The 110,083-nt window shown below is 68.1% G+C and carries 111 protein-coding genes, 1 tRNA gene, 1 pseudogene and 1 riboswitch (1 of these 114 cut by a window edge); of the genes and pseudogenes, 58 read left to right on the top strand and 55 right to left on the bottom strand.

Going from position 1 to position 110,083, the window contains the following annotated elements:
• On the top strand, positions 1-362 hold the 3' portion of the coding sequence (locus DDZ14_RS05945) for an MBL fold metallo-hydrolase (protein ID WP_109424029.1). It extends 466 nt beyond the left edge of the window; only the last 362 of its 828 coding nucleotides appear in the window; the start codon falls outside the window, past its left edge; it ends in the stop codon at positions 360-362.
• A gap of 37 nt (positions 363-399) precedes the next feature.
• A complete protein-coding gene (locus DDZ14_RS05940; protein WP_109424028.1) occupies positions 400-1,812 on the top strand; it encodes an FAD-binding oxidoreductase in 1,413 nt (470 codons plus the stop codon).
• 126 nt (positions 1,813-1,938) lie between these two features.
• On the opposite strand, the gene DDZ14_RS05935 is transcribed toward DDZ14_RS05940, so the two are convergent.
• The 5 genes from DDZ14_RS05935 to DDZ14_RS05915 all read right to left on the bottom strand — a co-directional run bounded on the left by DDZ14_RS05935 (position 1,939) and on the right by DDZ14_RS05915 (position 5,390).
• Positions 1,939-2,478: an adenine phosphoribosyltransferase gene (locus DDZ14_RS05935; protein WP_109424027.1), complete on the bottom strand. Its 540-nt coding sequence runs from the start codon at positions 2,476-2,478 to the stop codon at positions 1,939-1,941.
• A 68-nt stretch (positions 2,479-2,546) separates the two neighbouring features.
• Entirely contained in the window at positions 2,547-2,927 is a 381-nt protein-coding gene (locus tag DDZ14_RS05930) for a hypothetical protein (protein WP_109424026.1), read from the bottom strand.
• 9 nt (positions 2,928-2,936) lie between these two features.
• Positions 2,937-3,566 carry a LysE family translocator gene (locus DDZ14_RS05925; RefSeq protein WP_109424025.1) on the bottom strand — a complete coding sequence of 210 codons (630 nt, stop codon included), beginning with the start codon at positions 3,564-3,566 and terminating at the stop codon, positions 2,937-2,939.
• Positions 3,567-3,595: 29 nt separating this feature from the next.
• Complete coding sequence (locus DDZ14_RS05920; protein WP_109424024.1) at positions 3,596-4,483, bottom strand: S-methyl-5'-thioadenosine phosphorylase; 888 nt, start codon at positions 4,481-4,483, stop codon at positions 3,596-3,598.
• A gap of 88 nt (positions 4,484-4,571) precedes the next feature.
• A complete protein-coding gene (locus DDZ14_RS05915; RefSeq protein ID WP_109424023.1) occupies positions 4,572-5,390 on the bottom strand; it encodes a cysteine hydrolase in 819 nt (272 codons plus the stop codon).
• 129 nt (positions 5,391-5,519) lie between these two features.
• Here DDZ14_RS05915 and DDZ14_RS05910 point away from each other — a divergent pair, with 129 nt between their 5' ends.
• Entirely contained in the window at positions 5,520-6,458 is a 939-nt protein-coding gene (locus tag DDZ14_RS05910; RefSeq protein ID WP_109424022.1) for an AraC family transcriptional regulator, read from the top strand.
• Here DDZ14_RS05910 and DDZ14_RS05905 read toward each other — a convergent pair.
• The 3 genes from DDZ14_RS05905 to DDZ14_RS05895 form a co-directional block, all read right to left on the bottom strand.
• Positions 6,453-7,181: a class I SAM-dependent methyltransferase gene (locus DDZ14_RS05905; RefSeq protein ID WP_146193096.1), complete on the bottom strand. Its 729-nt coding sequence runs from the start codon at positions 7,179-7,181 to the stop codon at positions 6,453-6,455. The two genes, DDZ14_RS05910 and DDZ14_RS05905, sit on opposite strands and share 6 nt — an antisense overlap.
• A complete protein-coding gene (locus DDZ14_RS05900) occupies positions 7,178-8,062 on the bottom strand; it encodes a hypothetical protein (RefSeq protein ID WP_146193095.1) in 885 nt (294 codons plus the stop codon). The genes DDZ14_RS05905 and DDZ14_RS05900 overlap by 4 nt, the downstream gene beginning before the upstream one ends.
• A gap of 159 nt (positions 8,063-8,221) precedes the next feature.
• Positions 8,222-8,830, bottom strand: a complete 609-nt coding sequence (locus DDZ14_RS05895; RefSeq protein WP_199221296.1) for a flavin reductase family protein — start codon at positions 8,828-8,830, stop codon at positions 8,222-8,224.
• 86 nt (positions 8,831-8,916) lie between these two features.
• On the opposite strand from DDZ14_RS05895, the gene DDZ14_RS05890 reads away from it, so the two are divergent.
• Positions 8,917-9,405, top strand: coding sequence for a GNAT family N-acetyltransferase (locus tag DDZ14_RS05890; RefSeq protein WP_109424019.1), 489 nt, complete (start codon positions 8,917-8,919; stop codon positions 9,403-9,405).
• 74 nt (positions 9,406-9,479) lie between these two features.
• Here the strand turns inward: DDZ14_RS05890 and ptsP are convergent, their stop codons facing one another.
• The 5 genes from ptsP to DDZ14_RS05865 form a co-directional block, all read right to left on the bottom strand.
• A complete protein-coding gene (ptsP, locus tag DDZ14_RS05885) occupies positions 9,480-11,726 on the bottom strand; it encodes a phosphoenolpyruvate--protein phosphotransferase (protein WP_109424018.1) in 2,247 nt (748 codons plus the stop codon).
• A 21-nt stretch (positions 11,727-11,747) separates the two neighbouring features.
• Positions 11,748-12,977 (bottom strand): aspartate kinase, encoded by a 1,230-nt coding sequence (locus DDZ14_RS05880; RefSeq protein ID WP_109424017.1) that lies wholly within the window; start codon positions 12,975-12,977, stop codon positions 11,748-11,750.
• Between the two features lie 259 nt (positions 12,978-13,236).
• The gene (locus DDZ14_RS05875) at positions 13,237-13,680 is read right to left on the bottom strand and encodes a DUF1178 family protein (RefSeq protein ID WP_109424016.1); all 444 of its coding nucleotides are present in this window, start codon (positions 13,678-13,680) and stop codon (positions 13,237-13,239) included.
• Positions 13,681-13,760: 80 nt separating this feature from the next.
• A complete protein-coding gene (locus tag DDZ14_RS05870) occupies positions 13,761-14,243 on the bottom strand; it encodes an NUDIX hydrolase (RefSeq protein ID WP_109424015.1) in 483 nt (160 codons plus the stop codon).
• Between the two features lie 109 nt (positions 14,244-14,352).
• Positions 14,353-14,934 carry a GcrA family cell cycle regulator gene (locus DDZ14_RS05865; RefSeq protein ID WP_109424014.1) on the bottom strand — a complete coding sequence of 194 codons (582 nt, stop codon included), beginning with the start codon at positions 14,932-14,934 and terminating at the stop codon, positions 14,353-14,355.
• A gap of 151 nt (positions 14,935-15,085) precedes the next feature.
• Between DDZ14_RS05865 and DDZ14_RS05860 the strand changes: the two genes are divergently transcribed.
• The 3 genes from DDZ14_RS05860 to argF all read left to right on the top strand — a co-directional run bounded on the left by DDZ14_RS05860 (position 15,086) and on the right by argF (position 18,256).
• A complete protein-coding gene (locus tag DDZ14_RS05860; RefSeq protein WP_233252497.1) occupies positions 15,086-15,898 on the top strand; it encodes an ABC transporter permease in 813 nt (270 codons plus the stop codon).
• A 156-nt stretch (positions 15,899-16,054) separates the two neighbouring features.
• Positions 16,055-17,236, top strand: coding sequence for an aspartate aminotransferase family protein (locus DDZ14_RS05855; protein WP_109424013.1), 1,182 nt, complete (start codon positions 16,055-16,057; stop codon positions 17,234-17,236).
• Positions 17,237-17,329: 93 nt separating this feature from the next.
• The gene (gene argF / locus DDZ14_RS05850) at positions 17,330-18,256 is read left to right on the top strand and encodes an ornithine carbamoyltransferase (protein WP_109424012.1); all 927 of its coding nucleotides are present in this window, start codon (positions 17,330-17,332) and stop codon (positions 18,254-18,256) included.
• Between the two features lie 72 nt (positions 18,257-18,328).
• Here the strand turns inward: argF and DDZ14_RS05845 are convergent, their stop codons facing one another.
• From DDZ14_RS05845 to putA, 3 genes are all read right to left on the bottom strand, one after another.
• Complete coding sequence (locus tag DDZ14_RS05845; protein WP_109424106.1) at positions 18,329-18,715, bottom strand: GFA family protein; 387 nt, start codon at positions 18,713-18,715, stop codon at positions 18,329-18,331.
• A 77-nt stretch (positions 18,716-18,792) separates the two neighbouring features.
• On the bottom strand, positions 18,793-19,542 hold the full coding sequence (locus tag DDZ14_RS05840) for a rhomboid family intramembrane serine protease (RefSeq protein WP_109424011.1): 750 nt from the start codon (positions 19,540-19,542) through the stop codon (positions 18,793-18,795).
• Between the two features lie 123 nt (positions 19,543-19,665).
• Positions 19,666-23,148: a bifunctional proline dehydrogenase/L-glutamate gamma-semialdehyde dehydrogenase PutA gene (putA, locus tag DDZ14_RS05835; protein WP_109424010.1), complete on the bottom strand. Its 3,483-nt coding sequence runs from the start codon at positions 23,146-23,148 to the stop codon at positions 19,666-19,668.
• Between the two features lie 117 nt (positions 23,149-23,265).
• On the opposite strand from putA, the gene DDZ14_RS05830 reads away from it, so the two are divergent.
• Complete coding sequence (locus DDZ14_RS05830) at positions 23,266-23,724, top strand: Lrp/AsnC family transcriptional regulator (protein ID WP_109424009.1); 459 nt, start codon at positions 23,266-23,268, stop codon at positions 23,722-23,724.
• Between the two features lie 27 nt (positions 23,725-23,751).
• Here the strand turns inward: DDZ14_RS05830 and DDZ14_RS05825 are convergent, their stop codons facing one another.
• The 13 genes from DDZ14_RS05825 to ribB form a co-directional block, all read right to left on the bottom strand.
• Complete coding sequence (locus DDZ14_RS05825; RefSeq protein WP_109424008.1) at positions 23,752-24,066, bottom strand: hypothetical protein; 315 nt, start codon at positions 24,064-24,066, stop codon at positions 23,752-23,754.
• 113 nt (positions 24,067-24,179) lie between these two features.
• Positions 24,180-24,265, bottom strand: a tRNA-Leu gene (locus DDZ14_RS05820).
• A 52-nt stretch (positions 24,266-24,317) separates the two neighbouring features.
• Complete coding sequence (locus DDZ14_RS05815) at positions 24,318-24,917, bottom strand: SCO family protein (protein ID WP_109424007.1); 600 nt, start codon at positions 24,915-24,917, stop codon at positions 24,318-24,320.
• Complete coding sequence (locus tag DDZ14_RS05810; protein WP_233252496.1) at positions 24,917-25,495, bottom strand: hypothetical protein; 579 nt, start codon at positions 25,493-25,495, stop codon at positions 24,917-24,919. Before DDZ14_RS05810 ends, DDZ14_RS05815 begins: the two co-directional genes overlap by 1 nt.
• Entirely contained in the window at positions 25,492-25,944 is a 453-nt protein-coding gene (locus DDZ14_RS05805) for a hypothetical protein (RefSeq protein WP_109424006.1), read from the bottom strand. Before DDZ14_RS05805 ends, DDZ14_RS05810 begins: the two co-directional genes overlap by 4 nt.
• A 96-nt stretch (positions 25,945-26,040) precedes the next feature.
• On the bottom strand, positions 26,041-26,580 hold the full coding sequence (locus DDZ14_RS05800) for a tetratricopeptide repeat protein (RefSeq protein ID WP_109424005.1): 540 nt from the start codon (positions 26,578-26,580) through the stop codon (positions 26,041-26,043).
• A gap of 58 nt (positions 26,581-26,638) precedes the next feature.
• Complete coding sequence (locus DDZ14_RS05795) at positions 26,639-27,625, bottom strand: hypothetical protein (RefSeq protein WP_109424004.1); 987 nt, start codon at positions 27,623-27,625, stop codon at positions 26,639-26,641.
• Between the two features lie 8 nt (positions 27,626-27,633).
• Positions 27,634-29,352 carry a methionine--tRNA ligase gene (gene metG / locus DDZ14_RS05790; RefSeq protein WP_109424003.1) on the bottom strand — a complete coding sequence of 573 codons (1,719 nt, stop codon included), beginning with the start codon at positions 29,350-29,352 and terminating at the stop codon, positions 27,634-27,636.
• A 342-nt stretch (positions 29,353-29,694) separates the two neighbouring features.
• Positions 29,695-30,933 (bottom strand): MFS transporter, encoded by a 1,239-nt coding sequence (locus DDZ14_RS05785; protein WP_109424002.1) that lies wholly within the window; start codon positions 30,931-30,933, stop codon positions 29,695-29,697.
• Between the two features lie 115 nt (positions 30,934-31,048).
• Entirely contained in the window at positions 31,049-31,621 is a 573-nt protein-coding gene (locus DDZ14_RS05780; RefSeq protein ID WP_109424001.1) for a YceI family protein, read from the bottom strand.
• Between the two features lie 82 nt (positions 31,622-31,703).
• On the bottom strand, positions 31,704-32,183 hold the full coding sequence (gene nusB / locus DDZ14_RS05775; protein WP_109424000.1) for a transcription antitermination factor NusB: 480 nt from the start codon (positions 32,181-32,183) through the stop codon (positions 31,704-31,706).
• Positions 32,180-32,734 (bottom strand): 6,7-dimethyl-8-ribityllumazine synthase, encoded by a 555-nt coding sequence (locus tag DDZ14_RS05770; RefSeq protein ID WP_109423999.1) that lies wholly within the window; start codon positions 32,732-32,734, stop codon positions 32,180-32,182. Before DDZ14_RS05770 ends, nusB begins: the two co-directional genes overlap by 4 nt.
• Before the next feature lie 3 nt (positions 32,735-32,737).
• Complete coding sequence (gene ribB, locus DDZ14_RS05765) at positions 32,738-33,859, bottom strand: 3,4-dihydroxy-2-butanone-4-phosphate synthase (RefSeq protein ID WP_109423998.1); 1,122 nt, start codon at positions 33,857-33,859, stop codon at positions 32,738-32,740.
• 218 nt (positions 33,860-34,077) lie between these two features.
• Here ribB and DDZ14_RS05760 point away from each other — a divergent pair, with 218 nt between their 5' ends.
• Positions 34,078-35,160 carry a phosphatase PAP2 family protein gene (locus DDZ14_RS05760; RefSeq protein ID WP_109423997.1) on the top strand — a complete coding sequence of 361 codons (1,083 nt, stop codon included), beginning with the start codon at positions 34,078-34,080 and terminating at the stop codon, positions 35,158-35,160.
• Positions 35,161-35,170: 10 nt separating this feature from the next.
• Here DDZ14_RS05760 and DDZ14_RS05755 read toward each other — a convergent pair whose 3' ends face one another.
• Positions 35,171-35,767 (bottom strand): riboflavin synthase, encoded by a 597-nt coding sequence (locus DDZ14_RS05755; protein WP_109423996.1) that lies wholly within the window; start codon positions 35,765-35,767, stop codon positions 35,171-35,173.
• Between the two features lie 239 nt (positions 35,768-36,006).
• On the opposite strand from DDZ14_RS05755, the gene DDZ14_RS05750 reads away from it, so the two are divergent.
• From DDZ14_RS05750 to DDZ14_RS05735, 4 genes are all read left to right on the top strand, one after another.
• Entirely contained in the window at positions 36,007-37,299 is a 1,293-nt protein-coding gene (locus tag DDZ14_RS05750) for a capsule biosynthesis protein (RefSeq protein ID WP_109424104.1), read from the top strand.
• 95 nt (positions 37,300-37,394) lie between these two features.
• Positions 37,395-38,540, top strand: coding sequence for a polysaccharide biosynthesis/export family protein (locus DDZ14_RS05745; RefSeq protein ID WP_109423995.1), 1,146 nt, complete (start codon positions 37,395-37,397; stop codon positions 38,538-38,540).
• Positions 38,541-38,549: 9 nt separating this feature from the next.
• Complete coding sequence (locus DDZ14_RS05740) at positions 38,550-40,628, top strand: capsular polysaccharide biosynthesis protein (RefSeq protein ID WP_109423994.1); 2,079 nt, start codon at positions 38,550-38,552, stop codon at positions 40,626-40,628.
• Between the two features lie 311 nt (positions 40,629-40,939).
• Positions 40,940-41,155 carry a hypothetical protein gene (locus tag DDZ14_RS05735; protein WP_109423993.1) on the top strand — a complete coding sequence of 72 codons (216 nt, stop codon included), beginning with the start codon at positions 40,940-40,942 and terminating at the stop codon, positions 41,153-41,155.
• 13 nt (positions 41,156-41,168) lie between these two features.
• Here the strand turns inward: DDZ14_RS05735 and ribD are convergent, their stop codons facing one another.
• The gene (ribD, locus tag DDZ14_RS05730; protein ID WP_109423992.1) at positions 41,169-42,272 is read right to left on the bottom strand and encodes a bifunctional diaminohydroxyphosphoribosylaminopyrimidine deaminase/5-amino-6-(5-phosphoribosylamino)uracil reductase RibD; all 1,104 of its coding nucleotides are present in this window, start codon (positions 42,270-42,272) and stop codon (positions 41,169-41,171) included.
• Positions 42,269-42,742: a transcriptional regulator NrdR gene (nrdR, locus tag DDZ14_RS05725; RefSeq protein ID WP_109423991.1), complete on the bottom strand. Its 474-nt coding sequence runs from the start codon at positions 42,740-42,742 to the stop codon at positions 42,269-42,271. The genes ribD and nrdR overlap by 4 nt, the downstream gene beginning before the upstream one ends.
• Before the next feature lie 166 nt (positions 42,743-42,908).
• Here nrdR and DDZ14_RS05720 point away from each other — a divergent pair, with 166 nt between their 5' ends.
• The 3 genes from DDZ14_RS05720 (at position 42,909) to DDZ14_RS05710 (ending at position 44,592) form a co-directional block, all read left to right on the top strand.
• Positions 42,909-43,553, top strand: coding sequence for a 5-formyltetrahydrofolate cyclo-ligase (locus DDZ14_RS05720; RefSeq protein ID WP_109423990.1), 645 nt, complete (start codon positions 42,909-42,911; stop codon positions 43,551-43,553).
• A gap of 40 nt (positions 43,554-43,593) precedes the next feature.
• Positions 43,594-44,283: an SDR family oxidoreductase gene (locus DDZ14_RS05715; protein WP_109423989.1), complete on the top strand. Its 690-nt coding sequence runs from the start codon at positions 43,594-43,596 to the stop codon at positions 44,281-44,283.
• Positions 44,284-44,388: 105 nt separating this feature from the next.
• Entirely contained in the window at positions 44,389-44,592 is a 204-nt protein-coding gene (locus DDZ14_RS05710) for a dodecin family protein (RefSeq protein ID WP_109424103.1), read from the top strand.
• A gap of 10 nt (positions 44,593-44,602) precedes the next feature.
• Here DDZ14_RS05710 and DDZ14_RS05705 read toward each other — a convergent pair whose 3' ends face one another.
• Positions 44,603-45,013, bottom strand: a complete 411-nt coding sequence (locus DDZ14_RS05705; RefSeq protein WP_109423988.1) for a secondary thiamine-phosphate synthase enzyme YjbQ — start codon at positions 45,011-45,013, stop codon at positions 44,603-44,605.
• 110 nt (positions 45,014-45,123) lie between these two features.
• Here DDZ14_RS05705 and DDZ14_RS05700 point away from each other — a divergent pair, with 110 nt between their 5' ends.
• The gene (locus DDZ14_RS05700; RefSeq protein WP_109423987.1) at positions 45,124-45,408 is read left to right on the top strand and encodes an acylphosphatase; all 285 of its coding nucleotides are present in this window, start codon (positions 45,124-45,126) and stop codon (positions 45,406-45,408) included.
• 81 nt (positions 45,409-45,489) lie between these two features.
• Here DDZ14_RS05700 and DDZ14_RS20240 read toward each other — a convergent pair whose 3' ends face one another.
• The 5 genes from DDZ14_RS20240 to DDZ14_RS05680 all read right to left on the bottom strand — a co-directional run bounded on the left by DDZ14_RS20240 (position 45,490) and on the right by DDZ14_RS05680 (position 50,718).
• Entirely contained in the window at positions 45,490-45,582 is a 93-nt protein-coding gene (locus DDZ14_RS20240) for a type II toxin-antitoxin system YoeB family toxin (RefSeq protein WP_109424102.1), read from the bottom strand.
• A 91-nt stretch (positions 45,583-45,673) separates the two neighbouring features.
• Entirely contained in the window at positions 45,674-46,258 is a 585-nt protein-coding gene (locus tag DDZ14_RS19350) for a hypothetical protein (RefSeq protein ID WP_146193093.1), read from the bottom strand.
• Entirely contained in the window at positions 46,255-48,261 is a 2,007-nt protein-coding gene (gene rpoD, locus DDZ14_RS05690; protein WP_109423986.1) for an RNA polymerase sigma factor RpoD, read from the bottom strand. Before rpoD ends, DDZ14_RS19350 begins: the two co-directional genes overlap by 4 nt.
• 115 nt (positions 48,262-48,376) lie before the next feature.
• A complete protein-coding gene (gene dnaG, locus DDZ14_RS05685; protein WP_109423985.1) occupies positions 48,377-50,359 on the bottom strand; it encodes a DNA primase in 1,983 nt (660 codons plus the stop codon).
• 50 nt (positions 50,360-50,409) lie between these two features.
• Entirely contained in the window at positions 50,410-50,718 is a 309-nt protein-coding gene (locus DDZ14_RS05680) for a DUF6476 family protein (protein ID WP_109423984.1), read from the bottom strand.
• On the opposite strand from DDZ14_RS05680, the gene DDZ14_RS05675 reads away from it, so the two are divergent.
• From DDZ14_RS05675 to DDZ14_RS05665, 3 genes are all read left to right on the top strand, one after another.
• On the top strand, positions 50,717-51,745 hold the full coding sequence (locus tag DDZ14_RS05675) for an RluA family pseudouridine synthase (protein ID WP_109423983.1): 1,029 nt from the start codon (positions 50,717-50,719) through the stop codon (positions 51,743-51,745). The genes DDZ14_RS05680 and DDZ14_RS05675 overlap by 2 nt on opposite strands.
• Before the next feature lie 206 nt (positions 51,746-51,951).
• Complete coding sequence (gene rpoH, locus DDZ14_RS05670) at positions 51,952-52,845, top strand: RNA polymerase sigma factor RpoH (RefSeq protein ID WP_109423982.1); 894 nt, start codon at positions 51,952-51,954, stop codon at positions 52,843-52,845.
• A gap of 83 nt (positions 52,846-52,928) precedes the next feature.
• Positions 52,929-53,372, top strand: a complete 444-nt coding sequence (locus DDZ14_RS05665) for a host attachment protein (RefSeq protein ID WP_109423981.1) — start codon at positions 52,929-52,931, stop codon at positions 53,370-53,372.
• Between the two features lie 9 nt (positions 53,373-53,381).
• Here the strand turns inward: DDZ14_RS05665 and DDZ14_RS05660 are convergent, their stop codons facing one another.
• Positions 53,382-53,825 carry an Lrp/AsnC family transcriptional regulator gene (locus DDZ14_RS05660; protein ID WP_369914546.1) on the bottom strand — a complete coding sequence of 148 codons (444 nt, stop codon included), beginning with the start codon at positions 53,823-53,825 and terminating at the stop codon, positions 53,382-53,384.
• 81 nt (positions 53,826-53,906) lie between these two features.
• Between DDZ14_RS05660 and DDZ14_RS05655 the strand changes: the two genes are divergently transcribed.
• Positions 53,907-54,500: a LysE family translocator gene (locus tag DDZ14_RS05655; RefSeq protein ID WP_109423979.1), complete on the top strand. Its 594-nt coding sequence runs from the start codon at positions 53,907-53,909 to the stop codon at positions 54,498-54,500.
• 5 nt (positions 54,501-54,505) lie between these two features.
• On the opposite strand, the gene DDZ14_RS05650 is transcribed toward DDZ14_RS05655, so the two are convergent.
• The 4 genes from DDZ14_RS05650 to DDZ14_RS05635 all read right to left on the bottom strand — a co-directional run bounded on the left by DDZ14_RS05650 (position 54,506) and on the right by DDZ14_RS05635 (position 60,237).
• Positions 54,506-55,678, bottom strand: a complete 1,173-nt coding sequence (locus tag DDZ14_RS05650; protein WP_109423978.1) for a dipeptidase — start codon at positions 55,676-55,678, stop codon at positions 54,506-54,508.
• An 89-nt stretch (positions 55,679-55,767) separates the two neighbouring features.
• Positions 55,768-56,919 carry an acyl-CoA dehydrogenase family protein gene (locus tag DDZ14_RS05645; protein ID WP_109423977.1) on the bottom strand — a complete coding sequence of 384 codons (1,152 nt, stop codon included), beginning with the start codon at positions 56,917-56,919 and terminating at the stop codon, positions 55,768-55,770.
• Positions 56,916-57,776 carry a MaoC family dehydratase N-terminal domain-containing protein gene (locus DDZ14_RS05640; protein WP_109423976.1) on the bottom strand — a complete coding sequence of 287 codons (861 nt, stop codon included), beginning with the start codon at positions 57,774-57,776 and terminating at the stop codon, positions 56,916-56,918. Before DDZ14_RS05640 ends, DDZ14_RS05645 begins: the two co-directional genes overlap by 4 nt.
• Before the next feature lie 625 nt (positions 57,777-58,401).
• A complete protein-coding gene (locus DDZ14_RS05635) occupies positions 58,402-60,237 on the bottom strand; it encodes a M3 family oligoendopeptidase (protein ID WP_199221295.1) in 1,836 nt (611 codons plus the stop codon).
• 450 nt (positions 60,238-60,687) lie between these two features.
• Between DDZ14_RS05635 and DDZ14_RS05630 the strand changes: the two genes are divergently transcribed.
• From DDZ14_RS05630 to DDZ14_RS05560, 15 genes are all read left to right on the top strand, one after another.
• Entirely contained in the window at positions 60,688-61,701 is a 1,014-nt protein-coding gene (locus DDZ14_RS05630) for a BMP family protein (protein WP_233252495.1), read from the top strand.
• Between the two features lie 52 nt (positions 61,702-61,753).
• On the top strand, positions 61,754-63,283 hold the full coding sequence (locus DDZ14_RS05625; RefSeq protein ID WP_199221294.1) for an ABC transporter ATP-binding protein: 1,530 nt from the start codon (positions 61,754-61,756) through the stop codon (positions 63,281-63,283).
• Positions 63,283-64,347, top strand: a complete 1,065-nt coding sequence (locus DDZ14_RS05620; protein ID WP_199221299.1) for an ABC transporter permease — start codon at positions 63,283-63,285, stop codon at positions 64,345-64,347. The genes DDZ14_RS05625 and DDZ14_RS05620 overlap by 1 nt, the downstream gene beginning before the upstream one ends.
• Positions 64,347-65,288 carry an ABC transporter permease gene (locus tag DDZ14_RS05615; protein ID WP_109423973.1) on the top strand — a complete coding sequence of 314 codons (942 nt, stop codon included), beginning with the start codon at positions 64,347-64,349 and terminating at the stop codon, positions 65,286-65,288. Before DDZ14_RS05620 ends, DDZ14_RS05615 begins: the two co-directional genes overlap by 1 nt.
• Before the next feature lie 9 nt (positions 65,289-65,297).
• Positions 65,298-66,587 carry an amidohydrolase family protein gene (locus DDZ14_RS05610; protein WP_109423972.1) on the top strand — a complete coding sequence of 430 codons (1,290 nt, stop codon included), beginning with the start codon at positions 65,298-65,300 and terminating at the stop codon, positions 66,585-66,587.
• Positions 66,588-66,725: 138 nt separating this feature from the next.
• Complete coding sequence (locus tag DDZ14_RS05605; protein ID WP_109423971.1) at positions 66,726-67,322, top strand: isochorismatase family protein; 597 nt, start codon at positions 66,726-66,728, stop codon at positions 67,320-67,322.
• A 43-nt stretch (positions 67,323-67,365) separates the two neighbouring features.
• Positions 67,366-67,573: riboswitch (cobalamin riboswitch) on the top strand.
• Between the two features lie 136 nt (positions 67,574-67,709).
• Positions 67,710-69,563, top strand: a complete 1,854-nt coding sequence (locus DDZ14_RS05600; protein ID WP_109423970.1) for a TonB-dependent siderophore receptor — start codon at positions 67,710-67,712, stop codon at positions 69,561-69,563.
• The gene (locus DDZ14_RS05595; protein ID WP_109423969.1) at positions 69,538-70,380 is read left to right on the top strand and encodes an ABC transporter substrate-binding protein; all 843 of its coding nucleotides are present in this window, start codon (positions 69,538-69,540) and stop codon (positions 70,378-70,380) included. Before DDZ14_RS05600 ends, DDZ14_RS05595 begins: the two co-directional genes overlap by 26 nt.
• The gene (locus tag DDZ14_RS05590) at positions 70,377-71,366 is read left to right on the top strand and encodes an iron ABC transporter permease (RefSeq protein WP_109423968.1); all 990 of its coding nucleotides are present in this window, start codon (positions 70,377-70,379) and stop codon (positions 71,364-71,366) included. The genes DDZ14_RS05595 and DDZ14_RS05590 overlap by 4 nt, the downstream gene beginning before the upstream one ends.
• The gene (locus tag DDZ14_RS05585; protein ID WP_109423967.1) at positions 71,363-72,124 is read left to right on the top strand and encodes an ABC transporter ATP-binding protein; all 762 of its coding nucleotides are present in this window, start codon (positions 71,363-71,365) and stop codon (positions 72,122-72,124) included. Before DDZ14_RS05590 ends, DDZ14_RS05585 begins: the two co-directional genes overlap by 4 nt.
• Complete coding sequence (locus DDZ14_RS05580) at positions 72,121-72,921, top strand: cobalamin-binding protein (RefSeq protein WP_109423966.1); 801 nt, start codon at positions 72,121-72,123, stop codon at positions 72,919-72,921. The genes DDZ14_RS05585 and DDZ14_RS05580 overlap by 4 nt, the downstream gene beginning before the upstream one ends.
• On the top strand, positions 72,921-73,583 hold the full coding sequence (locus DDZ14_RS05575) for a MotA/TolQ/ExbB proton channel family protein (RefSeq protein WP_109423965.1): 663 nt from the start codon (positions 72,921-72,923) through the stop codon (positions 73,581-73,583). Before DDZ14_RS05580 ends, DDZ14_RS05575 begins: the two co-directional genes overlap by 1 nt.
• A gap of 4 nt (positions 73,584-73,587) precedes the next feature.
• Entirely contained in the window at positions 73,588-74,007 is a 420-nt protein-coding gene (locus DDZ14_RS05570) for a biopolymer transporter ExbD (protein WP_233252494.1), read from the top strand.
• Between the two features lie 5 nt (positions 74,008-74,012).
• Entirely contained in the window at positions 74,013-74,399 is a 387-nt protein-coding gene (locus tag DDZ14_RS05565; protein WP_109423964.1) for a biopolymer transporter ExbD, read from the top strand.
• A complete protein-coding gene (locus DDZ14_RS05560) occupies positions 74,396-75,370 on the top strand; it encodes an energy transducer TonB (RefSeq protein ID WP_109423963.1) in 975 nt (324 codons plus the stop codon). Before DDZ14_RS05565 ends, DDZ14_RS05560 begins: the two co-directional genes overlap by 4 nt.
• Before the next feature lie 13 nt (positions 75,371-75,383).
• Here DDZ14_RS05560 and DDZ14_RS05555 read toward each other — a convergent pair whose 3' ends face one another.
• From DDZ14_RS05555 to DDZ14_RS05540, 4 genes are all read right to left on the bottom strand, one after another.
• Positions 75,384-75,968: a VOC family protein gene (locus DDZ14_RS05555; RefSeq protein ID WP_109424098.1), complete on the bottom strand. Its 585-nt coding sequence runs from the start codon at positions 75,966-75,968 to the stop codon at positions 75,384-75,386.
• A gap of 16 nt (positions 75,969-75,984) precedes the next feature.
• Entirely contained in the window at positions 75,985-77,289 is a 1,305-nt protein-coding gene (locus DDZ14_RS05550) for an FAD-binding oxidoreductase (RefSeq protein WP_109423962.1), read from the bottom strand.
• A gap of 34 nt (positions 77,290-77,323) precedes the next feature.
• On the bottom strand, positions 77,324-78,721 hold the full coding sequence (locus DDZ14_RS05545; RefSeq protein ID WP_109423961.1) for an aspartate aminotransferase family protein: 1,398 nt from the start codon (positions 78,719-78,721) through the stop codon (positions 77,324-77,326).
• A 66-nt stretch (positions 78,722-78,787) separates the two neighbouring features.
• Positions 78,788-79,456, bottom strand: a complete 669-nt coding sequence (locus tag DDZ14_RS05540) for a GntR family transcriptional regulator (RefSeq protein WP_109423960.1) — start codon at positions 79,454-79,456, stop codon at positions 78,788-78,790.
• A gap of 173 nt (positions 79,457-79,629) precedes the next feature.
• Between DDZ14_RS05540 and DDZ14_RS05535 the strand changes: the two genes are divergently transcribed.
• On the top strand, positions 79,630-80,451 hold the full coding sequence (locus tag DDZ14_RS05535) for a bifunctional allantoicase/(S)-ureidoglycine aminohydrolase (protein ID WP_109423959.1): 822 nt from the start codon (positions 79,630-79,632) through the stop codon (positions 80,449-80,451).
• A 6-nt stretch (positions 80,452-80,457) separates the two neighbouring features.
• Here DDZ14_RS05535 and bhcR read toward each other — a convergent pair whose 3' ends face one another.
• Positions 80,458-81,282, bottom strand: coding sequence for an HTH-type transcriptional regulator BhcR (bhcR, locus tag DDZ14_RS05530; RefSeq protein WP_109423958.1), 825 nt, complete (start codon positions 81,280-81,282; stop codon positions 80,458-80,460).
• A 195-nt stretch (positions 81,283-81,477) separates the two neighbouring features.
• On the opposite strand from bhcR, the gene bhcA reads away from it, so the two are divergent.
• The 5 genes from bhcA (at position 81,478) to DDZ14_RS05505 (ending at position 86,907) form a co-directional block, all read left to right on the top strand.
• Complete coding sequence (gene bhcA, locus DDZ14_RS05525; RefSeq protein WP_109423957.1) at positions 81,478-82,668, top strand: L-aspartate--glyoxylate aminotransferase BhcA; 1,191 nt, start codon at positions 81,478-81,480, stop codon at positions 82,666-82,668.
• Positions 82,668-83,639, top strand: a complete 972-nt coding sequence (bhcB, locus tag DDZ14_RS05520; RefSeq protein ID WP_109423956.1) for a beta-hydroxyaspartate dehydratase BhcB — start codon at positions 82,668-82,670, stop codon at positions 83,637-83,639. The genes bhcA and bhcB overlap by 1 nt, the downstream gene beginning before the upstream one ends.
• Before the next feature lie 13 nt (positions 83,640-83,652).
• Positions 83,653-84,816: a 3-hydroxy-D-aspartate aldolase BhcC gene (gene bhcC, locus DDZ14_RS05515; RefSeq protein WP_109423955.1), complete on the top strand. Its 1,164-nt coding sequence runs from the start codon at positions 83,653-83,655 to the stop codon at positions 84,814-84,816.
• Positions 84,817-84,881: 65 nt separating this feature from the next.
• Positions 84,882-85,847, top strand: coding sequence for an iminosuccinate reductase BhcD (gene bhcD / locus DDZ14_RS05510; RefSeq protein ID WP_109423954.1), 966 nt, complete (start codon positions 84,882-84,884; stop codon positions 85,845-85,847).
• A 76-nt stretch (positions 85,848-85,923) separates the two neighbouring features.
• A complete protein-coding gene (locus tag DDZ14_RS05505) occupies positions 85,924-86,907 on the top strand; it encodes a type I glyceraldehyde-3-phosphate dehydrogenase (protein WP_109423953.1) in 984 nt (327 codons plus the stop codon).
• A 16-nt stretch (positions 86,908-86,923) separates the two neighbouring features.
• On the opposite strand, the gene DDZ14_RS05500 is transcribed toward DDZ14_RS05505, so the two are convergent.
• The gene (locus DDZ14_RS05500; RefSeq protein ID WP_109423952.1) at positions 86,924-87,910 is read right to left on the bottom strand and encodes a quinone oxidoreductase; all 987 of its coding nucleotides are present in this window, start codon (positions 87,908-87,910) and stop codon (positions 86,924-86,926) included.
• Positions 87,911-87,990: 80 nt separating this feature from the next.
• Positions 87,991-88,959 (bottom strand): LysR family transcriptional regulator, encoded by a 969-nt coding sequence (locus DDZ14_RS05495; protein ID WP_109423951.1) that lies wholly within the window; start codon positions 88,957-88,959, stop codon positions 87,991-87,993.
• A 97-nt stretch (positions 88,960-89,056) separates the two neighbouring features.
• On the opposite strand from DDZ14_RS05495, the gene DDZ14_RS05490 reads away from it, so the two are divergent.
• The 14 genes from DDZ14_RS05490 to DDZ14_RS05425 all read left to right on the top strand — a co-directional run bounded on the left by DDZ14_RS05490 (position 89,057) and on the right by DDZ14_RS05425 (position 103,765).
• Complete coding sequence (locus tag DDZ14_RS05490; RefSeq protein ID WP_109423950.1) at positions 89,057-89,923, top strand: ABC transporter permease; 867 nt, start codon at positions 89,057-89,059, stop codon at positions 89,921-89,923.
• Positions 89,923-90,708: an ABC transporter permease gene (locus DDZ14_RS05485; protein ID WP_109423949.1), complete on the top strand. Its 786-nt coding sequence runs from the start codon at positions 89,923-89,925 to the stop codon at positions 90,706-90,708. The genes DDZ14_RS05490 and DDZ14_RS05485 overlap by 1 nt, the downstream gene beginning before the upstream one ends.
• Positions 90,709-90,758: 50 nt before the next feature.
• Entirely contained in the window at positions 90,759-91,898 is a 1,140-nt protein-coding gene (locus DDZ14_RS05480) for an extracellular solute-binding protein (protein ID WP_109423948.1), read from the top strand.
• Between the two features lie 84 nt (positions 91,899-91,982).
• Positions 91,983-93,065, top strand: a complete 1,083-nt coding sequence (locus tag DDZ14_RS05475; RefSeq protein ID WP_109423947.1) for an ABC transporter ATP-binding protein — start codon at positions 91,983-91,985, stop codon at positions 93,063-93,065.
• The gene (locus DDZ14_RS05470) at positions 93,062-94,411 is read left to right on the top strand and encodes an aspartate aminotransferase family protein (protein ID WP_109423946.1); all 1,350 of its coding nucleotides are present in this window, start codon (positions 93,062-93,064) and stop codon (positions 94,409-94,411) included. Before DDZ14_RS05475 ends, DDZ14_RS05470 begins: the two co-directional genes overlap by 4 nt.
• A gap of 4 nt (positions 94,412-94,415) precedes the next feature.
• Entirely contained in the window at positions 94,416-95,342 is a 927-nt protein-coding gene (locus tag DDZ14_RS05465; RefSeq protein WP_109423945.1) for a 3-keto-5-aminohexanoate cleavage protein, read from the top strand.
• Between the two features lie 3 nt (positions 95,343-95,345).
• On the top strand, positions 95,346-95,828 hold the full coding sequence (locus DDZ14_RS05460; RefSeq protein ID WP_109423944.1) for a GNAT family N-acetyltransferase: 483 nt from the start codon (positions 95,346-95,348) through the stop codon (positions 95,826-95,828).
• Positions 95,825-96,847, top strand: a complete 1,023-nt coding sequence (locus DDZ14_RS05455; protein ID WP_109423943.1) for a histone deacetylase family protein — start codon at positions 95,825-95,827, stop codon at positions 96,845-96,847. The genes DDZ14_RS05460 and DDZ14_RS05455 overlap by 4 nt, the downstream gene beginning before the upstream one ends.
• Positions 96,848-96,852: 5 nt before the next feature.
• Positions 96,853-97,959 (top strand): FAD-binding oxidoreductase, encoded by a 1,107-nt coding sequence (locus DDZ14_RS05450; protein ID WP_255417486.1) that lies wholly within the window; start codon positions 96,853-96,855, stop codon positions 97,957-97,959.
• Between the two features lie 2 nt (positions 97,960-97,961).
• Positions 97,962-98,312, top strand: coding sequence for a RidA family protein (locus DDZ14_RS05445; RefSeq protein ID WP_109423941.1), 351 nt, complete (start codon positions 97,962-97,964; stop codon positions 98,310-98,312).
• Between the two features lie 134 nt (positions 98,313-98,446).
• Entirely contained in the window at positions 98,447-99,124 is a 678-nt protein-coding gene (locus DDZ14_RS05440) for a TetR/AcrR family transcriptional regulator (RefSeq protein ID WP_109423940.1), read from the top strand.
• Positions 99,121-100,425 carry a phenylacetate--CoA ligase family protein gene (locus DDZ14_RS05435; protein ID WP_109423939.1) on the top strand — a complete coding sequence of 435 codons (1,305 nt, stop codon included), beginning with the start codon at positions 99,121-99,123 and terminating at the stop codon, positions 100,423-100,425. Before DDZ14_RS05440 ends, DDZ14_RS05435 begins: the two co-directional genes overlap by 4 nt.
• On the top strand, positions 100,422-101,180 hold the full coding sequence (locus DDZ14_RS05430; RefSeq protein ID WP_109423938.1) for an enoyl-CoA hydratase/isomerase family protein: 759 nt from the start codon (positions 100,422-100,424) through the stop codon (positions 101,178-101,180). The genes DDZ14_RS05435 and DDZ14_RS05430 overlap by 4 nt, the downstream gene beginning before the upstream one ends.
• A gap of 155 nt (positions 101,181-101,335) precedes the next feature.
• Complete coding sequence (locus DDZ14_RS05425) at positions 101,336-103,765, top strand: FAD-dependent oxidoreductase (protein ID WP_109423937.1); 2,430 nt, start codon at positions 101,336-101,338, stop codon at positions 103,763-103,765.
• A gap of 182 nt (positions 103,766-103,947) precedes the next feature.
• Here DDZ14_RS05425 and DDZ14_RS05420 read toward each other — a convergent pair whose 3' ends face one another.
• The 4 genes from DDZ14_RS05420 to DDZ14_RS05405 form a co-directional block, all read right to left on the bottom strand.
• On the bottom strand, positions 103,948-104,709 hold the full coding sequence (locus DDZ14_RS05420) for an SDR family NAD(P)-dependent oxidoreductase (RefSeq protein ID WP_109423936.1): 762 nt from the start codon (positions 104,707-104,709) through the stop codon (positions 103,948-103,950).
• 72 nt (positions 104,710-104,781) lie between these two features.
• Positions 104,782-105,828: a succinylglutamate desuccinylase/aspartoacylase family protein gene (locus tag DDZ14_RS05415; protein WP_109423935.1), complete on the bottom strand. Its 1,047-nt coding sequence runs from the start codon at positions 105,826-105,828 to the stop codon at positions 104,782-104,784.
• Positions 105,828-106,733 (bottom strand): 30S ribosomal protein S6--L-glutamate ligase, encoded by a 906-nt coding sequence (gene rimK, locus DDZ14_RS05410; RefSeq protein WP_109423934.1) that lies wholly within the window; start codon positions 106,731-106,733, stop codon positions 105,828-105,830. Before rimK ends, DDZ14_RS05415 begins: the two co-directional genes overlap by 1 nt.
• 14 nt (positions 106,734-106,747) lie before the next feature.
• The gene (locus tag DDZ14_RS05405; protein ID WP_109423933.1) at positions 106,748-107,284 is read right to left on the bottom strand and encodes a RimK/LysX family protein; all 537 of its coding nucleotides are present in this window, start codon (positions 107,282-107,284) and stop codon (positions 106,748-106,750) included.
• A gap of 176 nt (positions 107,285-107,460) precedes the next feature.
• Between DDZ14_RS05405 and DDZ14_RS05400 the strand changes: the two genes are divergently transcribed.
• Positions 107,461-108,996, top strand: coding sequence for a class I adenylate-forming enzyme family protein (locus tag DDZ14_RS05400; RefSeq protein ID WP_109424097.1), 1,536 nt, complete (start codon positions 107,461-107,463; stop codon positions 108,994-108,996).
• 61 nt (positions 108,997-109,057) lie between these two features.
• Positions 109,058-109,366, top strand: coding sequence for an EthD family reductase (locus DDZ14_RS05395; RefSeq protein WP_109423932.1), 309 nt, complete (start codon positions 109,058-109,060; stop codon positions 109,364-109,366).
• Between the two features lie 94 nt (positions 109,367-109,460).
• Here DDZ14_RS05395 and DDZ14_RS05390 read toward each other — a convergent pair.
• Positions 109,461-110,083: pseudogene (locus DDZ14_RS05390) on the bottom strand (AMP-binding protein); the annotation flags it as partial.

Here is a 110,083-nt window from a genome sequence, read left to right as displayed (position 1 = left end):
TCTTCGTCTTCGAGGTGGCGGGGCTTTGCATCGGTCATCTGGGGCATCTCCATCACGAGCCCAGCCCCGAGCAATACGCCGCACTGGGCCGGCTCGACGTGGTGATGGCGCCCGTGGATGGCGGCTTCACGATGGCACAGGAGGCGATGATCCGCGTGCTGGGCGAATTGCGCGCCTCGGTCGTGCTGCCCATGCACTGGTTCGGTGAGAGCAACCTGCGGCGCTTCCTGGCCGGCATGGAGGCGAAGTTCGAGATTGTGGAGAGCGGCGAGAGCGCGCTGGAGATATCGCTGCGCGAACTGCCGGAGCGGCCCGTGGTCCAAGTGCTGCGTCCGCACTTCTTGGCCGGGCCGCTGGAGTGACCCGCGCCCGCGACACCCGTCCCGACAGGACCGTTCCATGACGCTCGCCCCGGTGACCGAGGATTTCGCCCGCCGCCTGCGCGGGCTGCTGCCCGAGGCGGCCTTCCGCGACTACGCCCCCGGATACCGGGAGGAGCCGCGTGGGCGGTTCCACGGCGCCGAGGCGCTGCTGGTGGCGCCCGCGAGCGCCGCCGAGGTGGCGGAGGTCGTGCGCGCTTGCGCGGCGGCCCGAGTGGGGATCGTGCCGTATGGCGGGGGCACCGGGCTGGTGGGTGGCCAGATCGTGCCCGAGGGTCCGAAGCCGGTGCTTCTGTCGCTGGAGCGGATGCGTACAATCCGCGAGGTGCGTGCAGGCGAGAACACGCTGGTGGCCGAGGCGGGCGCGGTGCTGGCCGACGTGCAGCGCGCGGCGGAGGAGGCCGGGCGGCTCTTCCCGCTCTCCATTGCCTCGGAGGGCTCGGCGCGGATGGGTGGCATCCTTTCGGCCAATGCCGGGGGGGTCAATACGCTGCGCTACGGCACTGCGCGCGCGCTCTGTCTCGGGCTCGAGGCGGTACTGCCCGACGGCGCGATCTGGCACGGGTCGACGCGGCTGCGCAAGGACAATGCCGGCTATGACCTGCGCGACCTGCTGATCGGGGCGGAGGGCACGCTGGGGATCATCACCGCGGCCTCCATGAGGCTGCATCCGCGCCCGGCGGCCATGCGCGCGGGCTTCGTCGCGGTGCCCGACCCGCAGGCCGCGCTTCGGCTGCTGGCGCTGGCCGACGAGCGGCTGGGCGGCGCGGTCTCGGCCTTTGAACTGATCCACCGGCAGAGCTTCGATTTCCTGACCGAGACGATGCCCGACCTGCGCCAGCCCTTCGACGCGGCGCCGGACTGGGCGGTGCTGATGGATATCGGCGCGCCGGCGGCGCTCGACGTGGATGCGGCGCTGGAGCGGCTGGTGGAAGAGGCGACCGGGGCGGGGCTGATCCTCGACGGGGTCCTCGCACAGTCGGAGGCGCAGCGGGCCGAATTCTGGGCTCTGCGCGAGGCGATACCGGAGGCCAACCGGCGCATCGGGTCGGTCTCCTCGCACGATATCTCGGTGCCGCTGGGCGCGATCCCGGACTTCATCGAATGCGGCCGCGCGGCGGTGGCGCGGATCGGGTCCTTCCGGATCAACTGCTTCGGGCATGTAGGAGACGGCAACCTGCATTACAACGTCTTCCCGCCAAAGGGCGGTCGCCGCGCGGATCACGAGGCCGTGCGCCCGGCGATCAAGCGTGCGGTTCATGACCTGGCGCATGAGTTGGGCGGGTCGGTCGCCGCCGAGCACGGGATCGGGCGGCTCAAGGTCGAGGATCTGGAACGCTATGGCGACCCGGCCAAGCTGGCGGCGATGCGGGCGATCAAGGCCGCGCTCGACCCGGCCGGGATCATGAATCCGGGCGCGATGCTGCGCTGAACGAGCCGGGCGCGGAGGTCGAACGCCCCATCCGGGGGCGGACGGGGCGTTCTGGTCTCATATGCAAGCAGCGCCGGCCAGGTGCCGACCCTCACGGTCTAGCCCGGTTTCCTTACCAACAGGTTATCAGGCCCCGGAAAATTCGCAGAGGTGGTGGACCGACATGCCCAGCCGCGCCAGCCGGCCCCGCCCGCCCAGATCCGGCAGGTCGATGATGAAGGCGCAGCCCACGACTTCGGCCCCAAGCCGCTCGATCAGCCGGATGCCGGCCTCCGCGGTGCCGCCAGTGGCCAGAAGATCGTCGACCAGCAGCACCCGCTCGCCCGGCTCCAGCGCATCGTCGTGGATTTCCATCACCGCCTCGCCATATTCGAGCTGATATTCCTCGGCGATGGTCGGACCCGGCAGCTTGCCCTTCTTGCGCACCGGCACGAAGCCCACGGAAAGCTGGTGCGCGATCGCGCCGCCCAGGATGAAACCGCGCGCCTCCAGCCCCACGACCTTGTCGATCCGCGTGCCCGCATAGGGGTGCAGCAACTGGTCGATCGCGATGCGGAAGCCGCGCGCATCGGCGAAAAGTGTGGTGACATCGCGGAACATGATCCCGTCATGCGGGAAATCGGCGATGGTGCGGATGTAGTCCTCGACGCGTTTGGTCTTTTCCATCGGTATGTTCCGGTCCTGTCCTGTCCCCGGCCTTTTCTTTCGCCGATCCGCCGCGCGCCTGCAAGGGCTCAGCCGCCGGCGCGCTGCTGCGCCACGATCTGCGAGAGTGTCTCCACCAGCCAGAGCACCGCAAGGAAAGCCAGCACGCAGACCACCAGATTGACGAGGCTTTGCAGCAGCCGCTGCCAGCGCCGCGCCGGGTTGGGCACCACGCGCAGTTCGGGCCGCAGCAGGAAGCGGGCGGCCAGATAGGCGAAGAGCAGCGCGGCGAGCGCCCAATAGAGCGCCTCCAGAACGGGCGCGCCGTAGCTGTCGGCCAGGAATCGCACGAAGCCCACCACGATGACCCAGCGGATGACCTGGAAGACCTCGTCGGTCAGTTCCTCGATGAAACGGCCCAGCCGCGCCCGGCGGTCCTGGTCGGTCATCAGGTCGAGCCAGCGCAGCATCGCGGCGCGTCAGCCCGGCGCGCGGCGCAGGGTGGCGGTCATCACCCCCATGCCGATCAACGCCGCACCGCCCGCGCGGGTGAGGCCGGTGATGACGGCAGGCCGCCGGATCGTGGCGCGCAGCCTGTCGGCGGCCAGCGCATAGGCCAGCGCGTTGAGCGCGGCGAGTCCCACGAAAGTGGCGACGAGGACGGCGAATTGCGGGGCGAGTGGCGCGTCGAGCGTCACGAATTGCGGCACGAAGGCGATGAAGAAGGCGATGGATTTCGGGTTGAGCGCGGTGACGGCCGCGGCATGGGCAAAGACCCGGTTCGCGCTGCTGTCGCCGGGCGCCTGCGCCTCCAGTCTGCCGGCACGCGGCGCACGAAGGAGCCTGATTCCCATCCAGACCAGGTAGGCCGCGCCGATCCATTTGAGAACCGTGAAGAGCGTGGCCGAGGCGAGGACGAGGGCGCCGAGCCCTGCAAGCGAGGCCGTCATCGCGACGAGATCGCCAAGCGCCACGCCTGCGGCACAGGACAGCGCCACCTGGCGGCCCTGACTAAGCGCGTAGGAAAGCACCAGAAGAACCGTAGGGCCGGGGATCAGCAGCAGCGCCGTGGAGGCGGCGACGAAGGCGAGCCAGAGTTCGAGGGACATGAAGCCGTTCCTTATCAATGAGCCGGGTGTCAGCCCGCTGCGGTTTCGCCCAGCACCCGCCCCGCCACCGCGTCGAGTCGGGCCACGAGCGCCGGGTCGCGGGCCTCGGGCGCGGTCAGGATGGCGAAATCGAGCGCCCGGTCGCAGCCATGCGGGCAGGGGGTCCGGTCCGGTCCCAGAAGGCCCGGCAGCCCGGCGACCAGCGCCCGCGCCTTGCCCGCATTGCCGGTCAGTGTCGCGATGATGTCCGAGATGTCGACCTCGCCGTGATGCGGGTGCCAGCTGTCGTAATCGGTGATCATGGCGACCGAGGCGTAGCAGAGCTCGGCCTCTCGGGCGAGCTTGGCTTCCGGCATGTTGGTCATCCCGATCACGTCGGCGCCCCAGGCTTCGCGATACATTCGCGACTCCGCCAGGCTGGAGAATTGCGGCCCTTCCATCGCCAGATAGGTGCCGCCCCAGTGCACCGTGACCCCTGCGGCTTTCGCGGCGGCCTCGCAGGCGTCGCCCAGCCGCGGACAGGTCGGATTCGCCAGGCTCACATGGCCCACGCAGCCGCGGCCGAAAAAGCTCTTCTCGCGCGACACGGTGCGGTCGATGAATTGATCGACGATGACGAAATCGCCCGGCGCCAGCTCCTCGCGGAACGATCCGCAGGCCGAGACCGAGATCACGTCGGTCACGCCCAGGCGCTTGAGCGCGTCGATATTGGCGCGGTAGGGCACCGAGGAGGGGCTGTGCACATGCCCGCGCCCGTGCCGCGGCAGGAAGGCCATCGCCACCCCGTCGAGCGTGCCGGTCAGCACCGCGTCCGAGGGCGTGCCGAACGGGCTTTCCACCTGCCGCCATTCGGCGTCCTTCAGCCCGTCGATCTCGTAGACACCGCTGCCGCCGATCACGCCGATCATCGTTTTCATGAAATGCCTCCGCCCGGATTGCCGTCGGGCGAAGGCTAGGCGTTTCGCGGGCCGAGGGGAAGGCCCGGCAGGCCCGATCACCGGCTTGTCAGCCGGCCAGATGTGCGACCGCCTCGTCGGTGCTCCAGACGGCGTTGGCCATGTATCGGAAATTGGTCAGCGCGGCCAGATAGCCGTCGCCCTCGGGCAACATCGCGGCGGCGGTGGCGTCTTTGACCACAGCCACCTCGAACCCCTGTTCCAGAAGCTCACGCATATGGCTTTCGGTGCAGAGATTGGCCGACATGCCTGCCAGGATCACCTGGTCCACGCCCTGCTTGCGCAGTTGCAGAACCATGTCGTTCGTCTCCGGTCCGTAGACCTTGTGGGGCGAGCAGATGATCGTCTTGCCGTCGTGGATGTAGGGCTCGTACTGCGGCATCCAGTCCGCGCCGGAGCCCTCGAATCCGTCCATCGTCAGCGGACCCTCGCGGTCAAACATGCCGATCTTGTGCATCAGCTTTTCCAGCGCGCCCTCGAATTTCCAGCCATGATCGGTCGGATAGTAGTAATGCGGCGAGATCGCCACGGTGAGGCCCGCGGATTTCGCGGCCTTGAAGAGCCGCTCGATGTTGCCCACCGTTCCGTTGCGCTCCACGCTCGCGCCGACAACGCCCCAGGTCACGCCGTCTGGGCTCAGGAAGTCGATCTGCGGGTCGGTTACGACCAGCGCGGCGCGCGTGAGGTCCAGTTCCATCGTGCTGGGCGGCAGTGCGGGCTCGGCGGGGTCGGCATAGGGATCCGTCTGGGCCGCGGCGCGCTGCGTGGCGGCCAGGCCGGCGGCGGCGGCGCCGACGCCCGTGGCAAGCGCCTGGCGGCGGTTGAGATGCGGCGCGTCACGGCGGCGGTCTTCGTGGTCCGAACACATGGTCTCTCTCCATCGGGTTGTTGAACAGGTCCTATACATAGCCGGAGCCATGTGCCCCTCCGTCCGGAATACGTGCCATGAGAGTCTTTCTGCGTGCCCTGAAGGCCGATCCGTGCCAGTCATGCCCGCATGAAAGCCGTCCATGCTCCTGACAGCCCGGACCTGCTCGACCGGCTGGAAATCGTCGCCGACCCATTCGCGCTCTGCGAATTGCGTGGGGCCTGTTCGCTGGGGCTGGGCCGCGATGGCGGGGCGACGGTGCATTACGTGCTCTCCGGCTCGGGCCGGTTTCTCTTCGGCCGGGGCGAGAGCCTGCCGATCCGTGCCGGGAGCCTCGTGCTGGTGCCCGCCGGGCTCGCCCACAGCCTGCGCAACACTGGCGATACGGGGCCTGCGCGCCCGCCCGCCTGCGCGCCCGCGGAATTGCGGCTGGCCCATCACATCGCCGGGGCGGGGGCCGCCGGTCCGGACCGGATGGTCGCGATTTGCGCCCATGCCACCGTCTCGCTGCGCGGCACCTACGGGATCGTCGACCTGCTGCGCGCCCCGATCCACTCCAATGCCGACGAGGCACCGGGGCTTGCGGCGGGGGTCGAGGCACTGCTGGCGGAGCTTGCAGATCCGGCGCCGGGCAGCCGGGCGATGATCCGGGCGCTACTGCTGCAATGCGTGATCCGGCTCTTCCGCGCGCGCCTCCGTGCCGGCGATCCGGTGATGCGCTGGATGCCGCTTCTGGCCGATTCGCGCCTCCGCCCGGCGCTCGACGCGCTCCTCGCCGATCCCGGCGCGCCGCACGGGATCGAGAGCCTTGCCGCCCGCGCGGGCATGAGCCGGTCGAGCTTCGCGGCACGGTTTGCGGCACTCCACGGCACGGGGCCAATGGAGTTCCTGCGCGCCCTGCGCCTGGCGCGCGCGGCCAGCCTGCTGATCGCAGGCTCCGAGCCTGTGGACCGGGTGGCGCAGCGCGTCGGTTTCGCCTCGCGCAGCGCGTTCACCCGCGCCTTCACCGCCCATCACGGCGTCTCGCCCGCCGCAATGCGCCGCGCCGCAGGCGGGGTGGGGTCATAGTTCGTGCAGATACGCCTCGGGATCGCGCAGGCTGAAGCTTCCGTAATAGCTGCCGGCACCCGCATCCTCGAGTTCGAAATCTTGATAGCGCGCCAGTATCTCGTCGTATTTCTCGTCCAGAACGGTGTTTCCGGCCTCCAGGTGTGTCACGCAGCCCAGCCCGGTCTTGTGCGCCGGGAGAATGTCGATCTTCAGATCCGGTCGGTACTCCATCAGCACCGCCATCACCTTCCAGACATCGCCCGTCCAGGGGCGGCGCAGCTTCTCGTAATAGGCGGTGTCGCGCGTCGTCATGGCATAGTTGAACGGGCAGACATCATGCAGGCAGATGATCCCGTCGCGGCCCATTGTCTTCTCGGCATTCATGAAGTCGCGCAGCGCGAACTCGAAGAGGTGAAGCCCGTCGATGAAGGCCAGATCGGGGCGGATGCCGGCTTTCTGCAGAAAGCCGCTGGCGAAGAAATCGTCGCTCGTCATCTGCATGAAATGCATCTGCGGCGCGCCGTTGAAGACCGGGGCTTTGATCGCGAAAAACGGGTCCACGGCGACGAAATTGCATTTGCGCTGCGCGATCGAGGTGCCGCTGCGCGAGCCGATCTCGAGATACCAGTCGATCCCGCGCCGCGCCTCGATGGCGCCCAGCACCTCGGTATAGCGCATCCCGTCGATCTTCGGGAAATCGGGATGCTGTTCATGCCCGGGTTTGGGCCGTCCTAGTCTCATTGCGCCTTCACTCCCAGTTCCGCGAGGATGTCCTCGATCTGAGCGGCGAGCGCCGGGGCGCTCACCCTCTCTGCGACCGAGGCCATGACCTGCAATCCGCGCCGCCATTCCGGCCCGCCGAAATCGTCCTTCGCCCGCGCCAGCGTCTCCAGTATCTCCACCTCGCCACTGCCCTCGATCAGATAGGGATAGTCCGGGCCGAGGAACTCCACCGCGTCCGGGGCCTGGCGGTTGACGATGATGTTGGACTTGCAGAGCGCGGCGTTGAACCCCTTGGTGAAGGGCTTGATGACCTTGCTGTCGGGCACGTCTTCCCGGCGCACGCCATAATGGAAATTGAACTCCGGCAGGCGGACGATCTGCCGGGCCATCTTGCGGGTCGTGTCGGCCTCCAGAAAGGTCACCTCCTTCAGGATCGCTTCGCTCAGACAGGTCACCTTGCGGTGGCCGCAATAGACCGCGCGGAACGAGTCCGGCCCGCCGAACGCCATGCCGTAGAGCCGGGCGTCGGGATTGTGGAGCAGCAGCATCGCCTTGCCGCCGATCATCGGGCGCTCGGCCTGTATCGCTTCCAGCGCCGCCTTCTGCGCATGCGAGGTGCAGATATGGATATCGGCCCCCGCTGTCGCGATAGTGCTCAGGTCGCGGTCCACATGGTCGAAACAGACGCCCGCCGCCTTACGCTGAAGCCGCAGCGCGTTTTCGGGCGACAGATCGCGGGTGCAGAACTTGGTGACGAAATAGACGCCGCCCGGTGGCTGTTGCGCCACCCAGGCCCGCTGCAGACCCGGAACCAGCCCGGAGGGCATGGCCAAAAGACCGAACTCGTACCTCCCGTCAAGCTGCGACTGCGCGATCTGGCAGAGCTGATGGGCACGCATCATCGTGCTCCCGCGTTTCAGCTTGGTACGCGTGTAGACGAAGTGAATTTTCTGCTTGTTCGGCAAATGAAACCGTATCCGTCACCCTATGCGGGCAACATATGCCAACTCCGCGGCAGCCTGTCGATAGAAAAGCCGGCCCGGCCGGGCGCGACCCGTTCAGCCCTCGCCCGGCCGGCTCAGGCTGAACACCTCGCGCACCACGGTGTAGTCGCGGTAGCCCAGCCGCGACAGTGGGTTGAACCGGGTGATGTCGAAAATGCCGTCCACCAGGCAATTGTCGCGCAGATGCACGCCCGTTACCTCGCCGAAGACCACGAAATTCGCCTCGCCTCTCAGCTTCACGATCTGGGTGACGCGGCATTCCAGATTGGCCGGCGCATCGGCGACCCGCGAACAGGGGATCGTCTCGCATTCGGCGCGGGTGATGCCGGCCAGTTCGAACTCGTCGGTATCGCCGTCATAGGCTCCCGAGGTCAGGTTCATCGCCTCCTTCGCGGCCTCCTCCACAATATTGACGCAGAAGACGCCCGCCGCCTCGATATTCGCGACGCTGTCCTTGGTGTGCCCGCGATCCTCCTTGGCGGAGGTGGAGGCAAACATCACCTGCGGCGGCACATAGGCCACGGCGTTGAAAAAGGAATAGGGCGCCAGGTTCTCCCGCCCGTCGGTCCCGCGGGTGGAGATCCAGCCGATCGGGCGCGGCGTGACCACGGCGTTGAACGGGTTGTGCGGCAAACCGTGGCCATCGGCGGGACGGTAGAACATGAAGCGGCTCCTTTTGATATTTGCCCAAGACCTAGCGCGCGTGCTAGGGGCGTTGCCAGTCAAAAACACAATCTCCCGGGGGCAGGGTGGTCCGGCTGCATCAGGAAACGCCAGAAGACTGGTGGGAGGTCGAGGCGCTCTATGACCTCAGCTTCGCGCCGGGGCGCGAAGCGCTCTCCTCCTACCGGCTGCGCGAGGGCGTGGCGCCGGTGGCGGGGCTCTGCCTGGTGGCGCGCGACGAGTATGACGCGGTGGGCGGTGCGATCCGTTGCTGGCCGGTGCGCGTAGGCGGCCGGCCGGTGCTCCTGCTGGGCCCAGTCGCGGTGCACCCCACGCGCCAGGGCGAGGGGCTGGGCGCGCTCCTCATCCGCGAGAGCCTCGCGCGCGCCCGCGCGCTGGGCTGGCACTGGGTGCTGCTGGTGGGCGACGCGCCCTATTACCGGCGCTTCGGTTTCGCCCGCGCCGAGGGCGTGGACTTCCCGCCGCCCACCAACCCCGACCGCGTCCTGATCGCCGCGTTGGACCCCGATCCCGGCCCGCCACCCCAGGGTGCGGTCGCGCCCTGGACGGGCTGACCACCCCCGGCTTTCTTCTTGCCCAAAGTATCCCGGGGTCCGGGGCAGCGCCCCGGCCTTGCCCGCGCGCAGCTTCAGCTCTGCGCGTTCAGCCACTCCATCACCGCCGGGCGCACCGATTGCACCCCCTCGGCGCGGGCCTGGTCGATGGCGGCGCGCACCTGGCTCAGATCGGCTCGCCTGAGCAGGCTCTTGACCGGCCCGATGGAAGCCGGGCGCATCGACAGCGTGCGGATCCCGATCGCCGCGAAACAGAGTGCCTCGATCGGTCGCCCGGCATCCTCGCCGCAGAAACTCAGATGCGTGCCGGTCTCCGCGCAGCGTTTGACGATCATTTCGAGCAGGTTCAAGAAGCTCACGTTCAGCGTGTCGTAGCGCTTGCGCACGCGCTCGTTCTCGCGATCGGCGGCGAAGAAGAACTGCTTGAGGTCGTTGCCGCCAATGGAGATGAAATCGGCCGTCTCGAAGAAGCAGCGCGGCGCGAAGACCATCGAGGGCGTCTCCAGCATCGCGCCGATCTCCAGCGTCTCGGGCAGGACATGGCCCAGCGCGCGCTCGCGCTCGATCTCGTCGAGCAGGAAGCGCCGGGCGTCGCCGAACTCCTGCACCTGCGCGATGAAGGGGAACATCACCGACAGCGGCCGCCCGGCGGCGCCGCGGATCAGCGCCTGCAACTGCATTCGCATGACCCCCGGCTTGTCGAGCCCGACGCGGATCGCGCGCCAGCCGAGCGCCGGGTTCGGCTCGTCCTCGCGCTTCATGTAGGGCAGCACCTTGTCGGAGCCGATATCGAGCGTGCGGAAGACCACGCGCTTTCCCTGGGCCGCGTCCATCACCCGGCCGTAGAGCGCCGCCAGCGCCCCGCGCCGCGGCACGGTGGTACGGGTGAGGAACTGCAACTCGGTGCGGAAGAGCCCCACGCCCTCGGCGCCCGAGCCCGGCAGGCTGGGCAGGTCGGCCATCAGCCCGGCATTCATGTGCAGCGCGATGCGGACCCCGTCGCGGGTCTCGGCGGGCTTGTCGCGGATCGAGGCATAGCGTTCCTGCGCCTGTTCCTGCATCGCGATCTTGTCGAGAAAGGCGGCGGCCACGGTCTCCTCGGGGCGCAGATGCACGAGGCCCTGATCGCCGTCGACCAGGATCGGATCGCCGTTCAGCGCCTCGGTGGTGATCCGGTCGGCATGGATAATGAGCGGAATGGCCAATGCACGCGCGACGATGGTGGCGTGGCTGCCGACCGAGCCCTCCTCCAGCACCACGCCCTTGAGCGCGCGGCCGTACTCAAGCAACTCGCCCGGTCCGATGTTGCGCGCCACAAGGATCGGGTCGCCAGGCATCTCGTCGAGGCTGGCGCGCCCCTTGCCGGTCAGAAGCCGCAGCAGCCGGTTCGAAAGGTCGTCGAGGTCGTGCAGCCGTTCGCGCAGATAGGCGTCGGGTACCCGGTTCATGCGCGCGCGCGCCGCCGATTGCTCCTTCTCCACCGCGGCCTCCGCCGACAGGCCGCGGGCGATATCCTCCTCCATGCGCCGCACCCAGCCCTTGGAATTGGCGAACATGCGATAGGCTTCCAGAACTTTGGTATGCTCTTCCCCCGCGCCGCCCATCGTCGCCGACAGCATGTCGTCGATATTGCCGCGCAGGTTGTCCATCGCCTCGTGCAGGCGCGCGCATTCGGCCTCCGGGTCGTCGGCCACGGGGTTGGAGACGACGACACGCTGCTCGTGCAGCAGGACATGCCCGATGGCGGCGCCTTCCTGCCCGGTGCCGCCCTGGATCATCACCTGCTGCTGGTGGCGCGCGGCCATCGCTGCGCCCTCGCCGACGAAGGCGCCCAGTTCGGCCATCTCCGCCAGCACCATCGCGACGACTTCCAGCGCATAGACCTCGTCGCCGGAATAGTCGCGCGTGCCGCGCGACTGCACGACGAGCACGCCCAGCGTCTCCCCAAGCCTCTGGATCGGCACGCCGAGGAATGTCGAGAAGCTCTCCTCGCCGGTCTCGGGCATGTAGCGGAAGCCGCGCTCGGCCGGCGCGTCGGGTGTGTTGATCGGGGTGGCCTCACCCGCCACGCGGCCGACGAGCCCCTCGCCCACGCGCAGCCGCGTCTGGTGCACGGATTCGGGCTTCAGCCCCTCGGTGGCGCACAGTTCCAGCGTGTCCGAATCACGCAGCAGGTAGATCGAGCACACGTCCGTGCCCATCGAATCGGCGATCAGGCTGGTGATTCGATCCAGTCGCTGCTGGCCCTCGCCCTCATCGGCGAGGGTATCGCGCAAGCGGCGCAGCAGCCTGCGGGAGTCGCGGTCGGTTGTCTCGGGCATGGCCCTCGTCTCGATCCGTTGTCAGGCGGACTTCTCCAGTCCGAACGCATCATGGAGCGCCTGAACCGCAAGTTCCATGTATTTCCGGTCGACCAGAACGGAAATCTTTATCTCGGAGGTTGAAATGACCTTGATGTTGATCCCCTCTGCGGCGAGCGTGCGGAACATCGTGGCGGCCACGCCGGCATGGCTGCGCATGCCGATTCCCACGACGGAGACCTTGCAGACCTCGGTATCGGCGATCAGTTCGTGGAAATTGACCTCGCCTCGGTCGCGCGTGCCCTGCATGGCCTTCTGCGCGCGACCAACCTGATCGACCGGGCAGGAGAAGGTCATGTCGGTGCGCCCTTCGTCCGAGATATTCTGCACGATCATGTCCACGTTCACGCCCGCATCTGCCAGCGGCCCGAAGATCGCCGCGGCGATGCCGGGGCGGTCGGCCACCGAAACCAGTGTCATTTCCGCTTCGTCGCGGGAATAGGCGACGCCCGAGACAACGTTGCTCTCCATGATTTCCTCCTCGCCGCAGACAAGCGTTCCGGGCTCGTCGCTGAAGCTTGAGCGCACCTGAAGGCGCACATTGTAGCGCATCGCCAGTTCGACCGACCGGGTCTGGAGCACCTTGGCCCCGAGCGAGGCCAGCTCCAGCATTTCCTCGAACGCGATCCGGTCGAGCTTGCGGGCCTTTTCGGTGATCCGCGGATCGGTGGTATAGACACCGTCCACATCGGTGTAGATGTCGCAGCGCTCCGCGTCGAAGGCGGCGGCAAAGGCCACCGCCGTGGTGTCCGACCCGCCGCGCCCCAGCGTGGTGATCCGGCCCTCGGGCGAAATGCCCTGGAAGCCCGCGACCACCGCCACGCGCATGCCTTCGCGGAACTTGGTGTCGATATTGGCGCGCGGTATCTCCTCGATCCGCGCCGCGCCGTGGGCCGATGTCGTCCTGAGCGGCACCTGCCAGCCTTGCCAGCTTCGCGCCGGCACGTCCATTTCCTGAAGCGTCAGCGCCATCAGCCCCGCGGTCACGTTCTCGCCGGAACTGACCACCGCGTCGTATTCGCGCGCATCGTAGAAGGGCGATGTCTCGCCGACCCAGGAGACCAGCTCGTTGGTCTTGCCGGACATCGCCGAGACGATGATGATCACGTCATAGCCGGCCTCGACCTCGCGCCGGACCTTCGCGGCGGCGTTCCTGATCCGGTCCAGATCGGCGACGGACGTGCCGCCGAATTTCATAACCAGAAGCGGCATGGCGCGGTCCCCGGAGCTGCCGTTCAAATCCGCCTGTCTCTTACGCGGGGCGTGCGGGAAGGGCAAGCGACAGGATGTCCTGCCGGGGTGTAATGGATCAGATCGAGAGCAACATGCTGTAATCCCTGCCGCATCCGACCAGGATCAGGGCTTAGCGCAAGTACACCCACATCGCCGGCCGTCGCGGCGGGCTGGCGATCGCGCGGCGGCCTGCGGCCTTGCGCCTGTGGCGAGCACCGTCAGGCCCGCCGCACCCCGCTCAGTTCGTCTTGCGGGTCGCGGCGAAGGGCAGGGGGGTGAAACGGATGCCCTCTTCGGTCAGGGCGCGGGCCTCATCGACCCGTGCCTCGCCGTGGATCGCGCGCCGCTCGGACTCGCCGGCATGGATGCGCCGGGCCTCGGCCGCGAACTCGCCGCCCACGTAATCCGATTCCGCTTCGATGCGCCGGCGCAGTTCGACCAGCGCCTGTTCGGCGGGGCTCGCGGGTGTGCTGAGCGGCCCCGGCGTGGGTCCGTCCGGGGCGGGCGCGGCGTCGCGCGCGGGCCGCACCCGCGGCGCCATCACCGCCTTGGCCACCCGGTCCGAGCCACAGATAGAGCAGGCGACCATGCCGCCGGCCAGCAGCTTGTCGAAGGCGTCGCCCGACCGGAACCAGCTTTCGAACTGGTGGTCCCTGTCGCATCGAAGGGTGTAGCGGATCATCCTGTCTTCCCGAACATCCTGTGCCGGATAGATATACGATGCCGGGCGTTTATCAATACCTTGCACCGCCCCCCGCGGCATCACCCCCGCGCGGTGCGCCCGGCGAAACTGCGGATGATCTCGGCAAGCTCGGGTTCCTTTACCTTGGCGGCGGCCTTGCGGGCGGAGAACCACTTGCGCTTGCGCTCGCTGGCTTCGGGATAGTCCTTGAGGACCTCCCGCACCTCAAGCGCGAAGACCGCCACGACGCAGGGCAGCGCGTCCTCGACCATCTCCTTCTGATAGGAATAGAGACCGATCACCTCGTCGCGCATCCGGCCCAGTACCCCGGCTTCCTCATAAGCTTCGCGGGCGGCGGCGGCGGCGGGGGTCTGGCGGTCCATCGGCCAGCCCTTTGGCACCAGCCAGCGTCCGCTTTCGCGGCTCGTCACGAGCAGCACCTCGATGCCCTTGCGTCCGTCCCGTGGGCGGTAGCAGAGCGCGGCGAATTGCGTGCGCACGTCATGCTTGCGCGCGCCGCGCGTCCGGATGGGAAGTTGCGGAACTCCTGTTGCCTTTACCATCTGCCCGTTCGTTTCTGCCGATGCGCGCCCCGCGCCCGTTTTGGCAACGATACGCGATTTGCTCGGCCGTTCCAAGCGTGCAGGAGCGCGTGCGGGGTGCGGTGGCGCCCTACCTCGCCCGGCGGTCGCGGCGCGAGGACATCGGCTGGAACGCCACGCCGACATGGGCCTCGCAATAGGGTTTTCCGGACTGGCAGGGCAGCCCACAGAACCAGAAATCCTCGGTCGCGGGGTCACCCACGGGCCATTTGCAGGTCCGTTCGGTCAATTCCATCAGCGTCAGCTTGCGAGCCTTTTTCTCCACCTCGCGCACGGTGGCCAGCGCCTCGGGGCTGATCTCGTTGGCCGAAGGCTGCGGCGGCAAGGGCTGGCCCGCGCTGACGATCGGCTTGCGGGCGGGCGCGGGGGAAGCGGGCTTGGCCGGCGCCTCGGCGGGGGCCTGCGGCGATGCGGGTTTGGCGCCGGTGGATTTGGGCTTCGCAGCCTCCTTGCGCGGAGCGGCTGCCGCGGCGTCCTCCGCCGCGGGTTTGGCGCTGCCGCCAGTGGCGCGGTTGGACAGGCCCAGCCGGTGCACCTTGCCGATCACCGCATTGCGGGTGACGCCGCCAAGTTCCTTGGCGATCTGGCTGGCGCTCTTGCCGTCAATCCACATCTTCTTGAGCAGCTCTACGCGTTCATCGGTCCAGGACATGGGTCCCCTCAACTCTTCATTGACGCGCGACGCCGGTCTCCCGGCTGCGCCCGTGTCGTTCCGTCCATCCCAGGAGAAATCCGAGGTCTGCCTATTGTAACCACCGGACGGTCGGATACAAGGTGCGCAACACCGAAATCCTGGAGCAAGCATGGCACATTCGCCGGAAACAGCCGCCATGGGCGTCCGCCGCTTCGGCCGCGTCAACTGGATGGGGCTTCTGACGCTCGCCGAACGCGAGATCCGCCGCTTCACCGCAGTCTGGACGCAGACCCTTCTGGCGCCGCTGGCGACGGCGGGGCTTTTCCTGCTGATCTTCGATCTGGCGCTGGGCGCGCGGCGCGGAGAGCTGATGGGTGTGCCCTTCGTGCAGTTCCTCGCGCCGGGCATCCTGATGATGCAGGTGATCCAGAACTCGTTCGCCAATACATCCTCATCGATCGTGATCGCCAAGGTGCAGGGCAACATCGTCGATACGCTGATGCCGCCGCTCGCCCCGTTGGAGCTGGTGCTGGGCTATGTGGCGGGCGGCGTGGCGCGCGGGCTGCTGGTGGCTTGCGCCGTGGCGCTGGTCTTCTTCCCCTGGCTGGGGCTGGGCGTGGCGCATCCGTTCTGGGCGCTCTGTTTCGCGGTGCTGGGCGCCGCTTTCATGGCGGTGATCGGCATCATGGCGGGCATACTGGCCACGAAATTCGACCACATGGCCGCGATCACCAATTTCATCGTCACGCCGCTATCCTTCCTCTCGGGCACCTTCTATTCGATCGAGACGCTGCCGCCGCTGATGCAGACGATCTCGCATCTCAACCCGGTGTTCTACCTGATCGACGGGATGCGCTACGGGGTGCTGGGCACCTCGGATGTCAACCCCTGGGCGGGGGTCGGCGTCGCGCTCGCCGCTATCCTCACAGTCGGCGCGCTGGTCTGGCGCTGGTTTGCCAGGGGTTACCGGCTGAAGTCGTGAGCCGCCGCGGCCGACACCGCACCATACCGGCGCGCCGCTGGGCCGCGCCCTGCGCCGACGGGCCCATGTGCATGGCCGCGCGCCGCCCTTCCGATTGACTTTCCTGCCGCGCTTTGCGCACATCCCCTATTCAGACCTGTCCCGAGGAGCGATCAGATGATCCCTGCCGTCCTGCCGACCTACAACCGCGCGCCCCTGAGCTTCGTGAAGGGAGAGGGCTGCTGGCTGGAGGAGGCCGACGGTACCCGATACCTGGACATGGGTGCTGGCATCGCCGTCAACGCGCTGGGCCATGCCCATCCGGCGCTGGTCGAGGCGCTGACCACGCAGGCCGGACAGCTCTGGCATACCTCGAACCTCTACCATATCCCCGCGCAGGAGAAGCTCGCCGAGGTACTGGTCGAGGCGACATTCGCCGATACGGTCTTCTTCACCAACTCCGGGACCGAGGCGCTGGAGCTTGCCGTCAAGATGGCGCGCCGGTACTGGTTCGACCGGGGCGAGCCGGAGCGCACCGAGATACTGACCTTCGAGGGCGCGTTCCACGGCCGCTCCACCGCCGCCATCGCGGCTGCGGGCTCGGAGAAGATGACCAGGGGCTTCGGCCCGCTGATACCAGGCTTCCGGCAATTGCCCTGGGGCGATCACGATGCGCTCTACGCCGCGCTCGAGGACGCGCCGGCCGCGGTGCTGATCGAGCCGGTGCAGGGCGAGGGCGGCATCCGCCCGCTGCCAGACCAGTGTCTCAAGGGGCTGCGCGACGCCTGCGACAGCACCGGCGCGCTCCTGATCCTCGACGAGGTGCAATGCGGCATGGGGCGCACTGGCCGGCTCTTTGCCCATGAATGGGCGGGCATTACGCCCGATATCATGATGGTGGCCAAGGGCATCGGCGGCGGCTTCCCGCTGGGCGCGGTGCTGGCGACCGAAGCCGCGGGCAGTCCGATGGTGGCGGGCACGCATGGCTCGACCTATGGCGGCAACCCGCTCGGCTGCGCTGTCGGCGCGAAGGTGATGGAGATCGTCGCCGATTCGGAGTTCCTCGACACCGTGGGCCGCAAGGCGGGCGCGCTGCGCCAGCGGCTCGAAGGGCTGGTCGCAAGCCACCCGGAGATTTTCGAGGAGGTGCGGGGCGCCGGGCTGATGCTGGGGCTGAAATGCAAGGCCGCCAATACCGACGTGGTGCAGGCGGGCTACGGCGCGCATCTGCTGACCGTGCCGGCGGCCGACAACGTGTTGCGGCTCCTGCCCCCGCTCACCATTTCCGACGACGAGATCGCCGAGGCGGTGGCGCGCCTCGACCGCGCCGCCACGTCGCTTGAGCGCGGCGATGGCTGACCGCACCGGCCCTGCCTTTCTTCTTGCCGGAAATATCCCGGGGGTGTGGGGGCTGGCCCCCGCCCGTGCAACGACAAAGCGAAGCGAGACGACATGAATCATTTCCTCGACATCCACAAGACAGATCGGGACGAGCTTAGGGACATCATCGACACCGCGCGGGCGATGAAGACCGCGCGCGCCGGGCGGCCGCGCGGCACGCCCGACGACGCGCAGCCGCTCGCGGGGCGCATGGTCGCGCTCATTTTCGAGAAACCCTCGACGCGCACCCGCGTCTCCTTCGATGTCGGGGTGCGGCAGATGGGCGGGCAGACGATGGTGCTCTCGGGCAGCGAGATGCAGCTCGGTCATGGCGAGACCATCGCCGACACGGCCCGCGTCCTGTCGCGCTATGTGGACATGATCATGATCCGCACTTTCGACGAAAGCGTACTGCTGGAGATGGCGGAGTATTCCGACGTGCCGGTGATCAACGGGCTGACCGACCGCACCCATCCCTGCCAGATCATGGCCGACGTGATGACATTCGAGGAGCACCGCGGGCCCATCGCGGGGCGCAAGGTGGTCTGGTCGGGCGACGGCAACAATGTCTGCGCGTCGTTCCTGCATGCCGCCGGGCAGTTCGGCTTCGATTTGACCTTCACCGGCCCGCCGCCGCTCGACCCCGAGCCGGTCTTCGTCGAGGCGGCGCGCAAGGCCGGCAGCCGGGTGGAGATCGAGCGCGACCCGATGAAGGCGGTGGCGGGCGCCGACCTTGTGGTGACCGACACCTGGGTATCGATGCATGACAGCCAGTCCACCAAGGAACGGCGGCACAACCTGCTGCGCGGCTACCAGGTCAACGACCGGCTGATGGCCGCGGCCAAGCCCGACGCGCTCTTCATGCATTGTCTGCCCGCGCATCGCGAGGACGAGGCGACGAGCGCGGTCATGGACGGGCCGCAATCGGTGATTTTCGACGAGGCGGAGAACCGGCTGCACGCCCAGAAGGCCATCATGCGCTGGTGCCTGGGCGTGTGAAAGGGGGCTGCCCGCCCCCTCTGGCCCGGTGCCCGGGCCATTCACCCCCGGGATATTTGCGGCAAGAAGAAATCAGCGGTCGGAGGGATGGTTGACGCCGTCGCTCCAGGGGACGGGTTCCAGTTCGCGCGGGTTCACGCCTTCGATGGCGCCCAGGTTGACGCCGTATTCGTTCGGGTTCGAGCGGCGCCGGTGATGCGTGTAGACGCCGCAGGTCGCGCAGAAGAAATGCCGCGCCGTTCCGGTCCCCCATCGATAGAGCGTCAGCCGGTCGGCGCCGCGGACCACCTCCAGCCCGTCGAGGGGCGCCGTCACCGCGGCGGCGCCGCGGCGCCGGCAGAAGGAGCAGTCGCAGCGCCGCGCCGTTGCAAGCCCGCCGGAGAGATGCACGCGCAGCTCGACCGCGCCGCAATGGCAAGTGACGGTGACGGGATCGGAGAAGGGGGCGGGTTCGGGCATGGCGCATCCTTTCGCGGCGGGTCCGCGCATATCGTAGCGGGGGCCGGCGCGGCGTGGAAGCGCCGGCGCGCCGCGGTTCAACGCCGCCGGCGCGGAACCCGCGGGATATGCGTGTGGCCGACGCGGTAGCGGGCCTCGGGCCAGGGTGGCGCGCCGGCGCCCGCGGCCCAGAAGCGCGGCCCGCCATGCGCGATCCAGACCGGCAGCGTCAGCCCGAGCCCGACCAGGAAGCCGCCGGCATGGGCCCAGTAGGCCACGCCGCCCGTGGCGTCCGTTGCCCCCAGGCCGCTGATCAGCTGGAAGGCGAACCAGATCCCCAGCATGACCCAGGCGGGCAGCGCCAGGATGCGCACATAGAAGAAGATGACGATCAGCACATCGACGCGGGCCCGCGGATAGAGCAGCAGATAGCCCCCCATCACGCCGGCCACCGCGCCTGAGGCCCCCACCATCGGCGCGGTGGTGAAGGGGGCGGTCGCGTATTGCGCCAGCGCCGCGGCTACGCCCGAGGCGAGGTAGAAGGCCAGGAACCCGGCATGGCCGAACATGTCTTCCAGGTTGTCGCCGAATATCCAGAGAAAGAGCATGTTGCCCGCGATATGCAGGAGCCCTCCGTGCAGGAACATGGAGGTGACCAGTCCGTGATACGCCTCGCCCCGGCTAACCCGCGCGGGCATCAGCGCCCAGTCGTGGAAGAAGCGCATCAGCGCCGGCGGGTCGTTGAAGAGCGGCCAGTAGGACAGGAAGACCAGCACATTCGCCGCGATCAGGCCCCAGGTGACCCAGGGCGTCGTGAGGGAGGGATTGTGATCGCGGATCGGGATCATGGGCGCTCCGGGGCTGCGCGGACATCCGACGCTGCCCCCTGGCGGCGGCCGGGTCAAGCCCGTGGCGCGCGGCGGCCGGGGCGTGGCGGACCGCCGCCCGGCCCGCCGCGCGGGGGGCGGTCCTCAGGCTTCGCCGCCCGCCGCCAGAAGCTGCGCGTTGCCGCCCGACGCGGTGGTGTCCACGCAGACATGGCGCTCCATCCAGAGCCGCGACGCTCCGCCTTCCTCGCAGATCAGCGGGATGAGCGGCCCATCGCGCCGCGCCAGCGCCTCGCGGCAGGCGCGGGCGGTCTCGGCGTCCCCCCACCAGAGCACCCCGTCGAGCGGGGCCAGGCTGGCCAGTGCCTCGGGGTCGAGCTGGCCGGAGACATCGCCGCCCTCGGAGACGGTGAGCGGCACGGCGCCGGTCGCGCGCACCTCGGCGGCCTGGCGGTCGGCGGCCCCGCGCCCTGGTCCCATGCAGAGAATCCGCCTGCGCGGATAGAGCGACAGACGGTTCGACTCGCCGGTCGGTCCGGGCATGTCGAGGACCTCATGCGGCGTATCGGGCACCGCGAGCGCATTGAGCGCCGCGGCCACGGCATCGACGGGCGCCGGCGGGGCGTCGTCCGGCGACAGGCTGGGCCGGGGCCGCGCGGTGAACCGTGGCACGTAGTTCGGCCCGCCCGCCTTGGGCCCGGTGCCCGACAGACCCTCGCCGCCAAAGGGCTGGCTGCCCACCACCGCGCCGATCTGGTTGCGGTTGACATACATGTTGCCGACCTCGATGCGGTCCACGATCTCCTGCACGCGGTCGTCGATCCGGGTGTGCAGCCCGAAGGTCAGCCCGTAGCCGGTGGCGTTGATCGCGTCGATGACACGGTGCAGGTCGCGCGACTTGAAGGTCGCCAGATGCAGGACCGGGCCGAAAATCTCCTGCCCCATCTCGCCTATTCCGCCCACGCGGATCACCGTGGGGCCGACGAAATTGCCGGTATTGGGTGTCGGCATTTCCTTGAGCACACGGCCTTCGCTGCGGGCGCGTTCGACATGCTCCACGATGCGGCTGCGGGCCTCGTCGTCGATGACCGGACCCACATCGGTGGAGAGGTCCCAGGGATTGCCGAGGCTGAGCTCCTCCATCGCGCCGAAGAGCATTCGGGTCAGCGTCGGCGCGATGTCCTCCTGCACGTAGAGGCAGCGCAGCGCCGAACAGCGCTGGCCGGCGCTCTGGAAGGACGAAGCGAGGATGTCGCGCACCGCCTGTTCGGGCAGCGCGGTGCTGTCCACGATCATCGCGTTGAGCCCGCCCGTCTCGGCGATGAGCGGGGCGTTGGGATCGAGCTTGGCGGCCATCGCGCGGTTGATCAGCATCGCAGTATCGGTGCCGCCTGTGAAACAGACGCCGTCCACCCGCGGATCGGAGGTGAGCGCCGCGCCCACCGTGCCGCCGTCGCCGGGCAGGAATTGCAGCGCGCTGCGGGGTACGCCGGCCTCATGCAGGAGTTTCACCGCCGCATGTGCGATGAGCGGGGTCTGTTCGGCGGGCTTGGCGACCACCGCGTTGCCCGCCGCCAGCGCCGCCGAAAGCTGCCCGGTGAAGATCGCCAGCGGGAAGTTCCAGGGCGAGATGCAGGCAAAGACGCCGCGCGCGGGGTTGGGCTGGTCGGTCTGCCCGGCATAGTAGCGCAGGAAATCCACCGCCTCGCGCAATTCGCCCACGGCGTCGAGCTGGGTCTTGCCCGCCTCGCGCGCGACGATCGCGAAGACCAGACCGAAATCACGTTCGTAGAGATCGGCGGCCCGGCGCAGCACCTCGGCGCGTTCCGCCGGCCCGGCCTCCCAGGGCGTCGCGGCGGCCAGCGCGGTCTCCACATCCTCGGGCGAGGCGTCGGTCACATGCCCCACCTTGTCGGTTGGATCGGCCGGGTTCATCGCGTCATGGGCGGGCCCGTCCTTTGATTTGCCCGCTATGATCGGAGCGGCCTCGAAGACGGTATCGCGCCAAGGCGCGCGGGCGGCCTCGATATCGGCAAGATCCTCGGGATCTGTCAGGTCCCAGCCGCGCGCATTCACCCGGCCCTCGCCGAAGATCGCGGACGGGTGGTCGATCACCGGGTTCTCAGGCGCGCCGATATACTGCGCCACCGCCGCGAACGGGTCGGCGGCGACTTCGGACGCCGGTACGTCGGGGTCGAGGATCTGGTTGACGAAGGAGGAGTTGGCGCCATTCTCCAGCAGCCGGCGGACCAGATAGGCCAGCAGGTCGCGATGCGCGCCGACCGGCGCGTAGATCCGGCAACGGGTCTTCTCCTCGGCCAGGACGATGTCGTGGAGCCGCTCGCCCATGCCGTGCAGACGCTGGAACTCGAACGCATCGCGCCGGTCGCTGCCCATCTCCAGGATCGCCGCCACAGTATGGGCGTTGTGGGTGGCAAACTGCGGATAGATGCGGTCGGTCATGCGCAGGAGCTTGCGGGCATTGGCGATATAGCTGACGTCGGTGGACGCCTTGCGCGAGAAGACCGGGAAGCCGTCCAGCCCCAAGACCTGCGCGCGCTTCACCTCGGTGTCCCAGTAAGCGCCCTTGACGAGCCGCACCATGATCTTGCGGTCGAGCTTGCCGGCCAGCGCGTAGAGCCAGTCGAGAACATGGCCCGCGCGCGGCCCGTAGGCCTGCACGACGACGCCGAACCCGTCCCAGCCCGCCAGCCGCGGGTCCGAGAGTACCTTCTCGATCACGTCGAGCGACAGGTCCAGCCGGTCGGCCTCCTCGGCGTCGATATTGAGGCCCATGCCGGCATCCTTGGCCTGCCGGGCGAGACCAGCCAGGCGCGGGGCGAGTTCGCTCATCACGCGGTCGCGCTGCGCGACCTCGTAGCGGGCATGGAGCGCCGAGAGCTTCACGGAAATGCCGGGGTTCATGCGGATGTCGCCCTTGTCGCAGGCTTCCGCCATTTCCGCGATCGCGTCGGAATAGGCGCGCTGGTAGCGGCGTGCGTCGGCATCGGTGCGCGCCGCCTCGCCCAGCATGTCGTAGGAGTAGCTGTAGCCCTTGGCTTCCATCGCGCGGGCGCGGCGCATCGCCGATTGCACCGTCTCGCCCAGCACGAACTGGCGGCCCATCTCGCGCATGGCGCGGCCGACGGCGGTTCGGATCACCGGCTCTCCCAGACGCCGGACCGCGCCGCGCAGCGTGCCCGCCAGGCCGCGCTCGTGCTCGTCGTCGAGCACCTTGCCGGTCAGCATCAGCGCCCATGTGGAGGCGTTGACCAGCGAGGAGGACGAATGTCCCAGATGCTTGCCCCAGTCGCTGGGTGCGATCTTGTCCTCGATCAGCGCGTCGATCGTGTCGGCGTCGGGCACCCGCAGCAGAGCCTCGGCCAGGCACATCAGCGCGATGCCTTCCTCGGTCGAGAGCCCGTATTCGGCCAGGAAGACCTCCATCAGGCCGGGGCCGGCAGAGGTCCGGATCTTTTCAACCAGCTTGGCCCCGCGGTTCTGGATCGCGCTTCGGGCTGCATCGTCCAGATCGGCCTCGGCAATCAGGTGGCGCAGCACCGCACCCTCGTCGGGCAGGGTGTCGGTGCGCATCGCGGAACGGATTTTGGCAAGCGAGTCGGTCATGGTCGAGCCTCCAGGATTTGCGCCAATATATCCGATGGTATGCAGGACGATTGGCTTATTGCAGCAAATATGGCAGAGCTTTTCCTGAATTGCGATTATCTACCGGGAAAAACGACAATGAAAGCCGCCGATCTCGACCGATTTGACCTCGCGATCCTGCGCGTGCTCTCCACAGACGGGCGCATCACAGTAACCGATCTGGCGCGTGCCATCGGCCTGTCGAAATCGCCCACCCAGGCACGACTCAGGCGGCTGGAGAGCGAAGGCGTCATCATTGGCTACAGGGTGTTGCTCGACCCGATCAAGCTGGGGCGCGACCATATCTCGTTCGTGGAGGTGAAGCTGACCGACACCAAGGCGGCGGCGCTCGATGCGTTCAACCGTGCCGTGGTGCAGATCCCCGAGGTCGAGCAGTGTCACATGCTGGCCGCCGGCTTCGACTACCTGCTCAAGGTGCGCACCAGCGACATGGCCACTTACCGGCACGTGATGGGCGAGAAGATCTCGGCGCTTCCCTATGTCTCGCACACCTCGACCTATGTCGCGATGGAGGCGGTCAAGGACGACATGGCATGAGCCGGTCTTCGCGCCGGGGACAGAGGCTCAGCGGCGGGTAGAGCCGCCCGCGTAAACCTCGACCGGCACCGGCTGGACCTCCGGAATCGGGTCGCGGCGGCCGCCGGTCCCGTCCTCCTCGGGCTCGGCCATGCCCATCACGCGGATGCCGATCTGCACGCCGCCGAAGGTGATGCCGCTGAACCAGACCAGCATGACCACGGCCAGCCAGCCCTCCGGCGAATGGGTGACCAGATGTCCCAGATTGGCGACGTTGAACCACAGAAGCATCCCGGTGAAAACGGCCCCCAGCACCACACCGATGAAGCCGTGGAAGATGAAGAGTTTCACAAGACGTGGCATTGGGGGCCTCCGTTCATTCCGTGAGCGTTCCCTTTGAATGTAGGCCTTCGCACCCCCGGTTGCCAATGACGATCTGACGCAGCGCGCCTGTCGGCATGGTGCTGCCGGGGCGGTGGTACCCGCGGCCGGACTCGAACCGGCACGGCCTTTCGGCCCAGGGATTTTAAGTCCCATGTGTCTACCATTCCACCACGCGGGCCCGTGGAGCGTCTGCCTCATTGGGTAGGTCGGAACGGTGCCGGGCGCAAGCCTCAGGCGCCGCGTTCCGCGTAGCCCGCCACGATCGCCGCCGCGCGTTCGGGCGTCAGCACGGGCGGCATCAGCGTCAGCACCGCACCCGCGGCGTCGAGCAGGTAGACGAAGCTGCCATGCGCGTAGATCGGACCGTCGAACGGGTCTTCGAAGACCAGCTCGTGCTCCACCTGAAAGGCGTCATAGGCGCGCCTGAGCGCATCCTCACTGCCCGTCAGACCGATGAAGTCGGGGTGCAACTCGGCCAGCGGTTCGGCCATGCCCGCCGGCGTGTCGCGGGCCGGATCGACGGTGATCATCACGGGCGTGACGCCGATCCCCCGCGCGGCGAGCAAATCGGCTGTCTGTGCCATCATCGGCATCGCGGCCGAGCAGATGCTGGGGCAGTTGGCATAGCCGAAGAAGAGCAGTTGCAGATCGCCTTCCGGGTCGGCCTCGCTGCGGCTCCGCCCGTGCTGATCGGTCAATCTGAAGGGGCCGCCCAGCGCGAAGGGCAGCGCGTCCGCCGCCGCCGGACCGGGGTGATCGTCGGCGGAATCGTGCGCGCCCGCCGCGCCCGCGACCAGCGCGAGGGAAAGGCAGAGCGCCAGCGGCCGCATCAGAACCAGTCCTCGATGAAGGCCGCGTCAGCCTCCTCTCCGAGGCCCAGATAGCCATGCGCCTCGATCTCCGCGCGGATGCGCGGGTCGCGCCGGAACCAGGGGCCTTTGCCCGGCGCGTCGGGATGCGCCTCGGCCCATTCGCCCGTCCAGCGGTCCGCCTTGACCCAGTCGCCGCCCGCCTCGCGGATGCGCTGCACCAGGTAGATGTTGCGCGCGCCCAGATCGGGGTCGTCGATCATCAGCCCGTCGACCTCCACCTCGCGGCCGCAATAGGGCAGAAGCTCCACCACCGCGCCGGTAAAGGCGGGCTGGGCGTTCTTGTTGGGATAGACGAGGACGCCATCGGCGCTGCGCTCGAGCCCGAGCTGCCGGCGGCCGTCGCCGCAGTTTTCCGGGCAGTCGCCGGTCAACTCGCACAGGATGTCCACGACGCGGGCCTCGAAGCGCGCGGGCTGTTCGGCGGCGAGGTTCCAGGATTTCGCCTCGGAGCCTTCGGAGAAGTCTTGCGCGGCAACGGGCGCGGCCAGAAGGCACGCGGCGAGCGGGGCGGCGATGCGCTGTCCGAGCTGCCTCATTGGTTCGGGTCCGGAATGGCGAAGCCCGGCACGGGGCCGAAATCCTCATGGTTGGGATTGGTGATGCCGGCGTCGCTCACGACGTCCTCCACCACGATGTAATTGATGCCGTCGCGGGTGTAGAGCATGCCGTCCGCGGTGATGGTATGCGAGGCCAGCCGGAGCTGCGTGTCGCCGCCCGCCGAACCGTCATCGCCCTCGATCTTGAGTACCATGTAGACGGTGCCATCCTCGGCCAGAAGCCCCACCGGGATACCGCCCGCCGAGCACCAGAGCGCGCAGGTATGATGCGCCGTGCCCTGCACCGCGTCGGGGCCGCCCATGACGCCGGAGTAATAACACCAGGTGTCGATCATCTCTCCCGTGATCTGCACCCGCTCGCCCTCGGCGGCCAAAACTGGCGTGGCCATCATCGCCGCAACGGCGGCGCTCAGCATTCGGTGTTTCATCCGGTGGCCTCCCCATGTCCGGTTGGTATCGGCAAGCATGACACGGGGCGGGCCGCTTTCAAACACACGGCACGATCACGATTTTACCGGCGGGGGTCACAGCTCCTCGCCCGGCTCCGCGAGCAGCATGCCCCTCTCCGGCAGCCAGGGGTTGAGCGTCAGCGCCTCGCGCAGGACCGCCTGGCCGGCCTTGATCCGGCCCAGGTTCATCAGCGTCACCGCCTTGCCGGCCATCGCGGCCACATGTTGCGGATCGCGTGCCAGCGCCCGGTTGAGATCCTCCAGCGCATAGCCGTACTGGCCGCGCAGGAAATGCACGAAGCCGCGCTGGTTGTAGCCCTCGGCGTAATGTGGGCAGTAGTTAACCAATGCGTCGAACGCGTCATGCGCGGCCTCGAAATCATAGGATGCGCGCCGCTCCATGCCACGGTCCAGCAGATCCTGCGCCCGGTCGTCCGGCGCGGTGGCCCAGAACTCCCAGAGCGCGTTCATGGCGATCCTTCCGGCCCGCGCATCCGGGGCCTCGTGCGCCTCGGCCAGAAGCTGCGCCCGTTCCCCGGCCCGGTCGGGCAGGGGCGGGCAGGTGTCGCCGAGCGCCGGGGCGCCCAGCATCAGGAGGGCGAGAAGTGTCCTCATGGTTTGAAATGGTGGCACGGTTTCCGCGCCGGTCAACCCGGCTCGCGCGGACGTGTGATCAGCCGGGCGCCAGTCCCAGACGCTCAGCCGGGAAGCCCGCGGCGGCGAAGCGTGCCAGCACCGCCTCCGTGAAATCCGGGTCGTGCAGCGACAGGCAGTTTTGCGCGAAATACCAGTGGATAAACTGCGCATGGCCCCCGCGCCGGGTCAGGGCGCGGTCCAGTGCGGTGGGAAACTCCGCCGGGTCGCGCACGGTTTCGGCATTGTGATGAAAGTCCGAGCGGCCGAAGAGGATCGCGGGCTTGCGGTGCAGGAAGCCTTCCATCGCCACGGCGGAATTGACCGAGACGGTGACGCAGCAGGCGGCCAGGATGTCATGCACATTGGCGTCGGTGGGGTGCAGGTCGTGGCCCTCGGCCATCAGGTCGGCCACCAGCGCGATATCGTCCATCCCGCTGCCCAGCGGATGGCCCTTGACGACGACCGGCCGCCCGCCCGCGTGCCGCGCCACACAGCGCAGCATCTCTTCCGCGCTGCAATGGGCGGAGCCGTCGCGATAGGGGGTGCGGCCCTGCAGGAAGACCGCGATCGCGCCTTCGGGCACGGGGGTCTTCGCACGCATCTGCTGGTAGCGGGAGTGCCGCTTCACCACCAGCCGCCGGCGCAGCGCCTGAAAGAGCGGATCGGCCCTGCGGAAGGGCACGGTGCCGGGGTCGTAGGCGCGCCCGGCGATGGAACTGTCGCAGAGAACCCCGCGCGGGTCGAGATGCCAGTAGGGTTCGATATAGGCCAGCGCCGCGTTCAGCACGTTGTGCCGTCGCTGCCGTCCGTTCCAAAGGATATGCAGATGCGCGTCGGGAAAGCGCGGGTCAACGGAACCGTCGTCGGGCGATGTTTGGGGCGGCGGCTCGATCGGCAGCACCCGGATCGCCGCGCCGCGCGGGGCCAGCGCCTCCTCGATGCGGCGGAAAATCCGCAGATGCTGGGCATTGCGGAACCCTTCCAGGTCCTTCGCGGGAAGATGGAACCGGATTTCCGCCTGCATGCGCCGCCTCAGGCGCGCTGCCCGGCGAAGCGCGCCTGCCAGTCTTCGCGTTCGGCATCCGCGATCTTGCGGAAGAGGTTATCAGGCACAGTGAAGGCATGGCCGGGCGGGAGTGCGGTCAGAGCGGTTTCGACGCCGCTCGGCCAGGTTCTGTCTTCGCAATTCATGGCCTCCAGTACCCGGTCGGACGTGTCGGGGATGAAGGGTGCTGAGACGATGGCATAGAACCGGATCAGGTTGAGCGACCAACGGATTCGCGCGGCGGCCTCATCCTCGTCCTGCTTGTACAAGGCCCACGGTTCCGCCGCCTGAAGCCACTCGTTCCCAAGCGCCCACATCGCGCGAAGCTCGCGCGCTGCCTTGCGAATATCCATTTCGGCCATGTGACGTTGGTAGTTGTTCATGTAGCCTTGAAATGCGTCTCGCGTAGCCGCATCGAAGGGCATGTCAGGACCGCCCTCCGGCACCGCCTCGCCAAATTTCGAGCGGCAGAACTTGGTCACGCGAGAGACGAAATTGCCCAGCACATCGGCCAGGTCCTTGTTCACGCTGGCCTGGAAATTCTCCCAGGTAAACTCGGCATCGGAATTTTCCGGCGCGTGGCTCAGCAGCCACCAGCGCCAGTAATCCGCCGGCAGGATCTCGAGCGCCTGGTCCATGAAGACACCGCGCCCCTGGCTGGTGGAGAACTGCCCGCCGTCGTAATTGAGGTAGTTGAAGGACTTGATGTAATCGACGAGCTTCCAGGGCTCGCCCGAGCCCATGATCGTGGCGGGAAAGCTCAGCGTGTGGAAAGGCACGTTGTCCTTGCCCATGAACTGCACGTAGCGCACGTCCTCCGCGCCCTCGTCGAGCCGCCACCAGCGCCGCCAGGCGGCTTCGTCCAGCCCGTTCGCATCCGCCCATTCGGCGGTCGCGGCGATATATTCGATGGGCGCGTCGAACCAGACGTAGAAGACCTTGCCCTCCATGCCGGACCAGGGCGCGCCGTCGAATTGCACCGGCACGCCCCAGTCCAGATCGCGGGTGATGCCGCGGTCCTGCAGCCCGTCGCCGTCATTGAGCCATTTCTTTGCGATCGAGGTGGTCAGGACCGGCCAGTCGGTCTTGCTGTCGATCCACTCCGCCAGCTTGCCGCGCATCGCCGACTGGCGCAGGTAGAGGTGCCGCGTCTCGCGCACTTCCAGATCGGTGGAGCCCGAGACGGCGGAGCGCGGCTCGATCAGGTCGGTGGGGTCAAGCTGCTTGGTGCAGTTCTCGCACTGGTCGCCGCGCGCCTTGTCATAGCCGCAATTGGGGCAGGTGCCCTCAATATAGCGGTCGGGCAGGAAGCGGCCGTCGGCGACGGAATAGACCTGGGATTCAGTCACTTCCTCGATCAGCCCGGCCTCGGCCAGCCGTGCGGCGAAATGCTGCGTCAGCGCGCGGTTGCGCGCCGAGGAGGAGCGCCCGAAATGATCGAAGGAAAGCCGGAAACCGTCGCTCAGCGCCTTCTGGACCTCGTACATCTCGGCGCAGTATTCAGCGACCGGCTTGCCGGCCTTGGCGGCGGCCAGTTCGGCGGGCGTGCCGTGCTCGTCCGTGGCGCAGATGAACATCACCTCATGCCCGCGTGCCCGCGCGTAGCGGGCGTAGAGATCGGCGGGCAACTGGCTGCCCACCAGATTGCCCAGATGCTTGATCCCGTTGATATAGGGGATCGCCGAGGTGATGAGGATGCGTGCCATGTCTGTCCCTTGGCCAATGCCGTGTCCGGCACGGTCTAGCGCAGCCGCGCGCCGGGTTCTAGAGCGGCCTTCCTTCGATCTGCCACATATGCCTTGCTCGGGGTTCACCTGCTGGCCCCGTGCGGGATCGAGGCCGCAGGCCGCCGCGCGATTGCCAGCGCCGCCCCGACGGGCTGGAGATGCGGTGGCGTCCGCGCAAAGCTCCGATCCTGTTCGGACATGGCCGGGATAAAGTGGGCCGCTCATATGTCGGATCGCCATCCCGCGGTCTGGCAACCCCGCGGCTCGTCTCCGAATGTGCTGGCGGCCGCACTTCGGACAACGGGGTTCAGGGAAGTGGCTCTAGCGGCGATCCGGTGCGGCGCGTTCGCGCCCGTTGCGCAAGAGCCGCCCCACGATGGCCGAGGTGCGGGGCGTGTACACATAGCGGGTCTGGCGCGGTGCCCGGCGTGCCATCCGCATCCGGTAGAGCCCGAAGGCGAGCAGCCCAAGATGCGCCGCCGAGATGAAGCCAAACATCGCCGCCGGCCCCAGAGCCGCGATCAGGGCCGAAACGATCAGCGGGCTCGCGATCGCGCCAGTGGCGTAGAGAAAGAGCAGGCTGGCGTTCAGTTCCACCGCCTGATCGGGGGTCGCGAAATCGTTGGCATGGGCGGTCGAGACCGAGAAGATCGGGAAGGTCACCATGCCGAAGACCACCGCTGCGCCCAGCACCGCGGTGGAGCCGCCATCGGCCAGCATCACCGTCATCCCCGAGGCGCCGACCGAGAGCAGTGAGAGCCAGGCCAGGACATGCCGCCGGTCGAAGCGGTCGGCGAACCATCCGACCGGGTATTGCGCCAGCGCGCCGCCCAGCACGAAGGCGGCCAGGAAGAGCGCGATCTGCCCGGTGGCGAGCCCCACCTCCTGCGCGTAGAGCGGCCCCACCATGCGGAAGGAGGCGCCCGAGAGCCCCGCCACAAGAACGCCCGCCGCAGCCAGCGGCGACAGCCGGATCGCCATGACCGGACGCAGCCGGGGCGCGGCCATCGTCACGGGCTCGGCGCTGCGGGTCAGCGCCAGCGGCAAGAGCGCCGCGGAGCAGAGTATGGCCAGCAGGTTGTAGGAGACATAGCTTGCGGGCTCCAGCACCCCGATCAGCAATTGCGCGCCAAGCCCGGCCAGCAGATCGACCAGCCGGTAGACCCCCATCGCGCGGCCGCGCGTCGCGTTGGTCAGCCGCGCCTGCATCCAGGCCTCGATCACCGTGTAGCAACCCGCCACGCAGAGCCCGGTCAGCATCCGCATCCCGGCCCAGGCCAGCGGTGCGACCAGCAGCATATGCATCAGGATGCCGATCGTGCCGGCGGCGGTGAAGGCGGCGAAGGCGCGCGCGTGGCCGACCGTGCCCAGAAGCCGCGGCGCCCACCAGCAGCCGATGAAGAAGCCCAGGAAATGGGCCGAGCCCAGCAGGCCGACCTCGGCCGCGGTGAAGCCCGAGGCCAGCCCGGAGAGCGCGTCGAGCGGTGCGATCCCGCCCGAGGAGAGCTGGAGCAGCGTCACCGACAGGAACAGGGCGGCAAAGGAGATCAGCAGGCGCATCGGGCCGCTCCGGCAGGGTGTCGCGGGCAGATTGCCCCGGCGGCGACCCGGCGCGCAGTGCCGCCAGCGTCACCGGATGGCGGTTTTGTGCCTTGGTTCCCCAAACGGTGGTTCGTCAGTCCTGCCGCTCCACCCGCGCCATGATATCGAGCCCGACGCGGTCGCCCACCAGCCCGGAATAGGCGGTGGAGCCGAAATCGCTGCGGTTGAGCGCGCCCGTCAGGCGCAGGGTTATGCGGCTCAGATCCCCCGGTTCGGTGCCGCGCTGCCGGTAGAGCCGGGCCAGCAGGACCATGTCGCGTTCGACCCCGCGCATCCGCACACGCCCTGAAATGCGCGCGCGGTTCGGCCCGTCCGCGCGAACCGATGTGCTTCGAAACGAGATCACCGGGTAATCCGCCGCGTCCAGCCCGCCTGCACCACGCACCGCCTGCGTGGCCAGGATGAAGCCCGCGCGGGTGCGGGTGGCGTCGAGCCGCACCGACACGCGCGACCGGCTGATCGCCGAGAAGTCGAGCTGCAGGTCGGCGTCGATGATCGGGATGCTGCCGCGGACCCAGTCGCCGTCCAGTTCGTAGATGAAGTCCACATCCGAACGCGCGGCGTCGAGCACGTATCGCTCCGGCGCGGCGGCCGCGATCAGCGGCCAGCAGCAGAGAAGGACAAGGATCGTGGCACGCAGACGCATCGGCCGGGCCTTTCGCATCCACAGGTAGCACGTCCACGCCCGGAGGCGATCACTTTCGCGCGACCAGCGGCAAGCGCGTCGCTCAGGCGAAGGCGTCGGGCTTGGCCTCGCGCGCCATGTGGTCGAGCACAGCGTTGACGAATTTGACCTCGCGACCCTCGGGATAGAAGGCCTTGGCCACTTCCACAAACTCGTTGACCACCACGCGCGGCGGCGTGTCGCGGCCCACCAGTTCGGCGCCTGCGGCGCGGAACAGCGCCCGGAGCGTCGGGTCGATGCGCGCGATCGGCCATTTCGCAACCAGCGCGCGGTCCGTCATCTGGTCGATCTTCGCCTGCCGCTCCACCGCGCCTTCGAGCAGCGCGCGGAAGAGCCACAGGTCGGCCTCCGCCAGTTCCTCCTCGTCGCCGAGGGTGGCGCCCAGCCGATGCGTCTCGAACTCGTGGCGCACATCGTCGAGCGCACCGCCCGTCGCCTCCATCTGGAAAAGCGCCTGGACGGCGTTGAGCCGGGCTGCGGCGCGGGCGCGCTGCATCGTCTCACGGTCTGAATGGGCGGTCATGTGCGTTGCGGCCCCGTTTTGTCGCTTTCGGCGATGCGGAATTCCTCGGATGCGGGACGGAAGCCGATGCCCTTGGGGCTGCCGGTGTATTTCCGGAAAAGCGCGACCAGATGCAGCGCCGCGGCCGCCGCGCCGCCGCCCTTGTCCATCTCCGCGGGATCGGCCCGGACCTCGGCCTGGGCACGGTTCTCGACCGTCAGGATACCGTTGCCGATATGCGCGCCCTCGAGTCCCAGCAGCATGAGCGCGCGGGAGCTGTCGTTGCAGACCGTCTCATAATGCGTGGTCTCGCCCCGGATCACGCAGCCCAGCGCCACGAAGCCGTCGAAATTCGACTGCCGGTGCGCGATGCGGATCGCCACGGGCACCTCCAGCGCGCCCGGCACCTCGACCAGTTCGGCGGTGGCGCCGGCCGCCTCGATGACCGCGCGCGCGCCCTTGACAAGGTTGTCGGCGATGTCGCGGTAAAAGGGCGCGACCACGATCAGCAGCTTCACCGGCTTGTCGAATTTCGGCAGCGCCAGCGCGTCCTGTGTCTCATGTCCGGCCATGGCTCACTCCTCGGTGATCGGGCGGGTGCCCACGATACGCAGCCCGTAGGCGTCGAGCCCGACATAGCGTGTGGCGGGCGAGTCGGTGAGCAGGATCAGGTCATGCAGCCCCATCGACGACAGGATCTGCGAGCCCAGCCCGACCTGGCGCACGGTGCGCGGGCCGTCCTCGTCGTCGTCCAGCAGCAGCGTGGCGCGCGGGTCGCGGAACAGGCAGACCGCGCCGCGCCCCTCGGCGGCAACGATCTTCATCGCGCGCTCCACCTGATCGGCGGGGCCGGGGCCCAGGCCCAGCACATCCTCCAGCGCATGCAGCGAATGGGTGCGCACCAGCACTGGCTCGGGCGTGGTGATGTCGCCCTTGGTCAGCACCACATGCTCGGTGCCCTTGGTGCGGTCTGTGAAGACGCGCATCGTCCAGTCGCCGCCATAGGACGAGCGCACCGGACGCCGGTCGGTCTCGGTGACCAGATTGTCGTGGCGGCGGCGATAGGCGATGAGATCCGAGATCGTGCCGATCTTCATGCCGTGGCGCCGGGCGAAGGCGACCAGGTCGGGCAGCCGCGCCATGGTGCCGTCCTCGTTCATGATCTCGCAGATCACCCCCGATGGGTTGAGGCCCGCCAGCCGGGCCACGTCCACCGCGGCTTCGGTATGTCCGGCCCGCACCAGCACGCCGCCATCCTGCGCGCGCAGCGGAAACACATGGCCCGGCGTGGCGATATCGGCCGCGGTGGTGCCCGGATCGGTCGCGACCGCCACGGTGCGCGCGCGGTCATGCGCCGAGATGCCGGTGGTGACGCCCTCGCGCGCCTCGATCGAGACGGTGAAGGCGGTCTCGTGGCGCGAGGCGTTGTAGGACGCCATGAGCGGCAGGCCCAGCGCGTCGATCCGCGCGCCGGTCAGCGCCAGGCAGATCAGCCCGCGGCCGTATTTGGCCATGAAGTTGATTGCGTCCGGGGTGGCCATCTGCGCCGGTATCACCAGATCGCCCTCGTTCTCGCGGTCCTCGTGATCAACGAGGATGAACATCCGGCCGTTGCGCGCGTCCTCGATGATCTCCTCGATCGAGGAAATCGCGCCGGAATAGTCTTGCCGGTCCTGTTCCTGGCTGTCCGTGCTCATGGCGATTCACCTCTGCGCTTTCCGCTTGGCCAGATAGAACATTCCGCGGCCACTGACCAGAGCCACGGGCCGCGAGGACACGCCCGTCGGGGCGGGCAGCCCGCCGCCCGGCGCGACAATGCGCGGTAAGTTTCAGGCTTTCGCCCAACTGGTGACACAATGGGGCGGGATCACTGACCGCAAAGTTCTGTCGATTGTCGTGGAGTTTCGCCGTGACCATGACCGCTTCCGAGACCGGGCGCCGCAACCCGGATCTCCAGGGTTTCATGAAAAGACACGGGCTGTTCGCCGGGCTCATCGGCGTTCATTCCCTGGCGGCGATGACCACCGCCCGGTTTCTGGGCCTGGCCTATGACAACACCCTGATGCAATCGCTCGCCACGCTTTTCGGCGTGATGATTCCGCTTTTCCTGATGATCCTGTGCGTCCGGACGCTTCTGTTGATGGCTGTGTTCGAACGGCCCGCCCGTCCGCTGGACGCCTTTGTGGGCAAGATCCGCGGCGTGCTGGTCGACCCCGAGCGCATGATCGGCGGCGCCTTCGCGCTCTTCTGCCTCGTCGTTTTCTTCGATAGCTTCACCTATTTCAAGACCGTCATTCCCCATGTCCAGCCCTTCGACTGGGACGTGGCCTTCGCCGAGTTCGACCGGCTGCTGCATTTCGGCTACCACCCGTATGAGCTACTCAAGCCACTCCTGGGCACACCGGAGATGACCACCTTCATCAACGGAGTCTACCATTTCTGGCTCTTCCTGACGTATTTCGTGCTTTTCCTCGTGTGTTTTTCGGTGACCGACCAGCGCCGGCGGATGACCTTCCTTTTGGCTTTCGTCCTGACCTGGGCCATCGGCGGCAATCTCCTCGCGATGGCGTTCTCCTCCGCCGGGCCGGTCTATTACCAGGGACTGGGTTTCGGGGAGACGTTCGTGCCGCTGATGGACATGCTCAACCGATTCAACGAAGTCAGCCCGGTCTGGGCGCTGAACGTGCAGGATCTGCTCTGGGAGGGCTACCTTCGCGACGACCGGCTGGCAGGCGGCATTTCGGCGATGCCCAGCATGCACCTGGCCTCCTCGACGCTGCTGGCGCTCTGCGGTTTCGCCTATGCGCGCTGGGCTGGGCTGCTGCTCAGCCTCTTCACATTCCTGATCCTGCTCGGATCGGTGCATCTCGGCTGGCATTACGCTGTGGACGGCTATGCCGGGATCATCCTGGCGATCCTGTGCTGGAAACTGGCGGCGCGGCTCTCCCGCCACCAGCCCGCGAATGCGCAGGAAAAGGCGGTGGAGACCACGCTCTAGCCGCGCGCCGCTATGCCCAGTCCCTGAGCCGCGCGACGTAGCGCGCCAGCGTGTCGATCTCCAGATTGACGGCGTCGCCCACCGCCGCCTCGCCCCATGTGGTGACGTCCTTGGTGTGCGGAATGAAATTGATCCCGAAACTGGTGCCTTCCACCTCGTTCACTGTCAGCGACGTGCCGTTGAGCGCCACCGAGCCCTTGGGCGCGATGAACCGCGCCAGCGCCTCGGGCGCGCGCAGCGTGACGCGGGTGCTGTCGCCCTCGTCGGCCAGCGCGGTGATTTCCGCGATCCCGTCCACATGGCCCGAGACGATATGCCCGCCCAGCTCGTCGCCCACGCGCAGCGCGCGTTCCAGATTGACCCGCGCGCCGGGTTTCCAGCGCGCCAGGTTGGTCCTCGAGACGGTCTCGGCGGAGATATCCACCTCGAACCAGTCCTGCCCGTCGCGTCCCAGCGCCACCACCGTCAGGCAGACCCCATCGCAGGCGATGGAGGCGCCGATGTCGATTGTGGCGGTGTCATAGCCGGTGGCGATGCGCGCGCGCAGATCGCCGCGCCGCTCCAGCTCCAGGATGGTGCCGGTATCGGTGATGATGCCTGTGAACATGGCGCCGGGCCTTTCGTGACTGTCCGCAGGCAGGCGTAGCGGCTGTGCGTCCGGCAGGCAAGAGGCTGCGGCCCGGACCTATCCTGGCCGCGCTCGGGCAGGAGCAGACGCGGAATATGCAGAAATGGCTACACAAATGCCGGAAAAATACCGGAAAATTCGTCGATTCTGATGACATGGCCCGGCGGTTCGGGCAACAGTTCCGGCGCGGCAGGGGCGGCAGGTGGAGAAGCGGCAATATGGGCATGGTATCCGGGGCAGGGCGCAGCTTCCTGTTTTTGCAGGGCCCGCACGGACCGTTCTTCGACCAGCTTGGCCGGATGCTGCTCAGCGCCGGCGCGCGCGTCCACCGCGTGGGCTTCAATCGCGGCGATCAGGTCTTCTGGCGCGATCACGCCAGCTATACCCCTTTCACAGGCCGACCCGATGAATGGCCGGCGGCGCTGCGCGCGCTGCTCACCCGCCACGGCGTCACCGATCTGGTGCTCTATGGCGATACCCGCCCGGTCCATGCCGCTGCGGTCCAGGGCGCGCGCCAGGCCGGGATTACCGTCCACTGTTTCGAGGAAGGCTATCTGCGGCCCTACTGGGTGACCTATGAGCGCGGCGGCGTGAACGGCCATTCGCGGCTCATGGACATGCCGGTTGCGCAGATGCAGGCGCAACTCAGGGGGCGCGACCTCGACCTGCCGGATGCACCGCCGCGCTGGGGCGACATGCGCCAGCATGTCTTCTATGGCGCGCTCTATCATTTCCATGTGCTGACCCGGAACCGCCGCTACGCCAATTTCCGGCCGCATCGCAGCCTGACCGTCGCGCAGGAATTCCGGCTCTATCTCCTGCGCCTGCTGGCAATCCCGCGCCACGCCCTGCAACGCACGATCGCAACCCGGCGGATCAAGCAGGGCGGCTTCGCCTATCACCTGGTGCTTCTGCAACTGGGGCACGACGCATCTGTCCAGAGCCACAGCCCCTTCACCTCGATGACCGGGTTTGTCGATATCTGCCTCGAAGGTTTCGCGCGGGGTGCGCCGACGCATCATCACCTGGTCATCAAGGCCCATCCGCTGGAGGACGGGCGCCAGCCCCTGCGACGCGAGGCCATGCGCAAGGCGCGCGCGCTGGGCATTGCGGAGCGCGTGCATTTCGTGCGCGGCGGCAAGCTGGCGGCGCTTCTGGATCAGGCGCGAAGCTGCGTGACGATCAACTCTACCGCGGCGCAACAGGCGCTCTGGCGCGGGGTGCCGGTGCGCGCCTTCGGCCGCGCCGTCTATTGCAAGCCGGAGTTCCTGTCCGACCAGCCGCTGGAAGAGTTCTTCGCCGACCCCGACCTGCCCGACACTCGCGCCTATCGCAGCTACCGCCACTACCTGATGGAAACCAGCCAGGTTCAGGGCGGCTTCTATTCCGCCCGCGGACGCCGCCAACTCCTGCGTCGGGTCACCGACATGCTGCTGGCTGAACACGATCCCTATGACGCGCTTTTCCGGGGCGACGCGGCGCCGGCGCAACAATTGCGCGTGGTCCGGTGATTCGCCTTTAAGTGACTGGCTTTTTTCAAGCCTTTTCTGTAGGCTCTCCGAAAAACATAAGGCAGGAACGAGCAGTAAGGAGCCTTGCCGTGAAAATGCGTGTGGTGAAGGGGGCCAGGATTCTGGTCCTCGTGGTGCTGGCGGGCACTGTGGCGGGTTGCGGATTGCCTCGTTCGGGGCCCAGCAAGCGCGAGATCTATTCGGGCTCCGTGCAGCGGCAGGGCAATGCCTTCGTGGTTTCGGTCAATGACCGCGTGACCCGCGCAACGGCGGTGACGCCGGAACTGGGCTTCTCGCCCGCCTTCCTGAATGCCAGGCAGTTGGGGTCGGACACGATCCGGCCCGGCGATGTCCTCGCTATGACCGTCTACGAGAATGTCGAGCAGGGGCTGCTCAGCGTCGGTGCGCCGGGTGGCGGATCGGGCGGCACGCCGCTGACCGAGGTGCAGGTCGATGGCACCGGCCATATCTTCATTCCCTATGCCGGGCGCATCCGCGCGGCGGGCAACACGCCCGAGGAACTGCGCCGGATCATCACCCGGAAGCTCGATCCGCAGACCCCCGATCCGCAGATCATGGTGGCGCGCGCCGCAGGCGACGGGTCCACCATCAGCATCGTGGGCGGCGTGGCCGGGCAGGGCGTCTATCCGATCGAACGCTCCACCCGGACCCTGACCGCGATGATCGCGCGCGCGGGCGGCATCGGCCCCGCGATGGAGTCCGAGACGACCAAGGTCACGGTGATCCGCGGCAAGGAGCGCGGCACGGTCTGGCTGGAGGATCTGTTCCAGGAACCCGATCTCGACATCGCGCTGCGGCCCGGCGACCGGATCATCGTGGAACAGGACACGCGCGCTTTCACCGCGATGGGCGCGACCGGCGCGCAGACCCGCGTGCCCTTCGACTCGCCCGATCTCTCGGCGCTGGAGGCGATCGCGCAGGTCGGCGGGCTGAACTCCAACCTCGCCGATCCGACCGGCGTCTTCGTTCTGCGCGACGAGCCCGCGCCGGTGGCCAATGCGGTTCTGGGCCGCGACGACCTGATCGGGTTGCAGCGGATGGTCTATGTACTCGACCTGACCGAGACCAACGGCATGTTCGAGGCCCGCGACTTCCTGATCCGCGACGGCGACACGGTCTATGTCACCGAGGCGCCCTATGTGCAGTGGATCAAGGTTCTCGGGGCGCTCACGGGTTCGATCACCTCGGTCAACTCGGCCACGCAACTCGCCTCGCAGTGAGGCGGCGGCGTGACGGCGCCGGGTCCTGACGAGCCTGCCGCCGGGACGGTGCTGCCCCGGCGGCTATTCGTCTATAGCGGCGGGTTTCTGACCGGCCGGCGCATCCGGCGCATCCTGACGCTTGCTGGTCATGAACTGCGCCTGGGGTTGCCGGGGCCGGGGGACGGCGTCGCGGTCTGGGGCGCGGGTCCGACATCGCGCCGGGGTGCCTGGGTGGCGGCGCAGCGCGGCGTGCCGCTCGTGCGGGTCGAGGACGCCTTCCTGCGCTCGGTCCTGCCGGGACGCGCGGGCGGCCTGCCGATCGGGCTGATGCTTGACGGGCGGGGCCTTCATTGCGATGCCTCCGCAGCCAGTGACCTGGAGAAAATGCTGGTACATGCGCCGCTCGACGATCCCGCGCTCCTCGCGCGGGCCGAGGCCGGCATCGCCCGGATGCGCGCCGCGCATCTGTCGAAATACTGCGCCTGCGATCCCGCGCTCGACCCGCCCGATCCGGGCTATGTGCTGGTCGTGGACCAGACCCGCGGCGATGCCTCGATCCGGCTGGGCGGGGCGGATGCGGAGACATTCGCACAGATGCTGGAGGCCGCACGGGCCGAGCATCCCGACGCCGGCATCGTGATCAAGACCCATCCGGAGACCGCGCGCGGCCTGCGCCCCGGCCATTTCGGCCCGGCGGATGCGGATGCGCGCACCACGCTCGTCGCCGCGCCGCTGTCGCCCTGGCGGCTGCTCGATGGGGCGGCGGCGGTCTATACGGTGTCCTCGCAACTCGGGTTCGAGGCGATCCTGGCCGGGCACCGGCCGCAGGTCTTCGGCCAGCCCTTCTATGCCGGCTGGGGGCTCAGCGCGGATCGCCGGCCGGTCGCGCGGCGCGGGCGCAAGCTGACGCCCGCGCAGCTCTTCGCGGCCGCCATGCTGGAGATGCCCGTCTGGTACGACCTCCACGCCGATGCGCCGGGGAGTTTCGAGACCGCCTGCGACACGCTGGAGGCCGAGGCGCGCGCCTGGCGCGAGGATCGCGCGGGCTATGTCGGGCTGGGCATCCGGCTCTGGAAGCGGGGGCACATGCAGCGTGTCTTCGGCGGTTTCGGGCCGGGGCTGCGCCACGCCCGCGACGCGGATCAGGCGCTGGCGCTTGCCGCGCGGACGGGACGGCGCCTGATGGTCTGGGCGGGGAAGGAGCCGCCGGGTCTGGCCGCACGCGCCGCGCAGGCCGGGGTGCCGCTTCTGCGGGTGGAGGACGGTTTCCTGCGCTCGCGCGGGTTGGGGGCGGAACTGGTGCCGCCGCTCTCGCTTGTATCCGACGATCTGGGCATCTACTACGATCCGGCGTGTGAAAGCCGGCTGGAGCGGCTGATTGCGGCCTCGGACGCGCTGCCGCAGCCGGCACGGGCGCGGGCGGAGGCGCTGATCGCACGCCTGCGCGCGGGCGGCGCGAGCAAGTACAACACCGGCGCGCACGACCTGCCCGACCTGCCACGGGACCGCAAGGTCGTGCTGGTGCCTGGACAGGTGGAGGACGACGCGTCGATCCTGTGCGGTGCGGGCGAGACGCGCAGCAATCTGGGACTGCTGAACGCAGTGCGGGCCGCGCGCCCGGACGCGCTGATCCTCTACAAGCCGCACCCGGATGTGGAGGCCGGTCTCAGGGCGGGTGCCGTGGACGAGGCTGACGCGCTGGCGCTGGCCGATCTCGTTCTGCGCGGTACCGCGCCCGCGCCGCTCCTCGCGGTCGCGGACGAGGTCTGGACGATGACCTCGCTCCTGGGTTTCGAGGCGCTGTTGCGCGGCGTCCCGGTGCATTGCCTGGGCGCGCCCTTTTATGCGGGCTGGGGGCTGACCGAGGATCACGGGCCGGTGCCCGAGCGCCGCCGCGCGCGTCCCTGTCTGACCGGCCTGACTCATGCCGCGCTGATCGGCTATCCGCGCTATTTCGATCCCCTCACCGGGCGCGCCTGTCCCGTGGAGGTCGTGCTCGACCGGCTGGAGACCGGCGGTTTCACGACCGGCGGTCCCGGCAACCGCACGCTCTCGAAAATTCAGGGCCTGCTCGCCTCGCAGGCGCATCTCTGGCGTCGGCGGTGAATCGCCGATGGCCTTGCAGGTGAGTCGCGCGGAAGGCGAGTGTTTCGGAAACAAAAAATTCCATAAAAGATAACTGTGGGCCTGTCGTATACAATAGGGTCCGGTCAATTGTGGCAATTCTGGGTCCGACGCTACATCACGAGGATGTAATTTTACCACGGTCAACCTGAAAACGTTCAGAAAAACAATGGCCTGAGAAACAGTCCTGCGGAAACATCTGCGATTGCCGCGTGCTTATGAAATTGAAAAAGCCTTAAGACGTGGCATATTTCCGCCTAGGGGGCGCTAACCATGGATACGGAGTAGCGTTAATGTCTGTCTCTGGACCTTATCTGTCGATCAACCGCAATCTGCGCGACCGGGTGAAACCGGGCATCGTGCGTATTGCCGTCCCCACGCTGCGCGGGTTTCGCATTCCCCGGAGCGAGAAACTCAAATCCTTGTCGAACGGCCTGACCAAATCCGAGATGGTCGATCTGTTCCGGTCGGACCTGCATGACGGGGCGCGCCGCCACCCGGCCAAGTAACCCTGCGCCGACGCTAACTCTGCGTCACCCAATGATGCATGATGTCGCCGCCGATGGCGCGCGAGGCGTGAAGCTGAAACCGGGGCGCCTCCCCCAGGGTCGAAAGGCCGAGAGGCCCCGTCGCCGGGCGGCCATCCGCACCCAGCGCCATGCCGGCGGTGAACCCGATCAATTCATCGACGAGCCCCCCGCCCAGGAGCGAGGCCGCCAGTGTCCCGCCGCCTTCGCAAAAGACCCGCGTAAGCCCGGCATCGCCGAGTTTCCCCAGCACATCCCCCATATCCAGCCATCCATCCGCCCCCGCCGCGCAGGCCAGCGTCGTGGCACCCGCGTCGCGCCAGGCGCGCACCGCCGCGTCCGGCGCTTCCGGCCCGTGGCATATCCACAGCGGCGCATCGTCCAGGCTGCGGCCCAGGCGGCTCTCGGGCGTTAGGCTCAGCCGCGTGTCGCAGACGATTCGGACCGGCTGACGCACCGGCCCCATGCCGCGCACCGTGAGCAGCGGGTCGTCGGCCCGTGCCGTGCCGGCGCCGACCATCACCGCGTCGTGCCGCGCCCGGAGAGCATGGACCATGCGCCGCGCCTCGGACCCGGTGATCCATCGGCTCTCGCCCGCCGCGGTGGCGATGCGCCCGTCGAGCGTGGTGGCGAGTTTCAGCGTCAGCATCGGGCGGCCCTGCGTCACGCGCGTCAGGAAACCGCGATGGTCGTGGCGGGCGGCAGCTTCGCCCGGCCCCGTCTCCACCGCGATGCCCGCCGCGCGCAGCACCGCATGGCCGCCGCCCGCGACCCGCGGGTCGGGATCCTCCAGCGCGGTGACGACGCGCGCCACGCCCGCCGCGGCCAGCGCCTCGGCGCAGGGCGGCGTCACGCCGTGGTGGGCGCAGGGCTCCAGGGTGACATAGGCGGTCGCACCCCGCGCGGCGGCGCCGGCCTGCGCCAGCGCCACAGTCTCTGCATGCGGCCGCCCGCCGGGCTGTGTCCAGCCGCGCCCGACCAGGCGGTTTCCCGCCACGACCACGCAGCCCACCGCCGGGTTCGGCCAGACCTTGCCCATGCCGCGCGCGCCCAGCGACAGCGCAAGCGCCATCCAGCGCGCGTCGGCGGCCTGGCTCATGCCTTTTCTTCGGGGGGGTCCGGCGGGCGCAGTTCCGACATGAAGTCCTCGAAATCCTCGACCGCCTGGAAATTCTTGTAGACGCTGGCGAAACGCACATAGGCCACCGTGTCGATCCGGGCCAGCGCCTCCATCACGATCTCGCCGATGGTGTTGGAGGGAATGTCGGTCTCGCCCATGCTCTCCAGCCGCCGCACGATGCCGGAGATCATCTGGTCCATGCGTTCCGGGTCCACCGGGCGCTTCTGCAACGCGATCCGGATCGAGCGTTCCAGCTTGTCGCGGTCGAAATCCTCGCGCCGTCCGTTGCTCTTGATGACCACCAGGTCGCGCAGCTGCACCCGCTCATAGGTGGTGAAACGTCCCGAGCAGGCCGGGCAGAATCGCCTACGCCGGATGGCGACGTGGTCTTCGGCGGGGCGCGAGTCCTTCACCTGGGTGTCGATATTTCCGCAAAACGGGCAGCGCATGGCCCCTCCCTTGGTGGTCGTCCACACATATCCACATCGACTATAAGTCACCCGCGAGAGATTGGGTAGGGGCGAATTGCGCCCCCTATATGCTGATAGGCCGGACCGGGCTTGCAGCCGCCCCGGTGGGCTGCTCTGATAAGCAGGGACAAGACGGGGGAACAGCATGGCCGAGGACGAGGACCGGGGCGGCGAGGCGCCGTGCTATGCGCATCTTTTCGAGGACGGGGCGGATGCCGCGGCGCTGCGCGACGTGGCGCGCTGGCGCAAGGCGGAACGCGCCCGGCTGATCGCGGCCCGGCAGGCGCTTCCGGTGGCCGACCGGCAGGCCGCAGACCGCAGGCTGGCCGAGGAACTGGACCGCCGTCTGCCCGAAAGCGCCGGCGCGGTGATCGCGCTCTACTGGCCGTTCCGGGGCGAGCCCGACCTGCGCGGATGGGCCGCGGCGCGCCGCGACGCGGGCGCCCGGCTGGCCCTGCCCGTGGTGGTGGAGAAGGCCGCGCCGCTCATCTTCCGCGCCTGGGAACCCGGTATGGCGCTGGAGCGCGGTATCTGGAACATTCCCGTCCCACCCGCCGATGCGCCGGAGTTGCGCCCCGATATCGTGATCGCCCCGGTGGTCGGCCTGGGCGAGGGCAATTTCCGGCTGGGCTATGGCGGCGGCTACTACGACAGGACGCTGGCTGGGTTGAAGGCCGCGGGGGCGGCTCCACATGTCATCGGGGTCGGCTACGGGATACAGGTGATCGACACGATCTTCCCGCAGCCCTTCGATGTTCCGATGACCGAGGCGGTGATCGTGCCGGTCTGATCCGGCCGCCCGCCCGCATCATTCTTCAGGAGGTCACGACATGGGCGACAGAACGCTTTTCATCACCGGCGCATCTTCGGGGATCGGGGCCGCCACGGCGCGCGCGGCGGTCGCCGCGGGCTGGCGTGTGGGGCTCATGGCGCGCAGCCGCGACAAGCTCGACGCGCTGGCGGCGGAGCTGGGCGGCGACGCGGCGATGGCCCTGCCGGGGGACGCCACCGATCTGGGCGCGCAGCAGAACGCCGTCGCGCGGCTGGTCGACCGCTTCGGGCGGCTCGACGCGGCCTTCGCCAATGCCGGCCGCGGCAGCAGCGCCGCCGGGACCGAGGCCGGCCGCCCCGAGGAATGGGAGGCGATGGTCGCGCTCAACATCACCGCGCTTCTCTGGACCGCCAAGGCGGCGATGCCGGAGCTGCGCAAGCGCAAGGGGCACATGCTGCTGACCGGCTCGGCGGCGGGGCGACGCGCCATCGCGGGGTCGGTCTATGGCGCCACAAAATGGTTCGTGCACGGCTACGGCGCCAACCTGGCCGAGGAAATGGCCGAATGGGGCGGCCGCTGCACGGTGATTGCGCCGGGGATGGTCGATACGCCCTTTTTCGACGAGCCCAAGCCCGACAAGCTTCAACCCGAGGACGTGGCGAATGCCGTTGTCTATGCGCTCGACCAACCCGCCCGCGCGGCGGTGCGCGAGGTCTTCCTGATGCCCAATCCGGCGGCACTGGGCTGAGGTCCGCCGCAGGATTTCGGCCCGTGCGGTGAGGTGTGGTAGGATGGAACCGCAACGGAAGGAATGCCGTTGGTCTCAGGAGTCGAGAAAAAGGAGGACATCGCCATGAGTGTTGCACGAGTTACCGAGATATCCGCCACCTCCACCAAGAGTTTCGACGACGCGGTGACGGAAGGCATAGAACGCGCCTCCAAGACGTTGCGCGGGATCACCGGCGCCTGGGTCAAGGAACAACGGGCGCAGGTCGAGAACGGCAAGGTCACGCAGTTTCAGGTCAACATGATGGTGACCTTCGTGCTCGACGACTGACGCCCGCGCGTCAGGCCAGATGCGCGGCGACCTCGCGGTTGCGCGGCGCATCGCGGTGCTCGACCAGATAGATACCCTGCCAGGTGCCCAGCACCGGTTGTCCGCCGCGCACCGGGATCGACAGGCTGACCGGCAGCAGCGCCGCCTTGATATGGGCGGGCATGTCGTCGGGGCCTTCGGTGCGGTGGGTGAGGTACTCCATCGCCGGGTCGTCCGCATGGGGCGCCAGCCGGCGCAGGAAGGCCAGCAGGTCGCGTTGTACGGCCGGGTCGGCGTTCTCCTGGATCAGGAGGCTGGCGGAGGTGTGCCGGATGAAAAGCGTGAGCAGCCCGTCATCCGCCCCGCGCGTCCAGCCGGTGACCTGCGAAGTGAACTCGTAGAGGCCGGGACCGTCCGTCCGGAGCGTGAAGACCGTCTGCATGGGGCCAGCCTGCGGATTTCCCCGCGCCGATGCAAGGCTTGCATGACGGGCTTGCATGAGGGGCGGCCCGGATGCTGGGATAGGGCGGGCCGATGACAGGGAGAGGAAAGATGGAAAAGGATTGCGTGGCGATCAGAACCCGGATCACCGGCCGCGTGCAGGGCGTGTCGTTCCGGGCCTGGGCCAGGGGCCAGGCCGAGGCGCACGGCCTGACGGGCTGGGTCCGCAACGAGGATGACGGGTCGGTGCTGGCCTTCCTTCAGGGGCGCAAGGCCGACGTGGCCGCGATGGTCCATGCGCTCGACGAAGGGCCGGGCGCGGCCGTGGTGCAGAACATCGAGACCGAGGAGGCCGAGCCCAGCGACGGGCTGCGCAGCTTCGATATCACAGGGTAGGGGCCGGGAAGTGCTCTCCCGCAACCCAAGGCCGTGGAAAACGATCCTGAGAACTGGTGAGCTTCCGCGACCGTCTCGGGGTCAGTCGTGATATCGGCACTGGATAGTCTCCAACGCAGTCGCGCTGGCCCGGTAGATCAGATGATGTTCGCGGTCGATGCGGCGGGACCAGATCTGGCTTTACCAAAACGCCAGGCCGCCGGGACGATCCGACGCTTGCCCAGCAGCGCGCAAGGCGCCCCACGATTTCGGGCAGGGCGCTTTCCTACCGTTTCAAGCGGGAGGTCGTCGAGGTCAACACCTCATTTGGGGATGCAACTTCCCGCAAACCAAGCTCTTTCAGTTCACCGAAATTACCCTGAAAATCCTTCGTGTTGGTCGTTACAAAGATATCGCGGTCATCGTTGATGTGTGTCCACAAAGTATGAACGTCGCACCAAGCATTGCGCCACTTCTTGTATTGAGGTGACCAAAGAGTTTCCTGCGAAACAGATGTTGGAAGTTTGCGCTCAATGCCCGGACAGATGACGTTCCAAAGTGCATTGATTTCATTGTTAAATGTTTCGTCGGCCAATTTGGATAAGCCAATATAGCTCAAGCCAACAACACAAGGACCGAGAACAATCGAGAGATCATCCCACCCCAGCGCCGATATGCGTCGCCTGAACTGCTTGCCGCTCGCAGGAAACGATTTCGATTCCTTAAGTGTCTCCGATGCTGATACGGTCGTTATGCCAACATCGAGAACACCAGACCGATGCAACTCTACTAGTTTACGGATGTAGATACCCTGTTCCTCGGCACATTCGGCTGCAATTACGCAGTTCCAATCGAAGGTGCAGGACTTCACTGATCCAGGAAACTCCGCAACTTCCGTGACCGGCTCGGATGCTTCAGCTTCCGCAGCGCCTTGGCCTCGATCTGCCGGATGCGTTCCCGCGTCACCGAGAACTGCTGGCCCACTTCCTCCAGCGTGTGGTCGGTGTTCATGCCGATGCCGAAGCGCATGCGCAGCACCCGTTCCTCGCGCGGGGTGAGCGATGAGAGCACCCGCGTCGTGGTTTCCTTCAGGTTCTCCTGAATGGCGCTGTCCAGCGGCAGGACGGCGTTCTTGTCCTCGATGAAATCGCCGAGCTGGCTGTCTTCCTCGTCGCCGATGGGAGTTTCCAGAGAAATCGGCTCCTTGGCGATCTTCATCACCTTGCGGACCTTCTCCAGCGGCATTTGCAGCTTCTCGGCCAGCTCTTCCGGCGTCGGTTCCCGCCCGATCTCGTGGAGCATCTGGCGGCCGGTGCGCACCAGTTTGTTGATCGTCTCGATCATGTGGACCGGAATGCGGATGGTGCGCGCCTGATCCGCGATGGAGCGGGTGATCGCCTGGCGGATCCACCATGTTGCGTAGGTCGAGAACTTGTAGCCCCGGCGATATTCGAATTTGTCCACCGCCTTCATCAGGCCGATATTGCCTTCCTGAATGAGATCAAGGAATTGCAGGCCGCGGTTGGTGTATTTCTTGGCGATAGAAATGACCAGCCGCAAGTTGGCCTCGACCATTTCCTTCTTGGCCTGCCGGGCCTCCTTCTCGCCCTTCTGGACCTGGTTCACGATGCGCCGGAATTCCTCGATGTCGAGGCCGATATACTGCCCGACCTGGGCCATTTCGGAGCGCAGCTCCTCCACCTTGTCGCGGGAGCGTTCGACCAGTGCCTGCCAGCCCCGGCCCGGCTTCTCGGCCATCCGGTCCATCCAGTTCGGGTCGAGCTCCGAGCCGCGATAGGCGTCGATGAATTCGCGCCGGTTGATGCGCGCCTGGTCGGCGAGCTTCACCATCGCGCTGTCGATGGACATGATGCGCCGGTTGATGCCGTAAAGCTGGTCGATCAGCGCCTCGATGCGGTTGTTGTGCAGGTGCAGCCCGTTCACCAGTTCGACGATCTCGGCGCGCAGGGCCTGGTATTCCGTCTCCTCGGCCTTGGAGAAGGAGCTGTCCTCGTTCAGCGTCGCCGACAGGCGGTTGTCCTGCATCTCCGACAGGCGCGTGTAATCCGCGGCCATCCGGTCGAGCATCTCCAGCACGCGGGGCTTGAGTGCTGCCTCCATTGCGGCCAGCGACATGCCGGCCTGCTCGTCGTCGTCCTCGTCGTCGTCGCTGTCGGTGCTGATCGGGTTGCCGTCGGCGTCCAGCTCCGGCTCCTCGGCGGCCTTCTTCTTCTCGGCCGCCGGCGCGGCGGAGGTGTTGGCCGCGCCGAGCCCGCCCACGACGCTGCCCTCGCCCTCGTCTTCCATGCCCGAGCCGAAGGTCGCCTCAAGGTCGATCACGTCGCGCAGCAGGATGTCCTCGGACAGCAACTCGTCACGCCAGATGGTGATCGCCTGGAAGGTCAGCGGGCTTTCGCAGAGCCCGGCGATCATCGTGTTGCGGCCGGCCTCGATGCGCTTGGCGATGGCGATCTCGCCCTCGCGGCTCAGCAGTTCGACCGAGCCCATCTCGCGCAGATACATGCGCACCGGGTCGTCGGTGCGGTCGAGCGTCTCGGAAGTGGAGGTGCTGACAGTCACCTCGCGGGAGGTGGAGGTCTCCACGACCTCGGTGGAGCCTTCGGCCTCCTCGTCGGCCTCCTCGGCCTCGATCACGTTGATGCCCATCTCGCTGAGCATCGACATCACGTCCTCGATTTGTTCGGAAGACACCTGATCGGGCGGCAAGACCTGGTTGAGCTGATCGTAGGTGATGAAGCCGCGCGTCTTGGCCTCGGCGATCATCTTCTTGACCGCAGCCTGGCTCATGTCGAGCATCACATGCGGGTCGGATTGCTCTTCGGGTTTCGCGGCTTCGGTGTCTTTGGCGGCCATGCGTGACTCCTCTGGCGCGGGACTGATTCGTTGGTCCCGACTTACAGCGAATCAATCCTGTGCACAGGTGATTCGCAATTCAATTCCCATTTTTTCCAAAACCCTGTGGTTTTGGTTATTCCTTGGACCCGGCGCGCCCGAGGTCGATGGTGCCTAGAAGGGCGTCGAGGGCCTCGCGTTCGCCGCGGTCGATACGCGCGCCGCTGGGGGCGATGTCGTACTCGGCCCGGTCGTCGGTGTTGGAACGCTGCGCGCGGTTCACGGCCTCTGCCGCCTGGCCAAGGCGCCAGGTCAGTTTCTCGTCGGACATCGCCGCCGCATCCTCCAGCGCCTCGTCGATCTCGCGCCGCGCGCCGCGGGTTGCCTTCAGCCTCGCCAAGTCTTCGGCCAGCGCCATCATGGCAAGCTCCCGGTCCTGCGGGTTGCGGATTGCAGGGGCGATCTGCACATGGCTGAGCGCCATCAGCTTTTCAAGGGCATCCGCGCACAGCGCGCCGGAAATCTTCTCGCGCAACGCTTCCGGGTCGGTCAGCCCGGCATGGCGCAGCAGCGCCTGTTGCAGCGCGCGGTGCTCGGGCGCCTGGCATTCCAGCGCCTCGAGTTCTCCCTCGAAGGTTTCCAGCAGGGCGGGATGGGTGACGAGCGTGGCCAGGATCACCGCTTCGCGCAGGCGCTCGGCCACCGCGCCCGGCCCGTCGCGGCCGAGGAGCGAATCGCGGGTCATCGGCATCGGCTGCGCGGGCGGGGTGCGGCGCGTCCAGCGTCCGCCCTTGCCCTGCTGCCAGCCGCCGCCCGGCTGCGTACCGCGGCGCGGCGCGGCGAAAAGCTCGGCCCGCAGGCGCTTCACCTCCTCGAAATAATGCGTGCGGATCGAGCCGTCGCGGATGCGTCCGATCACCGCCTTGAGCGCCGCGTCCAGCGCCGCGCGCCGTTCGGGGCTGTCGAAGACGCGGCCTTCGGTCTCGCGGCTCCAGAGCAGCCGCACCATCGGTTGCGCGGTCTCCACAAGCCGGCGCATCGCACCCGCTCCTTCCGCGCGGATCAGGTCGTCGGGGTCCTGGCCTTCGGGCAGCAGCGCGAAGCGCAGGCTCTGGCCCGCCTCCAGCAGCGGCAGGGCCAGGTCGATCACCCGGTGCGCCGCGCGCAGCCCGGCGCTGTCGCCGTCGAGGGCGATCACCGGCTCCGGCGCGATCCGCCACATGAGCTTGAGTTGGTCCTCGGTGATCGCCGTGCCCAGCGGCGCAACGGCGGCCTCCAGCCCCGCCTCGCAGAGCGCGATCACATCCATGTAGCCTTCGGTGACGATCAGTGGCTGGCCCTTGCCCGCGGCCTCGCGCGCGGGGCCGTGGTTGTAGAGCGTGCGGCCCTTGTCGAAGAGCGCCGTCTCTGGCGAGTTGAGGTACTTGGCGCGGGTGGCCTCGGACATCGCCCGCCCGCCGAAGGCGATGCAGCGCCCGCGCGCGTCGCGGATCGGAAAGACAATGCGGCCGCGGAACCGGTCATAGGGGGCGCCGCCATCGTCGGGCCGGGCCGCGAGCCCCGCGTCGATCACCAGATCGGCGGCCACGCCCTTGCCGGTAAGATGCGACCAGAGCGCCTGTCGCGCATCCGGGGCGAAGCCGATCCCGAAACGTTCCAGCGTTTCGGGCTTCAATCCCCGGCGGGTGAGGTAGTCGCGCGCCTCGGCCGCCGCCGCGGTCTGAAGCTGGGTGCGGTAGAAGCGCGCCGCGTCCTCCATCACCCCGATCAGCCGGGCGTTGCGGTCGATCTTCTCACGCGCCTGCGGATCGCGTGCCGGCATCTCCATCCCCGCCTCGCGGGCGAGGATCTCGATGGCCTCCATGAAGCCCACGTTTTCCGTCTCCTGCACGAAGGAGATCGCGTCGCCCTTCGCGTTGCAGCCGAAGCAGTAGTAGAAGCCCTTGCGGTCGTCGACATGGAAGGAGGCAGTCTTTTCCTGGTGAAACGGGCAGGGGGCCCACATGTCGCCCTTGGCCTGGTTGGACTTGCGGGTGTCCCAGATCACCTTGCGTCCCGCCACCTGCGAGATCGAGGTGCGCGAGCGAAGCTCGTCAAGGAAACCGGGGGGCAGACTCATGTACGGAATATCGGCCCCGACGGGCTGCAAGGCAAGGGTTCAGGCGCGGCTCATTGCGTCTTCAGACGGATACGCTGGCGTATTTCGCCGGTCTCGCGGTCGAAGACCAGGATTTCGTCGGCCTCGGTGACGACCGCGTACCAGTCGCGCCCCTGGGTGAAAGCGGCGGCGCGCGCGCCGTCGGGCAGGGTGATCGCTTCGGGCAGCTGCGCGGGAGCTTGCGCCACGGGGAAACGGATGACAATCAGCGCAACCAGCGTTACAAGCCCCGCGATCATCGTCACCATCAGCGCGATCACCAGACCTTTCAGGAGCTTCAGCCCGCGCGGCATCTCCATGTCTTCCGGAGCCTCGTCCATGAGCATCCCCCTTGCGCATCTATTGCGGGTCGAGATCGCCGCAGATCCCCCGCCGCGCCTTGATAAGGCGCTGAGCCGCGATGTGCCAGAGGAAGCGGCGCTGTCGCGCTCGCGCATATCCCGGCTGATCGCCGAGGGCGCGGTGTCGCGCGGCGGGCAGGTCGTGACCGATCCGCGCGCGCGCACCAAGGCAGGCGAGGTCTGGGAAATCGCGCTGCCCGACCTGGAGGAGATCGAGGCCGGGCCCGAGCCGATCGCGCTCGACATCGTGCATGAGGACGCCGACCTGATCGTGATCGACAAGCCCGCCGGTATGGTCGTGCATCCCGCGCCCGGCGCCTGGACGGGCACGCTGGTCAATGCCCTGATGCACCATTGCGGAACGAGCCTGTCGGGGATCGGCGGGGCGAAGCGGCCCGGCATCGTCCACCGCATCGACAAGGACACCTCCGGGCTGATCGTCGCGGCCAAGTCGGATCGCGCCCACCAGGGCCTCGCGGCGCAATTCGAGGCGCACAGCGTCTCGCGCCACTACCGTGCCGTCTGCATCGGGTTGCCTGACCGTGCGGACCCGCGCCTTGCCGGGTTGGCCGGCGTCGGGTTCGAGCCCGGCGGCGTGACCTCCGTGACCGCCGCCATCGCCCGCCACCGCACCGACCGGCAGCGCATGGCGGTCGTGACGCATGGCGGGCGCCGCGCCGTCACGCGCTTTCGCGTGCTGGAAGACTTCGGCCGGGCGGCGGCGCTGCTCGACTGCTGGCTGGAGACCGGGCGCACGCATCAGATCAGGGTCCACTTGGCGCATATTGGCCACGGGCTCCTGGGCGATCCGGTCTATGGCCGGCGCAAGCTGGCGCTCAAGGCTCTGCCGCCCGCGGCAGGGGAGGCCACGGCCTCTTTCCCGCGCCAGGCGCTCCACGCCGCGACGCTGGGCTTCGTCCATCCCGTCACCGGCGAAAGGCTGGAATTCTCCGCCCCCCTGCCGCCCGACATGACGGCATTGCTAAACGCGCTGCGGGGCGGGTAGTGGCGGTTGTCGTGGGTTTCACCAATCCTCGCGCCGCCACTTCCGCGTGAACGCATGTTTCAGGGTCTTTTTCACCTTGCGATGCAACCCCAGATGCCCGGAAAGCGTTGGAAATGCACCGCCCGTGCGGTGTCAACTTGAAGCCAAACGCCCCCGATCATACCTTTAACGGTAGAAAAATGGCCAAGAGCAGGGACAGGACGCCAATGAGTTACGCAAATCTTCCCGCCCCGTCGCCGGAACAGGGGCTGAACCGGTATCTCCAGGAGATCCGCAAATTCCCGATGCTGGAGCCGGAAGAGGAGTACATGCTGGCCAAGCGCTGGGCCGAAACCCAGGACAGCGGCGCCGCGCACAAGCTCGTCACGTCGCATCTGCGGCTCGCCGCCAAGATCGCCATGGGCTATCGCGGCTACGGCCTGCCCACGGCCGAGGTCGTTTCGGAAGCCAATGTCGGGCTGATGCAGGCCGTCAAGCGGTTCGATCCCGAAAAGGGTTTCCGCCTGGCTACCTACGCGATGTGGTGGATCCGTGCCTCGATCCAGGAATACATCCTGCGCTCCTGGAGCCTGGTGAAGATGGGCACGACCAGCGCGCAGAAGAAGCTCTTCTTCAACCTGCGCAAGGCCAAGGCCCGGATCGGCGCGCTGGAGGAGGGCGACCTGCGGCCCGAGCATGTCCGGAAGATCGCCAACGACCTGAGCGTCACCGAGGAGGAGGTGATCTCGATGAACCGCCGGATGGCGGGCACCGATGCCTCGCTCAACGCGCAGGTCGGCAGCGATGGCGAGACCAGCACCCAGTGGATGGACTGGCTGGAAGACGAGGATGCCGACCAGGCCGAAGCCTATGCCGAGAAGGACGAGCTCGACAGCCGCCGCGAATTGCTGGCCGCCGCGCTGGAGGTGCTCAACGAGCGCGAGCGCGATATCCTGACCCAGCGCAAGCTGCGTGAGAACCCGGCCACGCTGGAGGAATTGTCGGGCCAATACGATGTCAGCCGCGAACGCATCCGCCAGATCGAGGTGCGCGCCTTCGAGAAGATCCAGAAGAAGATCCGCGGACTGGCCAGGGAAAAGGGCCTTATCAACGGCGGGTGACCGTCTGGTCCTTGCGCCAGATCAACGCCCGGCCCGACGGATGGCGCAAGACTAAAGCCTGCGAGTCTATCAAGGGGAGCGCAATGAAACCTGTTCGCACACTTGTCCTGATCGCCAACGAGCGCGAGGCGCGCATCCTGGAAAACGCCGGGGTCGGCAAGGGGCTGGCGGAACTGTCCAGCCTCGACGCAAGCGCGATCAATTCCGAGGCGATCGAATACGCCGATACGCCCGGCCGGTCGCGCGCCGCCCCCGGCACCGCCCGGCACGGGTTCGAGCCGCCCACATCGGAGCGGCGCCAGGCTCGCGACGCCTTCGCCGCGCATGTGCTCGACGCGCTGCACGCGCAGGCCGCGAAGGGCGGGCACGAGAGGCTGATCCTCGCCGCACCACCGAAGATGCTGGGCGAGCTGCGCGGCGGGCTCGGCCAGCTCGCGGACAAGGTCACAGGCTCGCTCGACAAGGACATCGTCAAGGTGCCGGCGCGCGACCTGCCCCGCCATTTCGAGGCGATCGCGGCCTTCTGAGCGCCGCGCTCAGCCGCGCTCGTCCTTGGGCGAGGCCATCACCACATAGGAGGTGATGGAACTGACATGCGCCAGCGCGCCCAACGTGTCGGTGTGGAAGGATTTGTAGGCGGCCAGATCGGCGACCTCGACCCGCAGCAGATACTCCACCGTCCCGGTGACATTGTGACATTCGGTCACTTGCGGCGTGCGCGCCATCGCGCGCTCGAACGCTTCCTGCGCGGCCTTGGTGTGGGTCGAGAGCCCTACCGCGATATAGGCCAGGAAACCGCGGCCGAGCGCGGCGGGTGAAAGCCGCGCGCGGTATCCGGTGATGACGCCGCTGCGCTCCAGCTCCTGCACCCGGCGCAGGCAGGCCGAGGGCGAAAGCCCCACGCGGGCGGAAAGCTCAAGGTTGCTGATCCGCCCGTCGCGCGTCAGCTCCTGCAATATTTTTTCGGATATCCTGTCCATACGTGCCATTCGTTGTGGTTTATGTTCATTTCGCGCGCAAGAAGCAATCTCTTACCTCTGAGTTCGGCATATGATTGCGGAATGTCATACGATCTCCTCCTCGGGCTTGCCGCCTATGCTTTCGTCACCTCGGTCACGCCGGGGCCCAACAACCTGATGCTGATGGCCTCGGGCGCCAATTTCGGGCTGCGCCGGACGCTGCCGCATCTTCTGGGCGTGTCGCTGGGCTTCGTCATCATGGCCTCTGCGCTGGGTGCGGGGCTGGGACCGCTCTTCACCGGGGCGCCGGTGTTGCGCAATGCGCTCAAGGCGCTGGCGCTTTGCTACATGCTTTGGCTGGCCTGGAAGATCGCCACCGCCACGCCGCCCGATCCCGGTGCGCCACCCGGCAGGCCGCTGAGTTTCCTGCAGGCGGCGGCGTTCCAATGGGTGAACCCGAAAGCCTGGGCGATGGCGTTGACGGCGCTTGCGGCCTACGCGCCCGGCGGCGGGGCGGGCGGCGTTCTGGCCGTGGCGGCGGTCTTCGGCGCGGTGAACCTGCCCTCGGTCACGCTCTGGGCGGGGGCGGGGCAGGGGCTCGCGCGCTGGCTCTCTACGCCGCGCCGGCTGCGTCGTTTCAACCTGGCGATGGCCGCGCTTCTGCTGGCGGCGCTGGTGCCGGTCCTGTCGGTCTGAACGGCTCAGTCCAGCCGCGCGCGCAGCACCCGGATCATGTTGCCGCCCATGACCTTGGCGATCGTCTCCTCGTCCAGCCCGGCCTCCAGCAGGGCATGGGTCAGCGCGGCCAGTTCCGAGGTGTCGAAGGCGGTCGCCACGGAGCCGTCGAAATCCGAGCCGAGCGAGACGTGATCGGCCCCCACCGCCGCCACCGCGGCCGCGATCGCGCCCGCCACGCCGGCGGGGCTGTCGTCACAGGTGACATCGGCCCAGTAGCCGATCCCGATCACGCCGCCGGTCTGCGCGATGCGCTGCATCAGCGCGTCGGGGATGTTGCGCTTCACCTCGCAATGCGAATGCAGCCCGGTATGGCTGAGCACGAGCGGTATGTCGGTCATCGCCAGCACGTCGCGGACGACCTGCGGGCTGGAATGCGCGAGATCGAGGACCATGCCGCGCGCCGCGACCTCGGCCACCACGGCGCGGCCGAACCCGGTCAGCCCGTGGTCGCCCTCGCCATGCAGGGATCCGCCCAGCGCGTTGTCGAAGAAATGCTGAAGCGCGATCAGCCGGTAGCCCGCGTCTTCCAGGCGATCGAGATTGGCCAGGTCACCCTCCAGCGGATGCGCGCCCTCGATCCCCAGAAGCCCGCCCACCGTCCGCGCGCCCTGCGCCCGCGCCGCGAGCAGCGCTTCCAGATCCGCGCGGCTGCGCAGGATGCGCAGGCTGTCGGGCGCGCGGTCGGCGAAACCGTGCAGCTTCGCGGCCTGGTAGAGCGCGCGTTCCAGCAGGCTGCCCCAGGTTCGCGGCGGCCAGAGTTGGCCCACCGCCAGCAGCGTGATGTTGTCGCGCGCGTCGGCCGAATTGCTGGCGTAGTTCTGGCCGGCCGGACTCTTCGTCACAGCGGTGAAGACCTGCACCGCCACGTTGCCCTCGATCAGGCGGGGAATGTCCACCTGGCCGTAATCGGAGCGCGTGGTCAGGTCGCGGTTCCAAAGCAGGCTGTCGGCGTGCCAGTCGCCGATCACCAGCCGTTCATGCAGCGCGGCGGCCTCGGTGGAGACCGGCCAGGGATCGTGCGGCGCGACCGGGTTGAGGCCCTTCTCGACGATGGCGGGGGCCAGGATGAAGACTCCCGCCAGACCGAGCAGGGCGATCCCCAGCATTCCGAGAATGATCCGTTTCAGCCACAGCATGGCCGACCTCCGTCTTTCTGCCGACCGCCAGCACACTAGGCCCGGCAGCGCGGGGCACAAGGGGCAGCCGGCCATGTGCCGTTACGTCATCAGAAGGACCGCGGCAGGCCCAGCACATGCTCGGCCACGTAGGACAGGATCAGGTTGGTGGAGATCGGCGCGACCTGGTAGAGCCGGGTTTCGCGGAACTTGCGCTCCACATCGTACTCGGTGGCGAAACCGAAGCCGCCGTGGAACTGGATGCAGGCGTTCGCGGCTTCCCAGCTTGCCTTGGCGGCGAGGTACTTTGCCATGTTGGCCTCGGCCCCGCAGGGCTGGCCGGCATCGTAGAGCGCGCAGGCGCGGTCGCGCATCAGCTTCGCCGCCTCGATCTCGATATGGGCCTCGGCGATGGGGAACTGCACGCCCTGGTTCTGGCCGATGGGCCGGCCGAAGACCCGGCGCTCCCCGGCATAGGCGGTCACCTTGTCGATGAACCACATCCCGTCCCCTATGCATTCCGCGGCGATCAGCGCGCGTTCCGCGTTGAGCCCGTCGAGGATGTAGCGGAACCCCATTCCTTCCTCGCCGATCAGGTTCTCCGCCGGGATCTCCAGATCGTCGAAGAAAAGTTCGTTCGTCTCGTGGTTCACCATGTTCGGGATCGGCCGGACCTCCAGCCCCATGCCCACCGCCTCGCGCAGGTCGACCAGGAAGATCGACATGCCCTCCGACTTCTTCCGTACCTCGGCCAGCGGCGTGGTGCGCGCCAGGAGGATCATCAGGTCGGAATGCTGCACCCGGCTGATCCAGACCTTCTGCCCGTTGATGACGTAGCGGTCGCCCCGGCGCTCGGCGGTGGTCCTGATCTTCGTGGTGTCGGTGCCGGTCTCCGGCTCGGTCACGCCCATGCTCTGAAGCCGCAGCGCGCCGCTGGCGATGGCGGGCAGGTAGCGCGCCTTTTGGGTTTCCGAGCCGTGCCGCAGCAGCGTGCCCATGTTGTACATCTGCCCGTGGCAGGCGCCGGAATTGCCGCCGGAGCGGTTGATCTCCTCCATGATGACGGCGGCTTCCGTCAGCCCCAGGCCCGAGCCGCCATAGTCCTCGGGGATCAGCGCGGCCAGCCAGCCGGCGCAGGTTAGCGCCTCGACGAAAGCCTCGGGATAGCCGCGCTCCCGGTCCACCTTGCGGTGATACTCGGGCGGAAATTCTGCGCAGAGCGCGCGGATCGCGGCGCGGATGTCGGGATGGCTTTCGGTCATGTGGGTCCCCCTGAAATCGTTGCGGTCGCGTCCATTGCCAGCGCGCCGTCATGGCGCCGCACCCACAGCCGGACGCACCCGTGCCCGTCTCCCGGTCCACCGTGGAGCGTGAAATCATGGGTGGCGAAGACCGTGGCTATGGCGCGGAACGTGAAATCCCGCACCTCCGCCTGCGGCAATTCCCGGCGCAAGAGGTCCATCAGCAGCATGGCCAGGAGCGGCCCATGCACCACCAGCCCCTCATAGCCCTCGGTGCCGGTGCAGAACGGCTGGTCGTAATGGATGCGGTGGCCGTTGAAGGTCAGGGCGGAATAACGGAAGAGCAGCACCGGGTCGGGGTGGACCCGGCGGCTGAAGGCGCTGCCCTCGGGCGCCTGCGGGGGCGTCGGGGCGGGCGCGCCGGGCGCCGCGGCGGCGCGGTAGACGATGTCGTGCTCCTCCTCGATCCCCTGCACCGCGCCGTCGAAGAGGGCGTGGCGCACGGTCACGAAGACCAGATCGCCGCTGCGGCCCGCCTTGTGCGTCACCGAGGCGACGGCCGAGGTTTTGCGCAGCACCCGCCCGATGCGCATCGGCGCCAGGAAGCGGAAGCGGCTGCCCGCCCACATCCGGCGCGGCAGCGGCACGGGGGGCAGGAAATCGCCCAGCGCGGCGTGCCCGTCATAGCCCGCCTCGCAAAGCTTGAAGACCGGCAGGAAATGCAGCCAGTGCCAGAGCGGCGGCAGGGGCGTGCCCTCCGAATAGGGCGGATCGTCCCGGTCGAGCGTCGCGGCCAGCGCGTTGGACGGGAAGGGCGCGATGCGCTCTTCCGCGGTTTCGCTGTTGCCGATCCATTCGCGCAGATGAGCGATGTCCATTGGCCCGACCTTTCTTCCGACGGGTCCGACATCGCATGATTTCGGCGTTTTGAGAATTCTCAATTCGTTTTTGCGGCAACCCGCAAGGCGCGCGCGGATTGCGCGGGCCGGGACGAGAGCCGCGAAATGACCGGAATTCGCACCGCACTCGACGTGATCCGCCGGCATGCCGCGCCGCTGGCGAGCCGGCGCATCCTCGATCTGGGCTGTCGCCGGGGCGGGCTGGCCCCCGGACCATGCGGAGCCCGGCGCGGATGGCAGGCCGAGCCTGCGCTAGCCGATGCAGGTCCATTGCCTGCGCCGGGCTCCGGCCACATCCGACTCTACCGGATCCGAAACACATGGCACATGGCCTTGCGCGGAGTTTGCCCATTGCCGCGCGCGGAACTAAGGCCGCAGGCCGCCGCGCGATCGCCAGACCGCCCGGACGGGCTGGCGATGTGGTGCCGTTGGCGCTCTGTCTCGATCCAGTTCGGATGTGGCAGGGATAAACTGCCCTGCTCAGACGCCGGATCACCATCCCTCGGTCTGGCGACCGCGCGGCTCGTCCCCAAGCTTGCCAATGACGGCAAGGGCAACCGTTAACGCTTCGGAACAGCACCTCGGGACGTGCCCCTGGGCGGGCTCAGTCCTCCATCGCCTCCAACTCGTCGATCATGCCGGAAATCATGCTCAGCCCCTTGTCCCAGAAGGCCGGATCAGAGGCGTCGAGCCCGAAGGGCGCCAGCAATTCCTTGTGATGCTTGGAGCCGCCGGCCTTCAGCATCTCGAAATACTTCTCCTGGAACGCCGGATCGCCTTCCTCGTAGACGGCGTAGAGCGCGTTCACCAGCCCGTCGCCGAAGGCATAGGCATAGACGTAGAAGGGCGAGTGGATGAAATGCGGGATATAGGACCAGAAGGTCTCGTAGCCCTCCATGAACTCGAAGACGGGCCCCAGGCTCTCGCCCTGAACGCTCATCCAGATCGCGTTTATGTCGTGGGGCGTCAACTCGCCACCGCGCCGCGCCTCGTGCAGCTTGCACTCGAAATCGTAGAAGGCGATCTGGCGCACGACCGTGTTGATCATGTCCTCGACCTTGCTTGCCAGCAGCGTCTTGCGCTCCGCCGGGCTGCGGGCGGCCTCCAGGAGCTTGCGGAAGGTCAGCATCTCGCCGAAGACGCTGGCGGTCTCGGCCAGGGTCAGCGGGGTGGAGGACAGAAGCTCGCCCTGACCCGCGGCCAGAACCTGGTGCACGCCGTGCCCGAGTTCATGGGCGAGCGTCATCACGTCGCGCGGCTTGCCCAGATAGTTCAGCATCACGTAGGGGTGCACGTCCACGACCGTGGGATGGGCGAAGGCGCCGGGCGCCTTGCCCGGCTTTACGCCGGCGTCGATCCAGCCTTTCTCGAAGAAGGGCTGCGCGATCTCGGCCATGCGCGGCGAGAAGCCCGCATAGGCGTCGAGTACGGTGGAGCGGGCGGCCTCCCAGTCGAAGCGGCGCGGCGCCTCACCCGGCAGCGGCGCGTTGCGGTCCCAGACCTGAAGCGTCTCCAGCCCCATCCATTTCGCCTTCAGCGCATAGTAGCGATGGCTGAGCTTGGGATAGGCCGCCACCACCGCGTCGCGCAGCGCCTGCACGACCTCGGGCTCCACATGGTTGGCCAGGTGGCGCGACATCTGCGGCGTCGGCAGCCCGCGCCACCGGTCCTCGACCTCCTTCTCCTTGGCAAGCGTGTTGGTGATGCGCGAGAAGAGCGTGACGTTCTTCCCGAAGACTTCCGCCAGGGCGTGCGCGCCGGCCTCGCGCCGGGCGCGATCGGTGTCGGTCAGCAGGTTGAGCGTTGACTCCAGCGCCATCTCCTCGCCCTCGACATCGAAGCCGAGCCCGGCCATCGTCTCGTCGAAAAGCCGGTTCCAGGCCGCGGCCCCCACGACCGACTGATCGTGCAGGAACCGCTCCAGTTCGTCGGAGAGCTGATAGGGCCTCAATGCGCGCAGCCGGTCGAAGATCGGCTTGTAGCGCGCCAGATCGGCATTGGCGGCGAACCAGTCCTCCAGCGTCTCGTCGGGGATGCGGTTCACCTCCAGCGAGAAGAAGACCAGCGGCGTGGTGTAATCGGTGATGCGGGTCTGGAGATCGCCCAGGAACTTGCCGCGCTCCGGGTCGGTGGTGTTCTGGTGATAACGCAGCCCGGCATAGGACATGATACGCCCGGCGATGAGGTCGATCTTCTCGTAGCGCAGCACGCAGTCGAGCATCCCGGCCGCGTCGAGCCCCGCGAGCTTGCCCTCGAAATCGGCGGCGAAGCTCGTGCAGGCGGCCTCCAGCCAGTCGAGGTCGCGCTTCATCTCGGGCGCGTCGGGCGCGGCGTAGAGATCGCTCAGATCCCATTCCGGCAGGTCCCCGAATTCGGTCCCCTGCGCGTCGCGCGCGTCCATGACGGTTTCGGGCAGGGCGGGACGGAACGGGGAGTGCATGGGGCGGCCTCATCTGTGTTGCGATCCACGCAGACATAGGCCGTGCGCCGCCCGCGCTCAACCCTCGCGATGGGCCCGCCCGGCCGAGTGGGACCGGGCGCGCTTCGGGCCTTGAGTGATAGTGGCCTTGAGAACCCGTCAGGCGGTCCCGACCGGCACGACACGCCAGGCCGCGCTCCTCTCCATGATCCGGCCGATGCCGGGAATGCGGAAGTCGCATCCCGCTTTCGGTTCGCGCACAACGAGCGGTCAGCTTCGCCCGTTGCGGTTGCATCCGGCATCTGCACATCATCGTCTTGTGGATTCGCGCGGCCATTCCCGCGAATCCGGTGTATGAGGGACCGGGTGAGCAAATAAAAATTGACCAAAAGGTAAAATGACGTTCACTATGGCGCCAGGACAATCGCGCCGGCAGAGTGCGCTCCGCGTTTCGGCGCGGAGGGAAGTAACATGAAACAGGAGGTACTGATGGGACTATTCAACACAGCCTTGGCCCGGCGCGCGGTGCTGGTCTGCGGACTGGCGGCGGCCTCGGCGCTGGCGCTTCCCGGCGCAGCCGCGGCGCAGCTCAAGGTGGCGGCGATCTACACCGTGCCGGTGGAACAGCAATGGGTCAGCCGCATCCACAAGGCGCTGACCGCCGCACAGGAGGAAGGCCGGATCACCTATGCCTACTCGGAAAACGTGGCCAACACGGATTATGAGCGCGTCATGCGCGAATATGCCGAACAGGGCATGGAGCTTGTTGTGGGCGAAGCCTTCGCGGTGGAGCGCGCGGCGCGCAGCGTGGCCGCCGACTACCCCGATACCGCCTTCCTGATGGGCTCGTCCTTCGGACCCGCCCAGCCGAATTTCGCGGTCTTCGACAACTGGATCCACGAACCCTCCTACCTCAGCGGCATGATCGCGGGCGAGGCGACCGAGTCGAACGTGATCGGCATGGTCGGCGGCTTCGCGATCCCGGAGGTGAACCGGCTGATGAACGCCTTCATGGAGGGCGCACGGTCGGTCAACCCGGATGTCAAGTTCCTGGTGAGCTTCATCAACTCCTGGTACGACCCGCCCAAGGCCAAGGAAGCGGCCTTTGCCATGATGGATGCGGGCGCGGACGTGATGTATGCCGAACGCTTCGGTGTCTCCGACGCCGCCGTGGAGCGCGGCGTCAAGGCGATCGGCAACGTGATCGACACCTCCGGCGACTATCCCGGCACGATCCTGTCCTCTGCCATCTGGCACATGGAGCCCACGATCGACCGCGCCATCGAGGATGTGGCCTCAGGCAGTTTCGAGCCCGCCGATTACGGCCAGTACAGCTTCATGGCCCATGGCGGCGGTTCGCTGGCGGTGGACGAGAACCTGGTGTCGGCCGACGTGCTGGAGGCCGTGGAGGCCAAGAAGCAGGAAATCCTCGACGGCATGTTCCGCGTCAACGTCAACGACGACGAGCCGAAATCCGACGGCTGACAGGGGCGGGGGCGCGGAACGGCGCCCCCTTCCGCATGCGGGGGGCAGTGACATGACGGACAGGCAATCCCCGGTCGTGCTGCGGCTGGCGGGGCTGACCAAGCGCTTTGGCAGCGTGCTGGCCAACGACGCGGTGGAGCTGGATCTGCGCCGCGGCGAGATCCTGGCGCTTCTGGGCGAGAACGGCGCCGGCAAGACGACGCTGATGAACATGCTCTTCGGCCATTACCTGCCCGATGCCGGCCATGTCGAGATCATTGGCCCCGACGGGCGCCTCGCGCCGTTGCCCGCCGGCCACCCGGAGGCGGCGCTGCGGGCCGGGATCGGCATGGTCCACCAGCATTTCACCTTGGCCTACAACCTGTCGGCGCTCGACAATATCGTGCTGGGGGCCGAGCCGCTGCTGGCCTGGCGGCGTGACCGGCAGGCGGCGCGGGCGAAGATCGACGCGATCATGGCGCGCTCGGGGCTGACGGTTGCGCTCGATGCGCCGGTCAGCCAGCTCTCGGTGGGCGAGCGCCAGCGCGTCGAGATCCTCAAGGCACTCTACCGCGAGGCCCGCATCCTGGTCCTGGACGAGCCCACCGCCGTGCTGACACCGCAAGAGGCCGACAGCCTCTTCGAGACGGTGGGACGCATGGCCGCGGACGGGCTGTCGGTGATCTTCATCTCCCACAAGCTGCGCGAGGTGCTGGCTTTCTCGCACCGGATCGAGGTGCTGCGCCACGGCCGCAACGTGGGTGGGATGGCGACAGCGGATGCCGACGAGACCCGTATCGCGCGGCTGATGGTCGGCGCCGAAACCGCGACCGATCCACGCCCGCCGATGGCGCCCGGCGCCCCGGTGCTGGAGTTGCGCGGGGTCAGCGTCGCCGGCCCGGACGCGCGCCGCAGCCTGACCGGCGCCACGCTGGAGGTCCGCGCGCATGAAATCGTGGGAATCGCGGGCGTGTCGGGCAACGGCCAGTCGGCGCTGGCGGCGCTGCTCTCCGGTCTCGCTGAGCCCGAGTCGGGAGAGATGCGGCTGGCCGATGCGCCGGTCGCACGCTTCACGCCCGCCGCCTTCGTGGCCGCCGGCGTGGGCCGCATCCCCGAGGATCGCCACCACGAGGGCGTCGTGCCCGACATGAGCGTCGCCGAGAACCTGGTGATCGAGGCGCTGGGCGATCCGGAGGTTTCGCGGCTGGGCTTCCTGCGGCGCGGCGCGATTCGCGCCCGCACCGCCGAAGCCTGTGCGGAATTCGACGTGCGCGGCCCCGGCCCGTACGCGCCGGTGCGGCTGCTCTCTGGCGGAAACATGCAGAAGCTGATCCTGGCGCGGGTCTTCGGGCGTGCGCCGCGGCTTATCCTGGCCAACCAGCCGACGCGCGGGCTCGACCTGGGCGCGGCCCATGCCGTTGCCCGGCGCCTGCTGGAGGCGCGCGCGCGCGGCGCGGGCGTCGTGCTGATCTCCGAGGATCTCGACGAGATCCTGTCGCTCGCCGATCGCATCGTGGTGATGCATGACGGCGGCATGCGGGAGGCCGCCAGCCGCGACCGCGCCGCGATCGGGCTGATGATGGCGGGGCAGGCGGCGGCATGATGCGGATCGAACCCCGGCAGCCCTCGCGGGTTGTGAATGTGGCGGTGCCGGTGCTGGCGGCACTGGTCTCGCTGCTGCTCGCGGCGATCCCGCTGGCGCTGGCAGGGGCCGACGTGCTGGCCGCCTTCAGGCTGATGTGGAGCGGTGTCTTCGGCTCGCCATTCGCCTTCACCGAGACGCTGACGCGCGCCACGCCGCTTATCCTGACCGGGCTGGCGGCGGCGCTGGCGTTCCGCGCGAAGCTCTGGAATATCGGCGGCGAGGGGCAGCTCTATCTGGGTGCGCTGGCCGCGGTGGCGCTGGGCAGCGGGGCGATCTCGGCCCCGCCCGCGGTGATGATCCCGCTGGTGCTGCTGGCGGGCGCCGCCGCCGGGGCGGCGGGCATGGCGGTACCGGCGTTCCTGAAGGTGCGGTTCGGCGCCGACGAGGTGGTGACGACGCTGCTGCTCAACTTCGTCATCCTGCTTTTCGTGCAGATGATGCTTGAAGGTCCGTTGCAGGACCCGATGGGCATGGGCTGGCCGCAATCCGCGCCAGTGATCGAGAAGGCGACGCTGCCGCAGCTGATGGACCGGATGCGGGTCCATGCCGGGCTGCTGATCGGTCTGGGGCTGGCGGTGCTTTTTCACATCCTGCTGACGCGCACGACCTGGGGCATGAAGATGCGCGCCGTAGGCGAGAACGCGCCCGCCGCGCGGCACGCGGGCATTCCCGTGACCCGCACCCTGATGGGCGCGGCGCTGATCTCCGGCGGGCTGGCGGGGCTGGCCGGAGTGGGCGAGGTGGCGGGTCTCAAGGGCTACCTGACGGCGGATCTCTCGCCCGGCTACGGCTATGCCGGGATCGTGGTGGCTATGCTGGCGCGGCTCTCGCCGCTCGGCACCGTCGCCTCGGCGCTTTTCATCGCGGCGGTCTTCGTGGGCGCCGATTCTATGAGCCGGGCGATCGGCGTCTCCTCCTACCTGGCCGACCTGGTGGTGGCGATCGCGCTGCTTTGCGTGCTTATCGGCGGTTTCGTGTCGCGCTACCGGATCGTGCGTGTCCGCACCGGAGAGGCGCCATGATGGAAATCCTCGACATTCTGGCCAATCCGAATTTCTGGTCCGCCTCGATCCGCATCGCCACGCCGCTGATCTTCGGCGTGCTGGGCGCGCTGCTTTGCGAACGCGCAGGCGTGCTCAACCTGGGCATCGAGGGGATATTCGTGGCCGGCGCGATGGCCGGCTGGATGGCGGTCTGGCTGGGGCTGGGGCTCTGGGGCGGGATCGCCGTGGCGGCGCTCACGGGGGCGGGGTTCGGACTGATCCACGCGATCCTGACCGTGCCGCTGGGGCTCAGCCAGCATGTCTCGGGTCTGGGGGTGACGCTGCTGGCCACGTCGCTGTCCTATTTCACCTATCGCACCGCGCTGCCCGATGTCTCCACCCCGCCGCGGATCGTGCCCTTCCGCGCGCTCGACATCCCGCTGCTGTCGGACATCCCTTTCCTGGGACCCGCGCTCTTCCAGCAGACGGCGTTGAGCTGGCTGGCGCTTGCGGCCGTCGCGCTGGTCTGGTGGGTGCTGGCGCGCACGCCACTGGGTCTGGCGATCCGCGCCGTGGGCGACAACCCGGACGCGGTGGACGCGCAGGGGCTTTCGGTCTACGGCCTGCGGATCGGCGCGGTGATGGCGGGATCGGCGCTGATGGCGATCGGCGGGTCTTTCCTGACCATGGCGGCCTTCGACGCCTTCTTTTTCGGCATGGTCAACGGGCGCGGCTGGATTTGCATCGCGCTGGTGATTTTCGCTTCCTGGCGGCCATGGAAGGCGCTGGCGGGCGCGCTGCTCTTCGGGGCGTTCGACGCCTTCCAGGTGCGGCTTCAGACCGAGTATGGCAACGCCGTGCCGGGCCAGATTTTCCTGATGGCGCCTTATATCCTGTCGATCATCGCGCTGGTTGTGGCGGCGCGGCGCGCCGATTACCCGCGGGCGCTGCTGACGCCGTGGTTCAAGGGACAGAGGTGAGGTGAGGCCATGAGTTTCGATCTGATCGTGAAAAACGCAACGCTGGCGGATGGGCGCGGCGGCATCGACATCGCCTGCAAGGACGGGCGCATCGCCGCGGTGGAGCCGGGCCTGGAGGCCGAGGCCGCGCAGATGATCGACGCGGGCGGGCAATTCGTCACGCCGCCCTTCGTGGACCCGCATTTCCATTTGGATGCGACGCTCTCGCTCGGGCGGCCGCGGATGAATGTCTCGGGCACCCTGCTGGAGGGCATCGCGCTCTGGGGCGAACTCAAGCCCCTGCAAAGCGCCGAGGAGATCGCGGCGCGCGCGCTGCGCTATTGCGACCTGGCGGTCAGCCAGGGCCTGCTGGCGGTCCGGTCCCATGTCGATGTCTGCGATGACAGCCTGAAAGGGGTCGAGGCGTTGCTGGAGGTCCGCCGTCAGGTGGCGCCCTATCTGGACCTGCAACTCGTGGCCTTCCCGCAAGACGGGCTCTACCGCGATCCCACGGCCGAGGCGAACCTGATCCGCGCGCTCGACATGGGCGTGGACGTGGTGGGCGGCATCCCGCATTTCGAGCGCACGATGGCCGCGGGCGCGGCCTCGGTGACGCGGCTATGCGAGATCGCGGCGGAGCGCGGCCTGCGCGTGGACATGCATTGCGACGAGACCGACGACCCGATGAGCCGCCATGTCGAGACGCTGGCCTTCGAGGCGCAGCGCCTGGGGCTTCAGGGCCGGGTCGCGGGCTCGCATCTGACGTCTATGCATTCGATGGACAATTACTACGTCTCAAAGCTGATCCCGCTGATGGCCGAGGCCGGAGTGGCGGTGGTCCCCAATCCGCTCATCAACATCATGATCCAGGGCCGGCATGACAGTTATCCCCGGCGGCGCGGCATGACCCGCGTGCGAGAGTTGCGCGATGCCGGGCTGACGGTGGCCTTCGGCTCTGATTGCGTGATGGACCCGTGGTATTCGCTGGGCTCCGCCGACATGCTGGAGGTCGCCGCGATGGGGCTGCATGTGGGGCAGCTTTCCTCGCGCGCGGATATGGCGTGGTGCCTGGATGCGGTCACGGCGAACCCCGCCGCCGTCATGGGGCTGGAAGGCTACGGCATCGCGCCGGGCTGCAACGCGGACATGGTGATCCTGCAGGCCCGCGACGCGATCGAGGCGATCCGGCTCAAGGCTACGCGGCTGAAGGTGATCCGGCGCGGCCGGTTGATCGCCGAGACGCCCGCGCGTATCGCGCGGCTGGACCTGGACGGGCGGCCCGGCGCGGTCAACCCGTCGGATTACGCACCCGATGTCTGAACCGGGTCGCGCGTAAGGGGGGCTTACGGATCGGCAGGATTTCTGCGGTGCGAAGCCCTGTCGCGCGCCCCCGCGCCGGGATAGGCTCAGCCGCAACAGCCAATGCGCCCCGGCGCCGCAACCAGGAGACCCAGGCCGATGTCCGCACCCCAGACCCTTCTGCAACTTGCCGGCGCCGATCAGATCCCGCCGCGCCTCGCCCATACGGCGGTGGTGCTGATCGACATGCAGAACGAATACCTCAACGGCCCGATCGCCGTGACCGGGGCGGAGGCCGCCGTGGCGCAGGCCGCGGCGCTGCTGGCGCGCGCCCGCGCGGAAGGCGCGCCGGTGCTCCACATCGCCCACAAGGGCCGATCCGGGGGGCTATTCGACCGGCAGGCCGAGCGTGGCCGCATCGTCGGCGCGCTCGCGCCCCATGCCGGCGAGCCGGAGATCGAGAAGGGCCTGCCCAACGCCTTCGCCGGCACCACGCTGGCCGAGGCGCTGGCCGAAACAGGCCGCGAGGAACTGGTACTGGCCGGGTTCATGACCCATATGTGCGTGAGTTCCACCGCCCGCGCGGCCACCGATCTGGGATTTCGCACCACGGTTCTGGCGCCCGCCTGCGCCAGCCGCGATCTGCCGGACGGGCAGGGCGGCGTCATCGAGGCCGCGCTTGTCCACCGTGTCGCGCTGGTTGAGCTTTCCGACCGTTTCGCGGTGATTGCGCGAACGCTCGACGTGCTGGGCTGACGCGCGCGGCCGCAGTTCATGCTTGATTTCCACATGTGATGCGCTAAACGGAATGCGCTTCGGTCCTGCCGCTTGCGCGGCAGGTGAAAAGGGAACGTGGTGCGGTCCGCAATTTCGGTCCCACTCCACGGCTGCCCCCGCAACTGTAAGCGGCGAGCGACGGTTGACTATGCCACTGGGACACCCCCGGGAAGGCCGGCCGGAGCAGCGACCCGCAAGCCAGGAGACCTGCCGAAGTGATCACCCATTCCGGGCGCGGGGCGCGTCGCGGAAGCGGACGATCCGCAGCGGTGACACTTTCGCACCGTCTGCGGAAGGGGATCGCACCTTTCCAAGGACCTCTCAAAGGAACCGGACGCGGCCCGTGCCGTTAGGAAAGGACATCAAATGCGCAGGACACTCACCGCGATCGGCGCGCTGGTTACCGGGCTGGTCCCGGCCGTCGCCCTGGCACAGGACCCCTTCACGCTCGACGAGATCGTGTTCGCGGCCAATCTCGACGCGACCGAGGCCGCGCGCACCGGCGCGAGCTTCAGCATCATCACCCGCGAGGAACTGGAAAAGGCCGGCAAGACCCGCGTGGCCGATGTGCTGGACGGGATGTCGGGCATCAGCGTGGCCTCCGATGGCGGGCTGGGTGCGGCGACCAACGTGCGCGTGCGCGGCCTGTCGGGGCAGCGTTACCTGGGCGTGCGCATCGACGGCATCGACGTGACCGATCCCTCGCTGGGCCAGACGGGTTTCGATTTTGGCCGTCTGACGACGGCGGGCATCGGCCGGGTGGAGGTGATCAAGGGCTCGCAATCGGCGCTCTACGGCTCCGAGGCGATCGCCGGGGTGATCGACATTTCCACCAACCGCGCGACCGAGAACGGTACGGTGACCAGCGTCGAGGCCGAGGGCGGCAGCTACGACACGCTGCGCGGCAGTCTCAATGTTTCGACCCTGGCGGACCGGGGGGAGATGGCGCTGACGCTCTCGCGGGTGCAGACCAACGGCTTCTCGGCGGCCGACGAGAACCAGGGCAACACCGAAGACGACGGGTTCGAGGCGACGCGGCTCTCCTTCACCGGGGCTTACGACCTGACAGACACGCTGCGCGTCGGCGCCTCGGGTTTCTACGAGGACAGCGAGGTGGAGTTCGACGAGTTCGGCGGCGACGGCACCCCCGATGAGGAAACCGAGGGCGAAACCTGGGGCCTGCGCGGCTTTGCCGATCTCACCACCGGGGCAGTCACGCACACATTCGCGGCCAGCTATTTCGAGAATGACCGGCACACCACGGGCACGACGGCCTTCGGCACCACGAACAGCCGTTTCGTGGGCGACCGGGTGGAGTTGAGCTACAAGGGCCTGGCCGATCTGGGCGAGAGCCTGAAGCTGGTCTTCGGCGGCGACTGGACCGACGAGGGCTTCGACACCAGCACGAATACCGGCAGCCAGATCACCCGCGCGGTCTTCGCGCAGGCGCTTCTGGCGGCTACCGATACGCTCGACCTGTCGGTAGCCGCGCGGCTCGACGATCATTCCGGCTTCGGCAGCCGCGTCACCGGCCGCGCCTCGGCCGCCTGGCGGCCCGCCGAGGGCTGGGTGCTGCGCGCCGTGGCCGGCACCGGCTTTCGCGCGCCCTCGCTCTTCGAGCGGTTCGACAGCCAGTTCGGCAATCCCGGCCTGAAGGAGGAGACCTCGGTCAGCTACGAACTCGGCGTCGAACGGCATTTCGACAATGGCGGCAACGTCAAGCTGACCGCCTTCTATACCGAGATCGACGATCTGATCGAGTTTGTCACGCTCACCACTTTCCCCAACCCCTTCACCGGTCAGTTCCGGCAGGTGCCCGGCACGACCGAGACGTCGGGCGTCGAGCTTTCCGGGCGGCTGCCCATTGGCGAGCGGATCGCGCTTTTCGGCAACTACACCTATACCGAGGCCGAGACCGCCGCGGGCCCGCGGCTGCTGCGCGTGCCGCGCCACGACCTGCTGCTGGGCGCGGAGGCCGATGTCACCGACCGGCTCGCGGGCCGGGTGACGGTGCAGTATGTCGCCGACCTACTGGATATCGGTACGCCGGCGGAACTGCCCGACTACACGGTGGTGGATGCGTCGCTCACCTACGCGGTGACCGACGAGGCGGAGGTTTATTTCCGCATCGAAAACCTCTTTGATGAGGAATATCAGGTGGTTCGCGGCTTCGGTACGTCGGACCGTGCGTTCTATGCCGGTGTCCGCGCGTCGTTCTGATCTCTGCGCGCTTCTCGCCGCGCTCGGCTTCTGGCTGGGCGCGGCGCTTCCGGCTGCGGCGGCGCCCGAGCGGGTGGTGTCGATGAATCTCTGCACGGATCAGATGGCGATGCTGCTGGCCGCGCCGGGACAGCTTGTCTCGGTCTCGCACCTGGCCGCCGACCCGATGAGTTCGGCCATGGCCGACGCGGCGCGGGCCTATCCGCTCAACCGTGGGCAGGCGGAACGGATTTTCCTGATGAAGCCCGATCTGGTGCTGGCCGGTAGCTATACTGCGCAGGCCAGCGTCGATATGCTGCGCCGGCTGGGCATACGGGTGGAGGTCTTCCCGCCCGAGACCTCCTTTGCCGACGCGCGCGCGCATCTGCGCCGTATGGGCCGGCTGCTGGAGCGCGAGGCCGAGGCCGCGGCGATGATCGCCGATTTCGACGCGCGGCTGGCGGCCTTGCGCGCCCGTAGCCCGGATCTGCGGCCCGAGGCGGTGCTTTACGGCGCGGGCGGCTACACCTCGGGCAACGCCACGCTGGCGGGCGAGATACTGGACGCCGCCGGATATACCAACCTCGCCGCCGCGCTGGGGCGCGCGGGTGGCGGCGCACTGGCGCTGGAGGAACTGGTCCTGGCGCGGCCCGATCTGGTTGTCACCCCGCGCCGCTATGGCGGGCAGTCGCGGTCGGAGGCGCTGCTCGATCACCCCGCGCTGCGGCGGGTCGCACAGGGCCACCGGGCGCGAAGCGGCGCGCGCTGGGTCTGCGGCACGCCGCATCTGCTGGGCGCGGTCGCCGGGCTGGTTCGGCTGCGCGAGGCGGGGCGATGAGGCCCGCGCTGCTTCTCCCCGCGCTGGCGTTGCTGGTGGCCGGGCTCTTCACGGTCTCGCTGGTGACCGGCCCCGCGGCGCTGGGGCTGGGCGAGAGCCTCTCGGCGCTTGTGCGCGGCGAGGGCGAGGCGGCGGTGCTGGTGATGCGCGAGATCCGCCTGCCGCGCGCGCTGCTGGGCGTCATGGTGGGGGCGAGCCTCGGCCTCGCCGGCGCGGCGATGCAGGGCTATCTGCGCAACCCGCTGGCCGAGCCTGGGCTGATCGGCGTCACCTCCTCCGCCGCGCTGGGCGCCGTGCTGGCGCTGCAAACCGGGCTGGCGGCGGCGTTCGCGCTGGCCCTGCCGCTCTCGGGGCTCGGCGGCGCGCTGGTATCGGTCCTGATTTTGCTTATGTTGGCAGGGCCTTACGGTGCGTCCTTGACGCTTATCCTCGCCGGGATCGCCGTCAGCGCGCTGGCCGGGGCGCTGATGGCGCTGGTGCTCAATCTCTCGCCCAATCCCTATGCCGCGGCCGAGATCGTCTTCTGGCTGCTGGGTTCGCTCGCCGACCGCTCGATGGTGCATGTCTGGCTGGCTCTGCCCTTCATGGCGCTGGGCTGGACCATGCTGGCCACGCTGGGCCGCGGGCTCGACGCGCTGACGCTGGGCGAGGACGCCGCCGGCGCGCTGGGCATCCGGCTGGGCCGGATGCGGCTGGTTCTGGTGCTGGGCGTGGCCGCCTCGGTGGGGGCCGCCACGGCGGTTGCCGGCGCCATCGGTTTTGTCGGGCTGGTGGTGCCGCATCTCCTGCGTCCGCTGGTGGGCGCGCGGCCCTCGCGGCTCCTGACGGCCTCGGCCTTGGGCGGCGCGGCGATGGTGCTGGCCGCCGATATCGCGGTGCGCCTGATCGCGCCAGACCGCGACCTGAAGCTGGGCGTGCTGACCGCGCTGGTGGGCGCGCCGCTTTTCCTGCATCTGATCTGGCGCACAAGGCGGGCCGGAATATGAGCGCGCTTCTGACACTCGACCGGATGACCGTGCGGCGCGGGCTTTGCCCGGTAGTCGATGCGGTGTCGCTGACGCTGCGCGCGGGCGAGTTCGTGGGGCTGATCGGCCCCAACGGCGCCGGCAAGACCACGCTGATGCGCGCGGCCCTGGGCCTGCTGCCGCATGAGGGGGTGAGCAGCCTGACCGCGCTGGCCGATGCCGAACGCGCACGGATGGCGGCCTGGCTGCCGCAGGCGCGCGAGATCACCTGGCCGGTCAGCGTCGCGACGCTGGTGGAACTGGGCCGGCTGCCGCATCTGCCCCCCGGCGGGCGGCTGCGTGCCGAGGACCGCGCGGCGGTCGAGGCGGCGCTGGAGCATATGGGGCTGGCGGGGTTCCGCGACCGCGACGCGACGGCGCTTTCGGGGGGCGAGCAGGCTCGCGTGCTGATCGCCCGCGCGCTGGCGCAGGAGACGCCGCTGCTGATGGCCGACGAGCCGATCGCGGGGCTCGACCCGGCGGCGCAGATCACCACCATGGAGGTCTTCGGGGGCCTGGCCGGGGAGGGGCGCGCCGTGCTCTCCTCGATCCACGATCTGGGCCTGGCCGCGCGCCACTGCACCCGTTTGGTGCTGATGGATGGCGGCCGGATCGAGGCCGACGGCCCGCCCGAGGCGGTGCTGACCGAGGAAAACCTCGCGCGCGTCTTCCATGTCCGCGGCTATTTCGCACGAACCGCGGCGGGGCCCGTCTTTCAGCCGCTGGAGACGATCCGATGAGGCGCTTTCCGCCCGAACGCATCGTCTGCCTGACCGAAGAGACGGTCGAGACGCTCTATCTGCTTGGCGAGGAGGCGCGCATCGTCGGCGTCTCGGGTTACGCAGTGCGCCCGGCCCGCGTGCGCCGGGAAAAGCCGCGCGTTTCGGCCTTCACCTCGGCCGATATCCCGAAGGTACTGGCGCTGGAGCCGGACCTGGTGCTCACCTTCTCGGATCTTCAGGCCGATATCGCGGCGGAACTGATCCGCGCCGGCGTTGCGGTCCATGCCTTCAACCAAAGGGACGTGGCGGGCATCCTGGCGATGATCCGCAGCCTCGGCGCGATGGTAGGGGCGGGCGACCGGGCCGAGGCGTTGGCGGAGCGGCTCGAAGCCCGGCTGGCACGCATCGCCGCCACCGCGCGCCCCTGCCGACCGCGCGTCTGGATCGAGGAATGGGACGCGCCGCTGATTTCCGGCATCGGCTGGGTGTCGGAACTGGTGGGCATAGCGGGCGGTCAGGACATCTTCCCGGACCGCGCCCGCGCGCAGTCGGCCTCGGCGCGCATCCCGTCACCCGACGAGGTGATTGCCGCCGCTCCCGATGTCATCATAGCCTCTTGGTGCGGCAAGAAGGTGCGGCCCGAGAAGATCGCTGCGCGGCCGGGCTGGGACGCGATCCCGGCAGTGCGGCAGGGCCGGATCCATGAGATCAAGTCGCCGCTTCTGCTGCAGCCCGGCCCGGCGGCGCTGACCGACGGGCTGGACGGAATTCTGACGGCCCTCTGGGGGCCGGAGCATGGCGGGGGAACATCGTGATGGACATGCAGGCGGTACCGGGCGCGCTGGCGGCGTTCCTCGACAAGGGCGGGGTAGCGATCTGGGTGATCGCGGCGCTATCTGTCGCGACCCTGGCGCTGATCCTGTGGAAGACTTGGCGGCTGATGGTGCTGGGCGCCTGGGCGGGCGCGCGGGCGGAACGCGCGGTCGCGCTCTGGCAGGGGCGGGACCGGGATGGCGCGCGGAAGGTTCTGGCCGGTCGTCTCGGCCTGCGCGCGCGGCTGGTGCGCGCGGCGATGGCGGCGCTGGAGGACGGCCTGCCGGAGACCGCCGCGCGGGAGGAGACGACACGCGTCGCCCGCGGTCTGCTTGCCGAGGCCCGCACCGGCTTGCGCGCACTGGAACTCATCGCCACGATCGCGCCGCTCCTGGGTCTGCTGGGCACGGTCCTGGGCATGATCGAAGCCTTCCAGACGCTGGAGGAGAGCGGCACGCGCGCCGATCCGGCGGCGCTGGCGGGCGGCATATGGGAGGCGCTGCTGACCACAGCGGCGGGCATGGCCGTGGCGATCCCCGCGGCGCTGGCCTTGGGCTGGTTCGAGAGCGTGGCCGCGCGCGCCCAGCATGACATGGAGGACCTGGCGACGCGGCTCTTCCTGGCCGCTGCGCGGGTGGGCATACAGGCCGGGGCACCGGTATGACAGGATGTGCAGCGATATCTCCGGCACGCAGGCGGAAGGCGGGCTGATGTTCGCCTTTGGCCCCCCGCGCCGGCCACGCCGGCCCAGCCTCACGCCGATGATCGACGTGGTCTTCCTGCTGCTCGTCTTCTTCATGCTGGCAGCACGGTTCGGGCAGGAGGGCGGGATCGCTCTCGACACCGGCGGGCAGGGCGCGGCCTGGTCCGGGCCGCCGCGGCTGGTGGAGATCGGGGCGGAGACGCTCAGGCTGAACGGCGTGGCGCTGGCGCGCCCGGCGCTGTTGGCACGGCTGGAGGGGCTCACCGAAACCGCTTCCGACCCGGTGGTGCTGCGGCCCGCGCCGGAGGTCAGCCTGCAACGCCTCGTCGATGTGATGGAGGCGCTGCGCTCCGCCGGTCACACGCGGCTTCTGATGGTGGAGTAGGCGCGATGGATTTCGGCCCCGCCCCGCAGACCCGCCCGCGCGAGAACATCGTGCCGATGATCAACGTGGTCTTCCTGCTGCTGATCTTCTTCCTGATGACGGCCGAGATCGCGCCGCCGCCGCCGGTCGAAGTCACGCCGCCCCGCGCCGATGCCCCCGCAGCCGGGGCGGAGGCCGGGACGGTCCTGCATCTCGCCGCCGACGGGAGCCTTGCCTATGGTGCTGCGCGCGGCCTGGCGGTCTTCGCTGCGCTGGCCACCCGGCCGCGCGACGCCGGGCCGCTGCGGCTACGGGCCGATGCGGGCGTCGCGGCCTCGCATGTCGCGGCGCTGTTGCCGCGGCTGGCGGCGGCCGGTCAGGACCGGGTGGAGCTTGTGACGGTGGCGCGATGAGACAGGCACTGGAGATGCTGGGCTTCCTGTCGCTCGCCGCCGGGCTGCACGTTGCCATCTTCGCGGTGAACGCGCCCGATCCCGGCGCGTCGCGGCAGGGCGCGGGCGCGGGCGGGCAGGCGAGCGCGAGCCTGGGCGCTGCGCCCCCGGATGTGGCGCGCGCGGTGTCGGAATGGGCGCGCCCGCCCGAGGTTGCCGAGAGGGTAGACCATGCGGCCGCCCCGGTGCCCGACCGGCTGCCCGAGACGCTTCCGCGCGCCGACAGAGTAGCGGTGCTGAGCCGTGATGCGCCGGTGCCCGATACGCCCCGACCGCCGCGCGCCGATCCGCCAGTGCCACCCGCCCGCGCACCCTTGCCCCTGCTGCCGGACACTCCGACGCAAGGCCCGCAGCCCGAAGCCGCTGTGGCCCCGGACATACCGGAGCAGAGAGCCCCGCCCGAGCCCGCTGCCCGCCGCGCGCCCGATCCGGCCGTCGTCCAGCCGCCGGAGCCTGCGCCCGCGCCCCCCGAGCCGCCGGTCGATCTGCGCCACGCCGACGCGGATACGCTGCGCCCACGCGCGCGCCCTGATGCGTCGGAGGCCGCGTCGCAACCCGCCGCCGCCGCGCCGCAACGCGCGGCGGGTAAGGGACGCGGCCAAACCGCGGCCACGCCGGCACCGGCCGCCGAGCCGGGCCTCACGAGCGGCGCTCGGCGCACACTGATCGCGGAATGGGGCGGACAAATCCGCGCCCGGATCGAACGCAGCAAGCGGCAGGTCAGGGGAATGTCCGGCCGCGTGGTGGTGGAGCTTGTCGTGGCGCGCGACGGGGGCTTGCGCGCGGTGCGGGTCGTACAGGGCTCCGGCGATCCGCGGCTCGACGGCGTGGCGCTCGATGCGGTGCGCCGGGCCGGGCCGTTCCCTCCGGCGCCCGACGGGCTGCCGGGTGCCGCGCATCCGTTCCGCCTGCCGATCCGCTTCGCGCGCTGACGCCCGGTGCGGCTCAGCCGTAGGGATTGCGCGGGCCGCGATCCTCCGACAGGCTGTCGCGGCTGCGCTCGGTCAGCGCCGCGACCGCGTCGGCCAGATGGACGTCCTGGATATGGCTGTCGCCGCGCGCCACGCGGATACGGTGTGCCTCCATCAGCACGTCCGCATGGCTCGCGCCCGCGGGCGGGGTGAACCGGTAGCAGGCCAGTTCCAGCAGCAGCCCCAGCGGGTCGCGGAAATAGAGCGAATCCATGAAGCCGCGATCCTTGGGGCCGGAATGGCGGATGCCGCGGGCCTCCAGCCGCTCGATGGCCTGCGTGAAGCTCGCCCGGCTGACCGCGAAGGCAAGGTGATGCAGCGCGCCAGTGTCCTGCGGGACGGCGGTGCCACCCGGCTTGCGCGCGTCGTCGCAGAAGACGGTGATCAGCCGCCCATCGCCGGGGTCGAAATAGAGATGGCTTTCGGAGCGGCGGTCGAGGTTGGGTTGTTCGAAGATGAAGGGCATCCCCAGCACGCCTTCCCAGAAGTCGATGCTGGTCTGCCGGTCCGCGCCCACCAGCGTGATATGGTGGACGCCCTGAACCTGTATCTTGCGCATGCCGTCCTCCATCTGGTCAGAGCCTGTCGCGCAGGGCATACCATGTCATCGCCAGCGCCAGAAGGGGGCTGCGCAGCGCTCGCCCGCCAGGAAAGCGCGGGCAGGGCAGGCGCGCCATCACGTCGAAGCGGCCGGCTTGTCCGGCGACCGCCTCGGCCATGACCTGGCCTGCCAGGGTGGCCATCGCGACGCCGTGGCCCGAATAACCGCCCGCCGACAGAATGTTACTGCGCAGCCGGGCCAGATGCGGCAGGCGCCGCATGGTGATCGCCAGTGTCCCGCCCCAGGCATGCGTGATGCGGGTGCCGCGAAGCTGCGGGAAGACCTCCAGCATTGGCTTGCGGACCGTCGCGGCGATGTCGCTTGGGAAGCGGTAGCCGTAGCTCTCGCCGCCGCCGAAGAGCAGCCGGTGATCGGGGGAGAGGCGGAAATAGTTGATGACGAAGCGCGAATCGCCGATCGCGTGGTTGTCGCGGATCAGCGCCGCCGCGCGCTCGGCGCCCAGCGGCTCGGTCGCGGCGACGAAATTGTTGATCGGCATCACGCGGGCGGCCACGCGCGGCGCGAGCCCGCCCAGATAGCCGTTGCAGCCCAGGACCAGATGCCCGGCGGTCACGGTGGCGCCGCCCTCGGTGCGGATGCGGAGCGGCGCGCCCTCCTCGATCCCGCTCACCCGGCTCTGCTCGAATATCCGTACCCCCGCCGCGCGGGCCGCGCGCGCCAGCCCCAGCGCATATTTCAGCGGGTTCAGATGGCCCGAACCCATGTCGAGCGATCCGCCGTGATAGCCCGGCGAACCGACCAGATCGCGGATCTCCGCCCGGTCGAGCGGCCGGACCTTGTCATAGCCATAGTCGCGGGCGAGCTTCTCGGCATAGGCGTGGCTATGGGCTACGAACCGGGCGCGGTGATCGGCATGGATGACGCCGGGCGCATAGTCGCAGTCGATACCATGCGCGGCGCAGAGCGCATGCACCAGTTCGACCGATTGCAGCCCGAGTTCCCAGAGCCGGCGGGCCTCGTCCCGCCCGAGACTGCGTTCCAGCGCGTCCTGCTCCACCCGCTGTCCGACATTGACCTGCCCGCCATTGCGCCCCGAGGCGCCCCAGCCCGCGCGATTGGCCTCCAGCAGCACCACGTCGAGGCCCGCCTGCGCCAGATGCAGCGCCGCCGAGAGCCCGGTATAGCCGCCGCCCACGACGCAGACATCGCAGGCGACAGCACCTTGCGCGGCCGGGGCGGGGGGCGGCAGGTCCACCGTGGTCGCGTACCAGCTTTCCGGGTAGCGGCCGGGCCGGTCGTTGACGGTCAGGATGTCCACGCGCGCCCCCTTCCTGCGGCCTGCGCGGGCCGGGTCAGCCCGCGGTCATCAGCCCTTCGGCCTTCAGCCAGGCATGGGTTTCGTCCAGCGATTTCACCGCGCGATCGATCAGCGTGTCGATATCGCCGCGCGTCAGGATCAGCGGCGGCGAGACGATCATGCTGTCGCGCACGTTGCGCATCACCAGCCCGTTCTCGAAACAGGTCTCGCGGGTGCGCAGCCCGACCTGGCCCACCGGTGTGCTGAACGGCGCGCGCGCGGATTTGTCGGGCGTCAGTTCCACCGCCGCCAGCATGCCCTTGCAGCGCGCCTCGCCCACGATGGGGTGATCGGCGAGCTGCGCCCATTTCTCGGCCAGGTAGGGTGCGGCCACGTCGCGGGCATGGTCCACGATCCCGTCTTCCTCCAGGATCCGCAGGTTCTCCAGTGCCACCGCGGCGGCGACAGGGTGCCCGGAATAGGTGTAGCCGTGGTAGAACTCGCCCATCGCGTTGATCGTCTCCGCCACCTCGTCGGACACGACCGAGCCGCCGATCGGCGCGTAGCCGGAGCTCAGCCCCTTGGCGATGGTCATGATGTCGGGGCGGATCGCGTAGGTTTCCGAGCCGAACCAATTGCCGGTGCGCCCGAAGCCGCAGATCACCTCGTCGGCGATCAGCAGGATGTCATGGGCGTCGCAGATGCGCTGGATCTCGGGCCAGTATGTCTCGGGCGGCACGATCACCCCGCCGGCGCCCTGGATCGGCTCGGCGATGAAGGCCGCGACATTCTCCTCGCCCAGCCGCGCGATCTCCTCCTCCAGGAGCCGCGCGCGCTGAAGCCCGAATTCGGCCGGGTCGGTGTCGCCGCCCTCGCCGTACCAGTAGGGCTGGTCGATATGCACGATGTCGGGAATGGGCAGGCCGCCCTGGCCGTGCATCGCCTGCATTCCGCCCAGCGAGGCGGAGCCCATCGAGGAGCCGTGATAGGCGTTCTTGCGGCTGATGAAGATGCGCTTCTCGGGCTTGCCCTTGGCCGCCCAGTAGCTGCGCACCAGGCGCAGGTTGGTGTCGTTGGCCTCCGAGCCGGAGCCGGCGAAGAAAGTGTGGTTCAGCCCCTCCGGCATCAATTCGGCCAGCCGCTTGGCCAACGCGATCACCGGCGGATGGGCGGTCTGGAAGAAGGTGTTGTAATAGGGCAGATCGCGCATCTGGCGGGCGGCGACATCGGCCAGCTCGTTGCGCCCGTAGCCGATATTCACGCACCAGAGCCCGGCCATGCCGTCGAGATACTGCTTGCCGTCGGAATCGGTCAGCGTGACGCCCTCGGCGCGGGTGATGACGCGCGTGCCCTTGGCGTTGAGCGCGTCGCCATGGGTGAAGGGATGCAGGTGATGGGCCGCGTCCGTGGCCTGCATTTCGGCGGTGGGCGGGTGGTTGGCGCGAATGTTCATGGAAGATCTCCCCGATCGGCGCATGCGTGGATTGCGCGCGCGATGATACGCCTCCCGGCGAAAGGGTCAATCGGATTTGATCAAATTTTCATCGGTGCGCATCCCGTCGCGCATCAGCGTGAAACCCTGGCGGATATCGGCGGCGATGGCGCGGGCCGCGGCACCGGCGTCGCCCTGGGCCAGCGCCGCCAGCGTCTCCTTGTGCCGGTCGGCCATGCGCCCGGTGCCGAAGCGTCCGCAGATCACCCGGCCGAGCGGTCCGTATTGCAGCCAGAGCGCCTCGGCAATCGGCAGGAGAACCTGCGCATTCGCCGCCCGGTAGAGCGTGAAGTGGAACCGGTAGTTCTGGCGCATGTAGCCCGGTGTGTCGCCGGCACGGATGGCGCTGTCCAGCGCCGCGTCGGCGTCCTGAAGCGCCTTCATTTCGGTGTGTCCGACCTTCGGAGTGGCCATTTCCGCGAGCCGCGGCTCAATTGCCAGGCGCGCGAATTCCAGCTCGTCCAGCCGTCCGGCATCAAGCACCGGCACCACGATGCGCCGGTTGCCCAGCCGTTCCAGCGCGCCCTCCGCGCCCAGCCTCCGCACCGCCTCGCGCACGGGGGTGGTGGAGACGCCCATCCGGTCCACCAGACCGTGCAGCGTCACCGGCTGGCCGGGCGCCAGGTCGCCGAAGAGGATCATGTCGCGGATGCGGGCATAGATGACTTCATGCGCGGGCGTGCGGGGCGTGGACATGTCCCAAGATTGCCTTGTGCCCATCGCGCTGACAAGAAAAAATGATCAAAAATGACGTGACGGATTTTCACCCATTGCCTGAAGAACCTTAAGGCGGCGCGGGGCGGCGGCGCGTTGGTGTTGGCGCGGCCCGCCCGCTAGGATGGCGGCGACTCAGGCAGGATGGTTTCGACATGGATCACGGATACGCGTTTCCGCCCGGCGGGCACCCGGACCAGACCACGCTTCTGACCGGCCGCGCGGTCTTTACCGAGGCCTATGCGGTGATCCCGCGGGGCACGATGCGCGATATCGTCACCTCGCGCCTGCCGCATTGGGACGGGTGCCGCGCCTGGGTGCTGGCGCGGCCGCTCTCGGGCTTTGCCGAGACCTTCGCGCAGCTCGCGGTCGAACTGGAACCCGGCGGCGGCTCCGACCGGCCGGAGCCCGACGCGGGGGCCGAGAGCGTGATCTTCGTGACGGGTGGCGCACTGAGCCTGCGAATCGCCGGAAGCGCGCATGACCTGGCGCCGGGCGGGTTCGCCTATCTGCCGCCGGGGGCCGACTGGCAGGTGACGAATCCGGGGCCGGGCACGGCGCGCTTTCACTGGATACGCAAACGCTACGAGCCGGTGGAAGGGCTGGACGCCCCCGATCCGGTTATCACCAGCGATGCCGATGTGGCGCCCGACCCGATGCCCGACACTGACGGGCGCTGGGCCACGACGCGCTTCGTCGATCCCGCCGACATGCGTCACGACATGGCGGTGACGGTCGTCACTTTCCAGCCCGGCGCGGCGATTCCCTTCGCCGAGACGCATGTGATGGAACACGGGCTCTATGTGCTGGAGGGCAAGGCGGTCTACCGGCTCAACGCCGACTGGGTGGAGGTGGAGGCCGGCGATTTCATGTGGCTGCGCGCCTTCTGCCCGCAAGCCTGCTATGCCGGCGGTCCGGGGCCGTTCCGCTACCTGCTTTACAAGGACGTGAACCGGCATCCGCGTCTGGCGCTCTGAGGCCGGTCACGCCGGGCGCGCGGCCGGCGTGATGCCCCCGATGCTGGCGGTAACCTGGCGCGCGGCTTCGCGCACCTCGCCGCCCATTCGAGCGGCGGCCTCCGGTGTCATGCGGCTGACCGGGCCGGAAACCGAGATGCCGGCGACCGGCTCCCCCGTGGCGTCGAAGATCGGCGCGGCGACGCAGCGCATCCCGTCGGTGCGTTCCTCGTTGTCGAGCGCGTAGCCCCGCGCCGCGATGGCGCGCAGGTCCGCGACCAGCGCCTCCCGGCCGGTCAGCGTGTGATCCGTGAAACGGTCCAGCGCCATGCGTGCCAGCAGCCGGTCCAGCCGGTCCTGCGGGAAATGCGCCAGCAGCGCCTTGCCTATGCCCGAGGCGTGCATCGGGCTCTCGGTGCCGGGCGGGAAGAAGGCGCGGATGGTCTCATGCGTCTCGACCTGGCTGACGAAGAGCACATGCGCGCCGCGTGCCACGCCCAGATTGGCGGTCTCGCCCGTGGCCTCCATCAGCCAGCGCATCACCGGGCGGGCGCGCTCCACCACCGAAGAGCGGCGCAGGAAGGCCGAGCCGATGCGATAGGCGCCGGGGCCGACATGCCAGGTCTGGCTGGCCTCGTCGAGTTCCGCGATCTCGTGGCCCTGAAGGGTGATGAGCACCCGATAGAGCGTTGCGGGCGACTGGTCGAGCCGCGACGCAAGCTCCGACAGAGCCGCGCCTTCGGAGGTCGAGAGCGCCTCCAGAATGGTCATGGCGCGGTCGAGCGCGCGGATCGTGTTCTGCTCGGTCCGGTCGTGGAAGGCGCGGGGGCGGCCGCGTTTGCGTTCAGCCATGGGATCGGCCTGCGGGGTTGGATTCGGGTCGCAAAAATGTAAACCGAAAAACGTTTTTGTCATATGAAAAACGCAACCAACTGAGATCACGATGTTTTTCATATTTTTCATGATGCGGATTATATTTTCAAAAAAATTTACTCTTCGCGCTGGCGGGCCTATCTTCCCGGCATCCATCATTGGAGGGCAATCCCCATGAGTTTTCAGAACCCGGTCTTCATCCCCGGCCCGACCAACATACCCGAGGCGATCCGCAAGGAAGTGTCGATGCCCACCATCGACCACCGTTCGGCGCTCTTCGGCGATATCCTGCATCCCGCGCGCGACGGCGTGCGCAAGATCCTCAAGAGCCGCGAGGCGGAGGTCTTCATCTTCCCCTCCACCGGCACCGGCGGCTGGGAGACGGCGATCACCAATACGCTGTCGCCCGGCGACAAGGTTCTGGTGGGGCGCAACGGCATGTTCAGCCACCGCTGGATCGACATGTGCCAGCGCCACGGGCTGGAGGTGCAGGTGATCGACGCGCCCTGGGGCGCGGGCCTGCCATCCGAGGGCTATGCCGAGGCGCTGGCCGCCGACACGGGCCATGCCATCAAGGCCGTCCTGGCTACCCATAACGAGACGGCGACCGGCGTGCGCTCGGACATCGCGGCGATCCGCCGGGCGCTCGACGCGGCCGGGCATCCCGCGCTCCTGCTGGTCGACGGGGTCAGTTCCATCGCCTCGATGGATTTCCGGATGGACGAGTGGGGCGTGGACATTGCCGTGGCCGGCAGCCAGAAGGGCTTCATGCTGCCCGCGGGGCTGGCGATCACCGGCTTTTCGCCGAAAGCAATGGCGGCGGTGGAGACGGCGAAGCTGCCGCGCACCTTCTTCGACATTCGCGACATGGCCCGCAGCTACGGCTCGGGCGGCTATCCCTACACGCCCGCGGTCGGGCTGATGGCCGGGCTGAAGCTGGCCTGCGACATGCTGCTGGAGGAGGGGCTGGAGACGGTCTTTGCCCGGCATTACCGGATCGCCGAAGGGGTCCGGTCGGCGACGCGGGCCTGGGGGCTGGAACTTTGCGCGCAATCGCCCGATCTCTATTCCGACACGGTCAGCGCGATCCGCACCCCCGCCGGGTTCGACGCCACCAGGATCGTCACCCATGCCGCCGATAAATACGGCGTCGCCTTCGGCGTCGGGCTGGGCGAGGTCGCGGGCAAGGTCTTCCGCATCGGCCATCTTGGCAGCATGACCGATGTCATGGCACTGTCGGGCATCGCCACCGCCGAAATGGTGATGGCGGATCTGGGGCTCGACGTCACCTTGGGCTCCGGCGTCGCCGCGGCGCAGGACTACTATCGCAGCCACGACCTGAGCGAGAGCAAGGCGGCCGCGTGATGAAGGATGCAAGCGAGATGTACATACCCACGTTTCAGGACATGCTCGATGCCCATGAGCGCATCAAGCCCTATATCCATCGCACCCCGGTGCTGACCTCGTCCTTCCTGAACGACCTGACGGGCGCCGATCTCTACTTCAAATGCGAGAATTTCCAGAAGGCCGGCGCCTTCAAGGTGCGCGGCGCCTCCAACGCGGTCTTCGGGCTGGACGAGGAGAAGGCGAAGAGGGGCGTGGCCACGCATTCCAGCGGCAACCACGCGCTGTCGCTCTCCTATGCCGCGGGGCGCCGCGGCATCCCCTGCCATGTGGTGATGCCCCACAGCGCCCCGAAGGCGAAGAAGGATGCGGTGCGCGGCTATGGCGGGGAGATCACTGAATGCGAGCCCTCCACCTCCTCGCGCGAGGCGGTGTTTGCCGAGGTCCAGGAACGGACTGGCGCCGATTTCGTGCATCCCTATAACGATCCGCGGGTGATCGCCGGGCAGGGCACCTGTTCGCGCGAGTTGATGGAGCAGATCGAGGGGCTCGACATCGTGATCGCCCCGATCGGCGGCGGCGGCATGGTCTCGGGCACCTGCCTGACCCTGTCGAACCTGGCGCCGGAGGTGAATATCTATGCCGCCGAGCCGGAACAGGCGGATGACGCGGCACGCAGCCTGCATGCGGGCCACATCATCGCCGACGATGCGCCCGAGACCGTGGCCGACGGGCTGAAAGTGCCGCTCAAGGATCTGACATGGCATTTCGTGTCGAACCATGTCACGGATATCCTGACCGCGTCCGAACAGGAAATCATCGACGCGATGCGCCTGACCTGGGCGCGCATGAAGATCGTCATGGAGGCAAGCAGCGCCGTGCCGCTGGCCACCATCATCAGGAACCCCGATATCTTTGCCGGCAAGCGCGTGGGAGTTATCATCACCGGCGGCAATGTCGATCTGGGCAAGCTGCCCTGGACCCAGGGCTGAGAGGAGCAAGAACATGACTGCACATCAGAACATCAAAGAGCTTGAAGTGGGCTTCGACGTGCCCGCGCTTCCCGGAATGGACGAGGCGGATATCCAGACGCCTTGCCTGGTGCTCGACCTCGACGCGCTGGAACACAACATCAGGAAGATGGGCGATTGGGCCAAGGGACACGGCGTGCGCCACCGGGTGCATGGCAAGATGCACAAATCGGTGGACGTGGCGCTTCTGCAGGAAAAGCTCGGCGGCTCCTGCGGGGTGTGCTGCCAGAAGGTCAGCGAGGCCGAGGTTTTTGCGCGCGGCGGCATCAAGGACGTGCTGGTCTCCAACCAGGTGCGCGACCCGGCGAAGATCGACCGGCTGGCGCGCATGCCCAAGCTGGGCGCGCGGACAATCTGTTGTGTCGACGATCCGGCGAATGTGGCTGATCTCTCGTCCGCCGCGCAGAAGCACGGGACCGAGATCGAATGCCTGGTGGAGATCGATTGCGGCGCCGGGCGCTGCGGCGTGACCACGACACCTGAAGTGGTGGAAATTGCCAAGGCGATCGACGCCGCGCCGGGGCTCAAATTCGCGGGCATCCAGGCCTACCAGGGCGCGATGCAGCACATGGACAAATACGAAGACCGCAAGGCCAAGATCGACGTGGCTGTGGCGATGGTGAAAGACGCAGTCGATGCGCTGAAGGCCGAGGGGTTGGAGTGCGACATCGTCGGCGGCGGCGGCACCGGGAGTTACTATTTCGAGGGCACGTCGGGTGTCTATAACGAGCTTCAATGCGGCTCCTACGCCTTCATGGATGCCGATTACGGCCGCATCCTCGACAAGGACGGCAAGCGCATCGACCGGGGCGAATGGGAGAATGCGCTCTTCATCCTGACGAGCGTGATGAGCCACGCCAAACCCGACAAGGCCATCGTCGATGCGGGCCTCAAGGCACAATCGGTCGATAGCGGCCTGCCGGTGGTCTTCGGGCGCGACGATGTCGAATATGTCAAATGCTCGGACGAGCACGGCGTCGTGGCCGATCCGGAGGGCGTTCTGAAGATCAACGAAAAGCTGCGGCTGGTTCCGGGGCATTGCGACCCGACCTGCAATGTCCATGACTGGTATGTGGGCGTGCGCGGCGGCAAGGTGGAGACGCTCTGGCCGGTCTCCGCGCGTGGCAGGGCCTATTGAGAGCAGGGGGGCGCTGCCCCCCTGGCCCCCGGGATATTTGAAGCAAGAAGAAGGAGGCCGGGTGCATGCTGATTGTTCCCGAAGCAGAGATCGGCGGGCTGGTCACGGCCGAGGACGCCTTTGCCGCGGTCGAGGGCGTCTTCGGCGCGATGGCGCGGGGCGAGGCCTATAATTTCCCGGTGATCCGCGAGGATATCGGCCATGCCGGCGCCCTTTACGGCTTCAAGTCTGGCTTCGACCGGGCCGGCATGGTGATGGGGCTCAAATCCGGCGGCTACTGGCCGGGGAATGCCGAGAAGGGGTTGACCAACCACCAGTCCACGGTCGTGCTTTTCGATCCCGACACGGGCCGGGCGCATGCGCTGGTGGGCGGCAACCTTCTGACCGCGCTTCGCACCGCGGCGGCCTCGGCGATCTCGATCAGGCATCTGGCGCGCAAGGACGCGAAAGTGCTGGGCATGGTTGGTGCGGGCCACCAGTCGGCCTTCCAGATGCGCGCGGCGGCGGCGCAACGCAACTTCGAGCGGGTGGTCGGCTGGAACTTCCATCCCGAGATGCTGGGCCGTCTGGAGGAGACCGCGGCGGAGCTGGGGCTGCCTTACGAATCGGTCGATCTGGACCGGATGGGAGCGGAGGCGGATGTGATCGTCACCATCACCTCGAGTTTCGAGCCGATCCTGAAAGCGACCCAGATCAAGCCTGGCACCCACATGGCCTGCATGGGCACCGACACGAAGGGCAAGCAGGAGGTCGAGGCCGATCTGGTGGCCCGCGCCACCGTCTTCACCGACGAGGTGGCGCAGGCGGTGAGCATCGGCGAATGCCAGCACGCGGTGGCGGCGGGCAGCCTGAAGGAGGCGGCGATCACCGCCATCGGGAAGGTGATCAACGGCGATTATCCCGGCCGGACCTCCGACGAGGAGATCACGCTTTTCGACGGCACCGGCGTGGGGCTTCAGGATCTTGCGGTGGCGGCCAGGGCGGTGGAACTTGCGCGGGAGCGGGGGCTGGCCATCGAGGTCGATTTCTGAGACACCGGCTCAGCTGCAGCAATTCCGATGGACGGGTGCCCGGGCGCCCGTCCATTGCTCTGTCCGGAGGCAGGAAATGGCCAGACGCATCTTCATCAACGGGTTTGGCCGGATCGGCCGGTCGGTGCTGCGCGCCTGGGCGCAGGGCCGCGCCTGGCCGGAGCTGGAGATCACCGGGATCAACGACATCGCCGGGCTGGAAGCGGCGGCCTATCTCTTCGCCTATGACAGCGTCTTCGGGCGGTATCCGGGCCGGGTGGAGGAGGCCGAGGGCGCGCTCATCGTGGATGGGCGGCGGCTGGCCTTCACGGCGGAGCCCGACATGGCGGCGATGGATCTGGGCGGTGTTGACATCCTGATGGACTGTACCGGGCTTTCGACGCGGCGCGCGGCGGCGGCGCGCGGGCTGGCGGCGGGGGCGGGCCGGGTTCTGGTCTCGGGGCCCTGTCCGGACGCGGATTTCACCGTGGTTCTGGGCGCCAACGAGGCCGGGCTTTCGGCCGATCACCGGGTCGTCTCCAACGCGTCGTGCACCACCAATGCGCTGGCCCCGCTCGCGCGGCTGCTGGACGATGCCTTCGGGATCGAGACCGGCTTCATGACCACCACGCATTGCTATACCGGCAGCCAGCCGACGGTGGACAGCCCGACGGGCGACCTGGCGCGCTCGCGTGCGGCGGCGCTGTCGATGGTGCCGACCACCACCTCGGCCTCGCGGTTGACCGACCTGGTGCTGCCGCAACTGGCCGGCCGGATCGAGGGGGCGGCCGTGCGGGTGCCCACTGCCTCGGTCTCGGCCGTGGAACTGGTGGTGCAGTTGCGCGAGCGCATCGACGAGGCGCAGCTCAATGCGGTCTTCAGGGCGGCGGAAGGGCCGATCGTGGGGGTGACGGAAAAGCCGCTCGTCTCGTCCGACCTGCGCGCCATGCCGCAATCGGTGATCATGGCGCTGCCCGAGACCCGCGTGACGGGGGGCGGGCTCGTGCGGGTCTTCGGCTGGTACGACAACGAATGGGGCTATGCCAATCGGATGCTGGACGTGGCCGCCCGCTGGGGATGACGGCCACGCGGGCGGCTCAGAGCGTCAGCACCGTCGCACCGGTCGTCTTGCGGGCCTCCAGCGCGCGGTGCGCCTCGGCCACATCGGCCAGCGGGTAGCGCTGGTCGATGCGGATTTTCACCGCGCCGGATCCGACCTTTTCGAAAAGCTCGGCCGCCATCTGCTGGCAGGTCGCGTGATCGGCGATATGGGTGAAGAGCAAGGGACGGGTGATCTTGAGGGAACCCTTGGCGGCGAGCGTGCCCAGATCGACCGGCGGCACCTTGCCCGACGCATTGCCGAAGGAGATCATCATGCCCAGCGGGCGCAGGCTGTCGAGCGAGCCCTCGAACGTGTCCTTCCCGACCGCGTCCATGACCACGTCGGCGCCGCGCCCGTCGGTCAGCTCGCGCACACGGGCGGCGAAATCCTCGGTCCGGTAATTGATCATGTGGCTCGCGCCATGCGCGGTGGCGAGCGCGCATTTCTCGTCCGTCCCGGCGGTGCCGATCAGCGTGATGCCCGAAGCGCGCGCCCATTGGCAGGCGATGAGCCCGACCCCGCCCGCGGCGGCGTGGAAGAGCACCGTGTCGCCCGGTGAGATGGGCACCGTGCGGCGGAAGAGGTATTGCACCGTCAGCCCCTTGAGCATCATCGCCGCGCCGTCCTCGAAGGAGATGCCGTCGGGCAGGGGGCAGACCTGCGCGGCGGGCATGACGCGGGCTTCGGCATAGGCGCCCGGCGGCGTCGCGGCATAGGCCGCGCGGTCGCCGGGCTTCAGGTGGCTCACGCCATCGCCCACTGCCTCGATCACGCCCGCGGCCTCCATCCCGAGGGCGTGCGGAAGCTCGAGCGGGTAGAGCCCGGTGCGCTGGTAGATGTCGATGAAGTTCAGCCCGCAGGCTTCGTGCCGGATGCGGATCTCGCCCGGTCCCGGTGCGCCTACCGCGCGGTCTTCCAGCCGCAGAACCTCGGGGCCGCCGAACCTGTCGATCACGACGGTCTTTGCACTCTCGGTGGTCATGGCGTCTCCCTCCTTCGGCTCTCGGTCCGTGTTCTGGCCGACTATCGCGCCGGGTGGGCGGGATGTCGAGCGCGCTGGCGTCAGGCATAGGTCCGGCCGGCGATCGGCGTGGCCTCGATCCGGGTCCGGAGCCCGTCGAGCAGCGCCGACTCGGCGCGGTTCATGCGGGCCTGCGGGTTCCAGACCACATGCACGTCGATGGCCGGCATCTTCTCGTAGGGCGGCAATTGCCAGAGAAGCCCGTCCTCGATGTCGCGCCGCACCACATGCAGGGGCAGCGGGCCGATGCCCAGGCCCGCCACGATCATGCGGCGGACCTCCTCGAGATGGGCGGAGGTGCCGACGACGCGCTCCTCCAGTTCCGCCTCGGCGCGCATCATGGTCACGGGACGCAGCGCGTCCGACATGCGGTCGGTGACGAAACTGACCGAGGACTGCCCCGAGAGATCGGCCATGCGCAACCCCTCGCGCCCGAAAAGCGGATGGGACGGGCCACAGAACAGACCGAAGAATTCCCGGAAGAGCCGCAGGTAGTTCAGCCTCGGGCTGCGGTCGCGCACCAGGCAGACCGCCAGAGAGGCGCGCCGCGCGGTGACGGCGGCCAGCGCGTCGCGGGAGGCGGAGACGTCGATGGAGAGTGTGGCGTTGGGATGGGCGGCGTGGAAAGCGGTCAGCGTCTCGTCGAACAGCGGGCACACCACGTGGCTGGCCATCGCGATGCGCACATGCCCGCGCACCTGGTCGGAGACATCGCGCATCGCGGTGCCCAGCCGCAGGATCGCGCCGTGGATCTCCACCGCTTCGCCGTAGAGCAGCTTGCCCGCCTCGGTCAGCCGGAAATGCCCCGGCCCGCGCTCGATCAGGCGCTTTTCCAGCCGCTCCTCCAACCGTTTGAGCGCCGCGGACATGGTGGGCTGGGTCAGGCCCAGCCGGTCGGCGGCGGCGGTGACGGACCCCGCTTCGGCCAGCACGACGAAGCTGCGCAGGAGATTCCAGTCCAGCTCCCGCGCGAGCCGTTCGTTCACTTCGGTGCGGGGAATCTCAACCATAGATCACCTCTATAATGACAATTCCAATTATCTATTTGATTTATGTTTGCCCACTTGCAACCCTTCACGCAACTGTGAAACTTGGGGGATAGCCACAATGTCGGTCGAGGCGCGGGAAGCGCGACAACCCTGGATCCTGCTTTCGCCGGCACTGGGCGCGGTGACATTGCTGCTCTTCGTGCCGCTGGCCTTCATCCTGGTCTATTCCTTCTGGCTGCGCACCGCGACGGGGGCCGATCAGGTCGGCTTCTACCTCGAAAACTGGCGCGAGGCGCTGAGCGACGCCTTCTACCGCGACATCCTGATCAACACGCTGAAGATCGCCGCAATCACCACGATCGTCTGCGCGCTGATGGGCTATCCGGCGGCTTATTTCATCGCCAGATCGAAGGGCAACAAGGCGATCCTGTTGCTCCTGCTGATGCTGCCCTTCTGGATCAGCTACATCATCCGGACAATGAGCTGGATCAACATCCTGGGCGTCTCGGGCGCCTTCAACTCGGCGCTGATGACGTTGGGCGTGATCTCCGAGCCGATCCAGATGCTCTATAACGAGACCACGGTCATCCTGGGCCTGGTGCATTTCCTGCTGCCCTTCATGGTGCTCAACGTCTTCGTCAGCCTCGAAGGCATCGACACCAATCTGGAGGACGCCGCCAATTCGCTGGGCGCCACGAAATGGCAGAGCTTCCTGCAGGTCACGCTGCCCCTGTCGCTGCCGGGTCTGGCGGCGGGCGGGCTGCTTTGCTTCGTGCTGGGGGCGGGCACCTATATCACGCCCATCGTGCTGGGCGGACCCACAGACGCGATGTTCGCCAACCTGGTCTTCGAGGCGATCATCACCCAGCTCAACTGGCCGCTGGGCAGCGCGCTGAGCCTGATGCTGCTGGCCGTCCTCGGCACGCTGGTGCTGATCTACAACCGCTATCTGGGCATGGCGCAACTGATGAAGGGGCTGGGCTGATGGGCTGGAACCTGATCCGCACCTGGACCCTGCTGGTCTATCTCTTCATGTTCCTGCCCGTCGCGGTAGTGGTGTTGCTGAGTTTCAACGCCTCGCAATTCGGCTCTTTCCCGATGACCGGGTTCTCGCTGCGATGGTTCATCGAACTGTCCCAGAACGAGGCGATCCTGCGCGCGTTTCGCACCTCCATCGTGCTGGGGCTGATGACCGCGACCATCTCCACCACGTTGGGGGTGCTGGCGAGCCTCGCGCTGGTGCGCTACCGGGTGCCGGGGGCCAACGTGATCTCCACACTCCTGATCGCGCCGATCCTGGTGCCCGAGGTGGTGCTGGCCGTGGCGTTGCTGCTCTTCCTGAATTTCATGAGCATAAACAAGAGCTTCACCCTGCTTCTGGCAGGTCACGTGATCTTCACGCTGCCCTTCGTCATCCTGGTGGTGCAGGCGCGGCTGGTGTCGATCCGCCGCGATGTGGAGGAGGCTGCGATGAGCCTGGGCGCGAGCCCGAGGCAGACCTTCTTTCAGATCACGCTGCCGCTGATGCTGCCCGCGGTGCTGGCCGGCGCGCTCTTTGCCTTCACGATCAGCTTCGACGACATCACCGGCACGCTGTTCTGGAAACCCGGCGGGGTGGAGACGGTGCCGACGCAGATCTTCGCGATGCTGCGCAACTCCATTTCGCCCGAGATCAACGCCCTGGGCACGGTCATGATCCTGCTGACCGTCGGCCTGCCCCTGCTGGGGCTTGCGATCGCCCGGAGCGCGTCAACCAAGCGCGGCAGCTGAGAACCGCGCCAGAAACCAACGAAACCGACAAGGAGAGTCACATGAAAAAGATGGATAATACAACACGCTACGAGCGACTTCGCGAACGCTACATGAACGGCGACCTGGACCGGCGGTCCTTCCTGGGCCTGATCGGCGCCGCGGGGCTGGCCTATGGCGTGCAGACGCCGTTCGCCAAATATGCCCATGCCGCGGTGGAGCAGGTCCGCTTCGACGGCTGGGGCGGCGTTGTCTCGGAAGCCTTCCGCGAACATGCCTTCGATCCCTACACCAAGGCCACCGGCATCAACGTGGTGGACGGCACGTTCGGCGGCGGCGACGAGTATCTGAGCCGCGTCAAGGCCAGTCAGGAGGGCGAATACAACATCGCGCACCTGTCGGGCGTCTTCGACTATGCCCGCTATCACAACCTGGGTCTGTCGAGCACCCTCAACGAGGACAACATCCCCAACCTCCAATACGTGATCCCCAAGCTCGTGGATGTGTTCCGCAAGGTGACCGACGGCAAGCTGAGCTGCGTGCCCTACGATTACGGCACCACGGGGCTGGCCTATAACCGCAAGCATATCTCCGACGAGGAGATGAAGGAGAAGGGCGCGAAGATCCTGATCGACGAGAAGCTCAAGGGCAAGATCGGCGGCTGGGGCGACTGGCGCACGCGGATCTGGTTCGGCTCGCTGCAGACGGATCAGGACCCGAACGGCGCCACCGACATGGAGGCCGTCTGGGACGCGATCCGCAAGCATCGCGACCTGAGCCTGAAATACTGGAGTTCCGGCGCCGAACTGATGAGCCTGCTGGCGGAAGAGGAAATCTATGTCACCGAGGGCTGGTCCGGCCGCATCTACGCGCTGCAGGAGCAAGGCCACGACATCGGCTACATGGATCCGCCCAACGGCTATGGCTGGCAGGAATGCCTCTTCGTCATCAAGGGCAGCCCGATGGAAGCCTGCGAGGAGTTGCTCAACTTCATGCTGGAGCCCGCGACCTCCATCGCGGTGGCCGAAGGGCAGAACTACCCGCCCGCGCTCGACCCGACCAAGGTGGAGCTGGGCGACAAGATCCCCACGCTTCCGGCCTTCGACCCGACCGGCACGCTCGACGGTCTGACCTTCGCCGATCCCGAGTACTGGAACGGCCACGAACAGGAATGGTCGAAGCAATTCGGCCGCGTGCAGAAGGGCTACTGAGCCTCTTCCGTCACGCAACCCCGTCCCGGCCGCCTGAGCCGGGGCGGGACCCATCCAATTTGATCCAGCCGCAGGAGGCCGCCCATGAGCGCCGTCACCCTGACCGATATTGTCAAGCGCTTCGGCGATTTCACCGCGGTGCATCGGATGTCGCTCGAAATCCCCGAGGGAAGTTTCCTGACCCTGCTGGGCCCGTCGGGCTGCGGCAAGACCACGACACTGCGCATGGTGGCGGGGCTTCTCGACCCGACCGAGGGCGAGATCCAGATCAAGGGCAAGCACGTCACGAATGTGCCGATCCACAAGCGCAATCTGGGCATCGTGTTCCAGAACTACGCGCTCTTCCCGCACAAGACCGTGGCCGACAACGTGGCCTTCGGGCTGCGTTACCGCGACGTGTCCGCGGAGGAGGCGAAGCGCCGCGTGAACGAGGCGCTGGAACTGGTGCAGCTTCCGAATGTGGGCGATCGCTATCCCAAGCAGCTTTCCGGTGGCCAGCAGCAACGCATCGCACTGGCCCGTGCCATCGTCATCGAACCCGATGTGCTGCTGCTCGACGAGCCGCTTTCGGCCCTCGATGCCAACCTGCGCGAGGACATGCGCGTGGAGCTCAAGCGCATCCAGCACCGGATCGGCGTAACCACGATCTTCGTCACCCACGACCAGTCCGAGGCGCTGGCCATGTCCGACCAGATCGTCGTCATGTCGGACGGCCGGGTGGAGCAGGTCGGCCCGCCCGAAGAGGTCTACAACACTCCGTCGAGCGAGTTCGTGGCGAATTTCCTGGGCGCCTCGAACATCCTGCCGGCCACCGCCGGGCAGGCGAGCGGCGACACCCTGCCCATCGAGGTCGGCGGCTTCGGCAGCATCGCCATCCCGCGCGACCGCGCGCCCGCGCTCAACGGCTCGGGCAAGGCGCGGCTCGTGGTGCGGGCCGAGAAGCTGCTGCTGACCCGTCCCGGCGATGCGCCCGCCGGTTCCATCTCCGTCGATGGCACGGTGGAGACGGTGGACTACCAGGGCCAGGCGGTGCGCTATTTCGTGCGCGTGGGCGACACCCAGTTGCAGGCCATCAACATGATCGACGGGCGGCCCTTCAACGAGGGCGACAGCGTCGCCGTGTCGTTGCGTCCGCGCGATTGCGCGGCGCTTCCGGAGGGCACATGATGGAGCCCAAAAGCCATCTCTTCTACCAGTCCCGGCGAAGGCGGCCGGTGCTCGATCAGGCGCGCGGCGTCTATATGTGGGACGTGGAGGGGCGGCGCTATCTCGACGGCTCCTCCGGCGCGATGGTCTGCAATATCGGTCATTCCAACCCCAATGTGCTGGCCGCGATGCGCGCCCAGATGGACAAGTCCACTTTCGGCTACCGCCTGCATTTCGAGACCGAACCGGCCGAGCGGCTGGCCGCCCGTACCGCCGCGCTGGCGCCCGAGGGGATGGAGAAGGTCTTCTTCGTCTCCGGCGGGTCGGAGGCGGTGGAAAGCGCGATCAAGCTGGCGCGGCAATACGCGCTGACCCAGGGCCAGGCGCAGCGCTGGAAGGTGATCTCGCGCTTTCCATCCTATCACGGCTGCACGCTGGGGGCGCTGGCGCTGACCGGCTATGCGCCGATGACCGCGCCCTTCGACCCGATGATGCGCCCGATGCCGAAAATCCCCGCGCCGCGGGCCTATCTCGATGGGCTGGACCCGGACGATCCGGCCACGGGGCGGCATTATGCGGACATGCTGGAGGCCCGCATTCAGGAGGAGGGGCCGGAGACCGTGCTGGCCTTCATCGTCGAACCGGTCGGCGGCGCCTCCACCGGGGCGCTGGTGCCGCCGGCGGGATATATGCAGAGAATCCGCGAAATTTGCGATACTTACGGTGTTCTCCTCATCCATGACGAGGTGATGTCGGGCGGCGGGCGCACCGGCACGTTCTTTGCCGCAGACCATTGGGGCGTGGCGCCCGACATCCTGGTCGTCTCCAAGGGCTTCGCGGCCGGCTACGCGCCCCTGGGCGCGATGGTCTCGCATGAGCGGCTGGTCGAGCCGGTGCTCGACGCGGGCGGGTTCATCCACGGCTTCACCTATGCCGGCAACCCGCTGGCCTGCGCCGCCGGGCTTGCCGTGCTCGAGGAGATCGAGGCGCAGGGCATGATGGAGAACGCCGCGCGCGTCGGGGCGGAGCTGAAGGCCGGTCTCGCCGCGCTCATGGACGACTATCCGATCGTGGGCGACGTGCGCGGCATGGGCCTGCTGCTGGCCTTCGAGCTTGTGGCCGACCGCGCGACGATGGCGCCGCTGCCGCGCCATCTGGGCGTCTTCGACCGGCTGGTGGAAATCGCCTATGGCAACGGGCTGATCATCTATTCGCGGCGCACCCGCGGCGGCTATGTGGGCGACCATTTCATGGTCTGCCCGCCGATGATCACCACCCCGGCGCAGGTCGAGGAAATCCTGGCCGGTCTGCGCAAGTCGCTCGACACCCTGATGGCGGAGATCGCGCCGGCGCTGGCGGCCGAGTGAACAGATGTCCAAGGTCGTCATCACCTGCGCCATCACCGGCTCGATCCACACGCCGTCCATGTCGCCCTACCTGCCCGTTACGGCGCAGGAGATCGCCGGGCAGGCCATTGACGCCGCCCGGGCCGGGGCGGCGATTCTGCATCTGCACGCGCGCGATCCCGACAATGGCCGGCCCTCAGCCGCGCCGGAGCATTTCATGGGCTTCCTGCCGCAGATCGCGGCGGGAACGGATGCGGTGGTGAACCTCTCGACCGGCGGCAGCGCGGTGATGAGCCTCGACGAGCGGCTGGCCGCGCCCCGGGAGGCCCGGCCCGAGATGTGCTCGCTCAACATGGGTAGCATGAATTTCGCGCTCTACCCGATGGCCGCGAAGATCACCGAGTGGAAGTATGACTGGGAAAAGCCGTTCCTGGAAAACTCCGACGATCTGATCTTCCGCAACACACCGCGCGACATCGCCCATGTGCTCGACGAGATGGGCACGCAACGCGGCGCCCGGTTCGAGTTCGAATGCTACGACATGGGCCATCTGACCATGCTCGCGCATTTTGCCGATCGCGGACTGGTGGAGCCGCCCTTCTTCATCCAGTTCGTCTTCGGCGTACTGGGCGGCATGGCGCCCGAGCCCGAGAACCTGACCCATATGAAGCGATCGGCGGACAAGCTTTTCGGCGACGATTACATGTTCTCGGTGCTGGCGGCCGGGCGCCAGCAGATGCCGATGGCGGCGATGTCGGCGGGCATGGGCGGCCATGTGCGCGTCGGGCTGGAGGACAGCCTGATGATCGCGCGCGGCCGGCTTGCGCGCAGCAATGCCGAGCAGGTGGAGAAGGCGCGCGGCATCGTCGAGGCGCTTGGCCGCGAGATCGCAACCCCCGACGAGGCCCGCGCGATGCTGGGTCTCAAGGGGGCGGACACGGTCGCGTTCTGAGCCATGGAGCGCATCGCGATCAGGCAGGCAGGCGCGCGGGATGCGGAGGCGCTGAACGCGGCGCTGGCACAGCTTTCCGCCGCGCTGGGCGATCCGCACCTGGCCAATGCGGCGGCGCTGGCGCGGGCCTGTTTCGGGCCGGAGCCCGCCGCGCACGCCCTGCTGGCGGAGGCCGGGGCGGAGGTGATGGGCGTCGCGCTCTACTCGCCGCTCATGTCCACGGCGCGGGGCCGCGCGGGGGTCTTCGTCTCCGATCTCTGGGTGGCGGATGCGGCGCGCGGGCGGGGGCTGGGGCCGCGTCTTCTTGCCGCCGTGGCCGCCGATGCGGGCGCGCGCTGGGACGCGGGGTTCCTGAAACTCGCGGTCTATCATTCCACCCCGCGCGCACGGGCCTTCTATGACCGGCTGGGCTTCCTGCCCGCCACGGGCGAGACGGTGATGACGCTGGCCGGCGCCCCGTTCGATGCGCTGAAAGGAGAGGCATGAAAGCGATTCTCGACGACCGCCAGACGGTCCACGACCCCAAGCATTTCATGGCCAACGGCACCGTGCTGCCCAGCCCCGAGCAGCCGCGCCGGGTCAGCGTCCTGCGCGCCGGGGCCGAGGCCGCGGGCTGCACGTTCGAGGCCCCGGCGGATGCCGGGCTGGGCCCCATCGCCGCGGTCCATACGCCGGAATATCTGGTCTTCCTGCAAAACATCTATACCCGCTGGCGGCGGATCGAGGGCGCGGGTGAAGAGGTGATTCCCAACATCCACCCCGCCAACCGCGCCGACGGCTATCCGAAATCCGCGGTGGGGCAGGCGGGCTATCATCAGGCCGACACGGCCTGTCCCATAGCCGAGGGCACGTGGGAGGCCGCCTACTGGTCGGCGCAGAGCGCAATCACCGGCGCCGATCTGGTGGCCGGGGGCGAACGCGCCGCCTACGCGCTGGCGCGCCCGCCGGGACATCACGCATTCGCCGATCTGGCCGGCGGGTTCTGCTTTCTCAACAATGCCGGGATCGCGGCGGAGCGCCTGCGCGCCGCGGGACTCAGGCCCGCGATTCTTGACGTGGACGTGCATCACGGCAACGGCACGCAGGGCATGTTCTACGCCCGCGGCGACGTGCTGACGGTCTCGATCCATGCCGATCCGGCGCGCTTCTATCCGTTCTTCTGGGGTCATGCGCAGGAACGTGGCGAGGGCCGCGGCCTGGGCTGCAACCTCAACCTGCCGCTGGAGCGCGGCACCGGCGACGACGGCTATCTGCGCGCGCTCGACACCGCGCTGGCGCGCATCGCCGCTTTCGGCGCCGACGTGGTGGTCGTGGCGCTGGGGCTCGACGCCTATGCCGACGATCCGTTGCAAGGGCTCGCGCTCACAACGCCCGGCTTCGCGCGGATCGGCGCGGCCATCGCAGGGCTTGGCTTGCCCGCGCTTCTGGTGCAGGAAGGGGGGTATCTGAGCGACGGTCTGGGCGACAACCTGACCAGCGTCCTGACAGGGTATGAGAGCGCTTGACGGACATAACCGACATTCTCGTCATCGGCGGCGGCATGGCCGGGATCAGCGCCGGTGCGCGGCTGGCCGAAGGTGCCGGCGTTACCGTGCTGGAGGCCGAGGACAGCATCGGCCACCATTCCACCGGCCGCTCGGCGGCGATGTTCCTGCGCAATTACGGCAACCGGACGCTGCGCGCGCTCAACGCCGCCTCTGCGCTGGTCTTCGATGCGCCGGGCGAGATCGCGGACGGGCCGCTCCTGTCCGCGCGGGGCGAGTTGCTGATCGCGACCGAGGACGGGCTAGATGCGATGGAAGCCTATCTCGACGGGGCGGAGGGCATGTCGCGGCTGAGCGCGGCCGAGGCGCTGGAGCATGTGCCGATCCTGCGCGCCGAGGGCATCGCAGGCGCCGCCTATGAGCCGGACGCACAGGATATCGACGTGGACCGGATGCTGCAGGGTTTCCGGCGCCTCCTGACGGCGCAGGGCGGCAAAGTCGTTACCCGTGCGCGGGTGGAGGCGATCCGCTGCGTCGATGGCTGCTGGGAGGTGGAAACCGGCGCCGGGTGCTGGCGCGCGCAGGTTCTGGTGAACGCCGCCGGGGCCTGGGCGGATGGCATCGCCGAAATGGCCGGGGTGACGCGCGTCGGGCTTGTGCCGATGCGCCGCTCCGCCGCGATCCTGCCCGCGCCGGAGGGCCATGACGTGACACGCTGGCCGCTCTTCGGAGATTTCGCCGAGACCTGGTATGCCCGGCCCGATGCGGGGCGGCTGATGGTCTCGCCCGCCGACGAGGATCCGGTGGAGCCGCATGACGTCTTTGCCGACGACATGGTCCTGGCCGAGGGGTTGCACCGGTTCGAGCAGGCCGTGACCGTGCCTGTCACCCGTGTCGGCCAGAACTGGGCCGGGCTGCGCACCTTCGCGCCGGACCGGACCCCGGTGGTCGGCTTCGCGCCCGACGCGCCGGGCTTTTTCTGGCTGGCCGGGCAGGGGGGATACGGTATCCAGACCGCGCCCGCGCTGGCGCGGCTCGCCGCCGATCTCGTCGTGGGCTACGACCCGGCGCTCTCCGCCGATGTGGTGGCGTCGCTTTCGCCCGCGCGGTTTTCCGATCCCGAAAGGACATGACAATGAACGATATCACCCGTCTCGACCCCGGTGCTCGCATGAGCCAGGCCGTGATCCATAACGGCACCGTCTGGCTGGCCGGCCAGGTCGGCGCGCCCGGCGGAAGCGTGACCGAACAGACCCGCGCGGTGCTGGCGTCGGTCGAGGCGTTGCTGACGCGCGCGGGATCGGACAAGTCGCGGATCCTCTCGACCACGATCTGGCTGGCCTCGATGGAGGATTTCGCCGAGATGAACGCGGTCTGGGATGCCTGGGTCGATCCCGAGAACCCGCCGGCGCGCGCCTGCGGCGAGGCGCGGCTGGCCACGCCCGATTACCGGGTGGAGATGATGGTCGTCGCCGCCCAGGCCTGAGATGGCCGCGCCCGTGGCCGGCGGTGCGGATTGAGTATTTCCGGAAAGATGAAGGGCCGGGGCGCCCAGACGCTTGACAGAAATGGGGCAGGGATAGAACATGAAGGTGACGTCATATTCATGAAGGGAGTCCCATGCAGCCTGGCGCCGCACCCCGATCCGCCGCGAATGCGGACCATTCCTATGCCGCCGGGATCGAGGCCGGGCTGGGTCGGTTGAGGCGTGGGGCGCGGACCCGCGCGGCGCTGCACCTGGCGGCCTGCCGGCTGCTCGATGCGGCACCGCCCGAGGACCTGACCGTGGCCGCGATCTGCGGCGGGGCGGGCGTGGCGCATGGTACGTTCTATATCTATTTCGCCGACCGGCAGGCGCTGCTCGGTGAGTTGCTGGACGGCTTCGCGGGTTTCGCCAAGGCTGTGATGCGCGCCGCGGCGCGCGCCGTCGATGCGGACCCGGTCGAAGGCCCCACCGCCGCCTATATGGCCCTTTTCGAGGCTAATCCGGGGCTGATGCGCTGCCTGATCGGCCATCCCGACGGGTTCTCCGAGGCGCGCGAGGCGTTCCAGCGGCTCAACCGGGACTGGGTGATGACCGTGGTGCGCGCGGTTGAGCGGCAGGCGGCGCGCGAAGGCAGGCAGGCGGCCCCGCGTGCCGAGCTGATGCGCCGGGCCTACGCGCTGGGCGGCATGGTCGATCAGTACATGGCCGGGCTGGTCCTGTCGGGCGATCCGACTCTGGCGGAGATATCCGCCGACCGCGACGCGGTGATCGCGACGCTGAGCCTGATCTGGCGCAGGGGGATGGAGGCATGAGCCAATTGCACGCGGCGGAGACCCGGACGCCGGCCGAGACGCTCAATGCGGCGCAATCCGCCTGGGCTGCGCAGCGCACCCATGTGGCGGCGCATTCAGGGTTCTACAATGCGCTCTGGCAAGGGGCCGCGCCGCCCGAGGATCTGCGCGACCTGCCGCGTCTGCCGCTTTCCGCCAAGGCGCAGCTTCGCCGTGCGCAGGCCGCCGATCCGCCCTTCGGCGACTATCTGGCCACACCGCGCAGCCGGGCCGTGCGCCTGCACCGCACCTCTGGCACCACCGGGCAGGCGATGAACCTGGCGCTTTCGGCGCGCGATTGCGCCATCACCGCCGAGGTGGGCGGGCGCAGCCACCGCGCCGCGGGGCTGGGGCCGGGCGACACGGTCGTCCATTGCCTGAACTACCAGATGTGGATGGGCGGCTTGACCGATCACATGACGCTGGAGGCCACGGGCGCGCTGGTCGTGCCCTTCGGCGTCGGCGGCACCGAGTTGCTGATCCGCACCATCCGCGAGCTGGGTGTCAACGCGATCTCCTGCACGCCGTCCTACCCGGCGGTGCTGGAGCGGGTGCTGGCCGAGAAGTTTCCCGGCCTCGCGCCGCGCGATCTGGGGCTGCGGCTGGGGCTGTTCGGGGGCGAGCCGGGGCTTGACGACCCGGCGCTGCGCGACCGGCTTCGCGCGACCTGGGGGATGGAGCCGCGCAACGCCAATTATGGCGTCTCCGACGTCTTCTCCAACTTCGCGGCGCAATGCGCGCAGGATACGCGGCTGCATTTCCTGGCGGGAGACGTGCTCTGGCCGGAACTCGTCGCGCCCGAGACCGGCGCGCCGGTCGCGCTGGAGGCGGGTGCCGAGGGCGAGCTGGTGCTGACCCATCTGGCGCGCGACTGCCAGCCGCTGGTGCGTTTCCGCACCGGCGACATCATCGCGGTCGATGCGACGGAGCCCTGCGCCTGCGGCCGGAGCGGCTTCCGCTTCCGGGTGGTGGGGCGCAGCGACGACATGGTGGTGGTGCGCGGGCTCAACCTTTTTCCCTCGATGGTCGCCGCGGTGATCGGCGGATTTGCCGAACTGTCCGGCGACTATCGCATCGTCCTGGAGGGTCCGCCGCCCTATGACGCACTTCCGGTGGAGGCGGAACTGGCGGTGGGGCAGGCGGCGTCGCCGGGCCTGCCGGAACGGCTGGAGGCGGCGATCAAGCGCGATCTGGGCGCAAGCGCGCGGGTGCGGCTGCGTCCGGCGGGCAGCTTCACGGTGACCGAAGGCAAGACCCGCCGCGTAATCAGGAGGCAGGAATGAGCGATTTCAGATATGCAACGGTGCTGAGCGCGCGCGACGGCGGGGTGCGCACGATCACGCTCAACCGGCCCGAGAGCCTCAACGCCATGAACCGGGCGCTGATCGACGACCTGGCCCGCGCCGTGGAGGACGCGAATGCCGACCCGGCAACGCGGGCGATCCTGCTGACCGGGGCGGGGCGGGCTTTCTGCGCGGGCGACGACCGGCGCGAACACATCCATCCAGAAAGCGAGGAGGCCGCGCGGGCACTGGTCGATGCGATCCAGCGCGTCACCCGCGCCATGGTCTTGGGACCCAAGCCCATCGTCGGGGCCATAAATGGCTGGGCCGTGGGCGGCGGCTTCGAATGGGCGATCAACTGCGATTTCCCTCTCTGGGCGGAAAGCGCGCGCGGCTTTTTTCCGGAGGTCTCGCTCAACCTCTTCGTGACCGGCGCGGTGACGACCCTGCTGCCGGCGCTGACGGGGCTGGCCAAGGCGCGCGAGATGCTGTTCTTCGGTCGGAAATATGGCGCGCGCGAACTGGCGGAGGCCGGTGTCGCCTGGCGCGTCGTGCCCGACGATCTGCTGATGGCGGAGGCCCGCGCCGTGGCTGGGGAACTGGCCGGACTGCCGCCGCTCTCGGTCCGCGCGATGAAGCGCGTCCTGCATGCCGCGGCGCTGCCGGATATCGGCCGCGCGATGGCGCTGGAGACCGATGCGACCGTGGCGGGTTTTCTCGATCCAGAGACCACACGCAGGCTGTCGGAATTCTAGGCGTCAGGGCCGCGCGCCGTGTTCACTATCGGCAACTCGGGGCCGCCAGAAAGTGCGTTTGCGCCAGCGGGCGGGGGAGATTTGTCGTGAAATGGCGCGTGATTGCTGGATAGACTGGCAAGTTGAAGCGACAGGTCAGACCAACAGGAAACCCCATGAAAACCCATGCGCAGGCAGTCGTTATCGGTGGCGGCGTGATCGGATGCTCGATCCTCTATCACCTCACCAAGCTGGGCTGGAACGATGTCGTTCTGCTGGAACGCGACGAATTGACCAGCGGTTCCACCTGGCACGCGGCGGCCAATATCCACGGGCTGCATGACAGCGCCAATATCAGCCGGCTCCAGCATTACACGATGAAGCTCTATAACGAGCTGGAAGCCGAAACCGGCCAGAGCTGTGGCGTATTCCAGCCGGGCTCGCTCTATCTCGCGCAGACCGAGGCGCGCGAGCACCAGCTTCGCCTTCAGGCCGCCAAGGCCCGGCTCTATGGCATGAATTTCAGCGAGATCACCCGCGAACGCGCCGAGGAACTGCACCCGCTGGTGAATTTCGACGGCATCCGCTGCATCATGTGGGAGCCCGATGGCGGCAATGTGGACCCGTCGGGCGTGACCAACGCCTATGCGGTGGGTGCGCGCCAGAAAGGCGCGGAGATCAACCGCTTCACGCCGGTGACCGCGACGGTGCAGCAGCCCGACGGGACATGGATCGTGGAGACGCCGAAGGGAAACATCCACACCGAATGGGTGATCAACGCCGCCGGCCTCTGGGGCCGCGAGGTGGCGGCGCTGGCCGGGATCGAGTTGCCGTTGCAACCCACCGAACACCAGTACTTCGTGACCGAGACCATTGCCGAGATAGACGCGCTGGACCGCCGACTGCCTTCGGTCGCCGACCGCGACGGCGAGTATTATCTGCGCCAGGAGGGCAAGGGCCTGCTGATCGGCGCCTATGAGCGCGACATGAAATTCTGGGCCGAGGAGGGCACGCCGCTCGACTTTGCGCATGACCTCTTTCCCGACGATCTGGAACGGATCGAGGACAACATGATGCGCGCCATCGACCGCGTGCCGGTGGTGGGCGAGGCCGGCATCAAGCGGGTGATCAATGGCCCGATGATCTGGTCGCCCGATGCCAATGTGATCCTGGGCCCGGTGCCCGAACTCAAGGGCTACTTCTGCTGCAACGGGATCATTCCGGGCTTCAGCCAGTCGGCGGGCATGGGGCTGATGGTGGCGGAATGGCTGACCACGGGCGAGATGAAATACGACATGTTCGCCTGGGACATCGCGCGCTTCGGGCTCTGGGCCAATGACCGGGAATTCGTGAAGGCCAAGGTGCAGGACCAGTACGCGCACCGTTTCGCGATCCACTATCCCAACGAGGAGCGCGCTGCGGGCCGCCCCCTGCGCACGCGCCCGGTCTACGGGATGCAGCGCGAGATGGGTGCGGTCTTCGGCCTCAACTACGGCTGGGAGCACCCGCAATGGTTTGCAGACGCGCCCGGCGCGAAGGACACCAACGGCTTCACCCGGCAGAACTGGTGGGGGCCGGTGGGCGAGGAATGCCGGATGCTGCGCGAGCGCGCGGGTATCATCGACATCTCGAACTTCGCCAAGTACCGCTGCAAGGGGACCGGCGCCGAGGCCTGGCTCAATTCGGTCTTCGCCAATACCATGCCCAAATCCGTGGGCCGGTCCTGCCTGACGCCACTCATTTCCGTGCGTGGCGGCATCGCGGGCGACGCCACCGTCACCCGCGTGGCCGAGGATGAGTTCTGGATCGTCTCCTCAGGCATGGCCGAGCGCTATCACAAGCGCTTCTTTGACATGGTGCCGCTGCCCCAGGGCACCACATTCAAGAGTCATACCGAGGCCATGTGCGGTTTCAACGTGGCCGGGCCGAGATCGCGCCAACTGCTGCAGCGGCTGACCAACACCTCGCTGGCAACCGAGGATTTCCCCTTCATGCGCTCGCAGCGGATCGAACTGGCCGGGGTGGACTGCCTGGCGCTGCGTGTCAGCTTCACCGGCGATCTGGGCTGGGAGTTGCACTGCGCGACCGAATATCAGGAGACGCTCTACCGTGCGCTGCTCGATGCCGGCAAGGAGTTCGGCGCCGGTCCGGTGGGCGCCCGCGCGCTGATGTCGATGCGCATCGAGAAGGGCTATGGTTCCTGGTCGCGCGAATACAGCCCCGAATACTATCCGCACGAGGTAGGGCTGGGTCCGCTCTGCAAGATGGGCAAGGACTTCCTGCACAAGGCGGCCGCCGAGAGGGTGATGGCGGAGCCGCCGCGCGAACAGCTCGTGCTCATCCATATCGACGAGGACGCCACCGGCGCCTCCAACGCCGACGCGACGGGCGGCGAGCCCATTTTCAAGGGCGACCGTCCGGTGGGTCGGGTCACGTCGGGCACCTATGGCTACACGGTGGGCATGAGCTTGGCGCTGGGCTACGTCAAGGCAGGGACCGCGGCGCCGGGCGACGAGGTGGCGGTGATGGTCCTGGGACGGCCCCACAAGGCCCGCATCCTGCACGAGCCGCCCTTCGATCCCAGCGGCGAAAAGTTGCGCGCCTGATCGCGCGGAGGCGCCTTCGGCGCCGCGGCCTCTCTCCCCGGACCCGCGGGCGCGGGACCGGGGCCCGCGGGCGCCCGTTTCTTCTTGCTTGAAATATCCCCGCCGGAGGCATGAAACTCCAATGTTCGCGCTCTGGGTATTTTGCCTCCGGCGGGGATATTTGGAGCAGGAGAAAGGTGCACCTATTTCGGTTGCAGCCGCACCGCGCCGTCGAGCCGGATCGTCTCGGCGTTGAGGTATTGCGTCTCGGCGATGTAGCGCACGGTGCGGGCGAATTCTGCGGGATCGCCGAGCCGCGCGGGGTAGGGGATGCCCGCGGCCAGGGCATCCTGCAACTCCTGCGGCATGGCCGAGACCATCGGGGTCAGGAAAATCCCCGGTGCGATGGCGTTGACGCGGATGCCGGTGCGGGCGAATTCGCGCGCCGCGGGCAGGGTGAGCGCGACGATGGCGCCCTTGGAGGCGGCATAGGCGGACTGGCCGATCTGGCCCTCATAGGCCGCAATCGAGGCGGTGTTGACCACCGCGCCGCGGTCGCCGTCTTCCAGCGGCTCGGCGAGGCTCATCCGATGTGCGGCCAGGCGCATCATGTTGAAGGTGCCCAGGAGGTTGACGCGGATCACCTTCTCGAAGGCGCCGAGATCCATCGGGCCGTCGCGTCCGACGATCCGCCCGGCATCGGCGATGCCGGCGCAGTTGACCAGCAGCCGCGCGGTTCCGTGGGCGGCTTCGGCTTCGGCGATGGCAGCCTCGGCGGCGTCCGGATCGGCGACATCCGCCGCGACCGCGACCCCGCCGATTTCCTGCGCCATTGCCTCTGCCGCATCGCGGTTCATGTCGAGCACGGCGACGCGCGCGCCCGCCGCGGCCAGTTCCCGCGCGCTGGCCGCGCCCAGCCCCGATGCGCCGCCGGTCACGATGGCGCCGATTCCGTCCAGTTTCATGGCTCTTCCCCGATTGCAGGTATGTCCTGCGCCGTCATAGCGTGGCGCCGCGGGGGCCGCAATCGCGCGGGCTCAGATGATCTCGTCCTCGTCGAAGAGCGGGTCGCTCCGCAATTGTGCGGCGAGGCTTTCGAGCGTCAACTCGGCTGCGGCGCCGGATTTCGCCTCGGCGATATGGAAGAGCGCGTCGCCCTCGTTGACGACCGGCATGAGCGTGCGGCCCACGATGATGCCGTCGAACTCGGCCGCGACCTCGGCATCCACGGCGCCGAACGGGTCGGAGACCGCGGCCAGCACGTCGCCGCTTGCCACCACGTCGCCCTCCGAGCGGAAGATGCGCAGGAGCCCGCCCGCCGGCGCGCGCATCCAGGAACTGTCGGCGCAGATCACCGGGCTGGTGCGGGCCTTGGCGATGCCCTTGGCGGGGATCATCTTCAGCCGATGCAGCACCCGCAGGATGCCCGAGACCCCGGCGCGTACCGACATCTCGTCGAAGCGGAGCGCCTCGCCGGCCTCGAAGAGCAGCACGTCGATGCCGTGTTCCTCCTTGGCCACCTTGCGCAACGATTTCGGCCGGAGCCCGGAGACCAGCACGACCGGCGCGCCGAACGCCTTGGCCAGGCTCAGCGCCTCGCCGTTATCGGGCGAGATGCGCACCTGTGGGAGGTTGGTACGATGCACGGCGGCGGAATGCAGGTCGATGCCCAGGTCGCAGCGCGCCACCACATGGGACATGAAATGGTCGGCCAGGCGCGCGGCCAGCGAACCGTGCGATATGCCGGGAAAGGAGCGGTTGAGGTCGCGCCGGTCGGGCAGGTAGCGCGAATGGCTGATGAAGCCGAATGCGTTGACGATGGGCACCATCAGCAACGTGCCCCTGAGCCTGTCGAGATTTTCCAGTTGCAGCAGCCGCCGCACGATCTCGACCCCGATCACCTCGTCGCCATGCACCGCCGCGCTGATGAACACGGTTGGTCCGGCCCGTCGGCCGTGGATCACATGGACCGACATGTTCACGGGCGTATGATCCGAGAGCACGCTGACCGGCAGATCGACCGTCCGGCGCGTGCCCGGCGCCACCGTGACGCCGCCGATCTCGAATCCCGCCCGCGCGGGCATCAGCCGCGCCCCTTGGTCCGGGTCTTCCAGGGTTTCGCGCTCTTTTCGATATGCTCGATGATCATGCCCGCGATATCCTTGCCGGTGGCTTTCTCCACGCCTTCGAGGCCGGGGGAGGAGTTCACCTCCATCACCACCGCGCCGTGGTTGGAGCGCAGCATGTCCACCCCGCAGACATTGAGCCCCATCGACTTGGCGGCGCGGATCGCGGTGGAGCGTTCCTCGGGGCTGATCTTGACCAGCGCCGCGGAGCCGCCGCGATGCAGGTTGGAGCGGAAATCGCCCTCCGCCCCGGTGCGCTTCATCGCCGCCACGACCTTGCCGCCGATGACGAAGGCGCGGATGTCGGTGCCGCCCGCCTCCTTGATGAATTCCTGCACCAGGATGTTGATATTGGCGCCGCGGAAAGCCTCGATCACCGATTTCGCGCTGCGGTCGGTATCGGCGAGCACCACGCCGATGCCCTGCGTCCCCTCGATGAGCTTGATGACCAGCGGCGCGCCGCCGGCGACGCGCACCACCTCGTCGGTCTGTTTGGGGTCATGGGCGAAGGTCGTCACCGGCAGGCCGATCCCGTCGCGCGCCAGGAGCTGCATCGAGCGCAGCTTGTCGCGCGACCGCCCGATCGCCACGCTCTCGTTGACGGGATAGACCCCCATCATCTCGAACTGACGCAGCACCGCGAGCCCGTAATAGGTGACCGATGCGCCGATCCGGGGGATCACCGCGTCATAGCCCTTGAGTTTCTCGCCGTTGTAGAACACCTCCGGCCGCCGCGAGGCGATGTTCATGTAGCAGCGCGTCGTGTTGATGATGTCGAGCGTGTGGCCGCGCCCCTCTGCGGCTTCCTTGATGCGCTTGTGCGAGTAGAGGTTGGGGCTGCGTGACAGCATGGCGATTTTCATATGCGATTCCCCTGTTATTTTTCGGATGTCTTGCCGGATGTCTTGCCGGATGTCTTGAATGTCATGTGGCCGGGTTTGCTGCCCGCCGGCGGGCCCGCCAGGAAGGATCGGCCCGGATTGACGCTGATGCGCCGGCCGCGGATCGCGGTGCGCCCCAGGATCAGGTCGAAGGCCATTTCGGTCCGGTCGGCCAGCGAGACGTCGATTTTCCAGCGCCGCCGGCCCAGGATCAGCGCGGTGCGGATCACGTAGCGGCGCTCGGGCCTGCCGGAGGTATTGCGGATATCGCGCTCATCCAGAACCGGTGCGCTGACCCGGCCGGCGGCGCCGGCATGGGGCACGGTGAAGCTGACCCAGAGCTTTCCGTCGCGCTCGTCAAGTTCGACGTTTTCGGCATGCAGGGCGGAGGTGCGCGCGCCGGTGTCCACCTTGGCCTTCAGGCGGCTGATGCCCAGATCGGGCAGGCCGACATCCTCGCGCCAGCCAATATCCTGGCGCGGGCGCCTCTGGGCGGCGGGCAGACCGGTGCCGCGTGCCGGATCCTCTTTCATGCCGCGCGCTTCCCCGGTTTCATCGCATCGCTGCTCATGGAGCCGAGCAAACAGCATGTCCGGGCGGAAGGGAACCGGAAATCCGCGCGCCGCGTCGCCTCCGGTTCCGGCGCATTGCAATTCGCGCGTTCTTCGCGATGATCGCCTTGGCGGGGCGGCATGAACGGAGGGACGGGATGAACCTGGCGCATTGGCTGGATCGCAGCGCGATCGCGCACGCGGCGCGGCCCGCGCTCTGCCTGGGGGAGCGCGTGCTGGCCGACTATGCCGGCTTCCGGGACCGCGCCGCGGCGCTGGGGGCGGCGCTCGGCGCGCTTGGCGTGGCGCCCGGCGACCGGGTGGCGATCTTCATGAAGAATTGCCCCGACTACCTGATCGCCTTCTACGGCATCTGGTATGCGGGGGCGGCGGTCGTGCCGATCAATGCCAAGCTGCATGTGCGCGAGGCTGCCTGGATCATGAAAAACGCGGGCGCTCGGCTGGCCTTCGCCACGCGCGATCTGGCGGGCGATCTCGACGCCGCAACCGAGGGGGTGGATGTGATCGACACGGGGCAGGACCGGTTCGCCGATCTCTCCACGGGCGCGCCGCTGGCGGCACCCGCCGCGCGCGCGCCCGGCGACCTCGCATGGCTCTTCTACACCTCCGGCACCACGGGGCGGCCCAAGGGCGTCTGCATCACCCATCGGATGCTGACGCTGATGAGCCTGTCCTACCTGGCCGACGCGGACGCGTTCACGGCCGAGGACGCCGCGCTCTACGCCGCGCCGATGAGCCATGGCGCCGGGATCTACAACATGATCCATGTCTATATGGGCGCGCGCCATGTCTGCCCGCCCTCTGGCGGGTTCGACGCGGCGGAGGTGCTCGATCTCTCCCGCGTGCAGGGCCGTCTGTCGATGTTCATGGCGCCGACGATGGTGCGCCGGCTGGTCGATACGGCGCGGGCGCGCGGCGACAAGGCCCCTGGCATCCGCACGATCATCTATGGCGGCGGGCCGATGTACCGCGCCGATATCATCGAGGCGGTGGACTGGTTCGGGCCGAAATTCGTACAGATCTACGGTCAGGGAGAATGCCCGATGTGCATCACTGCGCTCAGCCGGGGCGAGGTGGCCGACCGCAGCCACCCGCGCTGGCGCGAGCGGCTGGGCTCGGTGGGCCGGGCGCAGTCGGTGGTGGAGTTGCGCATCGGGGACGCCGAGGGCAAGGCGCTCGCACCGGGCCAGGTCGGCGAGATCATGGTGCGCGGCGATCCGGTCATGCCGGGTTACTGGCAGAACCCGGAGGCCAGCGCCAGGGCGCTGAAGGATGGCTGGCTTCTGACCGGCGACATGGGGTTTCTCGATGCCGACGGCTACCTGACGCTTCAGGACCGCTCCAAGGACGTGATCATCTCCGGCGGCACGAATATCTATCCGCGCGAGGTCGAGGAGGTGCTGCTGGGCCACCCGTCGGTGCATGAGGTGGCAGTGGTCGGGGGCCGCGACCCGGAATGGGGCGAGATCGTCGTGGCTTTTGTGGTGCCGGTGCCGGGTGCGGTGCTGGACGAGGCCGCGCTGGATGCACATTGCCTTGCACAAATCGCACGGTTCAAGCGTCCAAAAGCCTATTTTTCGGTCGAATCCTTGCCCAAAAACAACTATGGCAAGGTTCTGAAGACGGAGCTGCGCCAGCGGCTCGAGACGCGCGGGTCTACCACGAAAAGGTGACTCAACAGGGCCGGGGCGCATGCTAGGCTGCGGCCGACATGCCAATAACGGAGGATACCGCATGCCGATGACTGTCCACGCCATCTACCCGATCAGCGACGGGGCGAGCTTCGACTACGACTATTACACCGCCACGCATCTGCCGCTGGTCGAGAGGCATTTCGGGCCGCACGGGATGATCTCGATCACCGCCTCGAAGGGGTTGGCGGGCGGTCCGGACACGCCGCCGGGTTATTTCGCGGTGGCGACGATGACCTTCCCCGATCAGGATAGCATGAATGCCGCGCTGGGCGAGGCCGGGCCGGTGCTCGACGATCTCAAGAACTTCACCTCCGTCACGCCCGATCTGTTGATCGGCTCGGTCATGTAGCGCCGCCCGCGGGGCAGGAAAAAGGGGCCGATGCGAAGGTTGACATCGGCCCGCAGGGGGAGCGCCGGGGCAAGTCCCGGCTCTCCGAGCGCGCTCACCCCTTGTTCATCCTGTTTTCGATGAGTTCGTCGACGACGGATGGGTCTGCGAGGGTGGATGTGTCGCCGAGGGAGGCGTGGTCGTTTTCGGCGATCTTGCGCAGGATGCGGCGCATGATCTTGCCGGACCGGGTCTTGGGCAGGCCGGGGGTCCACTGGATGAGGTCGGGCCTGGCGATCGGGCCGATCTCGGTGCGGACCCATTTCTCCAGTTCGCGGCGCAGCTCGTCGGAGGGCGTCTCGCCGGCCATCAGCGTGACATAGGCATAGATGCCCTGGCCCTTGATGTCGTGCGGGTAGCCCACCACCGCGGCCTCGGCGACCTTGGCATGGGCCACGAGCGCGCTCTCGACCTCCGCCGTGCCCATCCGGTGGCCGGAGACGTTGATCACGTCGTCGACGCGCCCGGTGATCCAGTAATAGCCGTCGGCGTCGCGCCGGCAGCCGTCGCCGGAGAAGTAATAGCCCTTGTACTGCTCGAAATAGGTCGATACGAACCGCTTGTGGTCGCCCCAGACGGTGCGCATCTGCCCCGGCCAGCTGTCGGCGATGGCGAGCACGCCCTCGGCCTCGGTCGTCTCGACGGGCGTGCCGCTCTCGGGGTCCAGCACCACCGGCT

This window comes from Maritimibacter sp. 55A14 (genome assembly GCF_003122205.1).
In the GTDB taxonomy this organism is placed as follows: Bacteria; Pseudomonadota; Alphaproteobacteria; order Rhodobacterales; family Rhodobacteraceae; genus QEYE01.
This window is presented reverse-complemented; position numbering and strand designations above follow the sequence as displayed.

Excerpts from the sequence above, each read along its gene's own strand:
- DDZ14_RS05940 (WP_109424028.1), top strand. The coding sequence starts at position 400 with ATGACGCTCGCCCCGGTGACCGAGGATTTCGCCCGCCGCCTGCGCGGG.
- DDZ14_RS05935 (WP_109424027.1), bottom strand. The coding sequence starts at position 2,478 with ATGGAAAAGACCAAACGCGTCGAGGACTACATCCGCACCATCGCCGAT.
- DDZ14_RS05930 (WP_109424026.1), bottom strand. The coding sequence starts at position 2,927 with ATGCTGCGCTGGCTCGACCTGATGACCGACCAGGACCGCCGGGCGCGG.
- DDZ14_RS05925 (WP_109424025.1), bottom strand. The coding sequence starts at position 3,566 with ATGTCCCTCGAACTCTGGCTCGCCTTCGTCGCCGCCTCCACGGCGCTG.
- DDZ14_RS05920 (WP_109424024.1), bottom strand. The coding sequence starts at position 4,483 with ATGAAAACGATGATCGGCGTGATCGGCGGCAGCGGTGTCTACGAGATC.
- DDZ14_RS05915 (WP_109424023.1), bottom strand. The coding sequence starts at position 5,390 with ATGTGTTCGGACCACGAAGACCGCCGCCGTGACGCGCCGCATCTCAAC.
- DDZ14_RS05910 (WP_109424022.1), top strand. The coding sequence starts at position 5,520 with ATGAAAGCCGTCCATGCTCCTGACAGCCCGGACCTGCTCGACCGGCTG.
- DDZ14_RS05905 (WP_146193096.1), bottom strand. The coding sequence starts at position 7,181 with ATGAGACTAGGACGGCCCAAACCCGGGCATGAACAGCATCCCGATTTC.
- DDZ14_RS05900 (WP_146193095.1), bottom strand. The coding sequence starts at position 8,062 with ATGCGTGCCCATCAGCTCTGCCAGATCGCGCAGTCGCAGCTTGACGGG.
- DDZ14_RS05895 (WP_199221296.1), bottom strand. The coding sequence starts at position 8,830 with ATGTTCTACCGTCCCGCCGATGGCCACGGTTTGCCGCACAACCCGTTC.
- ptsP (WP_109424018.1), bottom strand. The coding sequence starts at position 11,726 with ATGCCCGAGACAACCGACCGCGACTCCCGCAGGCTGCTGCGCCGCTTG.
- DDZ14_RS05880 (WP_109424017.1), bottom strand. The coding sequence starts at position 12,977 with ATGCCGCTTCTGGTTATGAAATTCGGCGGCACGTCCGTCGCCGATCTG.
- DDZ14_RS05875 (WP_109424016.1), bottom strand. The coding sequence starts at position 13,680 with ATGATCCGCTACACCCTTCGATGCGACAGGGACCACCAGTTCGAAAGC.
- DDZ14_RS05870 (WP_109424015.1), bottom strand. The coding sequence starts at position 14,243 with ATGGTAAAGGCAACAGGAGTTCCGCAACTTCCCATCCGGACGCGCGGC.
- DDZ14_RS05865 (WP_109424014.1), bottom strand. The coding sequence starts at position 14,934 with ATGTCCTGGACCGATGAACGCGTAGAGCTGCTCAAGAAGATGTGGATT.
- DDZ14_RS05860 (WP_233252497.1), top strand. The coding sequence starts at position 15,086 with ATGGCACATTCGCCGGAAACAGCCGCCATGGGCGTCCGCCGCTTCGGC.
- DDZ14_RS05855 (WP_109424013.1), top strand. The coding sequence starts at position 16,055 with ATGATCCCTGCCGTCCTGCCGACCTACAACCGCGCGCCCCTGAGCTTC.
- argF (WP_109424012.1), top strand. The coding sequence starts at position 17,330 with ATGAATCATTTCCTCGACATCCACAAGACAGATCGGGACGAGCTTAGG.
- DDZ14_RS05845 (WP_109424106.1), bottom strand. The coding sequence starts at position 18,715 with ATGCCCGAACCCGCCCCCTTCTCCGATCCCGTCACCGTCACTTGCCAT.
- DDZ14_RS05840 (WP_109424011.1), bottom strand. The coding sequence starts at position 19,542 with ATGATCCCGATCCGCGATCACAATCCCTCCCTCACGACGCCCTGGGTC.
- putA (WP_109424010.1), bottom strand. The coding sequence starts at position 23,148 with ATGACCGACTCGCTTGCCAAAATCCGTTCCGCGATGCGCACCGACACC.
- DDZ14_RS05830 (WP_109424009.1), top strand. The coding sequence starts at position 23,266 with ATGAAAGCCGCCGATCTCGACCGATTTGACCTCGCGATCCTGCGCGTG.
- DDZ14_RS05825 (WP_109424008.1), bottom strand. The coding sequence starts at position 24,066 with ATGCCACGTCTTGTGAAACTCTTCATCTTCCACGGCTTCATCGGTGTG.
- DDZ14_RS05815 (WP_109424007.1), bottom strand. The coding sequence starts at position 24,917 with ATGCGGCCGCTGGCGCTCTGCCTTTCCCTCGCGCTGGTCGCGGGCGCG.
- DDZ14_RS05810 (WP_233252496.1), bottom strand. The coding sequence starts at position 25,495 with ATGAGGCAGCTCGGACAGCGCATCGCCGCCCCGCTCGCCGCGTGCCTT.
- DDZ14_RS05805 (WP_109424006.1), bottom strand. The coding sequence starts at position 25,944 with ATGAAACACCGAATGCTGAGCGCCGCCGTTGCGGCGATGATGGCCACG.
- DDZ14_RS05800 (WP_109424005.1), bottom strand. The coding sequence starts at position 26,580 with ATGAGGACACTTCTCGCCCTCCTGATGCTGGGCGCCCCGGCGCTCGGC.
- DDZ14_RS05795 (WP_109424004.1), bottom strand. The coding sequence starts at position 27,625 with ATGCAGGCGGAAATCCGGTTCCATCTTCCCGCGAAGGACCTGGAAGGG.
- metG (WP_109424003.1), bottom strand. The coding sequence starts at position 29,352 with ATGGCACGCATCCTCATCACCTCGGCGATCCCCTATATCAACGGGATC.
- DDZ14_RS05785 (WP_109424002.1), bottom strand. The coding sequence starts at position 30,933 with ATGCGCCTGCTGATCTCCTTTGCCGCCCTGTTCCTGTCGGTGACGCTG.
- DDZ14_RS05780 (WP_109424001.1), bottom strand. The coding sequence starts at position 31,621 with ATGCGTCTGCGTGCCACGATCCTTGTCCTTCTCTGCTGCTGGCCGCTG.
- nusB (WP_109424000.1), bottom strand. The coding sequence starts at position 32,183 with ATGACCGCCCATTCAGACCGTGAGACGATGCAGCGCGCCCGCGCCGCA.
- DDZ14_RS05770 (WP_109423999.1), bottom strand. The coding sequence starts at position 32,734 with ATGGCCGGACATGAGACACAGGACGCGCTGGCGCTGCCGAAATTCGAC.
- ribB (WP_109423998.1), bottom strand. The coding sequence starts at position 33,859 with ATGAGCACGGACAGCCAGGAACAGGACCGGCAAGACTATTCCGGCGCG.
- DDZ14_RS05760 (WP_109423997.1), top strand. The coding sequence starts at position 34,078 with ATGACCGCTTCCGAGACCGGGCGCCGCAACCCGGATCTCCAGGGTTTC.
- DDZ14_RS05755 (WP_109423996.1), bottom strand. The coding sequence starts at position 35,767 with ATGTTCACAGGCATCATCACCGATACCGGCACCATCCTGGAGCTGGAG.
- DDZ14_RS05750 (WP_109424104.1), top strand. The coding sequence starts at position 36,007 with ATGGGCATGGTATCCGGGGCAGGGCGCAGCTTCCTGTTTTTGCAGGGC.
- DDZ14_RS05745 (WP_109423995.1), top strand. The coding sequence starts at position 37,395 with ATGCGTGTGGTGAAGGGGGCCAGGATTCTGGTCCTCGTGGTGCTGGCG.
- DDZ14_RS05735 (WP_109423993.1), top strand. The coding sequence starts at position 40,940 with ATGTCTGTCTCTGGACCTTATCTGTCGATCAACCGCAATCTGCGCGAC.
- ribD (WP_109423992.1), bottom strand. The coding sequence starts at position 42,272 with ATGAGCCAGGCCGCCGACGCGCGCTGGATGGCGCTTGCGCTGTCGCTG.
- nrdR (WP_109423991.1), bottom strand. The coding sequence starts at position 42,742 with ATGCGCTGCCCGTTTTGCGGAAATATCGACACCCAGGTGAAGGACTCG.
- DDZ14_RS05720 (WP_109423990.1), top strand. The coding sequence starts at position 42,909 with ATGGCCGAGGACGAGGACCGGGGCGGCGAGGCGCCGTGCTATGCGCAT.
- DDZ14_RS05715 (WP_109423989.1), top strand. The coding sequence starts at position 43,594 with ATGGGCGACAGAACGCTTTTCATCACCGGCGCATCTTCGGGGATCGGG.
- DDZ14_RS05710 (WP_109424103.1), top strand. The coding sequence starts at position 44,389 with ATGAGTGTTGCACGAGTTACCGAGATATCCGCCACCTCCACCAAGAGT.
- DDZ14_RS05705 (WP_109423988.1), bottom strand. The coding sequence starts at position 45,013 with ATGCAGACGGTCTTCACGCTCCGGACGGACGGTCCCGGCCTCTACGAG.
- DDZ14_RS05700 (WP_109423987.1), top strand. The coding sequence starts at position 45,124 with ATGGAAAAGGATTGCGTGGCGATCAGAACCCGGATCACCGGCCGCGTG.
- rpoD (WP_109423986.1), bottom strand. The coding sequence starts at position 48,261 with ATGGCCGCCAAAGACACCGAAGCCGCGAAACCCGAAGAGCAATCCGAC.
- dnaG (WP_109423985.1), bottom strand. The coding sequence starts at position 50,359 with ATGAGTCTGCCCCCCGGTTTCCTTGACGAGCTTCGCTCGCGCACCTCG.
- DDZ14_RS05675 (WP_109423983.1), top strand. The coding sequence starts at position 50,717 with ATGAGCATCCCCCTTGCGCATCTATTGCGGGTCGAGATCGCCGCAGAT.
- DDZ14_RS05680 (WP_109423984.1), bottom strand. The coding sequence starts at position 50,718 with ATGGACGAGGCTCCGGAAGACATGGAGATGCCGCGCGGGCTGAAGCTC.
- rpoH (WP_109423982.1), top strand. The coding sequence starts at position 51,952 with ATGAGTTACGCAAATCTTCCCGCCCCGTCGCCGGAACAGGGGCTGAAC.
- DDZ14_RS05665 (WP_109423981.1), top strand. The coding sequence starts at position 52,929 with ATGAAACCTGTTCGCACACTTGTCCTGATCGCCAACGAGCGCGAGGCG.
- DDZ14_RS05660 (WP_369914546.1), bottom strand. The coding sequence starts at position 53,825 with ATGGACAGGATATCCGAAAAAATATTGCAGGAGCTGACGCGCGACGGG.
- DDZ14_RS05655 (WP_109423979.1), top strand. The coding sequence starts at position 53,907 with ATGTCATACGATCTCCTCCTCGGGCTTGCCGCCTATGCTTTCGTCACC.
- DDZ14_RS05650 (WP_109423978.1), bottom strand. The coding sequence starts at position 55,678 with ATGCTGTGGCTGAAACGGATCATTCTCGGAATGCTGGGGATCGCCCTG.
- DDZ14_RS05645 (WP_109423977.1), bottom strand. The coding sequence starts at position 56,919 with ATGACCGAAAGCCATCCCGACATCCGCGCCGCGATCCGCGCGCTCTGC.
- DDZ14_RS05640 (WP_109423976.1), bottom strand. The coding sequence starts at position 57,776 with ATGGACATCGCTCATCTGCGCGAATGGATCGGCAACAGCGAAACCGCG.
- DDZ14_RS05635 (WP_199221295.1), bottom strand. The coding sequence starts at position 60,237 with ATGCACTCCCCGTTCCGTCCCGCCCTGCCCGAAACCGTCATGGACGCG.
- DDZ14_RS05630 (WP_233252495.1), top strand. The coding sequence starts at position 60,688 with ATGAAACAGGAGGTACTGATGGGACTATTCAACACAGCCTTGGCCCGG.
- DDZ14_RS05625 (WP_199221294.1), top strand. The coding sequence starts at position 61,754 with ATGACGGACAGGCAATCCCCGGTCGTGCTGCGGCTGGCGGGGCTGACC.
- DDZ14_RS05620 (WP_199221299.1), top strand. The coding sequence starts at position 63,283 with ATGCGGATCGAACCCCGGCAGCCCTCGCGGGTTGTGAATGTGGCGGTG.
- DDZ14_RS05615 (WP_109423973.1), top strand. The coding sequence starts at position 64,347 with ATGGAAATCCTCGACATTCTGGCCAATCCGAATTTCTGGTCCGCCTCG.
- DDZ14_RS05610 (WP_109423972.1), top strand. The coding sequence starts at position 65,298 with ATGAGTTTCGATCTGATCGTGAAAAACGCAACGCTGGCGGATGGGCGC.
- DDZ14_RS05605 (WP_109423971.1), top strand. The coding sequence starts at position 66,726 with ATGTCCGCACCCCAGACCCTTCTGCAACTTGCCGGCGCCGATCAGATC.
- DDZ14_RS05600 (WP_109423970.1), top strand. The coding sequence starts at position 67,710 with ATGCGCAGGACACTCACCGCGATCGGCGCGCTGGTTACCGGGCTGGTC.
- DDZ14_RS05595 (WP_109423969.1), top strand. The coding sequence starts at position 69,538 with ATGCCGGTGTCCGCGCGTCGTTCTGATCTCTGCGCGCTTCTCGCCGCG.
- DDZ14_RS05590 (WP_109423968.1), top strand. The coding sequence starts at position 70,377 with ATGAGGCCCGCGCTGCTTCTCCCCGCGCTGGCGTTGCTGGTGGCCGGG.
- DDZ14_RS05585 (WP_109423967.1), top strand. The coding sequence starts at position 71,363 with ATGAGCGCGCTTCTGACACTCGACCGGATGACCGTGCGGCGCGGGCTT.
- DDZ14_RS05580 (WP_109423966.1), top strand. The coding sequence starts at position 72,121 with ATGAGGCGCTTTCCGCCCGAACGCATCGTCTGCCTGACCGAAGAGACG.
- DDZ14_RS05575 (WP_109423965.1), top strand. The coding sequence starts at position 72,921 with ATGGACATGCAGGCGGTACCGGGCGCGCTGGCGGCGTTCCTCGACAAG.
- DDZ14_RS05570 (WP_233252494.1), top strand. The coding sequence starts at position 73,588 with ATGTGCAGCGATATCTCCGGCACGCAGGCGGAAGGCGGGCTGATGTTC.
- DDZ14_RS05565 (WP_109423964.1), top strand. The coding sequence starts at position 74,013 with ATGGATTTCGGCCCCGCCCCGCAGACCCGCCCGCGCGAGAACATCGTG.
- DDZ14_RS05560 (WP_109423963.1), top strand. The coding sequence starts at position 74,396 with ATGAGACAGGCACTGGAGATGCTGGGCTTCCTGTCGCTCGCCGCCGGG.
- DDZ14_RS05555 (WP_109424098.1), bottom strand. The coding sequence starts at position 75,968 with ATGCGCAAGATACAGGTTCAGGGCGTCCACCATATCACGCTGGTGGGC.
- DDZ14_RS05545 (WP_109423961.1), bottom strand. The coding sequence starts at position 78,721 with ATGAACATTCGCGCCAACCACCCGCCCACCGCCGAAATGCAGGCCACG.
- DDZ14_RS05540 (WP_109423960.1), bottom strand. The coding sequence starts at position 79,456 with ATGTCCACGCCCCGCACGCCCGCGCATGAAGTCATCTATGCCCGCATC.
- DDZ14_RS05535 (WP_109423959.1), top strand. The coding sequence starts at position 79,630 with ATGGATCACGGATACGCGTTTCCGCCCGGCGGGCACCCGGACCAGACC.
- bhcR (WP_109423958.1), bottom strand. The coding sequence starts at position 81,282 with ATGGCTGAACGCAAACGCGGCCGCCCCCGCGCCTTCCACGACCGGACC.
- bhcA (WP_109423957.1), top strand. The coding sequence starts at position 81,478 with ATGAGTTTTCAGAACCCGGTCTTCATCCCCGGCCCGACCAACATACCC.
- bhcB (WP_109423956.1), top strand. The coding sequence starts at position 82,668 with ATGAAGGATGCAAGCGAGATGTACATACCCACGTTTCAGGACATGCTC.
- bhcC (WP_109423955.1), top strand. The coding sequence starts at position 83,653 with ATGACTGCACATCAGAACATCAAAGAGCTTGAAGTGGGCTTCGACGTG.
- bhcD (WP_109423954.1), top strand. The coding sequence starts at position 84,882 with ATGCTGATTGTTCCCGAAGCAGAGATCGGCGGGCTGGTCACGGCCGAG.
- DDZ14_RS05505 (WP_109423953.1), top strand. The coding sequence starts at position 85,924 with ATGGCCAGACGCATCTTCATCAACGGGTTTGGCCGGATCGGCCGGTCG.
- DDZ14_RS05500 (WP_109423952.1), bottom strand. The coding sequence starts at position 87,910 with ATGACCACCGAGAGTGCAAAGACCGTCGTGATCGACAGGTTCGGCGGC.
- DDZ14_RS05495 (WP_109423951.1), bottom strand. The coding sequence starts at position 88,959 with ATGGTTGAGATTCCCCGCACCGAAGTGAACGAACGGCTCGCGCGGGAG.
- DDZ14_RS05490 (WP_109423950.1), top strand. The coding sequence starts at position 89,057 with ATGTCGGTCGAGGCGCGGGAAGCGCGACAACCCTGGATCCTGCTTTCG.
- DDZ14_RS05485 (WP_109423949.1), top strand. The coding sequence starts at position 89,923 with ATGGGCTGGAACCTGATCCGCACCTGGACCCTGCTGGTCTATCTCTTC.
- DDZ14_RS05480 (WP_109423948.1), top strand. The coding sequence starts at position 90,759 with ATGGATAATACAACACGCTACGAGCGACTTCGCGAACGCTACATGAAC.
- DDZ14_RS05475 (WP_109423947.1), top strand. The coding sequence starts at position 91,983 with ATGAGCGCCGTCACCCTGACCGATATTGTCAAGCGCTTCGGCGATTTC.
- DDZ14_RS05470 (WP_109423946.1), top strand. The coding sequence starts at position 93,062 with ATGATGGAGCCCAAAAGCCATCTCTTCTACCAGTCCCGGCGAAGGCGG.
- DDZ14_RS05465 (WP_109423945.1), top strand. The coding sequence starts at position 94,416 with ATGTCCAAGGTCGTCATCACCTGCGCCATCACCGGCTCGATCCACACG.
- DDZ14_RS05460 (WP_109423944.1), top strand. The coding sequence starts at position 95,346 with ATGGAGCGCATCGCGATCAGGCAGGCAGGCGCGCGGGATGCGGAGGCG.
- DDZ14_RS05455 (WP_109423943.1), top strand. The coding sequence starts at position 95,825 with ATGAAAGCGATTCTCGACGACCGCCAGACGGTCCACGACCCCAAGCAT.
- DDZ14_RS05445 (WP_109423941.1), top strand. The coding sequence starts at position 97,962 with ATGAACGATATCACCCGTCTCGACCCCGGTGCTCGCATGAGCCAGGCC.
- DDZ14_RS05440 (WP_109423940.1), top strand. The coding sequence starts at position 98,447 with ATGCAGCCTGGCGCCGCACCCCGATCCGCCGCGAATGCGGACCATTCC.
- DDZ14_RS05435 (WP_109423939.1), top strand. The coding sequence starts at position 99,121 with ATGAGCCAATTGCACGCGGCGGAGACCCGGACGCCGGCCGAGACGCTC.
- DDZ14_RS05430 (WP_109423938.1), top strand. The coding sequence starts at position 100,422 with ATGAGCGATTTCAGATATGCAACGGTGCTGAGCGCGCGCGACGGCGGG.
- DDZ14_RS05425 (WP_109423937.1), top strand. The coding sequence starts at position 101,336 with ATGAAAACCCATGCGCAGGCAGTCGTTATCGGTGGCGGCGTGATCGGA.
- DDZ14_RS05420 (WP_109423936.1), bottom strand. The coding sequence starts at position 104,709 with ATGAAACTGGACGGAATCGGCGCCATCGTGACCGGCGGCGCATCGGGG.
- DDZ14_RS05415 (WP_109423935.1), bottom strand. The coding sequence starts at position 105,828 with ATGCCCGCGCGGGCGGGATTCGAGATCGGCGGCGTCACGGTGGCGCCG.
- rimK (WP_109423934.1), bottom strand. The coding sequence starts at position 106,733 with ATGAAAATCGCCATGCTGTCACGCAGCCCCAACCTCTACTCGCACAAG.
- DDZ14_RS05405 (WP_109423933.1), bottom strand. The coding sequence starts at position 107,284 with ATGAAAGAGGATCCGGCACGCGGCACCGGTCTGCCCGCCGCCCAGAGG.
- DDZ14_RS05400 (WP_109424097.1), top strand. The coding sequence starts at position 107,461 with ATGAACCTGGCGCATTGGCTGGATCGCAGCGCGATCGCGCACGCGGCG.
- DDZ14_RS05395 (WP_109423932.1), top strand. The coding sequence starts at position 109,058 with ATGCCGATGACTGTCCACGCCATCTACCCGATCAGCGACGGGGCGAGC.